At 33.3% G+C, this 115343-nt stretch carries 102 protein-coding genes, 1 rRNA gene and 1 other RNA gene (1 of these 104 running past the window's edge); 47 read left to right on the top strand and 57 right to left on the bottom strand.

Annotated features, from left to right (window positions below):
* A 5S ribosomal RNA gene (rrf, locus tag C1X07_RS00005) occupies nucleotides 1-103 on the top strand; the annotation flags it as partial.
* Between the two features lie 87 nt (nucleotides 104-190).
* Here the strand turns inward: rrf and C1X07_RS00010 are convergent.
* Complete coding sequence (locus C1X07_RS00010; protein ID WP_103067928.1) at nucleotides 191-2398, bottom strand: tetratricopeptide repeat-containing hybrid sensor histidine kinase/response regulator; 2208 nt, start codon at nucleotides 2396-2398, stop codon at nucleotides 191-193.
* A gap of 451 nt (nucleotides 2399-2849) precedes the next feature.
* Here C1X07_RS00010 and C1X07_RS00015 point away from each other — a divergent pair, with 451 nt between their 5' ends.
* The 7 genes from C1X07_RS00015 to C1X07_RS00045 all read left to right on the top strand — a co-directional run bounded on the left by C1X07_RS00015 (nucleotide 2850) and on the right by C1X07_RS00045 (nucleotide 11753).
* Nucleotides 2850-4721 (top strand): tetratricopeptide repeat-containing sensor histidine kinase, encoded by a 1872-nt coding sequence (locus tag C1X07_RS00015; protein ID WP_103067929.1) that lies wholly within the window; start codon nucleotides 2850-2852, stop codon nucleotides 4719-4721.
* Between the two features lie 15 nt (nucleotides 4722-4736).
* Entirely contained in the window at nucleotides 4737-5486 is a 750-nt protein-coding gene (locus C1X07_RS00020) for a LytR/AlgR family response regulator transcription factor (RefSeq protein WP_103067930.1), read from the top strand.
* Between the two features lie 292 nt (nucleotides 5487-5778).
* Nucleotides 5779-7173, top strand: coding sequence for a cadherin domain-containing protein (locus C1X07_RS00025; RefSeq protein WP_103067931.1), 1395 nt, complete (start codon nucleotides 5779-5781; stop codon nucleotides 7171-7173).
* Between the two features lie 213 nt (nucleotides 7174-7386).
* Complete coding sequence (locus C1X07_RS00030) at nucleotides 7387-8496, top strand: LamG-like jellyroll fold domain-containing protein (protein WP_103067932.1); 1110 nt, start codon at nucleotides 7387-7389, stop codon at nucleotides 8494-8496.
* A 103-nt stretch (nucleotides 8497-8599) separates the two neighbouring features.
* Nucleotides 8600-8911 carry a hypothetical protein gene (locus C1X07_RS00035; protein WP_128755157.1) on the top strand — a complete coding sequence of 104 codons (312 nt, stop codon included), beginning with the start codon at nucleotides 8600-8602 and terminating at the stop codon, nucleotides 8909-8911.
* 243 nt (nucleotides 8912-9154) lie between these two features.
* Nucleotides 9155-10507 (top strand): hypothetical protein, encoded by a 1353-nt coding sequence (locus C1X07_RS00040; RefSeq protein ID WP_128755158.1) that lies wholly within the window; start codon nucleotides 9155-9157, stop codon nucleotides 10505-10507.
* 25 nt (nucleotides 10508-10532) lie between these two features.
* The gene (locus C1X07_RS00045) at nucleotides 10533-11753 is read left to right on the top strand and encodes a hypothetical protein (RefSeq protein ID WP_103067935.1); all 1221 of its coding nucleotides are present in this window, start codon (nucleotides 10533-10535) and stop codon (nucleotides 11751-11753) included.
* A gap of 120 nt (nucleotides 11754-11873) precedes the next feature.
* Here C1X07_RS00045 and C1X07_RS00050 read toward each other — a convergent pair whose 3' ends face one another.
* The 3 genes from C1X07_RS00050 to C1X07_RS00060 are packed head-to-tail and all read right to left on the bottom strand — an operon-like array spanning nucleotide 11874 to nucleotide 13712.
* Nucleotides 11874-12302: a DUF4268 domain-containing protein gene (locus C1X07_RS00050; RefSeq protein ID WP_103067936.1), complete on the bottom strand. Its 429-nt coding sequence runs from the start codon at nucleotides 12300-12302 to the stop codon at nucleotides 11874-11876.
* A 1-nt stretch (nucleotide 12303) separates the two neighbouring features.
* Nucleotides 12304-12981 (bottom strand): ZIP family metal transporter, encoded by a 678-nt coding sequence (locus C1X07_RS00055; RefSeq protein ID WP_164914057.1) that lies wholly within the window; start codon nucleotides 12979-12981, stop codon nucleotides 12304-12306.
* Complete coding sequence (locus C1X07_RS00060; RefSeq protein ID WP_103067938.1) at nucleotides 12981-13712, bottom strand: SAM-dependent methyltransferase; 732 nt, start codon at nucleotides 13710-13712, stop codon at nucleotides 12981-12983. The genes C1X07_RS00055 and C1X07_RS00060 overlap by 1 nt, the downstream gene beginning before the upstream one ends.
* Before the next feature lie 123 nt (nucleotides 13713-13835).
* Here C1X07_RS00060 and C1X07_RS00065 point away from each other — a divergent pair, with 123 nt between their 5' ends.
* Entirely contained in the window at nucleotides 13836-14975 is a 1140-nt protein-coding gene (locus tag C1X07_RS00065) for a THUMP domain-containing class I SAM-dependent RNA methyltransferase (protein WP_103067939.1), read from the top strand.
* Between the two features lie 239 nt (nucleotides 14976-15214).
* On the top strand, nucleotides 15215-15631 hold the full coding sequence (locus C1X07_RS00070; RefSeq protein WP_103067940.1) for a MerC domain-containing protein: 417 nt from the start codon (nucleotides 15215-15217) through the stop codon (nucleotides 15629-15631).
* A 42-nt stretch (nucleotides 15632-15673) separates the two neighbouring features.
* Here the strand turns inward: C1X07_RS00070 and C1X07_RS00075 are convergent, their stop codons facing one another.
* The 3 genes from C1X07_RS00075 to rlmD all read right to left on the bottom strand — a co-directional run bounded on the left by C1X07_RS00075 (nucleotide 15674) and on the right by rlmD (nucleotide 18622).
* Nucleotides 15674-16384, bottom strand: coding sequence for a DUF6048 family protein (locus C1X07_RS00075; RefSeq protein ID WP_164914058.1), 711 nt, complete (start codon nucleotides 16382-16384; stop codon nucleotides 15674-15676).
* Nucleotides 16350-16874: a DUF6452 family protein gene (locus C1X07_RS00080; protein ID WP_103067941.1), complete on the bottom strand. Its 525-nt coding sequence runs from the start codon at nucleotides 16872-16874 to the stop codon at nucleotides 16350-16352. Before C1X07_RS00080 ends, C1X07_RS00075 begins: the two co-directional genes overlap by 35 nt.
* Nucleotides 16875-17212: 338 nt before the next feature.
* Complete coding sequence (gene rlmD / locus C1X07_RS00085) at nucleotides 17213-18622, bottom strand: 23S rRNA (uracil(1939)-C(5))-methyltransferase RlmD (protein WP_103067942.1); 1410 nt, start codon at nucleotides 18620-18622, stop codon at nucleotides 17213-17215.
* A gap of 115 nt (nucleotides 18623-18737) precedes the next feature.
* Between rlmD and C1X07_RS00090 the strand changes: the two genes are divergently transcribed.
* The 3 genes from C1X07_RS00090 to rocD all read left to right on the top strand — a co-directional run bounded on the left by C1X07_RS00090 (nucleotide 18738) and on the right by rocD (nucleotide 21031).
* A complete protein-coding gene (locus C1X07_RS00090) occupies nucleotides 18738-19295 on the top strand; it encodes an RNA polymerase sigma factor (RefSeq protein ID WP_103067943.1) in 558 nt (185 codons plus the stop codon).
* Nucleotides 19285-19668: a DUF6768 family protein gene (locus C1X07_RS00095; protein ID WP_103067944.1), complete on the top strand. Its 384-nt coding sequence runs from the start codon at nucleotides 19285-19287 to the stop codon at nucleotides 19666-19668. The genes C1X07_RS00090 and C1X07_RS00095 overlap by 11 nt, the downstream gene beginning before the upstream one ends.
* A gap of 121 nt (nucleotides 19669-19789) precedes the next feature.
* The gene (gene rocD, locus C1X07_RS00100; RefSeq protein ID WP_103067945.1) at nucleotides 19790-21031 is read left to right on the top strand and encodes an ornithine--oxo-acid transaminase; all 1242 of its coding nucleotides are present in this window, start codon (nucleotides 19790-19792) and stop codon (nucleotides 21029-21031) included.
* Nucleotides 21032-21107: 76 nt separating this feature from the next.
* On the opposite strand, the gene C1X07_RS00105 is transcribed toward rocD, so the two are convergent.
* From C1X07_RS00105 to C1X07_RS00130, 6 genes are all read right to left on the bottom strand, one after another.
* A complete protein-coding gene (locus tag C1X07_RS00105) occupies nucleotides 21108-21416 on the bottom strand; it encodes a CCC motif membrane protein (protein ID WP_103067946.1) in 309 nt (102 codons plus the stop codon).
* Between the two features lie 8 nt (nucleotides 21417-21424).
* Entirely contained in the window at nucleotides 21425-21715 is a 291-nt protein-coding gene (locus C1X07_RS25460; protein WP_103067947.1) for a DUF2752 domain-containing protein, read from the bottom strand.
* A 62-nt stretch (nucleotides 21716-21777) separates the two neighbouring features.
* Nucleotides 21778-22170 carry a DUF2752 domain-containing protein gene (locus C1X07_RS00115; protein WP_103067948.1) on the bottom strand — a complete coding sequence of 131 codons (393 nt, stop codon included), beginning with the start codon at nucleotides 22168-22170 and terminating at the stop codon, nucleotides 21778-21780.
* Nucleotides 22171-22449 (bottom strand): CD225/dispanin family protein, encoded by a 279-nt coding sequence (locus C1X07_RS00120; protein ID WP_103067949.1) that lies wholly within the window; start codon nucleotides 22447-22449, stop codon nucleotides 22171-22173.
* A gap of 125 nt (nucleotides 22450-22574) precedes the next feature.
* Entirely contained in the window at nucleotides 22575-22892 is a 318-nt protein-coding gene (locus tag C1X07_RS00125; protein ID WP_103067950.1) for a CCC motif membrane protein, read from the bottom strand.
* Nucleotides 22893-22908: 16 nt separating this feature from the next.
* Nucleotides 22909-23178 (bottom strand): DUF2752 domain-containing protein, encoded by a 270-nt coding sequence (locus C1X07_RS00130; RefSeq protein ID WP_164914085.1) that lies wholly within the window; start codon nucleotides 23176-23178, stop codon nucleotides 22909-22911.
* A gap of 192 nt (nucleotides 23179-23370) precedes the next feature.
* Here C1X07_RS00130 and C1X07_RS00135 point away from each other — a divergent pair, with 192 nt between their 5' ends.
* Complete coding sequence (locus tag C1X07_RS00135; protein ID WP_103067952.1) at nucleotides 23371-23583, top strand: hypothetical protein; 213 nt, start codon at nucleotides 23371-23373, stop codon at nucleotides 23581-23583.
* A 2-nt stretch (nucleotides 23584-23585) separates the two neighbouring features.
* Entirely contained in the window at nucleotides 23586-24134 is a 549-nt protein-coding gene (locus C1X07_RS00140; protein ID WP_103067953.1) for a DNA mismatch repair protein MutS, read from the top strand.
* Nucleotides 24135-24208: 74 nt separating this feature from the next.
* Here C1X07_RS00140 and C1X07_RS00145 read toward each other — a convergent pair whose 3' ends face one another.
* Nucleotides 24209-24760 (bottom strand): hypothetical protein, encoded by a 552-nt coding sequence (locus C1X07_RS00145; RefSeq protein WP_128755159.1) that lies wholly within the window; start codon nucleotides 24758-24760, stop codon nucleotides 24209-24211.
* 3 nt (nucleotides 24761-24763) lie between these two features.
* Nucleotides 24764-25666: a hypothetical protein gene (locus C1X07_RS00150; RefSeq protein WP_103067955.1), complete on the bottom strand. Its 903-nt coding sequence runs from the start codon at nucleotides 25664-25666 to the stop codon at nucleotides 24764-24766.
* A gap of 157 nt (nucleotides 25667-25823) precedes the next feature.
* Here C1X07_RS00150 and C1X07_RS00155 point away from each other — a divergent pair, with 157 nt between their 5' ends.
* From C1X07_RS00155 to C1X07_RS00175, 5 genes are all read left to right on the top strand, one after another.
* A complete protein-coding gene (locus tag C1X07_RS00155; RefSeq protein ID WP_103067956.1) occupies nucleotides 25824-26972 on the top strand; it encodes a cysteine desulfurase family protein in 1149 nt (382 codons plus the stop codon).
* 229 nt (nucleotides 26973-27201) lie between these two features.
* Nucleotides 27202-28428 carry a DUF4856 domain-containing protein gene (locus C1X07_RS00160; protein WP_103068752.1) on the top strand — a complete coding sequence of 409 codons (1227 nt, stop codon included), beginning with the start codon at nucleotides 27202-27204 and terminating at the stop codon, nucleotides 28426-28428.
* 107 nt (nucleotides 28429-28535) lie between these two features.
* On the top strand, nucleotides 28536-29648 hold the full coding sequence (locus tag C1X07_RS00165) for an imelysin family protein (protein WP_103067957.1): 1113 nt from the start codon (nucleotides 28536-28538) through the stop codon (nucleotides 29646-29648).
* A 19-nt stretch (nucleotides 29649-29667) separates the two neighbouring features.
* The gene (locus C1X07_RS00170; protein WP_103067958.1) at nucleotides 29668-31029 is read left to right on the top strand and encodes an HTTM domain-containing protein; all 1362 of its coding nucleotides are present in this window, start codon (nucleotides 29668-29670) and stop codon (nucleotides 31027-31029) included.
* On the top strand, nucleotides 31010-33484 hold the full coding sequence (locus C1X07_RS00175; RefSeq protein ID WP_103068753.1) for a TonB-dependent receptor domain-containing protein: 2475 nt from the start codon (nucleotides 31010-31012) through the stop codon (nucleotides 33482-33484). Before C1X07_RS00170 ends, C1X07_RS00175 begins: the two co-directional genes overlap by 20 nt.
* A gap of 152 nt (nucleotides 33485-33636) precedes the next feature.
* Here C1X07_RS00175 and C1X07_RS00180 read toward each other — a convergent pair whose 3' ends face one another.
* From C1X07_RS00180 to C1X07_RS00200, 5 genes are all read right to left on the bottom strand, one after another.
* On the bottom strand, nucleotides 33637-34386 hold the full coding sequence (locus tag C1X07_RS00180) for a DJ-1/PfpI family protein (RefSeq protein ID WP_103067959.1): 750 nt from the start codon (nucleotides 34384-34386) through the stop codon (nucleotides 33637-33639).
* Nucleotides 34387-34867: 481 nt separating this feature from the next.
* Nucleotides 34868-35311 (bottom strand): hypothetical protein, encoded by a 444-nt coding sequence (locus tag C1X07_RS00185; RefSeq protein ID WP_103067960.1) that lies wholly within the window; start codon nucleotides 35309-35311, stop codon nucleotides 34868-34870.
* 234 nt (nucleotides 35312-35545) lie between these two features.
* Entirely contained in the window at nucleotides 35546-37957 is a 2412-nt protein-coding gene (locus C1X07_RS00190; protein ID WP_103067961.1) for a TonB-dependent receptor, read from the bottom strand.
* Nucleotides 37958-38028: 71 nt separating this feature from the next.
* Entirely contained in the window at nucleotides 38029-39717 is a 1689-nt protein-coding gene (locus C1X07_RS00195; protein ID WP_103067962.1) for a M23 family metallopeptidase, read from the bottom strand.
* Nucleotides 39718-39776: 59 nt separating this feature from the next.
* Nucleotides 39777-40823: a beta-1,6-galactofuranosyltransferase gene (locus C1X07_RS00200; RefSeq protein WP_103067963.1), complete on the bottom strand. Its 1047-nt coding sequence runs from the start codon at nucleotides 40821-40823 to the stop codon at nucleotides 39777-39779.
* A 180-nt stretch (nucleotides 40824-41003) separates the two neighbouring features.
* On the opposite strand from C1X07_RS00200, the gene glf reads away from it, so the two are divergent.
* From glf to rny, 5 genes are all read left to right on the top strand, one after another.
* Nucleotides 41004-42125, top strand: coding sequence for a UDP-galactopyranose mutase (glf, locus tag C1X07_RS00205; protein ID WP_103068754.1), 1122 nt, complete (start codon nucleotides 41004-41006; stop codon nucleotides 42123-42125).
* An 89-nt stretch (nucleotides 42126-42214) separates the two neighbouring features.
* A complete protein-coding gene (locus tag C1X07_RS00210) occupies nucleotides 42215-42505 on the top strand; it encodes a hypothetical protein (RefSeq protein ID WP_103067964.1) in 291 nt (96 codons plus the stop codon).
* Nucleotides 42506-42512: 7 nt separating this feature from the next.
* Nucleotides 42513-42803 (top strand): cell division protein ZapA, encoded by a 291-nt coding sequence (locus tag C1X07_RS00215; RefSeq protein WP_103067965.1) that lies wholly within the window; start codon nucleotides 42513-42515, stop codon nucleotides 42801-42803.
* A 52-nt stretch (nucleotides 42804-42855) separates the two neighbouring features.
* Nucleotides 42856-42962, top strand: a non-coding RNA gene (ssrS, locus tag C1X07_RS00220) — 6S RNA.
* A gap of 56 nt (nucleotides 42963-43018) precedes the next feature.
* The gene (gene rny, locus C1X07_RS00225) at nucleotides 43019-44587 is read left to right on the top strand and encodes a ribonuclease Y (RefSeq protein ID WP_103067966.1); all 1569 of its coding nucleotides are present in this window, start codon (nucleotides 43019-43021) and stop codon (nucleotides 44585-44587) included.
* Nucleotides 44588-44662: 75 nt separating this feature from the next.
* On the opposite strand, the gene C1X07_RS00230 is transcribed toward rny, so the two are convergent.
* Both C1X07_RS00230 and C1X07_RS00235 read right to left on the bottom strand, forming a co-directional pair.
* Nucleotides 44663-45040, bottom strand: coding sequence for a hypothetical protein (locus C1X07_RS00230; RefSeq protein ID WP_103067967.1), 378 nt, complete (start codon nucleotides 45038-45040; stop codon nucleotides 44663-44665).
* Nucleotides 45041-45283: 243 nt separating this feature from the next.
* The gene (locus C1X07_RS00235; protein WP_103067968.1) at nucleotides 45284-47839 is read right to left on the bottom strand and encodes an ATP-dependent Clp protease ATP-binding subunit; all 2556 of its coding nucleotides are present in this window, start codon (nucleotides 47837-47839) and stop codon (nucleotides 45284-45286) included.
* Between the two features lie 377 nt (nucleotides 47840-48216).
* On the opposite strand from C1X07_RS00235, the gene gyrA reads away from it, so the two are divergent.
* Together gyrA and C1X07_RS00245 are read left to right on the top strand one after the other, a co-directional pair.
* Nucleotides 48217-50760 (top strand): DNA gyrase subunit A, encoded by a 2544-nt coding sequence (gene gyrA, locus C1X07_RS00240; RefSeq protein ID WP_103067969.1) that lies wholly within the window; start codon nucleotides 48217-48219, stop codon nucleotides 50758-50760.
* A 26-nt stretch (nucleotides 50761-50786) separates the two neighbouring features.
* A complete protein-coding gene (locus C1X07_RS00245; protein ID WP_103067970.1) occupies nucleotides 50787-52061 on the top strand; it encodes a tetratricopeptide repeat protein in 1275 nt (424 codons plus the stop codon).
* A gap of 350 nt (nucleotides 52062-52411) precedes the next feature.
* Here C1X07_RS00245 and pheT read toward each other — a convergent pair whose 3' ends face one another.
* On the bottom strand, nucleotides 52412-54838 hold the full coding sequence (gene pheT / locus C1X07_RS00250) for a phenylalanine--tRNA ligase subunit beta (protein ID WP_103067971.1): 2427 nt from the start codon (nucleotides 54836-54838) through the stop codon (nucleotides 52412-52414).
* A gap of 243 nt (nucleotides 54839-55081) precedes the next feature.
* On the opposite strand from pheT, the gene C1X07_RS00255 reads away from it, so the two are divergent.
* From C1X07_RS00255 to C1X07_RS00280, 6 genes are all read left to right on the top strand, one after another.
* Nucleotides 55082-55285 (top strand): hypothetical protein, encoded by a 204-nt coding sequence (locus C1X07_RS00255; RefSeq protein ID WP_103067972.1) that lies wholly within the window; start codon nucleotides 55082-55084, stop codon nucleotides 55283-55285.
* 65 nt (nucleotides 55286-55350) lie between these two features.
* On the top strand, nucleotides 55351-56046 hold the full coding sequence (locus tag C1X07_RS00260; protein ID WP_103067973.1) for a hypothetical protein: 696 nt from the start codon (nucleotides 55351-55353) through the stop codon (nucleotides 56044-56046).
* 79 nt (nucleotides 56047-56125) lie between these two features.
* Entirely contained in the window at nucleotides 56126-57355 is a 1230-nt protein-coding gene (locus C1X07_RS00265) for a peroxiredoxin family protein (protein WP_103067974.1), read from the top strand.
* A 142-nt stretch (nucleotides 57356-57497) separates the two neighbouring features.
* Nucleotides 57498-58598, top strand: a complete 1101-nt coding sequence (locus C1X07_RS00270) for a DUF2911 domain-containing protein (RefSeq protein WP_103067975.1) — start codon at nucleotides 57498-57500, stop codon at nucleotides 58596-58598.
* Nucleotides 58599-58775: 177 nt separating this feature from the next.
* Complete coding sequence (gene pta / locus C1X07_RS00275; RefSeq protein WP_103067976.1) at nucleotides 58776-60869, top strand: phosphate acetyltransferase; 2094 nt, start codon at nucleotides 58776-58778, stop codon at nucleotides 60867-60869.
* A 22-nt stretch (nucleotides 60870-60891) separates the two neighbouring features.
* On the top strand, nucleotides 60892-62076 hold the full coding sequence (locus tag C1X07_RS00280) for an acetate/propionate family kinase (protein WP_103067977.1): 1185 nt from the start codon (nucleotides 60892-60894) through the stop codon (nucleotides 62074-62076).
* 70 nt (nucleotides 62077-62146) lie between these two features.
* Here the strand turns inward: C1X07_RS00280 and C1X07_RS00285 are convergent, their stop codons facing one another.
* From C1X07_RS00285 to C1X07_RS24730, 3 genes are all read right to left on the bottom strand, one after another.
* Complete coding sequence (locus C1X07_RS00285; RefSeq protein WP_103067978.1) at nucleotides 62147-62332, bottom strand: hypothetical protein; 186 nt, start codon at nucleotides 62330-62332, stop codon at nucleotides 62147-62149.
* 56 nt (nucleotides 62333-62388) lie between these two features.
* Complete coding sequence (locus tag C1X07_RS00290) at nucleotides 62389-62577, bottom strand: hypothetical protein (protein WP_103067979.1); 189 nt, start codon at nucleotides 62575-62577, stop codon at nucleotides 62389-62391.
* A 111-nt stretch (nucleotides 62578-62688) separates the two neighbouring features.
* Nucleotides 62689-62874 carry a hypothetical protein gene (locus tag C1X07_RS24730; protein WP_128755160.1) on the bottom strand — a complete coding sequence of 62 codons (186 nt, stop codon included), beginning with the start codon at nucleotides 62872-62874 and terminating at the stop codon, nucleotides 62689-62691.
* Nucleotides 62875-63213: 339 nt separating this feature from the next.
* Between C1X07_RS24730 and C1X07_RS00295 the strand changes: the two genes are divergently transcribed.
* Entirely contained in the window at nucleotides 63214-65793 is a 2580-nt protein-coding gene (locus C1X07_RS00295) for an endonuclease (protein WP_103067980.1), read from the top strand.
* A gap of 81 nt (nucleotides 65794-65874) precedes the next feature.
* On the opposite strand, the gene C1X07_RS00300 is transcribed toward C1X07_RS00295, so the two are convergent.
* From C1X07_RS00300 to tssD, 4 genes are all read right to left on the bottom strand, one after another.
* A complete protein-coding gene (locus tag C1X07_RS00300) occupies nucleotides 65875-66402 on the bottom strand; it encodes a hypothetical protein (RefSeq protein ID WP_103067981.1) in 528 nt (175 codons plus the stop codon).
* 74 nt (nucleotides 66403-66476) lie between these two features.
* The gene (locus tag C1X07_RS00305) at nucleotides 66477-66992 is read right to left on the bottom strand and encodes a hypothetical protein (protein ID WP_103067982.1); all 516 of its coding nucleotides are present in this window, start codon (nucleotides 66990-66992) and stop codon (nucleotides 66477-66479) included.
* A 67-nt stretch (nucleotides 66993-67059) separates the two neighbouring features.
* A complete protein-coding gene (locus C1X07_RS00310; RefSeq protein ID WP_103067983.1) occupies nucleotides 67060-67593 on the bottom strand; it encodes a hypothetical protein in 534 nt (177 codons plus the stop codon).
* Complete coding sequence (gene tssD / locus C1X07_RS00315) at nucleotides 67590-68969, bottom strand: type VI secretion system tube protein TssD (RefSeq protein WP_103067984.1); 1380 nt, start codon at nucleotides 68967-68969, stop codon at nucleotides 67590-67592. Before tssD ends, C1X07_RS00310 begins: the two co-directional genes overlap by 4 nt.
* A gap of 473 nt (nucleotides 68970-69442) precedes the next feature.
* On the opposite strand from tssD, the gene C1X07_RS00320 reads away from it, so the two are divergent.
* Nucleotides 69443-69934: a hypothetical protein gene (locus C1X07_RS00320; protein WP_103067985.1), complete on the top strand. Its 492-nt coding sequence runs from the start codon at nucleotides 69443-69445 to the stop codon at nucleotides 69932-69934.
* A gap of 603 nt (nucleotides 69935-70537) precedes the next feature.
* On the opposite strand, the gene C1X07_RS00330 is transcribed toward C1X07_RS00320, so the two are convergent.
* From C1X07_RS00330 to recG, 8 genes are all read right to left on the bottom strand, one after another.
* On the bottom strand, nucleotides 70538-71068 hold the full coding sequence (locus tag C1X07_RS00330) for an alpha/beta hydrolase (RefSeq protein WP_103067987.1): 531 nt from the start codon (nucleotides 71066-71068) through the stop codon (nucleotides 70538-70540).
* Nucleotides 71069-71087: 19 nt separating this feature from the next.
* The gene (locus tag C1X07_RS00335; RefSeq protein WP_103067988.1) at nucleotides 71088-71738 is read right to left on the bottom strand and encodes a LysE family translocator; all 651 of its coding nucleotides are present in this window, start codon (nucleotides 71736-71738) and stop codon (nucleotides 71088-71090) included.
* Nucleotides 71739-72045: 307 nt separating this feature from the next.
* The gene (locus C1X07_RS25340; RefSeq protein ID WP_262494895.1) at nucleotides 72046-72174 is read right to left on the bottom strand and encodes a hypothetical protein; all 129 of its coding nucleotides are present in this window, start codon (nucleotides 72172-72174) and stop codon (nucleotides 72046-72048) included.
* A 208-nt stretch (nucleotides 72175-72382) separates the two neighbouring features.
* Nucleotides 72383-72526, bottom strand: coding sequence for a hypothetical protein (locus C1X07_RS24840; RefSeq protein WP_164914059.1), 144 nt, complete (start codon nucleotides 72524-72526; stop codon nucleotides 72383-72385).
* Nucleotides 72527-72702: 176 nt separating this feature from the next.
* A complete protein-coding gene (locus C1X07_RS00340) occupies nucleotides 72703-74295 on the bottom strand; it encodes a tetratricopeptide repeat protein (protein WP_103067989.1) in 1593 nt (530 codons plus the stop codon).
* A gap of 184 nt (nucleotides 74296-74479) precedes the next feature.
* A complete protein-coding gene (locus C1X07_RS00345) occupies nucleotides 74480-75007 on the bottom strand; it encodes a DinB family protein (protein WP_103067990.1) in 528 nt (175 codons plus the stop codon).
* A 57-nt stretch (nucleotides 75008-75064) separates the two neighbouring features.
* Entirely contained in the window at nucleotides 75065-75499 is a 435-nt protein-coding gene (locus C1X07_RS00350) for a GNAT family N-acetyltransferase (protein WP_103067991.1), read from the bottom strand.
* A 60-nt stretch (nucleotides 75500-75559) separates the two neighbouring features.
* A complete protein-coding gene (gene recG, locus C1X07_RS00355; protein ID WP_103067992.1) occupies nucleotides 75560-77662 on the bottom strand; it encodes an ATP-dependent DNA helicase RecG in 2103 nt (700 codons plus the stop codon).
* Nucleotides 77663-77799: 137 nt separating this feature from the next.
* Here recG and C1X07_RS00360 point away from each other — a divergent pair, with 137 nt between their 5' ends.
* Genes C1X07_RS00360 through C1X07_RS00370 form a run of 3 tightly spaced genes read left to right on the top strand, consistent with a single transcriptional unit; the run spans nucleotide 77800 to nucleotide 81764 of the window.
* A complete protein-coding gene (locus tag C1X07_RS00360; protein ID WP_241507163.1) occupies nucleotides 77800-79929 on the top strand; it encodes a M1 family metallopeptidase in 2130 nt (709 codons plus the stop codon).
* 8 nt (nucleotides 79930-79937) lie between these two features.
* Nucleotides 79938-80831: a patatin-like phospholipase family protein gene (locus C1X07_RS00365; protein ID WP_103067994.1), complete on the top strand. Its 894-nt coding sequence runs from the start codon at nucleotides 79938-79940 to the stop codon at nucleotides 80829-80831.
* Between the two features lie 9 nt (nucleotides 80832-80840).
* Complete coding sequence (locus C1X07_RS00370; protein WP_103067995.1) at nucleotides 80841-81764, top strand: patatin-like phospholipase family protein; 924 nt, start codon at nucleotides 80841-80843, stop codon at nucleotides 81762-81764.
* A 30-nt stretch (nucleotides 81765-81794) separates the two neighbouring features.
* Here the strand turns inward: C1X07_RS00370 and C1X07_RS00375 are convergent, their stop codons facing one another.
* From C1X07_RS00375 to C1X07_RS00400, 6 genes are all read right to left on the bottom strand, one after another.
* Nucleotides 81795-82313, bottom strand: coding sequence for a DUF7935 family protein (locus tag C1X07_RS00375; RefSeq protein WP_103067996.1), 519 nt, complete (start codon nucleotides 82311-82313; stop codon nucleotides 81795-81797).
* A gap of 19 nt (nucleotides 82314-82332) precedes the next feature.
* Nucleotides 82333-83916 carry an FMN-binding glutamate synthase family protein gene (locus C1X07_RS00380; RefSeq protein WP_103067997.1) on the bottom strand — a complete coding sequence of 528 codons (1584 nt, stop codon included), beginning with the start codon at nucleotides 83914-83916 and terminating at the stop codon, nucleotides 82333-82335.
* Nucleotides 83917-83926: 10 nt separating this feature from the next.
* On the bottom strand, nucleotides 83927-85219 hold the full coding sequence (locus C1X07_RS00385) for an amidohydrolase (protein WP_103067998.1): 1293 nt from the start codon (nucleotides 85217-85219) through the stop codon (nucleotides 83927-83929).
* Nucleotides 85220-85224: 5 nt separating this feature from the next.
* Nucleotides 85225-85764 carry a DsrE family protein gene (locus tag C1X07_RS00390; RefSeq protein ID WP_103067999.1) on the bottom strand — a complete coding sequence of 180 codons (540 nt, stop codon included), beginning with the start codon at nucleotides 85762-85764 and terminating at the stop codon, nucleotides 85225-85227.
* A gap of 132 nt (nucleotides 85765-85896) precedes the next feature.
* A complete protein-coding gene (locus tag C1X07_RS00395) occupies nucleotides 85897-88749 on the bottom strand; it encodes an Ig-like domain-containing protein (protein ID WP_103068000.1) in 2853 nt (950 codons plus the stop codon).
* Nucleotides 88750-89027: 278 nt separating this feature from the next.
* Complete coding sequence (locus C1X07_RS00400; RefSeq protein WP_103068001.1) at nucleotides 89028-89315, bottom strand: hypothetical protein; 288 nt, start codon at nucleotides 89313-89315, stop codon at nucleotides 89028-89030.
* A 414-nt stretch (nucleotides 89316-89729) separates the two neighbouring features.
* Between C1X07_RS00400 and C1X07_RS00405 the strand changes: the two genes are divergently transcribed.
* Together C1X07_RS00405 and C1X07_RS00410 are read left to right on the top strand one after the other, a co-directional pair.
* On the top strand, nucleotides 89730-92054 hold the full coding sequence (locus C1X07_RS00405; protein ID WP_103068002.1) for an ATP-dependent helicase: 2325 nt from the start codon (nucleotides 89730-89732) through the stop codon (nucleotides 92052-92054).
* A gap of 182 nt (nucleotides 92055-92236) precedes the next feature.
* Complete coding sequence (locus C1X07_RS00410; protein ID WP_103068755.1) at nucleotides 92237-92857, top strand: L-threonylcarbamoyladenylate synthase; 621 nt, start codon at nucleotides 92237-92239, stop codon at nucleotides 92855-92857.
* A gap of 54 nt (nucleotides 92858-92911) precedes the next feature.
* Here the strand turns inward: C1X07_RS00410 and C1X07_RS00415 are convergent, their stop codons facing one another.
* Nucleotides 92912-93637 (bottom strand): phytanoyl-CoA dioxygenase family protein, encoded by a 726-nt coding sequence (locus C1X07_RS00415; protein ID WP_103068003.1) that lies wholly within the window; start codon nucleotides 93635-93637, stop codon nucleotides 92912-92914.
* A gap of 87 nt (nucleotides 93638-93724) precedes the next feature.
* Between C1X07_RS00415 and C1X07_RS00420 the strand changes: the two genes are divergently transcribed.
* Nucleotides 93725-94591, top strand: a complete 867-nt coding sequence (locus C1X07_RS00420) for an AraC family transcriptional regulator (RefSeq protein WP_103068004.1) — start codon at nucleotides 93725-93727, stop codon at nucleotides 94589-94591.
* Between the two features lie 105 nt (nucleotides 94592-94696).
* On the opposite strand, the gene C1X07_RS00425 is transcribed toward C1X07_RS00420, so the two are convergent.
* The 4 genes from C1X07_RS00425 to C1X07_RS00440 form a co-directional block, all read right to left on the bottom strand.
* Nucleotides 94697-96778: an OmpA family protein gene (locus C1X07_RS00425; protein ID WP_103068005.1), complete on the bottom strand. Its 2082-nt coding sequence runs from the start codon at nucleotides 96776-96778 to the stop codon at nucleotides 94697-94699.
* A gap of 128 nt (nucleotides 96779-96906) precedes the next feature.
* Nucleotides 96907-97776 carry an OmpA/MotB family protein gene (locus C1X07_RS00430; RefSeq protein ID WP_103068006.1) on the bottom strand — a complete coding sequence of 290 codons (870 nt, stop codon included), beginning with the start codon at nucleotides 97774-97776 and terminating at the stop codon, nucleotides 96907-96909.
* Nucleotides 97777-97873: 97 nt separating this feature from the next.
* A complete protein-coding gene (locus C1X07_RS00435; protein WP_103068007.1) occupies nucleotides 97874-98866 on the bottom strand; it encodes a glycosyltransferase family 2 protein in 993 nt (330 codons plus the stop codon).
* A gap of 141 nt (nucleotides 98867-99007) precedes the next feature.
* Nucleotides 99008-99457 (bottom strand): type I restriction enzyme HsdR N-terminal domain-containing protein, encoded by a 450-nt coding sequence (locus C1X07_RS00440; protein ID WP_103068008.1) that lies wholly within the window; start codon nucleotides 99455-99457, stop codon nucleotides 99008-99010.
* 26 nt (nucleotides 99458-99483) lie between these two features.
* On the opposite strand from C1X07_RS00440, the gene holA reads away from it, so the two are divergent.
* A complete protein-coding gene (gene holA, locus C1X07_RS00445) occupies nucleotides 99484-100488 on the top strand; it encodes a DNA polymerase III subunit delta (protein ID WP_103068009.1) in 1005 nt (334 codons plus the stop codon).
* A gap of 5 nt (nucleotides 100489-100493) precedes the next feature.
* On the opposite strand, the gene C1X07_RS00450 is transcribed toward holA, so the two are convergent.
* Nucleotides 100494-101222, bottom strand: coding sequence for an SDR family oxidoreductase (locus C1X07_RS00450; RefSeq protein ID WP_103068010.1), 729 nt, complete (start codon nucleotides 101220-101222; stop codon nucleotides 100494-100496).
* Between the two features lie 78 nt (nucleotides 101223-101300).
* Complete coding sequence (locus C1X07_RS00455; RefSeq protein WP_103068011.1) at nucleotides 101301-101756, bottom strand: Lrp/AsnC family transcriptional regulator; 456 nt, start codon at nucleotides 101754-101756, stop codon at nucleotides 101301-101303.
* 287 nt (nucleotides 101757-102043) lie between these two features.
* Between C1X07_RS00455 and C1X07_RS00460 the strand changes: the two genes are divergently transcribed.
* Nucleotides 102044-103327 (top strand): cystathionine gamma-synthase family protein, encoded by a 1284-nt coding sequence (locus C1X07_RS00460; protein ID WP_103068012.1) that lies wholly within the window; start codon nucleotides 102044-102046, stop codon nucleotides 103325-103327.
* A gap of 119 nt (nucleotides 103328-103446) precedes the next feature.
* Here C1X07_RS00460 and C1X07_RS00465 read toward each other — a convergent pair whose 3' ends face one another.
* From C1X07_RS00465 to fumC, 3 genes are all read right to left on the bottom strand, one after another.
* Nucleotides 103447-103989, bottom strand: coding sequence for an SRPBCC family protein (locus C1X07_RS00465; RefSeq protein WP_103068013.1), 543 nt, complete (start codon nucleotides 103987-103989; stop codon nucleotides 103447-103449).
* Nucleotides 103990-104239: 250 nt separating this feature from the next.
* Complete coding sequence (locus tag C1X07_RS00470) at nucleotides 104240-104668, bottom strand: DUF2147 domain-containing protein (protein WP_103068014.1); 429 nt, start codon at nucleotides 104666-104668, stop codon at nucleotides 104240-104242.
* Nucleotides 104669-104912: 244 nt separating this feature from the next.
* The gene (fumC, locus tag C1X07_RS00475; RefSeq protein WP_103068015.1) at nucleotides 104913-106310 is read right to left on the bottom strand and encodes a class II fumarate hydratase; all 1398 of its coding nucleotides are present in this window, start codon (nucleotides 106308-106310) and stop codon (nucleotides 104913-104915) included.
* A gap of 187 nt (nucleotides 106311-106497) precedes the next feature.
* Between fumC and C1X07_RS24845 the strand changes: the two genes are divergently transcribed.
* Nucleotides 106498-106674, top strand: coding sequence for a hypothetical protein (locus C1X07_RS24845; protein WP_164914060.1), 177 nt, complete (start codon nucleotides 106498-106500; stop codon nucleotides 106672-106674).
* 82 nt (nucleotides 106675-106756) lie between these two features.
* On the opposite strand, the gene C1X07_RS00480 is transcribed toward C1X07_RS24845, so the two are convergent.
* The 3 genes from C1X07_RS00480 to prfB all read right to left on the bottom strand — a co-directional run bounded on the left by C1X07_RS00480 (nucleotide 106757) and on the right by prfB (nucleotide 110859).
* The gene (locus C1X07_RS00480; protein WP_103068016.1) at nucleotides 106757-109216 is read right to left on the bottom strand and encodes a TonB-dependent receptor domain-containing protein; all 2460 of its coding nucleotides are present in this window, start codon (nucleotides 109214-109216) and stop codon (nucleotides 106757-106759) included.
* Between the two features lie 185 nt (nucleotides 109217-109401).
* Nucleotides 109402-109743, bottom strand: coding sequence for an arsenate reductase (glutaredoxin) (gene arsC / locus C1X07_RS00485; protein WP_103068017.1), 342 nt, complete (start codon nucleotides 109741-109743; stop codon nucleotides 109402-109404).
* Between the two features lie 17 nt (nucleotides 109744-109760).
* Nucleotides 109761-110859 (bottom strand): peptide chain release factor 2 gene (gene prfB, locus C1X07_RS00490; RefSeq protein WP_128755161.1). Its coding sequence is split into 2 segments (ribosomal slippage): nucleotides 109761-110795 and nucleotides 110797-110859, totalling 1098 coding nucleotides; the frame shifts between segments, so codons are not numbered across the junction.
* A gap of 113 nt (nucleotides 110860-110972) precedes the next feature.
* Between prfB and C1X07_RS00495 the strand changes: the two genes are divergently transcribed.
* From C1X07_RS00495 to C1X07_RS00505, 3 genes are all read left to right on the top strand, one after another.
* On the top strand, nucleotides 110973-113387 hold the full coding sequence (locus C1X07_RS00495) for a zinc-dependent metalloprotease (protein WP_103068018.1): 2415 nt from the start codon (nucleotides 110973-110975) through the stop codon (nucleotides 113385-113387).
* Nucleotides 113388-113405: 18 nt separating this feature from the next.
* Nucleotides 113406-114644: a lanthionine synthetase C family protein gene (locus tag C1X07_RS00500; RefSeq protein ID WP_128755162.1), complete on the top strand. Its 1239-nt coding sequence runs from the start codon at nucleotides 113406-113408 to the stop codon at nucleotides 114642-114644.
* Nucleotides 114645-114826: 182 nt separating this feature from the next.
* Nucleotides 114827-115343, top strand: partial view of a threonine aldolase family protein gene (locus C1X07_RS00505; RefSeq protein WP_103068020.1) — the 5' portion only. It continues 530 nt past the right edge of the window; the window shows 517 of its 1047 coding nt (coding positions 1-517); it begins with the start codon at nucleotides 114827-114829; its stop codon lies beyond the right edge, outside the window.

A 115343-nucleotide genomic window follows, 5' to 3' on the forward strand; every position in this document is an offset into this window, starting at 1 on the left:
TGGTTATAGCATCAGGGCTCACCTCTTACCATTCCGAACAGAGAAGTTAAGCCTGATAGCGCCAATGGTACTACAATCGTGGGAGAGTAGGTCGCCGCCTTCCTTGAAACCCTTCATAGCAATATGAAGGGTTTTTTTTTATCTCAATAATAAGTAGGCGCTATAAGATTTCAATACAAGACAAGTGTCTTTAAATTATATTTTGAATACTTTTTTCAATTTTATCGAAAAATTCTTCATTCTTATATGGTTTTCTAAGAAAATCATTAAAACCTGAAGTTTTTTGAGATATCAACTCGATAGTTTCTGATGTATCTGAAGCACTAAGAGCAATGATAGGAACATTGATGTTAAGCTGTCTAATAATTTTTGTAGACTCTATGCCATTCATATTAGGCATATTTATATCCATTAAGATAAGATCATAATTTTTTTTCTTTACCATATCAATAGCTATAAGACCATCATTGGCAATTTCAGAATTGTATCCCTTTATTTTAAGAACATTTTGAGTTACGACTTGATTTACTTTATTATCCTCAACAATTAGTATATTGTAGTCCTTAGTGTTTATAAATTGGTTTTTTTGTTCTTTGGCATTTGTAATCTCCGTCTCTTTGTTTTCAATGTCTATTTTGATAACAATAGTAAAATAAAATATAGATCCTTTTCCGGGAGTACTTTTTAGTTCGATATTACCCCCATGAAGTTCCACCAAATTTTTTACAATATGCAAACCAAGTCCTGTACCTGTAGTATGATCTTTTGAGTCAGCTTGAGAGAATTTATTAAAAATCGTCTCCTGTTTATCAAGAGGTATCCCCCTACCATCATCTTTTATTTCAATAGTGATTTGTACCTTGTCATCGGTAATAATAGGGTTTATAAAATTTAACCAGATATTACCGTTTTTTGTAAACTTGTTTGCATTACTAATAAGGTTAATGAATATTTGTGATAACCTTAAAGGATCTCCAATTAGTCGTTTAGGAATTTTGGAGTCAAGATTAAGATGTAAGGTGTTACCATTTTTTGAGGTTTGATATTCAAAGGAATTTTTGATGTTTTCGGCTAAATTTTTAAGGTTATAGCTAGAGGATTCAAGGTTTACCTCATAGGATTCCATTTTTGCTAACTGTAATACATCATTAATTAGATTAAGCAAATGGTCAGCTGAGAATTTCATAAGTTTAATAAACTTATAATCTTCCTTGTTTTTATTTCTCTCTAATAAAACAGATGATAGACCTATAACTCCATACAACGGTGTTCTTAACTCATGACTAACCGTAGAAATAAATTTTGTTTTAGCAGCAGCCATGCGGTCGGATTTATCCTTTGCGATTTCTAACTGTTTATTTTTTGTAGCTAATGATTTACCAAGAACTTTAGTTTTGTTATGGTTGTAAATGAAGAAGCAAAAAAGGATTAAGCATAATAGAAGTAGAGAAAGGGTAAATAAGGATCTAGTTTCGGATTTTTCTGCTCTTTTTGTTTCTTGAGTATTTCTTTGCTCACTTACTACAAGTTGTTTTTTATATTGCTCGGTCTCCTCTTTTTCTTTTTCTAATGCAGTTTGATGATGTTTTGTATACTTTTTAAGAATATTATATGCTCTATCTTTTTCACCAATATGCACGAGTAAATCTTCATATTTTTTATAGACGTCCATTGCCTTTCTAAAAAGATGATTTTCTTCTGCCAAAGATGCTGCTAATTCATAATATCGGATGGAGTTTTGATAATCTCTTTTGTAAAAATAGTACTCACCATATTTTGTATAAGTGGTAACTAATCTAGTGGGTAGGGCCAGTTTGTTACCTCTAAAATATTGCTTACATTTTTTTAATAAATCATATGCTTTGTCATACTTTTTAATTTTAATATAGATAGAAGCAAGGTTTAATGCTAGAATATGACGAGACTTTTCGTTTATGTCATTACTGTTTTCATATATGTACTTGATTTTTTTTAAAGCTTTTTTAGGCTTGTTAAAGCCATAAAGATATACAAGGGCAATATTGTTATTTATTTTTAAGGCTATTTCAGGAAAACCACCAAGTTCCTTTACATATAATTCGGCTATTTTGTAATTCTGAATGGCCTCCTTATAATTCTTGTTAGAATAGTGAATTTTCCCTAGAGTGTTATATAAGCGTGCCCTTATTTGATACTTTTTTTGAGAATTAAATTTTTCGGAAATATCAATGATTGTTTCGATCGTTTTTATAGCATTGGCTCTTCCTAATGTATTGAAATGATTTTCAGTTTGTGTAATGATATTCTCTAACTCGGAGTATGATTTTTTTTCATATTCATGTTGAGCATAAACTATCGAGCAGAATAAATTGAAGTATAGCAATAGTAGGACACGTGTATGAGTTTTTAAGATTTTCATTGTTAGGCAAAATTAGGGGCTCTTAAATATAAGAAAATATATACATAAATTCGATGAAATACATTAAAAATAGTTAAAAAGTGTTTTGTTTTTATAAAATATAGAATATAAGAAGGAATAATACTACATTTATTGTATTTTGTAACTAATAATTCAAAATCTAATTCCTATCTGAGTTACTATACTAAATTACCTTTTTGATATATATAGAACTTAGAAAAAGTTGATTGAAAGAATTTGACGAACAATATAAGTTATTGATATATAGCTTTAATGGATACCTCAAAAATGAAAAGGCAGACTAATAAAGTATTTTTTTTTCTTTTATACTAGAAGCTTTAGCAGACCAAAAACACATTTCAGAAACTAAAGGAGGATAATAGAAGTATAATGCCTTAATTTTATATTATAATTTTGATCAATCCAAGAAATAACTCAACTCCAATTGTATATGTTTCAAAAATCACTTTTTTTATTATGCCTTCTATTTGTAACGTCAATTGCTTTTTCTCAAAAGAATAAGCTGGATAGTTTGTCTAATCTCCTAAGAACTCAGCAAAATAGAGATACCATAAGGATTAATACACTTCTTGAGATTTCTTATTACTATATGGATAGGGAAGTAGAAAAATCACTTTCGTATTTAGAAGAAGCTTTAGAAATCTCAAAAGTATTGAAAGATAAAAAGAAAGAAGGTACCGTTTATAATTACTTATCTAGATTTTATAGGAAAAGAGGGTTGAGTGCTGAAGCGTTGGAGTCTTCAATAATAGCAAAGGGTATTATAGATTCTTTTGGAACTAAACAACAAAAAATAGCTGTTAATAGCGAACTGCTTTATACCTATGGTAGTACCGGAAGTATCAAAAAAAGTTTAGAATTAGGATTAGAAAATCTCGATTTAGTGAAGAATGACCCACCCTCTTCAAATAAAGCAAGGATGTACTATAATTTGGGTAATGTATATAGTGAACTTGAAGAACTGGATAAGGCAGAAACAGCATACCAAACCGCTATTGAAATGTGTAGAGAAATAAAGTTTATTAGAGGAGAAATGCTTATGATGAATAGTTTGGGGGCTTTATATAAAAAACAGCATAGATTTAAAGAGGCTACTTTATACTTTAATAAAATTGTTGATTATTATAAAAGTATTAATAATGGCGGTATAGCTGTAGCAAGTCCCTTGTATCACCTTGCTACAATACAATCTTTACAAGGAAAACATGCTGAATCAATTCCTATATATTTGGAAGCGTTAGAGCTTTATGAGAAAGCAGGACAGTTGGCTTTTGTAAAATTTATCAATCAACATCTTTTTATAGGGTATAGTATTCTTGGGGATCAAAAAAAAGCAACAGCAGCTAACAAGGTGTATGTGAAAATTAAAGATTCTATTGACTCTATAGAACGAAAGAAGTTAATTGCTGATATGAAGATTAAATATGAAACGGATAAAATCAGTGCTGAAAGAGAAACAGCTGAAGTTAAAGCAAGTCTGGCAGAGGCTACTAGTAAAAAAAACATGAATTTTCTTGTTGCTGCTGTAATTATTGCAGCTCTGATATTACTTTCTTCATTGTTTTTCTTTGGAAGATTAAACGCTCGGAAAAAAGCAGAACTGATAACGATAGAACTTCGCGAAACTCAAAAAAGGCTAGCATTAGAAAAACAATATAGAGATAGCGAACTTAAAGCATTAAAAGCGCAAATGAATCCCCATTTTATATTTAATGCATTAAACTCTATTCAGGAATATATTGTGTTGAATAAAAAAAATGAAGCCAGTGATTATCTCGGAAAATTTGCAGACTTGATCCGTACTTATTTATGTCATAGCGATACAGGTATAATATCTCTTCAAGAAGAAATTGATAGTTTGATTATGTATTTGGATTTAGAGAGTCTTCGTTTTGAAGATACACTGCATTACACAGTGAAGGTCTCAGAAAAATTAAATAAAGATTTAATATACATTCCTACTATGTTGATTCAACCATATATTGAGAATGCCTTAAAACATGGGCTGCTACATAAAAAAGAAAACAGGAAGTTAATGATTAGTTTTTTGACTTCTGAAGAAAAAAACATTCAGTGTGTTATAGAGGATAATGGAGTAGGTAGAGCTAAGGCAAAAGAATTTAGAGAGAAGAGAAACATCTTACATAAATCTTTTGCAGCAAAAGCAACAGAAGAACGACTAGATCTACTTAATTACGGAAAAGATAAAAAAATAGGGGTAGAAATTATTGATATCTTCAGTCAAGAAAAAGAGCCTACAGGTACCAAAGTGGTTTTGAGTATTCCAATAACCAAACACTAAAATATAAAGATACAAATGAAAGCAATTATTATAGACGATGAGCGCAAGGCACGTAATTTGTTACGTGTTTTAGTAGAAGAAAACTGCCCAAAGATAACGCAGATTTATGAAGCTGGGGATCTTATTACTGGAGTAGAAATCATAAAATCTGAGGAACCTAATATAGTTTTTTTAGATATCGAAATGCCAGAACACTCTGGTTTAGAGATATTAAATTTTATAGAAAAAGATGTGGTGAATTTTGAAATTATTTTCACTACAGCATATAGTGAGTATGCAATACAAGCTTTTCAGCTTTCGGCTATAGATTATCTGTTAAAACCGGTACGCCCCAGTCAGGTAAAAGAGGCAGTTAATAAAGCAATGGCTATACTTGGAAAATCGCAAATAACAAATAAACTTGAAGAGTTAAAAAATAGCCTTTCTTCATCAAACTTTAAAAAAATAGGTCTTCCTGTTGCAGATGGAATCAAGTTTATCGAATTTGAGGATATCATTATGATGGAAGCCGATGGGATGTATACCAAAATAACTACAACTTCTGAAAACGAAATTTTGATAAGTAAAACCTTAAAACATTTTGTAAATCTGTTACAAAATATTCCTACTTTTTATAAGCCGCACCGATCCTATTTAATAAACCTTAAATATATCCAACGTTATGTAAAAAGTGATGGTGGGTATATTATAATGGATAATGGAAAGGCTGTATCTATTAGTAAAGAAAAAAAGGAAGCTTTTTTAGAAATAGTCAGTAACATATAAATTGATTAGTGTTCTAAAACCTTAGTTATATATAACTTGTTTTGGATTATACTTAGTCTGCCATTCTTTTTTAAGTTCAGAAAGCGAAATACATGATTAGCATGTATTTCGCTTTTTTTGTTTATACTACTTGATACATCTAATTTAAGCAAGGCTTTGTTTAACTAGCTAGGCTTCAAATTTTACCTCTTCTATTCAGAAACTCAAATGTGTATTTCAGAAACTCATTTATATCTACCTCCTGATTTGTAGCTATTCTTGCTCTGTGAATTATAAATCCTAAAATTTAGTTATGACAAAAACAACTACTCTGCTTAAGTTATTGATATTGGTACTTGTCACATTTTCGTGTAATAAAGATGATGAACCAATAATCCAACCACCAAAAAACAATGCACCAGAGATTAGTGCGCAATCTTTTAATGTGTCAGAAGCAGTATCAGATATAGATATATTGGGTACTGTAAAAGCAACTGATCCCGATGGAGATACATTATCCTTTAGTATTACTACCGATAGTGATGATTTATTTGAAATTACTACTGCAGGAGCAATAAGTCTTGCCGCCGGAAAATTATTGGATTTTGAAGGAAAAACTTTACACGAAATAACAGTGGAAGTTACTGATGAAAACCTTAAATCTTCGGCAAAAGTTACCATTAATGTTACCAATATAGATGACAATAAACAACCTATAATTGTAGCTCAGACTTTTGATGTATCAGAAGATAGAGGAGGTGCAAATGTACTGGCAACTGTAGTGGCTACAGATCCTGAAGGGGACAATTTAAATTATAGTCTTATAAATCCGACTGGAGCTAAGGTACAGTTTAGTATTACCGATAATCATATTAAACTATCACAAGGAGAATCTTTAGATTTTGAATCAAAGACTAGTCATGTGGTAACAGTAACAGTTGATGATGGTAGTTTAACAGCTTCCGCAGATATTACTATAAATGTAGTCAATGTAAATGAAGCTCCCGTACTGAGAGATTTTAACTCTTTTCCTGTACCTGATATTAGAGAAAATATAGCAGATACAGCAGTTTTTACAACAGTTACTGCAACTGACCCCGAGGGAGATAATCTTACATTTTCATTAACCAGTAATCCAGATCAGCTATTCGAAATTACTACGAATGGTGATTTAAGTTTAGCACCTGGAAAAAAGTTAGATTATGAAACCGCAACGAGTCATAGGATAACGATACAGGTGTCTGATGGGAATCTTACTCATTCTAGAAACGCTACTGTTAATGTAATGGATGTATGGGATCCAGCTATCGGAGATTATTTTCAAGATGGAGTAATTTTTTGGATTGATCCTACGGATAATACAAATGTTAAGATGTGCTATGTTAAAGATAGTAGTGTTAGACTAACACAAACAAATGCATCTAATTATTGTTATAATTTGGTCGTAGGCGACCAAATGGACTGGTACCTGCCTTCTGATACTGAGTTAATTGAAATGTACCAAAACAAGTCAAAAATTAATTCAACAGCATTAGCAAATGGAGGTACAGCATTTGATGAATCCGATTGGTATTGGAGTTCTACTAGAGTAAGCCTTTATTCGACTAGTTGGTGGTTAGTTAGGTTTAGCGTTGGAGGGAAAGCACAAAATTATCATGGAGCTAATTATGCAGTTAGAGCAATACGTGCTTTTCAGTATATGCCATAACCCTTGGCTGTATCAATTCTAGAATAAATTATTGGATAATTAGTTGCCAGAAAAAAAATGATGTTTGGAGGGTAACCTTTTTTCTTTCTAATACTCCTTTTAGATAAGAGACAGTATTTTTTACGAGATCACTGCTTCACTACATTTTGAATAAAAAAATAAGACTCTAGGAAAAGGAAAACTAAAAATATAAATAAAATAAAGAATTACAATATGAAAAAAATAAACAAAACACTTCTACTGTTATCTATAACTGTGTCACTTGTTTCTTGCAGTAGTGATGATGAAACAACCACTACTACTGCTGTTAGTGGAGCACCAAAAATAGGAATGCATTCTTTTAATGTAGCAGAAAATTCAATGAGTGGTGGTAGTATAGGTTCTATCAAAGCAACAGATCCTAACGGTGATGTTTTGAAATATAACATCGACACAAATAGTAATGATTTATTTGCTATAAATAGTGAAGGAATAATAAGTCTTGCGTCAGGAAAGGCATTAGATTTTAGAACAAGAAATTCATATGAAATAATTGTAGCTGTTTCGGATGATACTTTTACTACGTTCGGAAGTATAAAGATAAGTACAATTTCACCTATACCCAGAAATGGGTTACAGGCTTACTATCCCTTTACAAATAAAGCAGCTGACGAAGTAGGTACTGCCAATGGTTCTGTAGATGGTGCAATTTTAGAAGAAGATAGGTTTTTATCACCTTTGGGAGCTTATTCGTTTATAGATGCTGCCGATGTTATTGATCTGGGAGATCAAAGTTTTTTTGCAGGAAAAGATCATAAATTTTCAGTATCTGTCTGGGTAAAACCATCAGCCTATTCCGATGATGGAAAAGTACTAAGTAGCATCCTGGGAACAGTTTCTCAGCCTGATGGTTGCAATGAATCTAATCAAGAATTTTATATAGCTATAGATAAGGCAGGTAAACTCAGGGTTGTGTTTTATGAGGACTTAGAAGATGGGGCTAATGCAAATAACAGGGTAGTAGAAAGCGAAGTAAGTATTGTAAAAAACGAATGGTCACATATAGTAGTTAACTATGATGGTGCTATAGATACCAATGATGGGAAAGATCGTATACAAGCATATGTTAACGGAGTTAGGCAGAAAACAGTATTAACATGGACCAAAGGTACTTTACCTACAGAAATCAAAAATACTAATGGTCGTTTAGCCGTTGGGAACTTTCTAAGTAGTACAGGGTCGTTATGCGCACCTTCTCCTTTTCAAGGACTGATAGACGACATAGCAATTTACAACAGAAATTTATCTGAAAAAGAAATTATAACGATCTCAGAGAATAAGTAATCCCCAAAATCAATTTATAAATCTATGAGTGAGATCTATACTTTATAGTATCATACTCATGAAAAAAACAAAAAAAACAAAAAAAATGAAAACAATGAAAACAATGAAAACAATCCTAATTTTAATAAGCTTTATAACACTAAGTTCTTTTACAGGTATAGAGAATGATAACAATAATGAGTTAATAATAGAAGAAGCAGTTAGTAGTTTTTCTTTGGTTAATGATACCAAAGAAAAAGTGAGTATTCATACAGGTAGAGGGTTTGTTACTCTCAATAAAGGGTCAAAAACGAGTATTACCTGCAATACAGGTAAAGAAATACGCTGGGCAAACAGTGGTAGAAAAGGTGATGTTATCTTTAAAATAACAAGCGATATGTGTGGTAAGACGGTAAAATTGTCAAAATTTCTTTAAGTAGACATTTAATCCAAATGTGTTTTTGACATCCCGGGAAGATTTGGGGAAACCTTTCCGGGACTTTACCACAATATTGTAAAACACTATTCTTTGGAGTGTCCTTTTTTAGAATCCCACTCTTAAATTCAGTAGACCTATTGATATGGTATATACAAGTGTGTAAAATGTTGCCTAATGATAACTTCAAATAGCGCTTGTATTCATTCAAGTATATGGCATAATTAATTACTAACGATTCCTATGAGATATTTAACTACCTATTTGATGGTTATTACCTGTATTGTTTTTTGTTCAGCTAAAGCGCAAAAAAGCCAAAATGAGATTCTTCAACAATTTGAATCTGGAAAATACACTGTTTACAAAGTTACCGACAAAGAAAAATTTGAAAAAATAAAAAAAACATGGCCAGTAGAGATTACAAAAGTTAGAGATGATGTATCACAAGTCTTAGTAAAACGTTCAGGTATTTTGGACGAACTATTTAAGCCTGATGTACCAGGGTATCCTGCCTATTTTGCTTACAAAACATACCGTCTCTCTTTTATGAAAGATTATGCGGTCTATTATTCATGGAATGGTAAGCAACAAGCCACGACAAAATATATTTTGGTAAAACCTGGAGGAGATTTTGGAGCAAGTTGGGAGGTTACAAACAAAAATGTCGCGACTTATGCAACCGCAACGTTTAAAAATCAAACAGGAGCAAGAGCTAATGTAAAGCAAGCTAAAGCCAAAATGGTAGAAGCAGAACGAAAAGCAAATTCTCTTGAAGGAAAACAGGTTTCAAAGATTGAAATCCAATTGGTCGAAGAACCTTCAAAAGTTGGACATTTTAGTGAAGCCATTCACTACGGAGTTATAGCTACTTTGAAGGATGGTACTAAGCGAAAAACTAAAAATCTTAAAGGCAAGTTACCTTGGGACGACTTTAAATTATCACACCAAGGATGTAGTAACACTATCGATATTGTGAGGGTAGATGAGGATGCAACACAGATACCTGAGGATAAACTGGTACTTAAAGTAACTTCTGTATATCACCCATCTCTAAAAGCAATCAAAAATATCAATATGACAAATGATGTGGCTATAAAGGTAAATCAAAATGGATTTTGGGGATATGAGCGAGAAAAACATATGGCAGTAAGTCAGGGTATGGATGGACAACATGCCGGTAGAGCAGATAACTTAACAGTAAAAGTTAAAACTGTAACTCATAAGCAAACTGGAAAGAAAATAAACAAAATCGAAATTTTTAATACTACCAAAAATAAAATTATCGCTAGATATAAATTAACACCAGAAACCCAACTTATTATTAATGCAATAGGGGGGCAAGGGATGAATGGTTTTGATGGTACAAGCAGTAGACCAAATGGTGGCAATGGAGGATATGGTGGAGCTGGAGGAAATGTAACTTTTATCAAAGACCCATCGGTAACAAAACATAACATTATAATTAATACTAGTGGAGGAAAAGGGGGGAAAGGAGGATCCCCAAAATATTCGACAGCCAGTCGGGGTCGTAATGGAACCGCTGGTAATAATGGGAATACAATAAAACAAACAAAAAAAGTAACGCTTAATTTTTAACTAACACTAATTAAAATTTTATAGAATGAAAAAACAAACTTTATTAACTGCGATTTTTAGCCTGTTTCTAATTATCGGTATAAATAATACTGTTGAAGCTCAATTGGGCAGAAGCCTTATTAAGTCAATGAGGAAGAAAGGAAAAAAGAACAAAAAGAAAAAAGGAAATACAAAAGCAAAATTTGCGGAATTTAGCTCCGAAAATGATGAAATGAAGATTAGCGGGCAATATTTTAGCTTTAAGGAGAAGAGTGATATGGGCTTACGTTTTGTTAAGAGTGCTGAAGGAAAAATTGTTAATCAATTACATGTTTTTTTTACAGATCCTGATAATCCTACATATAAATTTACAATGAAAGAAAGCTATTATAGAAAACATCAGATAAAAATGTTTTTTGTCTGGCCTTCTGCTTCTGCAAGTAGTTATATCGAAATGGTAGAAGTTGATCCTGGCGTTTTTGCAGTAATCTCAGGAAACAGAAGTTTGGATAGATATGAAGACCCAATTCCTTTATTTGCTACCAGAGAAGTTGTAAATGTATTTGCCAAAGATATGACTCAATTTGATACCTGGGATATAGAGACAGCACAAGCTAAACTAGATATGATTGTTGGTACATTAAAAGGTGCTGCTAGTGATAAAACTAAGAAGAAATTAATGAAGTATGATGTTTACAAAAACTATGTAGGTAAAATAGCTTTTGCAAAATCTACTAATGTTTTGAGAAACCAAAAAGATAACCAGCCCACAGAGAAAGAGGCTAATTTTATTACAAAACAAATTCTGGGAGAGACGGTAGCTTTTAAACCATATTTTGAAAAACCTCTAGAGCAATCGCATCCTGGGGCATGGTTTAATATAACCTATGAAATGGCAGGACAGAAGACAGATCGCGAAGCATTGCGTAATTCTAGCTCAGTTTTCGGTAATAATATACCACAGATTGATGATGATAAAGGTAGATTCTACTTTTGGTTCCCTAGAGTTACTATCAATACATCCAATAATGTGGCAGATTATGCATTTTTAGAGTTATTACGTTTAACTCAGGATAAACTAACAGCAGGAAAAATCTATGATCTTAAAATAACGATATGGGCATACAAGGATGGAGCAAACATTGATCCAGTAGCTAGCGGAACTATCCAACTAGAATATGCAACTGATGCAAATAAAACCAAAAAGAGATTATTTGAACCAGTACACGGATGGGTTTCTAAGATAGAGGATGTACTTGATGAATAATCTTAATAATATTAATAGTTGATTTGATGGTGGGTTACATCAATTAATTTTTTACTCAAAGTATTGATGATCCATTGTGATGCCGCTTCTATTTTTAGAAGCGGTTTTTTATATATAATATTAGTTGTCTATAAAATCCTTATATTCTCTAAAGAAAGCTTCTAGCTTGAGCATATTATCATGAAGAAACACCATAGCCTTTTCCCAACTTGTTTTATTATGAATACTTACATTAAGCAATTCTACATACAAGCGAGAAATAACTTTCCCATTTTCTAATTCGTATTGATCATTATATATAGTATCAGGGATATACTCTGAAATAATTACGTTTTTTAGACTTAATAATTTGTCATAATAATATACTTTGATCACTTCGTCATAGGGCTCTATATCAATTGATACCTGAGCTTTTTTTGTGGTAAATGTAAATTTTAGTGTTACATCTTTGATCTTGGTGTTATACAAGAGCCATTTACGAGGGTATTTTTTTCCGAAACTTGTCCAGAATTCTTCCCGTATTTGTTTTGATTCTGATTTACTAAACATATTATATTAGATAAGCTGCAGCGGTGGCAACAAGAATAACCATTAGTTTTGTAATGTTAAACTTATGCCCTTCATTACTTTCGAAAAGAATAGTGGTTGATACATGAAGAAATATACCAATGACTAAAGCGGTTATTTCCTTATAGTAATCCTGGGTAAGTGTAAAATTATCAGCAAGAAAAGCCCCCAATGGCGTCATTAATGCAAATAGAATTAATGAAAAAAAGACAACAGTCTTTTTGATTTTTGTGTTGAGTAGAAAAGTTGTTAAAATCATAGCGATAGGAATCTTATGAATAATAATACCCATTAATAATCCATCAGTATGGTGAAGAGGGAATCCTTCTAAAATCGCATGCAATCCTAAACTAAAAAATAAGAGTTTCGGAATTTTATATGTGTTCTTTTGTAAATGAATATGACCATGTTCTGCACCTTTGGAGAAATATTCTAATACCTTTTGAAGTAAAATACCAATCATAATCCATACTCCAGTACGTTTTGCAAATGGATTGTCTTCGAACACTTCTGGTAAAAGTTCAAAAATAGTAATAGCAAGAAGGAAAGCACCACTGAAAGCTAAAAGTAATTTTAAGTTTTTTTGATTGGATGCTTTGAAAAGGAACACAAATAAAGCCCCAATAAATACAGCGGTTATGGATAATATATAGTTGTACACTATTTAAAAATTAGTATGAGTCTTGGTGAAGTGTTTTTATTAAACTTTTGTAATTGATAATTACCAAAAACATCAAGCAAATCGATATTAGCTTTTTTAAAATATTCTTTAAATTTTTCTAGAGTTATACTCTTAACTCGTTCAGTATAGAAAAATTCTTCGTTGTTATGTATAAATCGGATTTCCTTAAATATATACCCTTCTTCGTAGTATCTTTTAATGTTAAAAGTAATATCATTGACTATTTTTTTTTCTTCAGGAACAAGGTTTTCGATAATATAGTCTACATTCATAAAATCAATAACTCCGAAACCTTTTTCTGTAAGGTTAGTGCTAATGGATTTGATGGTGTTAAGATTATCCTCTTCTTTATCAAAATACCCAAAACTAGTGAATAAATTAAAAACGGCAGAGAATTGTTCTGAATAAGGTTTGCACATATCATGAACTCTAAACTTTAGAGTATCATTTTCATATTGAGATGCATATTCAATACTGTTTTTAGAGAGATCTACACCAGTTACATCATAACCTAATTTATTTAAATAGATACTATGACGACCTTTTCCACAAGCTAAATCTAAAATTTTTTCACCTTTTTCTAGACTTAGATAGTTGGTGAGATTATCCATAAAATTCTTAGCTTCAGTATGATCTCTATCTTTATACAAGATATGATAGTACGGTGTGTCAAACCATGACGCATACCACATTGTTGAATCTTTTAGCATAGGGCGCAAAATTAATGTATTTTTACGGTTTAATTGTAGAAGTCGTTTAAAGTTTTAAACCTTACAGCAAAAAACTTTAAATGTTTAATATTCAAAATAACAATAGTGAGTAATTCATTCAAGATGGTTGCCAAAACCCTTTTTGGTTTTGAAGAAGTTCTGGCAAGTGAACTTAGAAAGTTAGGAGCACAAAAGGTAGAGGTAGGAAACCGTATGGTTAGTTTTTATGGTGATACAGGTTTCATGTATAAAGCAAATTTATGCCTAAGAACTGCAGTAAAAATCTTGAAACCCATTACATCAAGGAAAGTAAGAAATGAAAAAGATATTTATGATTTTGTTCAAAGTATTCGTTGGGAAGAGTATTTAAGTTTAGAAGATACTTTTGCAATTTCGGCAACAGTAAACTCAACCATTTTTAGTCATTCTAAATTTATTGCCTTAAAAACAAAAGATGCTATTGTAGATAAATTTAGAAAAGAAACGGGGAAAAGACCTAATGTTGATACAGAGCATCCGGACCTTTCTATTGATGTTCATATTCAACGTGATTTATGTACTATATCATTAGACAGTTCTGGAGGTTCTTTACACCATAGAGGATACCGAACTGCAACCAATATAGCACCGATTAACGAAGTTTTGGCTGCCGGTTTGTTGTTGCTCTCAGGTTGGGATGGGCAATGTGACTTTCTAGATCCTATGTGTGGTAGTGGTACAATGGCTATTGAAGCTGCAATGATCGCTTGTAATATACCAGCAAATTTGAATAGGAAAGAATTTGCTTTTGAAAAATGGCTAGATTGGGATTTGGACTTGTTTGAAAAAATTGAAGAAGCCTGCCTTAATAAAACCAGAGATTTTCATCATTCAATAATTGGAATAGATAAGGAGTATTCTGCAGTAAGAAAAGCAAATGTTAATGTAGAAAATGCAAATCTTACAGATTTTGTAAAAATCAAGGAGGGAGATTTTTTTGAAACGGCAAAAGAAGTCGAAGGACCACTACATATGGTGTTTAACCCCCCATATGATGAGCGCTTGGAAATTGACATAGAAGAGTTTTATGGTCAAATAGGGAATACACTCAAACAAAATTATCCTGGGACTAATGCGTGGTTTATTACTGCAAATCTACCTGCATTAAAATATGTTGGTCTCAGACCATCTCGGAAGATAAAGGTATTTAATGGCAAATTAGAAGCTAGATTGGTTAAATATGAGATGTATGCAGGAAGTAAAAAGGCTAAATATCAAAACTAACCGTAAATAAACTGATTAATAGTTTATACTTTATTTAAGTTTTTCTTAAAATATTATCTTATTTCTTTTTCTAAAGTAAGTAAAAAACGTTTTTAGTGTTTTTTACCTAAAAACTAATTAATGATCTTATATTTGCACTATCGCAACAATGTTGCAGTAGTGCTTGCTTTGAGTTTATGTCTGTCTTGATAATTGAAAGCATGATTTGTAGTAGATAATTACTTAATTAAAATAATATTATGATAGGGAAAATAATACGAGTAAACTGGGATATAGTTGGGTTTTCTGCTTCTTTTCTTTGTATGCTACACTGCATACTACTACCCGTGCTTATAACGCTTTTTCCAATGATGGGTGTTGCTTTTTTTGCAGAAGAAGTCTATGAGTTGTTTTTTGTTTCAACAAGCCTTCTTATTGCATTTATTGCAATGTACAATGGTTATAAAAATTTTCATGGAGAGAGAATGCCAATGTATTTATTTCTAATCGCTTTGCTTCTTTTTTGTATTGGCTTTTTAGTGAGGTACCATTTGGTAGAAAGAGTTTTACATTTCTTTGCGACTGGTTTTTTAATTGTTACGCATTATTATAATTGGAAACTTATAAAGTCTTCTAAGAATTGTAAAGCAAAAAGAGTATACGAGATACAGAAATAAATTTAGTTATAACTTTTTACAAATGTACATTAAGAAGCATGGCTACTTTTTCTTCTTAAAAAAGGGAATAAGGTAGCTTATAGAATACCCATAGCCAACACCAATGCTGCTAAAATCATTTGTTCGTCCAAATCCAGGGATATACAGGTTGTCAAATCGATCGGGTTTTTTTTCACTAACGAGGCTTCTCAGCGATACATTTGCACCTAAGTATAGATTGTTTAAAACTTCTACTTTTATACCTAGAACTAATTCAAGCCAACTTGCATTTAGACCATCAGATTTTATAGTCTCTGTTATTTGATTTGGACCAAAATAATCTGTGCCAGTAAAGATAGTATAATCATTCAGAGTTTGCTCAAAAGAGGAAAAGCCATATCGCAACCCTACATAAATACTATTTTGCATCCCATACCAATTATCATAGACATTATAATCTAATCCGGCTCTAATGTAGTTTCCAGAACCTTCAGTATTGATGTTTTCTTCATCTCTTATTAAGGATTCATTACCTATTTCAGCAGCGAAATAAAACTTTTTATAAAATCTATAGTCTCCAACAATTTCAAAACCTGAATAGTTATCATCTAATGCTGTACGTACTAACCTGCCAAGATCAACACCAGCTCTCAAACCATATTTTTCTGCAGGAGGTAGAGTATCTGTTGGGCTAACTTTTTTCTCTTCCTGACTATAAATACAGAAAGAAGCTAAAAGATTAATGAAAAATAAATATATGTGCAGCTGTTTCATCGGTTACGTTCTCTCTTTGTATTGTTATATCTTGGATCCAACTACCATCATTGCCAGCTTCTGGTGGTGATACAGTAAGACCTTTGTAATTGATTTTAAATCCACAAGCACTACTCACATATTCTTCTTCAGTTGTGTATTGAAAACTAACTGTGTCTTTATTAGGCAGGGGATCAGTGTCACCATTATTAGTGGTGTCAGAGTTTATTGTAAATTCATAATCGGTAATAGAAACATCATTTTTAAGCGGTATCAGGATAGAGTCTTGGGTACTTCCTAAAGTAAAAGGGGTTTCAATACCTACGGCTTTAACCTCTAACTCAGCAGGAGATTTAATTTCGGTTCCAGTATCAAAATCTAGAAATTTTATGACTAAAAAAGGTGTGGTTGGAGTGCCTTCTGCACAGATGTCATCTCTTTCGCAAGCCGAATTTAAATATAAAATAAAAACAGCTGTTAATATAGACAATAAATATTTGTGTACTCTCATATAGTATCTTTTTCTTAGTAAAATTAAATTACTAAGGCGATATACTTTTTATAAGTTCTCGTATAAATATGAGAACAAAAAAGCAACTTATTAAAGTAAAACATTAAAACAAAAACAAGTTTTGAATTGTTGTTTTCGTGACCAAAATTAAAAAAATAAACCAATTACTACTGGTTATTTCTCAAAAATAAAGACGGTTTCAGATAGAGCATGTTGCTAATCAAATTAAGTAAGAATTTATAATTGAATTTAGGGCACAGTTTGCTGGTAAATCTAACGATTTTCTGTAATTAGTAACATGAAAATAGCAATTGATTTAGTATACAATACATCTTAAGTTATCTTTTTTCTAAAAGCACCACATTTTCCACATGATAAGTCTGTGGGAACATATCAACTGGTTGTACTTTACTTACTTTATACATTTCATCTAATAACGCTAGATCTCGAGCTTGTGTGGCACTATTACAGCTTACATACACTATTTTTTGAGGAGAAATGTTTAATAATTGACCAACAACATCTTTATGCATACCATCTCTAGGCGGGTCAGTAATCACCACTTCAGGTTGTCCATGGCGCTGGATAAAGTCCTTAGTAAATACTTTTTTCATATCACCGACATAAAACTCTACATTGTCTATATTGTTACGTCTTGCATTTTCTTTGGCATCTTCGATTGCTTCAGGCACAGCTTCTACACCAATAACCTTTTTTGCGTTTTTTGAAACAAATTGGGCTATAGTTCCTGTTCCTGTATATAGATCATATACTAACTCTTCTCCAGAAAGATTAGCAAAATCTCGTGTGACTTTATATAATTCATATGCTTGTTTAGAATTGGTTTGATAAAAAGATTTTGCATTGATTCTAAAACGTAAGCCTTCCATTTCTTCTTCGATATAATCTTTTCCATTATAACAAATCACTTCTTGGTCATAAATGGTATCATTACCTTTAGAGTTGATTGTATATTGAAGTGAAGTAATTTTAGGGAATTCTGATAAGATGTAATCCAAGAGTAAGGTTCTTTTCTCTATGTCTTCATGGAAGAATTGTATTAAAACCATGATTTCTCCGGTCGATGCAATTCTAATCATCAATGTCCTTAAAAAACCATGTTGATTTCTTGCGTTATAAAAAGAAAGACCATTTTCTGTAGCAAACAATTTTACTTTGTTTCTAATATCATTACTTGGGTCTTCTTGAAGGTGACATTTGTTAATATCCAAAATTTTATCCCACATACCGGGGATGTGAAACCCTAGGGCATTTCTATTTTCAATTTGAGAATCACTTTTGATCTCATCGAGAGTTAGCCATCTGCTATCACTAAATGAGAATTCCATTTTGTTTCTATAGAAAAACTGATCTTCTGATCCTAAAATAGAGTTTACTTCTGGTAGTTCAACCTTACCCAATCTGGTTAAGTTGTTTACAATTTCTTGTTGTTTATATTCAAGTTGATGATCATACGCCATAAACTGCCATTTACATCCACCACAAGTACCAAAATGTTCACAAGTAGGATCAACACGTTTACCGGATAACTTATGAAATGTTGTTGCCGAGCCCTCATAGAAAGCTTTACGTTTTTTGGTAGTTTGTATGTCTACTACATCTCCAGGAACAGCATTATTAATAAATATAACTTTTCCATCAGGGGCTTTAGCAATACTTTTTCCTTTTGCACCTGCATCAATAACTTCGATATTTTCGAAAACCTGTCTTCTTTTTTTCCTTGCCATAGCGCAAAAATAACAATAGAAAGCATATACTTATTAAATATTCGATATATCTTATAAAAAGAATAAAAAAATGAACCTATTTCATTTTTGTACGTCTATACTATAAAAGGATAATATGACAGACATCAACAAAACATTTGATTCTTTGTTGGTATTACAATGCCAGTCAGGCAGCAAAAAAGCAGTACCAATACTTGTTAAAAGATGGCATGCTAAATTATGTAAGCAGGCATATTGGTATACTAGAGATTTGGAGGTTTCGAAAGATATAGCGCAAGATAGTTGGAGTACCATTTTTCTTAAAATAGGTACATTAAAAGATGCTAACTGTTTTGGTAATTGGGCATTAACTATTGTAACAAGAAATGCTATTGATTGGTTACGGAAGCATAAAAAAGAAATAGAAGGTCTGGATAGCTACAGAGAAGGTAATGCAAATGTGATAGAAGATAACGATTGCAAGTCTCAAAACGATAGTGAATTACTCAGAAGTATGATAAAAAAACTACCTAATAATCAACAATTAGTACTTAACCTTTTTTATATAGAAGAATATAGTATAAAAGAGATAAGTGATATTATAAATGTCTCTACTGGAACGGTTAAATCACGTTTGTTTACGGCTAGAGAAAAGTTAAAGACAATTTTAAAAAATAAAAATCATGGAAAGTAAAAAGAAAGATATTGATCAATTAATTAAGGAGACATTAACCCAGGAAGAGGCAAAGTTTTATGATGAATTAGATGAACAAAATCTTATCGAAATGATAGGAGGGCTTTTTAAGACTAAGCATAGATGGATTATAATACTGATGAATATTGTAACACTTGTAGCATTTGTTTTTTTGGTGTATTGTATCGTTCAGTTTTTAGCGACTGATAATACAAATGAGCTTATCCGGTGGTTTGCAGGAGGATGTATATGCGCTATGTTTATGATAATGACCAAATTATTTGCTTGGATGCAAATGGATAAAAACGCCTTGTTAAGAGAAATAAAAAGGTTAGAATTACAGGTGTCTTCTTTGGCTGGAAAAATATCTTAACAAGAGTTTTAGAAAGAAGCTTATATTTAGTACTTTGCAGCCAACTTCATTGGGATGATTTCTCTCCTGAATTTTAGTGTCAAAGTAGGAATTGTAAAGTTTTATTTTTAATACGTGAATAATGGCAGTTTTAAACAAAAAGTCATCACAACATTCAATTGAATTAGAAGATAAGTATGGAGCCCATAATTACCACCCACTACCGGTTGTATTGAGTAGAGGAGAAGGTGTATATGTATGGGATGTAGAAGGTAAGAAATATTATGATTTCTTAAGTGCATATTCTGCAGTAAATCAAGGGCATTGTCATCCTAAAATTGTTGGAGCAATGGTAGATCAAGCAAAAACTTTAACCCTTACCTCTCGTGCGTTTTATAATGATAAATTAGGGGAGTACGAGAAATTTGCTACAGAATATTTTGGTTTTGACAAATTATTACCAATGAATACAGGTGCCGAGGCAGTAGAAACTGCTTTGAAACTTTGTAGAAAATGGGCTTACGAAAAGAAAGGGATACCTGAGAATGAAGCTCAGATTATTGTTTGTGAAAATAATTTTCATGGGAGAACAACAACCATTATATCATTTTCGAATGATCCTATAGCCAGAAAAAACTTTGGACCATATACAGAAGGATTTATTAAAATAGAATATGATAATTTATCTGCTCTAGAGCAAGCATTAGAAAACAATGCTAATGTTGCAGGTTTTTTGGTTGAACCAATCCAAGGTGAAGCTGGAGTATACGTTCCTTCTGAAGGTTATCTGGCTAAAGCTAAGGCTCTTTGTGAAAGGTATAACGTACTATTTCTTGCAGACGAAGTACAAACAGGAATCGCACGAACTGGACAATTGCTCGCAGTAAATTATGAGAACGTAAAACCTGATGTTTTAATTTTAGGAAAAGCCCTGAGTGGAGGAGCTTACCCCGTTTCTGCAGTACTAGCTGATGATGCGATTATGGGTGTTATAAAGCCAGGTAATCACGGAAGTACTTTTGGAGGAAATCCAGTTGCAGCTGTTGTAGCTATTGCTGCATTAGAAGTGATAAGAGATGAAAAATTAGCAGAAAACGCCTTTGAATTAGGAGAGCTGTTTAGATCAGAATTAAACAAATATATTGAGAATTCTAAAATAGCAAGCTTAGTTAGAGGAAAAGGATTATTAAATGCAATTCTAATTAATGATTCTGAGGATAGTGAAACTGCTTGGAATATATGTGTTGCTCTTAAAGAAAACGGTCTTTTGGCCAAGCCAACACATGGGAATATTATTCGTTTTGCACCACCATTAGTAATGAATAGAGAACAACTTTTGGAATGTGTTGATATCATCACCAAAACATTAAAAGATTTTGAATAGAAGACAATACTATTTAAAAAGTTAAAATAAAAAATGAGGCTACTAGTAGCCTCATTTTTGTTTCGTATTTATTTTTCTATTGATTAAACACTTCTGACCAAGGTAGCATTGCTCCCATAATAAGAATGTAGATAATAAAGAAAAGAAGATATAAAGAACTCATTATTGTACCTATTAGAGCACAGATTTTACCGGCTTTAAGATTTTCATATCCAGTATATAATTCTGGATTTTGTAGGTATAGTTCTTTGGCATTCTTAGCTAATACTAATGCAACGATACCAAATATCAACCCTAAAATGCCGTAGCAAAAGCAGGTGACAATAGATACGATACCAAATATTAATACCAACGTAGCATTTGGTAATTGTTGTTTAGTTTCCATATGATTTATTAGAATTTTATAAAATAATTTGTAATGATAAGTATAATGTTTAGTATATAAAAATATTGAAGAATTTTAGCCCCATTTTTAAATTTAAAAATTAAATGTGAAGTTAGATACCCAAGCATTATAAGCATTGGTATTAGTGCAGGATACATTAAAAATGATGCTGTAATATTACCTCTAATGAGTAGTATAAAACTTCGCTGTAGACCGCATCCCAGACAATCAATACCAATTAACCTCTTAGTGGGGCATTGAAATAAATGGGTTTCTAGGTAAGAAGCCAGTTTTTCCATAAAAAAGCTACTTCGTATATATTGATAATGGTATCTTACTTCTTTTACACTCCTCTAATTTATTAAGGAGCAAGTAAATTAAATGGGTATACATCTATATTTCTTAAAATCCAAAACAACACGATTATTACTCCGATAACGATTGGAGTTTTGGGGTGATATAATATGTTATAGTAGTCTTTGTTTCCATATTTATTAATTGCTTTTATAGATAAATTGTATACAATTGTTCCTATTCCCAGAATGTATAAGGCATTGTAATTAAGTGTTTCTATAATGTTAAAATGCAACAATTGGTGCAATGCTCTTTGACTACCGCATCCAGGGCAATGAAACCCAGTAAGTAGGTAAAATGGACATTTAGGAAAATAACTAACTCCAGAAGGGTCGGAGAAATAATATAGGGATAGCAATACAGAAATTCCTATCCCTATTAATAAATATTTAATCTTCATTTAGAATCCACCACCAGCAAAAGCTCCTCCAATACCAATAACTAATACTAATACTATATATAGTACAATTCCAACTACACCAGCAATAATTGCATACTTCATCCACTTTTTAGCTTCACTTGAAGCTTTTTGAGCCTCTTCAATATTTCCTGAGTCAAAAGCAGAGTTTACTTTTGAAGCATTAATAATTGCTACAATACCTAAAGGTAGACAGCAAAAAAGAGTAGCTAGTATAGATTCAACTAGGTAATTTTTCGGTCTTGCTTGATTAGTTTCCATAAATTTGGTTTTAATTTAAAAAGTTGTTTTTAAGTAATAGTTACCAAAAATAGCAAAAGAATGATAAAAACAACCTGTAAAGAAGAACTTAACAAGATATTTTTTATTTTCTTAATGCAATTTCTTTAATACGAACCTCTAAGTTCTTCTATCATTTCCATGTAACCATCATAACCTATTGTAGAAAATAAAACAATTACATATATCAGATAGATAATACTAAGTACTAAACCTATAATGGCAAGTATTTTTCCTGTTTTTACATTTTGATATCCTAAGTATAATTCTGGATTCTCATTATATAATGCAGTGGCTTTTTTTGCCAATACAATTGCAATGATAGCCAGAATAATTCCGAGAATACCATAACAGCAACAACCTAATATTGATAAGATACCAAAAACCAAAATAAGTGTAGAGTTGGGTAGTGTTTGTTTTTCCATAATTTTAATTGATTTGTTAAAAAAAGATTCTCATTTTAATGATATAACTAATGATAATAGTTAATATAGTAATACTTATAAGACTTATTTTAATAAGTCTATCATATCTGAATTTGATAAAAAAGTTAAGCCCTAAAAATATAAGTACTAATATCAGTGGATAAATTGCTGGGTACATGTAAAATGCAGCAACAAACTCTCCTTGGCAAAGAAGGGAAATAGCTCTTTGCATTCCACACCCTAAACAATCAACACCAAAAATCTTTTTGTTTAAACAAGGAAGCATGTATTTTTCCAAAGGTGATTAGTTAGTTGTTTAGTTTTGCAAGATACATAATTAAGTTCTTTTTTTTAGGAATTAAAAATCGATAATTTAATACTTTTGCGATAAGAATGAGATATGATATTATCTAGGATAGTAATCAAATTATCTATGGCAATATCGTCTTGTTTATTTAAAATGATAAATTATCAATAGATGAATTACAGCAAGATTAAAAAGGTGAGCAGTATCCTTTTTATAGTTTTTGGGGCAATGGCACTTATGAGCGAAATTTATGCGGTAGATAAAAACTACTATGTTCAGAGTGTGGGGTTAATCTTTTTAATGCTTGGGGTATTTTTAATTAATACTAAAGTAACGTCAAAGGCAAGGGTTAATTCTGATCAAAATTTTGAAGAAGAAGAGTGATTATGATAAAAATTGGAGACACGGTTTCTGTATTAGATGAGCCCATAACTGGTAAAGTTTTGAATATTACTTCTGATGAAGTTACTATTGAGACCGAAGATGGATTTGATATGACCTTTTTTATTAGCGAGGTTGTAAAAATAGAATCAGAAGAAATGATTATTCCTTCTTATGAGGATGTGAATAAAAATTTGCAAGAGAAAGAAGTTTTTAAAAAGAAGCCTAAAAGACTTGTAACAAAGTCAAAAGAACGATATGTCCCACCGATGGAGGTAGATTTACATATTAACAAGTTGGTTAAATCGACAAAGGGAATGGCTAATCATGATATGATAACCTTGCAATTGGATACGGCAAAGAGACAATTAGACTTTGCAATTAGTAAACGTATTCCTAAAGTGGTTTTTATACATGGAGTGGGGCAGGGAGTGCTAAAAGAGGAGCTAAAGTATCTTTTTGGGAGATATGATAATGTTAAAATTTCGGACGCGGATTACAAGAAATATGGATTAGGAGCAATGGAAATATATATTATTCAAAATCCGAGATAAGATAATTTTATTATGTTTGTTATAAAACAAAATCAAGCTTTTTAAGAAAGGTTTATTTCTGTAAAATCAGAAGATTACTTTAAAACTGTGATTTCGTCTTGACCAAATTCTAATGATTCTTGACGGATGCTAATATCAGGACCTATTAGTGTAATATTGATAAGAGTAATTGTTCGGGTATAGGTAATTGAAGTAGCATCTTCATTTTTTATTACATATTTAATTTCAGCATTTCCATCAGAACTTTTCAACTCTTGAGTAACGTTAATTCCACTTGGAGGAACACTAGAACAAAAATATTCTGCTCCATTAATTTTGGATTCAAATTGTCTGTAAATCAGTGTGTTTGTGTTTTCGTTAAGAGTAATGGTAGTAATTAAGTCTTCAGGGGCTGTATCAAGTTCAAAAGTAGTGCTAGTGAAACCTAAAGAAAGGGATTGATTTATTTGAGTATCAGTTTTAAAAAACACAAACGTATTTTCTTCTTGGTTTGAACATTTTTCTAGCTCGGCAGTAAAATTGCTAATATCATTATCGATAATATCCCCTTCGCTACAACTACTAATAAGAGTGATACAAATTATATAATAAAAAAGTTTATTCATGGGTAATCGTATTCTTATCATCTATTACTTTTTGGTAACCTTGGAAATAGTTACATCTCTAAAACCGAATAAAAAATCGTCGTCTTCAAAATTTTCATTGTTTCCATCAAAAACAAGATCAATAATAGATACTTTAGTCCTATATGTGGTTTGGATAGAATTATCAAGACTTGGTGCTACAGAAACGGCTATATTAGTTGATTCTGAATCCAGATAAAATAATTTTCCTGAATCAGGATCTCTATCATCTCTTGGGTTTCCATTTTCATTGGCATCTTCATTTCTAGTTAGTATTCCATCATCATCATCATCTTCCTCTAGATAATCAGGTATTCCATCTCCATCAGTATCTCTGGGTTCATCATTATCTGGGATATCATTTGGTATTTCAACACTGGTTAAGATATTATCATTATCATCATCCTGATCCTTATAATTAGGGATACCATCATTATCGGTATCATCATCCTCCAGATTACCATTTTTATTAAGATCCTCATCTTCTGCATCAATCCCATCATTGTCATCTTCGGTTATAATCTCGTTTACTATTTCTGCTGTTCCGGAGATACCTACTAACTCCTCATCAATTAAGATTTCGCTAGAAGGAATATTATCACAAAAATAATCACCAGTTACTTTTACATTAAAGCTTCTGTATATCAAATTATTGTTAGCTTCGCTTAACTTTATAAGAATAGGTGTCGGTGTAGCTATAGTTTCAGAGTATGTTTCATCAATAAAGTTATAAGAAATAGCTTCGTTAATGGTCTCATTTATTTTGTAAAAAACAAACTCATTATCTTTTGCTCCCTTACATAGTTGTAAATCAGCATCATCAAACTCAAAGCTAGTGATTATGATATCCCCATCATCACAAGATATAAGGATTAATAATAAAAAAAGAAATGAAAACAGCTTTTTCATGTCAGAATGAGTATTTTTTTAGGCAAAAATAAAGGAATTGAAAGATTATAACGCGTCTAGTCGAAAATAATTTTATTTAAACTAGTTTTGTAGCTGTAAAAATAAAGATTCGATAAAGTCTTTACTTATCTTTTTAAACAACTAATTATCTTGTTTTATGCAAAAGGTTTATTTTGATAGTGCTGCGACCACAGAGGTTAGGCCAGAGGTTATTGCAAAAATGGTTTCAGTATTAAAAGAGGATTTTGGAAATCCATCTTCTATTCATGGATATGGAAGATCTGCAAAAAATCATATCGAACAGACCAGAAAAAATATAGCAAAATATCTTGGAGTAAAAGCTTCAGAAATTATTTTTACTTCTGGAGGGACTGAAGCAGATAACATTGTGCTAAACAGTGCTGTTAGAGATTTAAAAGTAAAACATGTTATTACTTCTAAGATAGAACACCACGCTGTATTACATACAGTACAAGAAATCGAATCTCGCACTGGTATAACAGTGAGTTATGTAAATATTAATACCGACGGCACTATTGATTATGAACATTTAGAATCACTATTAGATTCTTCAGATGAAAAATCATTTGTGAGTTTGATGCATGTAAATAATGAGGTAGGAACAATTTTAGATATTGATCGTGTAGGTAGTTTATGCAAGGAGCATAATGCACTTTTTCATAGTGATATGGTACAGTCTGTAGGTCATTTTGATGTTGATTTAAGTAAGATTCATGTGGATTTTACAGCTGTTAGTGCTCATAAATTTCATGGTCCCAAAGGGATAGGTTTTGCATACATTCGCAAAAACTCAGGACTTAAGCCTTTAATTTTTGGTGGAGAACAAGAAAGGGGTTACCGTGCCGGTACAGAAAGTGTACATAATATAGCAGGTATGGATGAAGCACTACGATTATCATATGAGCATCTTGAAGAAGAGAAGAAGTATATTAAAGAGTTAAAACAACATTTTATTGATACTTTGAAAAATAAGATTGAAGGTGTAAAATTTAATGCTAGTTGTAATAATTCAGATCAGAGTACCTATACTCTAATTAATGTATGTCTTCCTGTTCCTGAAGAAAAAGCTGGGATTTTACTATTTCACCTGGATATTAATGGTATTGCGTGTTCAAAAGGTAGTGCATGCCAGAGTGGAAGCGGTAAAGGATCTCATGTTTTAACCGAGATTCTTTCTGATGAGGACTTACAGAAACCTTCCGTACGTTTTTCTTTTTCAAAGTATAACACCAAGGAAGAAATTGATTATACCGTGGATGTCATAAAAAAATTCATTGAGGAATAGAGCTTATTTTAGTTATAAAATAAGCCAAAAAAAGGGGGGGAGTTAGCTAACTCCCCCCCTTTTTTGTGTAAATAGCTATGTTTTTTCAAACGTATTGATTTTTAATGCATTAGTGTTTTTGGAATGTCTTTTATTTAGATTTAATAGAAATAAAGTTTGTTAAGTGAATTTTGATAAATATATTTGCATTTTAACAATTATTTATACTAAGTCTAAATTAAAAAAAGCTATGAAAATTAATAGTCTAGTGAAAATTGCTTGCATCTCGACTGCCTTTGTTCTTGGGGCTTGTTCTTCTGATGATGATGCAACTCCTATTATATCAATCGACGAACCTACAACCTACGTTTTTGAGCGTAATGGAGAAAGTACTGTAAGCTTTGGTGGGCAGACTACCAGAATTGCTATGGCAGAAATAATTATTGATCAATTAAAAAAGGAAATGCAAACTGAGGCTGCATTAGACGCTATGTTTGATCATCAAGAAGGGAATGCTGATTTTGATGATGCAGATTTAAATGCTTCTAGTAAAAGTGTAAGAAGTAAAACTGCTGCTTCAAAAGATTATTTCTCTGATAATGCTACAGACGCCTCAGCAATCAAAGGAGATTTTGATGGTTGGATAAAAAGCCAGGTAGATAATGTGTTCCCTAACTGGGAGGTATCCGCTGCAGCAGGAACAGCTGGAGTTATTCAAGAAGCAGGAGGAGGGTCTAACAGATATGTTAATGCTAAAGGATTAGAACTGAATCAGGCGTTTGCAAAAGGTTTGATAGGAGCGTTAATGGCTGATCAGGCGTTAAATAATTATTTGAGTACAGATGTTCTAGATGAAGCAGAGAATGTAGCAAATAATAATAATGGAACCGTAGAAGAAGGTAAAAATTATACAAAGATGGAGCATAAGTGGGATGAAGCGTATGGATATCTATACGGTGCTGCTACTGACAAGGCTAACCCTAATGCTACCATCGGTGGTGATGATAGTTTTCTTAATAAGTACATAGGAAGAGTAGAAGGAGATACTGATTTTGCAGGAATAGCTAAAGAAATTTTTGATGCTTTTAAATTAGGTAGAGCAGCAATCGTTGCTAAGCAATATACTATCCGTGATCAGCAAGCTGCTATTATTAGAGAGAAAATCTCTGAGGTAATTGCAGTTAGAGCGGTGTACTATCTACAACAGGGTAAAAATGGTTTAGAAGAAAACACTGTTGATCATGCTAGTGTATTCCATGATTTATCTGAAGGATATGGATTTATTTATAGCTTACAATTTACAAGAAAACCAGGTACAAATGCTCCTTACTTTACTAAAACTGAAGTAGAAGGGTTAATCAACCAGCTAATGGGAGGTACCAATGGATTATGGGATGTTACTCCAGCAACACTACAGGCAATTTCAGATACTATTGCTTCAGAATTTAGTTTTACTGTAGCACAAGCAGGTAGCTAGTTGAAACATTAAGGTATATAACCGTAAAAAAGAGGAGGAAATAGTACTATTTCTTCCTCTTTCTTTTTACATTTGCAAAAAATTTATTAAGAATAAATAAAGATAAGATGAAGAAGTTTTTGTTTTCTGTTTTTACTATTGCACTTCTGGCTACAGGATGCTCTTCTGGAGATGATGCGGGTGAAGTGACAGATAGTTTTAATAGAAAAGCAATGTTAGAAAATATTGCAGACAATATTATAATTCCGGGATACGAGAATTTTAAAAATGATCTAACCGCTCTGAAAACAGCAACTTCAGAATTTGTAGCGGTTACTAATGAGGTTAATTTGATCTCATTAAGAGAAGCTTGGTCAACGGCACATATTTCCTGGCAGGCAGTTAGTGTGTTCGAAATAGGAAAAGCAGAATCAATTTCGTTTAGAAATTTTATGAATGTGTATCCTGTTAATGCCGCTAATATTGAAACAAATATTACTTCTGGTTCATACGATTTAGCTACCATTTCTCAACAAGATGAACAGGGCTTTGGAGCATTAGATTATCTTATTAATGGAGTGTCTGATTCTGATGCGGTCATAGTTGGGGTGTATACAGATGCCACTAATGGGGCAAAGTATAAAACCTATTTAACTGATCTGATAAACAGAATGGATGATTTAACCACTCAGGTTGTAGATGATTGGAAGGGAACGTATAGAAATAATTTTGTTGATAACAGTGGTTCTTCTGCGACTAGTTCTCTTGATAAATTGGTAAACGATTTTATCTTTCATTATGAAAAACACTTACGTGCTGGTAAAATAGGAATTCCAGCTGGTGTGTTTTCGGGTACCCCGTTGGATACTAAAGTAGAGGCATTTTATAAAAAAGATTTATCTAAAACATTGTTTAATGCCAACCTTGATGCATTACAAGATTTTTTTAATGGAAAACACTTTGGAAAAACAACTAGCGGAGAAAGCTTGAGTACATATTTGAAGTTTTTAAACACTATAAAAGGTGGAGAAGATTTGAGTACTTTAATTAATAACCAGTTTAGTAAAGCAAGAAGTACTGCTTCTGCTTTGAATGCAGATTTATCAGCTCAGGTTAGATCCAATAATGATTTAATGCTTAATACTTATGATGAACTACAAAAGAATGTAGTTTTACTGAAGGTAGATATGTTGCAGGCAATATCTGTTAAAGTAGATTTTGTTGATGCTGATGGAGATTAAACTATTGTGATTCAAATTAATGAATTTTAATCTAAGCGAATATCTAAAGAAAAATACGGAAGCTGCACCACTTGCAGTCTTTCGTATTTTTTTTGGATTTATGATGCTATTAAGCATTCTTCGTTTTTGGAGTTATGGTTGGATTGATAAACTATATATTCAACCAAAATTCTTTTTCTCCTACTACGGTTTTGACTATATCAGACCTTTGGGAGTTTATACCTATGCAATTTTTATTCTTTGTGCCACTTCGGCGATCTTTGTGGCATTGGGATATAAGTATAGAATTGCAATTGTTACTTTTTTTCTGAGCTTTACCTATATTGAATTAATGGATAAGACAACATATCTTAATCATTACTATTTTATAAGTGTTTTGAGCTTTTTGCTTATTTTTTTACCTGCCAATGCCTACTATTCTATAGATGCCAGAAATAAAAAAATATCTTTTCAGAAAATCCCGTCATGGACAATTGATGTCATAAAATTGTTATTAGGGATTGTCTACTTTTATGCCGGTTTGGCTAAACTAAATTCGGATTGGTTGGTAGATGCTATGCCTCTAAAAATATGGTTGCCTTCTAAGTATGATATTCCATTTATTGGTGATTTAATGCAAAAAGAGATAGTGCATTATATGTTTAGTTATGCAGGAGCTATCTATGATTTAGCAATTCCATTTTTATTGTTGTATAAAAGGACAAGGATATTCGCCTTTATGGCAGTATTGATTTTTCATATTTTGACCAGGATACTTTTTCCTATAGGTATGTTTCCTTATATCATGATTGTTAGCGCATTGATATTTTTTGATGCAGGGGTACATCATAAAATCCTTGGGTTTCTTTCTAAGGTGCTCAAAATCAATAAAACAAATTTTGATTCTGGTAAGGTGTTTAGCTTTGTGCCGAGTCGGCGCAAAATCTTATTGGCGTTTTTTTGGGGCTTTTTTACTATTCAATTACTATTTCCGTTTAGGTATTTGTTATATCCTGGGGAGTTGTTTTGGACAGAAGAAGGGTTTCGATTTTCTTGGAGAGTAATGTTAATGGAAAAAGCAGGATACGCAAATTTTAAAATTGTAGATCAAAAAACCGGAAAAAGGTTTTATGTCGATAACTCGGATTTTTTGACTGCTTTTCAGCAAAAACAAATGGCAACTCAGCCAGATTTTATATTGCAATACGCACACTATTTAAAAGAACATTTTGAAAGCGAGGGACATCAAAATGTGCAAGTATTTGTAGAAAGCTATGTAGCTCTTAACGGGAGGTTAAGTACACAATATATTGATCCAAATGTGGATCTGGGAAAACAAAAAGAATCATTTAAACATAAAACATGGATTATTCCATTTAAAGATGAAATTGACGGATTATAAAGTAGTAGTATTTTTTATTTTATTGACCAATCTTGTTTCTGGGCAATATAGTATATCAGGAGTAGTAAAAGACCAAAAGGATAAACCCGTAGGCAACGCTGAAGTATATAATCGTACTACAGGAAAGCAAACTATCACCGATAGTGATGGTACTTTTGAGTTTCAAGATCTTGAAGAAGGAAAATACATCATAACGGTTTTTAGTTTTGATTATGAGATTGTAGAGCGACAAATTGTGGTGGGTGCACAAAATGCTATTGCTAATTTTAGTTTAAAACTTCTGGATGAAGAATTGTCGGAGGTTGTTATTACACAACGACGAGATAAAATATTTGGGTTAAAACAATTAAAACCTGTAGAAGGAACTGCAATATTTGCAGGTAAAAAAAGTGAAGTGATTTTGGTAGATCAGACTATTGGTAATTTGGCTTCTAATAATGCACGTCAGATCTATGCTCAGGTAGTAGGATTGAATATTTATGAAAACAGTGATGCTGGTCTTCAGCTTAATATAGGTGGAAGAGGATTAGATCCGAATCGATCGTCTAATTTTAATATCAAACAAAACGGATATGATATTAGTGCAGATGTTTTAGGATATCCAGAAAGCTATTACACACCACCAGCAGAAGCGTTGAGTGAAATACAAGTGGTTAGAGGAGCGGCATCTTTGCAGTATGGGACACAGTTTGGAGGGCTTATTAATTTTAAAATGAAGCAGCCTAACCCAAATAAAAAAATAGAACTGGTTACCCGTCAATCTGTGGGATCGAATAATTTATTTACCAGTTTTAATAGTATTAGCGGAACCGTAGGTAAGTTTAGTTATTATACATATTATAATTATAAAACGGGTGATGGATTTAGACCAAATTCAGATTTTAATTCTCGAAACTTTTATGCCAATATAGGGTATGCTTTTTCTGATCGAACTAAACTTACTTTGGAAACTACATATTTGGATTACCTGGCTCAGCAACCAGGAGGCTTAACAGATACTCAATTTAATATAGATCCCGATGTTAGTAATCGTACACGCAATTGGTTTGATGTAAATTGGAAATTGTTTTCATTAAAGCTAGAGCATCAGTTTTCGGATAAGACAGATTTTAGTGTCAATCTATTTGGATTAGATGCTTCACGAAAGGCACTTGGTTTTAGAGGAAATCCTTTTCTCTTAAACTCGAATCCGATAACAGATGTTGATGAAGTAGATGCTCAGGGAAATTATGTTTTCCCCAGGGATTTGATTATAGGTAATTTTAGGAATTGGGGAGTAGAAGCCAGATTATTGAGTAGATATAACTTATTAGGGAAAGAATCTGTTTTTCTGATCGGAACAAAATATTATCAAGCTGCTAATGAATCAAAGCAGGGGGTAGGAAGTATTGGAACAGATGCTAATTTTAATTTTGCGTCAAATGATTTTCCCGATTACCCTAATCAATCAGATTTTGATTTCCCTAATCGCAATGTTGCCGTATTTGGAGAAAATATTTTTAATATAACAGATCAGTTTTCTATAACTCCTGGTTTTAGATTTGAATACATAAAAACTGAAAGTGAAGGAGCGTATAATCAAGTTAATTTTGATAATGCAGGAAACCCAATCTCTAATGTTAGACTTACAGATAATAGAGTGTTGGATCGTTCTTTTTTTCTTTTCGGTGTAGGAGCAAGTTATAAGCCCAATGGAAGTTTAGAGACCTATGCAAATATTTCTCAAAACTATAGATCAGTAACGTTTAGTGATATTAGAGTAGTAAGTCCCACATTTATAATTGATCCCAATATCTCTGATGAAGAAGGGTTTACGGCAGATTTGGGGGTGCGCGGTAGGTTAGGTAAAAATCTTTCTTATGATTTTGGTGGTTTTGGACTTTTGTATGATAATCGTATTGGGATCGTCTTGGATGACAGAGCTAATAGGGTTCGTAAAAATATTGGAACTGCCTTTATTTATGGATTAGAAACGTTTGTAGATTGGAATATATTGAATACTTTTTATGCAGATACAACTGATTTTAGATGGAATTGGTTTGCAAATACGTCTATTACCGAGTCAGAATATACAGATTCTGAAGAAGCAGGTGTAGAGGGTAAAAAAGTAGAATTTATACCTTTGGTTAATTTAAAAACCGGGTTTAAATTTGGGTATAAAAATATACTAGCTAATATTCAGTACACATATTTATCTGAGCAGTTTACCGATGTTACCAATGCTTCTATTGCTCCAGATGGAGACAGTCGAAACGGAATTATCGGAGAAATACCATCCTATGATATTTTGGATGTTTCTTTATCCTATAGATATAAGAAGTTTAAATTAGAAACTGGAGTTAATAACATTTTGGATAACAAGTATTTTACCAGAAGAGCAACAGGGTATCCTGGACCGGGAATCATACCTTCTGATCCATTAACATGGTATATGACTTTACAGTTTAAGATGTAAATAGATAAAATTTGTACATATTGTTTTTCTGTTTTTAGTGAAAATTATTATTGATTAAGTCTTCGGGAACAAGACTTATACATACTATGATGTGAGAAAACCACTCTCTCAATTCTATAGAGAGAGCGGTCTACTTAATTTCTTTTGGCACTTTATTTCTTCCAGTTTTGAAGTTGTTGTAGATATAAGTAGCTTTCTACATGTTCTCTATGCTCTGGAGTTGTCATTTTTTCTAATAGGTTCAAGGCAGAGATATAGCTTGCCAGATTCCCGTTTGATGAGCTGAATTTTCCGTCCTCTACAAAAGTTACCAATTTGTCATCCTGTACTTTTAAATTTGGATAATCTTTTTGTAATTGTTCTCCACCACCAATCCACGTTACGATTTTATACCCGTCTGCAATTCCGGACTTTCCGATTAATTGAGCTCCAGCACAATTACTTACCATATATTCGGTTTCTTGGTTTTTGTTTCTTATAAAATCAATAACATTTTTGTTGTTCACTTGTGCGTGCATATCGTAACCACTGGGTACAAACAAAGCTGTCAGTTTTGGACAGTTGTCAAATCTATAATCAGGCACAAATTTCATTCCTTCTTCAGTTACGATTGGTTTTTCGGTTTCTGCAATGGTGATGACATTAAAAACTTGATTGCCATCCTTGTCGGGTTTAGCAAAAACGTCTGATGAAGCAATCACTTCTCCTTGCAATACACCATCAAACATTAAGAGTCCTATTGTGGGAAGTTCCTTTTTAAACGGTTTTATATGCTTTGCAGGTGTATCCGTTTTTGTTGTAGTTTGGCTTAAACTTTTATTTTTGATGCTTGGATTTGATTTGTCTAAATTGCAGCCTATAATTACCAGACCTATTATACAGAGTATAAGTGTTTTTTTCATATTTAAAATAGTTTGAAACAAAGGTCTTGACTTTTTGAATACAAAAACTTAATCGAGATTAAGAAATAAGATTACTATCTTTTTGCTCTTATTTTGCATACAAATCCGGTTTTTTCCAAAAATCAAAAAATGCTAATACTACTTCGACGTTTAACCTTACCGATTAAACGATTGATTAACTTTATGATCTGTTTAACTCAACAGATCTTCCTAAACGTCAAAAAGGCGTTCTCGAGCGTCTTTTTGACGAAGTATTTAATAGGGTAGGTTAAATTTTTAGGCTTTCGAGTTAAAATTTTGAGAAGAGGAGTTGAATTTTTAACCTTACTAATTAAAGCTTTAGCTTATGCAGCTAAAAACTTCGTCTTTTTTACCAAATGGAACGTCTTTTTGATGCTACAGAAGGTTTTGGGTACATTCTATGAAACTAAGAGTTAGGTGTCTCTTATAATCACCTAATACAGTGCGGTAACATATTTTGTTAGTTTTTAAGAATAATTCCTTCCATTATTTCAGGATTATTTTTTTTGAATTCTTCAATTTCGTTTTCCAGTATTTTTTTTAATTCACTTCCTTTAATTACGATTTCATCTTCTAAAGAATAGTTTATCTTGTATGTCATGTTATCAAATGAAGTGAGTGCTAAAAGTATCCCATCAAAAGGAGCATCGTCGGGCATAACCATTTCGGTTTCCAAGATTTTTTTCTTACTCGTATAAATTGGGAAAAAAGGGTTTTCCTTATTATCCTTGAACATGTATAGATGATTATGGTAATCATTATTGCTTTTTCCTATAGAAAGCATCAGATATACTTTTGAACCAAAAATACTCTTTATCTCATCCCTATTGACTTTTTTAAGTTTGCTGCTTCCACAATTTGATAAAAAAAATATGGATAAAATCAGGATACTAAATTTTTTCATAACTATTAAATTTAGATGATCAAATGTGTTATTGATGTTATTATAAGTATATTGTAGAACCAAGCAAAATAGTACTCGGATTTCCTATTGTTTACCAAATGTAACATCTTTTAGACATAGCAGGATCATTGCGTTTGGTAAAATCAAAATAAAAATGATAAAAAGGAACTATTTTTCTATTTGATTCATATGTAGAATGCTGAAGTTCTGGTGGTTTATTTTTAACAGCTTATGTTAGAATTTCATTCCTAAACGAACATTAAACACTCTGGGAGTTAGAAAATTTGGAATAGCAAATTGAAGTTGACTTGCTGCATCTCTTACAAAAGTATTAGTAATAGCATTTTGATTATCAAATATGTTATAGATTTCGAAGCCTAAATTTAACTCTCTAAACGTATTGAGAAAATGCCCTTCTTTTAGTCTTTTGTTTTGATCCACTACCACATATGATATTCCTAAATCGGCTCTGCGATAATCTCGTAACCTGGTCTGAAAATCATATGGATCGGCATAACTAGGTGACCCTCCGGGCACACCAGTTTGGTAAACCATATTAAGATACATTTTTAAACTGGGAATAGAAGGGACATAGTCCTGAAACAACACCCCAACTTTAAGTCGTTGATCTGTTGGTCTCGAGATATAACCTCGATCATCAATATTTTCTTCTGTTTTTAAATACCCTACACTTACCCAGCTTTCTGTACCGGGAACAAATTCTCCGTTAAGCCTTACATCTATACCTTGTGCATACGCTTTGGCATTATTTCTGGCACGATAACGGATTCTTACGTTTTCTATAGTATATGGGTTTACATCGGCTAAAGTTTTGTAATACAATTCTGTGGTTAGTTTAAAAGGTCTATTCCACATCGAAAAACTATAATCGTTACCAAGAACGAGATGCGCTGATTGTTGCGCTTTTACATTTGGTCTTACTATTCCCAAAGAATCTCTTAACTCTCTATAGAATGGAGGTTGATGGTATAAGCCACCTGATGCTCTAAAGATCATATCTGTTTTCCAGTCAGGCTTGATTGCTATTTGGGCTCTAGGGCTAAAAACAATTTGAGAATCTGCACTATTTACTGTACTTCCGGAGATATTCCAGTTATGCGCTCGTATACCGATATTGGTCCAGATTTCAGTTTCTTTTATATGTGATCGAAGACTGTACTGCACGTAGCCCGAAATTCGGTCAATATTAGTACTATTTGTAGCTCGTACACTGGCAAAAGGAATAATCGGACTTGCATATGGTGTATATGGCTGATCATTTCTAAGATCTAATATGGGAGGGCGTATCGAAAAACCGGCAGAATCTATTATTTCAAATTCTTGTAGTCGATCTTTGATATCTTCAGATGTATATTTAATTCCCCAATCAAATTGGTGCTTATCGGCAGTATACGTACCCTTGTGCTCTATGTTAAAGATCAAGGCGTCCAGATCATTTCTGGCATGCGTTAATTGCGAGCCAACACCTTCACTAAACTCGACTTCTCCTAGATTTTCGCTACCAATATCAGTATTAACTGTTCCCAGGGCATAGGCGGCAAAAATGTCATAATGCTCTTGTTCTTGCGTATGATATCCAGAAGCAATTAATCTTAAAGTTAAGTTGTCATTAGCTCTATAAGTTCCTTTTAATGCTCCAAAGTAGGTCTCGTATCTATCCTTTTCTTGCCCATTATAATGAACTGTAAGTGCCTGCACCGTTTGAAGAGTTCCAAAATTGACTTGTTGTCTCAGGGGTTCATAATCATAAGTATTAAGAGCTAAGTTTCCTAAAAAACCCAATTCAAACTTCTTTGAAAAATTATATGAAAGGTAGGTTTGAACATCTGCAAATCTTGGTCTAAAATTAGTTTCAGTGTTTTTGGCATCGACCAATAAACTGTTATCTCTGTATCGTATACCTACAATAGCTGCCAATTTTTTATCTTTAGTTACTCCACCTGCCGAAATGCTACCTCCTAAAAGGCTTAAGTCTGCCGTCGCTCCTAATCGAGTAGGTCTTTTGTATGTAATATCTAAAACAGAAGATAACTTGTCTCCATATTTAGCTTGAAAACCTCCTGCAGAAAAATCTACATTGCGAACCAAATCAGTGTTTACAAAGCTCAAACCTTCTTGTTGACCAGATCGGATTAAAAATGGTCGGTACACCTCAATCTCATTTATATACACCAGATTTTCATCATAATTTCCTCCTCGAACAGCGTATTGCGTACTTAATTCATTGTTGGAGCTTACACCGGGTAAACTTTTTAGAAGTCCTTCGACACCAGCATTTGCAGAAGGGGTTGTTCTTATGGTCTCGGGATCTAATGTTGTAATCCCCTCAACAATTTTTCTTTCTCGACCAGAGATTACTACTTCACCAATTTGTTCTATATCGGTTTTTAGTATTGGATTTAGTTCGTATTCCTGATTTTCTTCAAGACGAATAGTAAACTGCACATTTTTTAGGCTAATGTGGGATATGTTTACTTCTATTTCTTGATTGGCAGGAATACTAAGTTGATATACTCCATTTTTATCAGATTGAGTACCAGAGTCGTTATAAGAGATGTTTGCTCCAGAAACAGGGATATTGTTTTCATCCAATACTACCCCTTTTAGTGTGGCATTTTGTGCCATAGATGAAATACTGATAAGTATCAGGGGAACCAAAAGAAATAAAAATCGATTTTTCAAGAAATAGTTAGGTTTTAAGGTTTTCTATAAAAAGTTGTTTCAAATGTTGCTCTATTATTTACTTTATCTAACACCACAAGTTTAAAATTATTTTCTGAACCCGTAATAATTTTATCATCAAAGTCATAAATCAGCATTCCGGTTTTGTAATCATACTCTAATAAGATAAACTTTCCATTTATGGTTCCTCTATAGCTTTTAATGCCCGTTTCTGCATCATTTACCTTTATTTTAAGGTGTGTTGCTTCAGAGATCCATTTTTTGTCAGAAACATTAATAGGTACAATTATTGGCTTTTCGGTATCGGTAAACAGAGAATAGGTTCCAAATGTTCGTGTCCTGATAGAAAATCTAGCTCCCTTTTTCGAAGTTCTAACATAAGAGTGGCTTTTGGGACTATTAACTCTTCCAATGTATAGTTTTTTTCTATCTTCACTATTGTAGCGCGAAACATCAAAAACAAGCGTCATGTTTTTGTGTAATGGTGTTCTGTTGTTATGAATTTTGGCTACTTCTCCTTTTACAGATAAATCTAAATATACATTATCATATAAGCTTCCTTTTGGAATATAGAGATCGACAATTCCAGAGCTGTAGGTGAAGTTCTCATATGATTTAGCATACTCAGTTGTTTTTGCATCCTCATTTTTTGTGATGGTTTCTGTATGTTTTCCTAAAATAGGGATGTGTATTGTAGTGGTATTATTTTTAAAATCCTTGATATGTATGGTGTAGTTGTATGAAAGGCTGTCTTTAACGTTAACAATTCCATTATCAATTTTCTTTTTGAAGATAGAAAGAGGGTTATTTTTTTCTACAAAAAGTTTGGTTATCCTGCTTTTGTGTTCTTTATAATATGAATAATCAATGATTCTATTTGCATATCTTGTTTCGGCAAAAGAAAAGCGATTCATTTCTATTTTTAGATTTTCTTCACCATTAATTTCTGTAATAACCTGGTAGAAACCATTTTTGTTTGCTGCAAGATCTTGTTTGTCTATAGTTGATACACCAAAACCAATTTTACCAAAGGCAGTAATGTTTTCGGCTTTAAAACTCCCATCTTCTTGAGGAGTAAGGTTTAATTTAGTTGGTTTTTGGGTATTGTTTACATGGGCATTTTTATCTAAAGTATATACCCATAGGCTATTCACAATTGGCTTTTTGGTGTCTAATACCTCAATTCCAAAACTCATGGGATTCATAGGTCTCGATCGGGGATCTCTAATTTCAAAATGAAGGTGTGGTCCAAAACTCCCTCCTGTATTACCACTATACGCAATAACATCTCCTTGTTTTACGACTAAAGAACCAGATTTTGGAAATAATTCTATTTCATAAGATTCTTTGGTATATTGTTTTTCTTTGACATAAGCTTGAATCTCTGGTGAGAATTTTTGCAAATGCGCATATACAGTAGTGTATCCATTAGGGTGGGTGATATAAAGAGCTTTGCCATATCCGCCATGCGAAACCTTTATTCTACTTACTCTTCCGGCAGCTGATGCATATACCTTAAGACCTTCTTCTCCCTGGGTTTTCATATCTAATCCCGAATGAAAATGATTAGATCTAAGCTCTCCAAATGTTCCAGAAGCGACAATTGTAATATCTAGAGGGTGAACAAAGTAATCCTTGCTAATATCTTTTTGTCCGTAACAAAAAGAAAAACCGAGTAAAATGAAAGTTAAAATTTTTCTCATAAAGAGGGGTCAATGTAATGTTTTTTATTTTTTTATAAAGCTACTTATTTTTTTGTGGGTTAAGCTGTTTTTAATGCCTGATTCATAGCGTCATTTAAATATCCACCAGAAATAATTTTTGATCTAACACGATCAACATTAGTTTTCATTTTTTGATATTCTTCTAACGACAAATTTTCAAGTTTATGACTTAACTCATTTAAATTAGATACTGTAAAACCAATATTGTTATCTTTTATAAATGTGCTTATAGCCGCTTTGTCCCAAACAATAACAGGTAATCCGCATAGAATATATAATGAGGTTTTGTGAGGATTATTGTATTTTAGGTATTGCCCGTATTGACCACTACATTCTTCTGTAGAAATACCATCCCATACTAATCCAAAAGAGCCTTCAATATGATAGGCTACAACATCAGATGGGAATGCTCCTTTATACGATAAAATCGATTTTTCTTTTTCTATTTTAAGCTTTTGATAATCAAAGCCAATTCCGTATAAATTCATCTTGAATTCTTCTTGTTGTAATAAGTCAAGATCATATATGTATGAATTTTTACCTTCTCCAAAACCACCGGCATACACTATTTCGTATGGTTTGTTTTCTCTGATACTATTATTTTGATCTGGTAATCCCTTCGTAAGTATATAGTCAAAAATACCAAGTACAATTATTGGAATGGTCACCCCTTGTTCTAGAAACCAGTTTTTCATTGCTTCATTATGAACAATAATTGCATCTGATGAAACTATCTTTTTTAATTCTTTATCTGCACTGCCTGTGCGTCCTTTTAGAAACCTTACATCGTGAACAATTGTGATGATTTGACACTTTTTTAATTTTGCTATAAACATCACATAATTTCTAAATTTATTTAGCGGGTATTGGGTACATAATGTACTTTTAAATGGAAGTCTCAATAGGGCAAAGGAGATTCCTAAAAAATTTTTTAGAGTTCCAATTGCAGAATTTGGGATAGAAGATTGCTTAAATCCAAGATTCTTAAACCCTTTTTCTGATAAGATGAATTCGCAATCTGTTTTTGCTTTACCAGCAGCATTAAAAAGAGATTTATAATTTCTAGAGATGAAATATCCTGTCATATGAATATGTAAATTTAATGGAGGAAAGATACATACATTTTATTTTTTAGACCCTATTTTAGGTGGATTATCAACTATGATTTTTTGAAGTAAGATTATTGAGTATATAATCGGTTTAAAAATAGTAGTTTTGACAATTGAATTTTGAGAATAACTGTTTCAGGTAAAAAGAGTATACTAGTGAAAGAAAAGAAATATGATTATCTAATTGTTGGAGCTGGCTTGTTTGGAAGTGTTTTTGCGCACGAAATGACCAAACGTGGTAAGAAATGTATTGTAATAGATAAGCGAAAGCATCTCGGAGGAAATGTGTATTGTGAAGAAAAGGAAGGAATCAATATTCATAAATATGGAGCGCATATTTTTCATACAAACGACAAAAAAATATGGGATTATGTAAATCAATTTGCTGATTTTAATAATTATATAAACTCTCCATTGTCTTTGTCAAAAGGTAAGTTGTATAACCTACCTTTTAATATGAATACTTTTTATCAATTATGGGGAACCAAAACGCCTGAAGAAGCCAAAAAGATTATCAATGAACAGATAGCGGAATATGGATTTAAGTCTCCTAAGAACTTAGAAGAGCAAGCGTTGTCTTTGGTTGGAAAAGATATATATGAAACTTTTATTAAATCATATACAGAAAAACAATGGGGTAAAAAAGCAACTGAACTCCCTTCTTTTATTATAAAGAGGTTGCCAGTTAGGTTTACCTATAATAATAATTATTTTAATGATATGTACCAAGGGATACCAGTTGGGGGATACAATACTATTATTGATGGATTATTGAGTGGTATCGAAACAAAAACGAGCGTAGATTTTTTTGAAGATAGAATTAGTTTAGAGTCTTTGGCAGATAAGGTGGTGTATACCGGAAAAATTGATGAGTTTTTTGACTACAAGCATGGGCAGTTGGAGTATAGGTCTTTACGATTTGAGCATGAATTGCATACTATAGAGAATTATCAAGGTAATGCGGTCGTTAATTACAATGATGCTTCGTATGCATTTACCAGAATTATCGAACATAAACATTTTGAGTTTGGTAAACAAAATAAGACAATCATAACAAAAGAATATCCCGAAAATTGGAATCGGAAAAAAGAAGCATATTATCCAATTAATAATGATAGAAATCAATCTATATTCAAAAAGTATAAAGAAGAATCTAAACTATCTAAAGATGTTATTTTTGGAGGAAGATTAGCAGAATATCGATACTATGATATGCATCAGATAATTGCATCTTCGCTTACCAAAGTTGAAGAAATATTAAAGATTGAAAGGCAATAAGCAACCCCTTTAAAATTAGTTTAAAAACTATTGGGTTTTCTCAATTGGTATGTTAACTTTGTGTAACGAAGTATTGTGTAAAGTTTACAATGAGTGATTTGATTGAAATTATTGATTCTCTTGAAAATAGGATAAGTAAGTTGCTTCATAAACATGAACTATTGAAACAACAAAATCTAAGCCTGAAAGAGAAAATAGCCGAATTAGAATCTAATTCAGAGCTTCAAATTGATCAATTAAGGCAGTGGGAGGAAAAATTCAGTGCACTCAAAAATGCAAATGCAATACTAGGCAGTGACGAACATAAAAGGGAAACGAAGCTCAAAATAAATGCTTTAATAAAGGAGATAGATATGTGTATAGCACAACTCTCTGAGTAAGTAGAATATGGCAGATAAGCTTAAAATAAAATTATCTATTGCGGATCGAGTATATCCATTGACAATTAATCCAGATCAGGAAGAAGGATTACGAAAGGCCGCAAAAAAGATAGAAGCTATGATTAAGCAATTTGAGCAGAGTTATGCAGTTAGAGATAAGCAAGATGTATTAGCAATGTGTGCTTTACAATTTGCAGCACAAGTAGAACAAAAAGCTATAGATAAAGATGATGATATGATTAATGTGGCAAATAGATTAAATGAGTTAAATGATTTGCTTCATGATCAGTTATCATAACGTTCTTAAAAATAAATAAGGTTACTGCCTGCACTAGTTGTTATTTTGATAAACTCAACAAGAATTAATTAAAAAGGGTGAGTTTAAGTTGTAAAAGCGCGCCGCCTTGAGCGGATTCTTGAGCAATTTGTTAGCCCTAAACCTGTTTTTACAGAGTTTATACAAAACCTTTTACTTAGTGCAGGCTTTTTTTATATATTAAACTCACATAAATTATGGATAATAACATTGTATTTTTGATAGTTGCTGGAATAGCAGGGCTTGCGATAGGCTTTATCATCGCTAAAGTTCTGGAGCGTAACAAAGCATCAGAAATTATAAGAAGTGCTAAGAAAACTTCTGAAAGCATTTTGAGAGATGCTAAAAGCGAAGGAGAGACTATTAAAAAAGATAAGATACTACAGGCAAAAGAAAGATTTATAGAACTAAAATCAGAACATGAAAAGGTAATCTTGTCTCGTGATAAAAAAATGGCAGAAGCCGAAAAAAGAACTAGAGATAAAGAATCTCAGATTTCTAATGAGCTTTCTAAAGGGAAAAAACTTAATGCAGAATTAGAGAGTAAAATAAAGGAAAGTGATCAGCGAAAAGAATATTTAGAGAAAAAACAAAGCGAACTTAAAAAACTTCATAAAAGTCAGGTACAGCAACTAGAGGTGATATCAGGCTTATCTGCAGAAGAAGCTAGAGAACAACTTGTAGAATCCTTAAAGGCACAAGCAAAAACTGATTCAATGGCATTGATTCAGGATACAATTGAAGAGGCTAAGTTAACAGCTCAGCAAGAAGCAAAAAAGGTTATTATCAATACGATCCAAAGGATAGGAACCGAAGAGGCAATCGAAAATTGTGTTTCTGTCTTCAATATCGAGAGTGATGATGTGAAGGGTAGAATAATTGGTAGAGAAGGAAGGAATATCAGAGCTATTGAAGCCGCTACTGGTGTCGAAATAATTGTAGATGATACTCCTGAAGCGATAATTTTATCTTGTTTTGATTCTGTAAGAAGAGAGGTAGCTCGTTTGTCATTGCATAAGTTGGTTACAGATGGAAGGATTCACCCTGCTCGAATAGAAGAGGTGGTGAGGAAGACAAGAAAACAAATAGATGAAGAAATAATTGAAGTTGGTAAACGTACTGTAATTGATTTGGGGATACATGGTCTGCATCCTGAGTTGATTAAGACTATAGGAAGGATGAAGTATAGGTCTTCTTATGGGCAAAATCTTTTGCAGCATTCTAGAGAAGTTGCCAAATTATGTGGTGTTATGGCTGCAGAATTAGGGTTGAATCCTAAGTTGGCTAAAAGAGCAGGATTACTTCATGATATAGGAAAAGTACCAGATACGGAAACAGAAGTGCCGCATGCTATATTGGGAATGCAATGGGCAGAAAAATATGGAGAAAAACAAGAGGTTTGTAATGCAATAGGAGCCCATCATGATGAAGTAGAAATGACTTCTTTGATATCTCCGATAGTACAGGTTTGTGATGCTATCAGTGGAGCTAGACCAGGAGCTAGACGTCAAGTACTGGATTCATATATACAGCGATTGAAGGATTTAGAAGGTATTGCATTTGGATTTGATGGTGTTAAGAAAGCGTATGCAATACAGGCAGGTAGAGAGCTTAGGGTTATTGTTGAAAGTGAAAAAGTGAATGATGAAAAGGCAGCAAGCCTTTCTTTTGAAATTTCTCAAAAAGTACAAACGGATATGACGTACCCTGGTCAGGTAAAAGTTACTGTGATTAGAGAAACAAGAGCTGTTAATATTGCTAAATAAATAGTTTAATCTATCTTATAGAAAAGCGATAATGGGATAAGTAACAATCAACATTATCGCTTTTTTTTATTTTTTTTAGGGATTGTATTTTTTTATTAGGGCATCTTTCCATTTAAGGGCAGTTTCCATAGTTTCGAATTGAAGGAATTCTTTTCCAAAAAAAGTCTTTTCTACTTTGGTTTGCATTTTTTGCTTAGGGTCTTTGGAGACAACTATGAAGCCAACTAGATTTTTGATTTTTGCTGTTTCTAGGTATATTGTTGGGTTTACTGCATAAGAGTGAATTCGATGTGTAATGTAGATAAAAGGTTTGTTCTTAAAATGTTTTTCTACAATTTGTAGTAGCACATCGTTATGTTCAGGTGAAACTGTCGTACCTTCTTTCATTACTGCTTTTACATAGTCATTATATATTTCTACATAACAAAAAGAGAAATCATAAGAGGTGATCATTATTGGTTTATTGGTTTTTGGGTGTAAGTTTTAAGAGCCGCAATAGTATAAAAAAAGTATTGCTTCTTTAAGCTTATAGTTTTTAAATGTTTACTGAATTACCAGTTATTAGGTGGATTAATATATTATCTTCATTGTTAGTGTGATGGGGCTGATGATGCTCTGCTCTGCTTTTTTAGGGTAATAAAAAAAGCTGTTCCTTTTTTAAAAGGAACAGCTTTTTTTGCTTGTTAAGGCATCTGACTATGATTCAGTAGATTCTTCAGCCTTTTTTATATTGATGGTCAATTCGTCTGCATCTTCATCCAAATCCATAAAAATACTGTCACCTTCTTGTAATTGAGCATTTATAATCTCTTCGGCTAGAGCGTCTTCAATATATTTTTGAATGGCTCTTTTTAATGGTCTGGCGCCGTATTGCTTGTCAAAGCCTTTTTCTGTGATGTAGTCTTTGGCTTTTTCACTTAGGGATAAATCATATCCTAGACCTTTTATTCTGCCATACAGCTTATCAAGTTCGATATCTATAATCTTATGGATGTCCTCTCGTTCTAATGCATTAAATACAATTACGTCGTCAACACGATTTAAGAACTCCGGAGCAAATGCCTTTTTCAAGGCATTTTCTATAATACCTTTGGCATAATCTTCTGCTTGAGTTTTTTTGGCAGAGGTTCCAAAACCAACACCTTGACCAAAATCTTTTAGTTTACGAGCTCCAATATTAGAGGTCATAATGATTATGGCGTTTCTAAAGTCAATTTTACGACCTAGACTATCTGTTAAATACCCATCATCTAGTACTTGTAGCATCATGTTAAAGACATCTGGGTGCGCTTTTTCGATCTCGTCTAAAAGTATAACAGCATAAGGTTTTCTTCTTACTTTTTCGGTAAGTTGTCCTCCTTCTTCATAACCTACATATCCTGGAGGTGCTCCAATAAGTCTTGATACAGCAAATTTTTCCATGTACTCACTCATGTCGATACGGATAAGAGTGTCTTCACTATCAAAAAGTTCTGTTGCCAATACCTTGGCTAATTGTGTTTTTCCAACTCCGGTTTGTCCTAAGAATATAAATGAGCCTATTGGTTTATTAGGGTCTTTAAGTCCTGCTCGATTACGTTGTATAGCTTTGACAACTTTGGCAACAGCTTCATCCTGACCAATTACTTTTCCCATAATTAGATTGGGTAGTTCAGCTAGTTTGTTGCTTTCTGTCTGGGCAATACGGTTAACTGGGATGCCAGTCATCATTGAAACTACATCGGCAACATTGTCTTCGTCAACAGTTTCTTTATGTAATTTGGATTCTTTTTCCCATTGTTCCTGAGCGGTAGCGAGTTCTTTTTCAAGATTTTTTTCATCATCCCTTAATTTTGCTGCTTCCTCGTATTTTTGCTTTTTTACAACGCTATTTTTGAGCTCTCTAACTTCTTCAAGTTTTTTCTCGAGATCAAGAATTTTCTTGGGAACATCTATATTGGTGATATGTACTCTAGATCCAGCTTCATCTAAGGCGTCAATTGCCTTGTCTGGTAAAAACCGATCTGTCATATATCTATTTGTGAGTTTTACACAGGCTTCAATTGCTCCCGGAGTATAGATAACATTGTGATGTTCTTCGTATTTTTCCTTTATGTTATTAAGGATTTCAATTGTTTCTTCAATATTTGTTGGTTCTACAATTACTTTTTGGAAACGTCTTTCTAGAGCGCCATCTTTTTCTATATATTGGCGGTATTCGTCTAGTGTTGTGGCTCCGATGCATTGGATTTCTCCTCTTGCTAGTGCAGGTTTAAACATGTTTGAAGCATCTAAGCTACCAGTGGCGCCTCCAGCTCCAACAATGGTGTGAATTTCATCGATAAAAAGAATAATGTCATCATTCTTTTCCAATTCATTCATGACTGCTTTCATTCGTTCTTCAAATTGACCACGATATTTGGTTCCTGCAACTAAACTTGCTAGGTCAAGAGTAACTACTCTTTTGTCAAATAATATTCGAGAAACTTTTCGCTTTACAATTCTTAAAGCCAGTCCTTCGGCAATTGCAGATTTACCTACTCCAGGTTCACCAATTAACAAAGGGTTATTCTTTTTACGTCTACTTAGTATTTGAGAAACACGTTCTATTTCTTTTGATCGTCCAACAACAGGGTCGAGTTTACCTTCTTCGGCCATGACTGTTAGATCACGTCCAAAGTTATCTAAAACTGGTGTTTTGGATTTTTTTCCGGCTTTACTTCCTCCACTTGGTGAGTTAAACGGGTTCTCTTTAGAAGAATCACCTGTCAAATCATCATCTTCAGAAAAAGATTCTGCTTTTGGGTGATCCATATATTCATCTTCGTTGGCTATCATAAACTTAAATTGGTCTTTAACGTTATCGTAATCAACTTTTAAACGATTTAAAAGCTTTGTAGTTGGGTCGTTTTCATTTCTTAAAATACATAGTAAAAGGTGAGCTGTATTAATAGAGGAGCTTTGGAATAGTTTTGCTTCCAAAAAAGTAGTTTTTAATGCTCTTTCTGCTTGCCTTGTTAAATGTAGATTTTTTTTCTCATTAGTGGCGACCGCTATGCTGGGATTCGCCGGACTAAGAATCTCAACTTTTCTCCTTAGATTCGTTAGATCAATATCCAACGCATCCAGAATACTAATTGCTTTTCCACTTCCATCACGTAGTAATCCTAACATAAGATGTTCTGTACCAATAAAGTCATGCCCTAGTCTAAGGGCTTCTTCTTTACTGTATGCAATAACATCTTTGACTCTAGGTGAAAAATTATCATCCATAATAATTATTATCTTTCTTTTTCTTTATAACTAAAATAGTAATTTTTAGAATTACATTGACAAAAATTATTCCTTTTTTAATCGAGAAAGAATATATGTATTTTTGACAGTAGGATATTTTGTCTAGTAATTTTAACTTTTCAAAAAACATTGGTTAATGATACAGTGTCATTATTGATGCTTTTTTACTTCAATATGGTAAATAGACAAAAAAAGCTTTAATAATCAAAACCTAATATTACAGACTTATTAACTATATATATGCTTTGAATTGTTAATAAATTACGTATATTACATAGAGAATAAGCTGTTAAAACCGTCTTAATTTGCTTAAATTAGCGCGTTTAATTAATCAATTTTAGAATAAAATAATTTTTATGGCTGAAGGAGAAAAGCTTATACCTATCAATATAGAAGATGAGATGAAGTCTGCATACATTGATTACTCAATGTCAGTAATAGTATCTCGGGCGCTACCAGATGTTAGGGATGGTCTTAAACCTGTACATAGACGTGTTTTGTACGGTATGTATGAATTAGGGGTTAAGGCAAATAGCGCTCATAAGAAATCTGCAAGAATTGTAGGAGAAGTACTTGGTAAGTATCACCCGCATGGTGATACCTCAGTGTATGATACTATGGTTCGTATGGCTCAAGAATGGAGTTTGAGATATATGTTAGTCGATGGTCAGGGTAACTTCGGTTCTGTAGATGGGGATAGTCCAGCTGCAATGCGTTATACAGAAGCAAGAATGCGCAAGATATCTGAGGATATGTTGGCAGATATAGAAAAAGAAACTGTAGATCATACATTCAACTTTGATGATACTTTGCAGGAACCTACAGTATTGCCAACCAGAGTTCCTGGATTATTAATTAATGGAGCGTCTGGTATTGCGGTAGGTATGGCTACTAATATGCCGCCTCATAATTTGAGTGAAGTTGTAGATGGTACTGTAGCGTATATTGAGAACAATGATATTGAAATTGATGAGCTTATACAATATATTAAGGCGCCTGACTTTCCTACAGGAGGAACAATATATGGATATGATGGAGTAAGAGAGGCGTTTAAAACTGGTAGAGGTAGAGTTGTAATACGTGCCAAAGCAAGTTTTGAGGAAGTTAATGGTAGAGAATGTATTATTGTTAGCGAAATTCCTTATCAGGTGAATAAGGCAGATATGATTAAAAAAACTGCCGATCTTGTAAATGACAAGAAAATTGATGGAATTTCTACAATACGTGATGAGTCTGATAGAAAAGGGATGCGTATTGTATATGTATTAAAGCGAGATGCTATACCAAACATTGTTTTAAATCTTTTATATAAGTATACAGCATTACAATCTTCTTTTAGTGTAAATAATATTGCACTTGTTAATGGTAGACCGCAGTTGTTGAATGTTAAAGAAATGATTCATCATTTTGTAGAACATAGACACGAAGTAGTTGTTCGCCGTACGAAGTATGAATTAAGAAAGGCAGAAGAAAGAGCTCATATATTAGAAGGTTTAATTATTGCTTCTGATAATATCGATGAAGTGATAGCGCTGATTCGTTCTTCATCTAATGCAGATGAAGCTCGTGAAAAATTGATAAAAAGATTCGAACTTTCTGAGATACAGGCAAAAGCAATCGTAGAAATGCGTTTGAGACAGCTTACAGGTCTGGAACAGGATAAGTTGCGTGCAGAGTATGATGAATTGATGAAGACTATCGAAGATCTTAAGGATATCTTAGATAAGAAGGAACGAAGAATGGAAATCATCAAAGAAGAACTTCAAGAAGTTAAAGATAAATATGGAGATGAGCGCCGTTCGCAAATAGAATATGCCGGAGGAGATTTGAGTATTGAGGATATGATCCCTGATGAAAAAGTTGTAATTACGATTTCGCATGCTGGATATATAAAAAGAACATCTCTTAATGAATATAAAAAGCAGAATAGAGGAGGAGTTGGTCAAAAAGGTAGTACTACACGAAATGAGGACTTTTTAGAGCACTTGTTTGTGGGTACTAATCATCAATATATGCTTTTCTTTACTCAAAAAGGGAAATGTTTCTGGATGAGAGTATATGAAATACCTGAAGGTAGTAAGACCTCTAAAGGTAGAGCAATTCAGAATTTGATTAATATTCATAATGATGATAAAGTAAAAGCATTTATTTGTACTCAGGATCTTAAAGATGAGGAATATATCAATTCTCATTATGTCATTATGGCAACGAAAAAAGGTCAGGTCAAAAAGACATCTTTAGAACAGTATTCGAGACCAAGAACAAATGGTATAAATGCTATTACTATAAAGGATAATGATGAACTTCTTGAAGCTAAACTAACAGATGGAAAAAGCCAAGTAATGCTGGCAGTAAAATCTGGTAAAGCTATTCGATTTGAAGAAGAGAAGACTAGACCAATGGGTCGCGGAGCTTCGGGAGTAAGAGGGATACGATTGGCAGATGATAAGGATGAAGTAATAGGAATGGTAGCCGTAAACGAAATGGATAGTAATATTCTTGTTGTTTCAGAAAATGGATATGGAAAGCGTTCTAAATTAGAGGATTATAGGGTAACTAATCGAGGAGGTAAAGGAGTTAAGACAATTTCTGTTACTGATAAAACAGGAAGCTTGGTAGCTATTAAAAATGTGACCGATCTGGATGATCTTATGATTATCAATAAATCCGGAATTGCGATTCGATTGGCTGTCGAAGATCTACGCGTTATGGGACGCGCAACACAAGGTGTTCGCCTTATTAATTTAAAAGGTAAAGATTCTATTGCGGCTGTAGCAAAAGTTATGCATGATGAAGATGATATTGATCAGGATGAGAATATTGAGGATGTTGAAGCATCTAATGTAGATCCTGATACCGCCACTGATGGCACGAATATTGATAATGAAACCAAACAATAATTAAAATACAATAAAAAAACTAAGTAATGAAGACTAAATTTATCGTGGTACTGTTTTTAGCTGTAAGTGCTGTAGGATTTTCTCAAAAACAGGAATTAAAATCTGCACAGAAGGCTCTTAAGTCTGGTAATATGGATGCGGCTAGTGAGGCATTAAAGTCTGCCGAAGGCTTATTAGATGCAGCTGATGAAAAAATGAAAGCGCAGTATTATTTTCTTAAAGGTCAGGTTTTAGCTTCTTCTGCAGGAGATTCTTTAGAAAAAATTGAAGGAGCGGCCAATGCTTATATGAAAACAGTTGAAATAGAAAAAGCTGGAGGAGGTTCTAAGTATGGTGCAAATGCAACTCAAAAATTACAATTATTACGCCAGTCTTTGATTGAAAATGCAATTAAAGATCAGAATGTAAAAAACTATAAGGGTGCTTCTGAAAAACTGTATTTAGGGTACAAAACAAATAAAGCTGATACTACTTACTTGTATTATGCTGCGGGTAATGCTGTTAATGGAAAGCATTATGACGAAGCTCTAAAATACTATAGTGAATTAAAAGAACTTGGATTTAGCGGTGTACAAGAAGAATTTGTTGCTACTAATAAAGAGACAGGAAAAGTTGAAGTTTTTGATTCAAAACAAACAAGAGATCTTTCTGTAAAATCTGGATCTTATATCAAACCATTAGCACGTAAGTCTGAATCTAGAAAGGGTGAAATAGCAAAGAACATCGCTTTAATTTATATGAGCCAAGGAAAAGATGAAGAAGCTATAGCGGCAATAGAAGATGCAAAAAAGGAAAATCCGGAGGATTCTACCTTAATGCAGGCAGAAGCAGATCTTCATTACAAATTGGGTAATGTAGCAAAGTATAAGGAGATAATGGAAAAAATCGTTGCAAACGATCCAGAAAACCCTGATTTATTATATAATTTAGGTGTTAGTGCATCTCGTCTTGGAGATAATGAGCAGGCACTTGGATATTATAAGAAATCATTAGAGCTAAGACCAGATTATGCATCTGCTCAAATTAATATTGCTTCAATTCTTTTAGGAGGAGAAACTAAAATTGTTGATGAAATGAATGGTTTAGGAACATCTTCAAAAGATAATGCTAGATATGAAGAGTTAAAGCAAAAAAGAGAAGATTTATATAAAAGTGCAGTTCCTTATCTTGAAGGTGCTTTAAAAAACCAGCCCGACAATGTTGAAGCTGTGCGTACTTTAATGAATATATTCTATCAGCTTGATGATCCTAAAGCGGATAAAATGAAGAATAAGCTAAAAGCTTTAGAAGGAGGTAACTAGTATCTAAGCTTACAGCAATCATAAAAAAAACCGGAATAGTACTCTATTCCGGTTTTTTTATACCCTTCCTTTAGAGTTTTTACTATGATTTTTAGATTATTCCTCATTTCTATTAGGTTAAGAAGTACCACATATAGTGTACCTGGATTACGTTACTGGTTAATCATAGCGACTCAATTTTGTGAAGACTCTTTTTTAGATACGAGTAGATATAGATCGTAGTGTACTTAGTAATTATCATAATGTAAAAGAGACTGCTTAGAAAAACAGTCTCTTTTAAAATATTGTACTTCAAGTGAATCTAAACTATGCAGGTAGATTACAAGCTCTTTTTTTTTGTTGTAGTAACCTTATCTGAGTTCTGCTCCCAACTTACTTTCAAAATTATGTTGTAACTTATTCATAATTTTGTCTATTTGCTTATCCGTAAGTGTTTTCTTTTCATCTTGTAGTGTAAAACTTACTGCATATGATTTTTTTCCACTAGGTAAATTAGCTCCTTGATAAACATCAAAAAGATTAATGCCTTTTAGAAGCTGCTTTTCGGTTTGTTTTGCTATTGTATGAATTTCTTCAAATTTCACAGAGTCGTCCAGTAGAAGAGCAAAATCTCGTCGTACCTCAGGAAACTTTGGTATATCTGTATACTTGATTTTGTTATACTTGATATATTCTAATATAGTGTCCCAATTAAAATCGGCATACAATACTTCTTGGGATATGGAAAAATGCTTTAACACGGACTTTTTTACAATTCCAAAATCTACTAATGCAGCCTTACCAATACTTAGCGAAAGACCTTCCGCAAATAAATCATTTGATATAGGCGATGTTTTTAGTTTAGTTAGTCCAAGGCGTTCTAGAACAGAGGATACAATACCTTTTAGATAAAAGAAATTACTTGGGTTTGTTTTTACATTCCAAGTTTCTTTTGATCGGTTTCCTGTGATAAGAATACTTAGGTGTTTATTTTCGATTCTACCACTTTCGTAACTATGGTATGTTTTTCCAAACTCATATAATTTGAGGTCAGTACGTTTTCTGTTGCTGTTATATGATATAGCTTCTAAACCAGAAAAAAGCATAGATTGTCTCATAACAGCCAGATCATTGCTTAACGGGTTGAGCATTTCTATATTATTTTGCTCATTTAATTGTTCACTAAGGTTAATATATTCTGGAGTAGTAAGTGAGTTGGCTAGCATCTCATTAAACCCTTGACCTACTAATTGATTTGATATAGTATTTTGCACATTATGATCAGCAAATTTATCAATATTAGAGATTGAGGCATTTAATTTTTGCGTAAAACCAATATTGTTGTAGCCATAGACACGAAGTATTTCTTCAATAACATCGGCTTCTCTTTGTACATCATTTCTATATGCCGGGATAGTAAGACCTATTCCTATTTCTGTTACACTATTTATTTTAATATCTAATGAAGTAAGGATACGTTTAATTGTTTCTTGAGGAAGTTCTTCACCTATTAATTTTGTGGCATTTTCAAAAGATAAGAATACTTGAAAATCTTCAATCTTCTTCGGGTATAAATCTAAAATCTCACTGGATATATTTCCTCCTGCGAGATCTTGTATTAATAAAGCTGCTCTTTTTAATGCATATTCTGTAATATTAGGATCTATACCACGCTCAAATCTAAAAGATGCATCTGTATTTAAGCCATGTCTCTTTGCGGTTTTACGAATGCTCACAGGGTTAAAATACGCACTTTCTAAGAAAATTGAAGTTGTGGTTTCTGTTACACCAGAATTTACTCCTCCAAAAACACCTGCAATACAAAGTGGTTTTACTGCATCACAGATCATAAGGTCTTCTTCGTGTAGTGTTCTTTCTACCTCATCAAGAGTAGTAAAAGTTGTACCCGCTTCAACAGTCTTTACTTCAATCTTACTCCCTTCTATATAATGAGCATCAAAAGCATGTAGAGGTTGCCCCAATTCATGTAAAACATAATTAGTAACATCTACAACATTGTTTTTTGGAGTAATTCCAATCGCTTTTAGCCTGTGTTGTAACCAAGCTGGAGATTCTTTAACTTTAATATCCGATATAGTAACTCCACAATATCTAGGTGCCAGATCTGCATTCTTTACTTCGATATCAATTTTGTTTAACCGGTTTTCAACTCTAAAACTACTCACTGAAGGAGTGATGAGTTCCAAATTGAGATCTTGTTGTTGCAATCCTGCTTTAAGATCACGTGCTGTACCCCAATGACTCATCGCATCTGCGCGATTAGGGGTAAGTCCTATTTCAAATACTTGGTCATTTTCGATATCAAATATTTCTGCTGCCTTTGTTCCTACAGAGAAATCAGAGTTTAGAACCATAATCCCATCATGGCTTTTTCCTAATCCAAGCTCATCTTCTGCGCAGATCATTCCATGGCTTTCTTCGCCTCTAATTTTACCTTTTTTTATAACCCATTCTTTCCCGTTTTCGTCATATAGTTTTGTGCCAATAGTTGCAACAGGGACTTTTTGCCCGGCAGCAACATTAGGAGCACCACAAACAATCTGAACAGGTTCGCCATTGCCCAAATCTACCCGGGTAACTTTTAACTTGTCAGCGTTAGGGTGTTTTTCACAAGAGAGGACCTGTCCAACAACAACACCTTCTAATCCCCCTTTTACACTTTGATAGGACTCTATTCCCTCAATCTCCAAACCTAAATCCGTAAGGAGCTCTCCTGTTTTTTCTGCATCCCAATCGAGATTAATAAATTGCTTCAGCCAGTTGTATGAAATCTTCATTTGTGATCATTCTAAATTCAGTTGGTAAAGATAATATATTGGGTAGAGGATACAAACTAGAACGATCTTATCTTCGTAAAAAAGGCTGGCAGGGATAGCATTTGTCAAAAAGGCAATATATGAAATCCAAGATAAAACAAAACATCTTTTTTAAACAAAAGTGCTTATATAGAGGAGGTTAAAATCGATATGTTAAATAAAAAATGTATATTTATTTATCATACAAAAATTAACTAAAAAATTATGAAAACACTTACCAAACTTATTGCGGTTGCCTTTCTTTTTGTAATCGTTTCCTGCACAGATAAGAAGAAAGAGGCAGAAGAAACCAAAGTAATTGTAGAAAAAATAGAGGCTGTAGAGTCAGAACTAGAACAAATCTCGGAAGAGGTAGAAACCAAAGTCGAAGAATTAGAAGATTCTTTAGAGGATTTGGACAGTATATAGAATTTTTATTTGAATTGAATAAACCTTCACATTCTAAATCATTATTAACTAAAAAAAACACCAACATGAAATTCATAAAATTAGTATCAATATTTATGTTGATCTTCACTCTAGGAAACCAAGCAATTATTGCTCAAGGAAAGTCACAAGAAGCAAAACAAAAGGTAATAGAGAAAAAAAATAAAGCTAAAGAAAAAGCTGCTGAAGTAAAGGAGAAAGGGCAAGAAAAAGCTGAAAAGGCAAAGGAAAAAGCAGAAAAGAAGGCTGAAGAAGCCCAGGAAGGAGCAGAAGAAAAAGTAGAAGAGTTAAAAGACAAGGCTGAGAAGGAAAAGGATAAAGCTGTAAAAAAAGCTGAAAAAGCAGAAGAAAAAGCAGAGAAGGCTTTAGAAAAGGCTGAAAAGGAATCCAAAGGAAAAGCCTATGGAAAAAACAAAGATGGGTTGATAGGCAAAGAGTTTGGTATGGCAAGAGCCGAAGAAGCTAAAGAAATGGCTAATGAACGTAGCGAAATACTTAATAAAAATGAAGAGAGAATAGCAAAAGGCAAAGAAAAAATCAAAGCAGCAAAAGAAAGACTAGCTAAAGCTAAAACAGTAGAAGGAGAAGAAGCACTAACACCAGAAGAGATTGCCGTAAAAGAAGGTAAAATAGCTAAAGCTGAAGAAAAATTGAAAGCATTGGAAGACGCCATTAAAAACGGGAAAGAAAAGTTGAAAAGTGGAAAAGAAAAATTAGACCAACTATATCCTGTAGAGCAATAAAAGTTTAATAAAATTATAAAAAAAAGAATGTCCGGTAAGTTTTAAGTAACTTTCCGGACTTTTTTATAAAATAAAACTAATGAAAAGAGTAATCACATCGACTATAGTAATGCTGGCAATTTTGTTTTCCTGTAAAAAGGAAAATACCAATGAGGTAACTCATTTTAAAAGTGGTCCCTGGCTTGCTACTTTAGAGGTTCAGGATAATAAAAAACTACCTTTCTTGATCGAAGTAATGGAAGATCAGACATTAAAAATATTTAATGCAGAAGAAACCATAGATGTTGATGAAATAATAATAGAAGGTGATTCTATTAAAATTAAGTTTCCTGTTTTTGAAGGGTATATCGCAGCTCGATTTATAGATTCAATGACAATTTCTGGAAGTTTTATTAAAGAAAGTCTGAGTAGAGCAGTACCATTTGAAGCAAAATATGGAGAGCAAGACCGATTTGATATTGTTTCAGAATCCAATTTTAATATTACGGGTAATTGGGAAACTGTCTTTAGTGATACGAATGAAAAAGATAGATATATCGCCAAAGGAACCTTTAGGCAAAATGGAAATATTGTAACAGGTACCTTTAGAACTACCACAGGAGATTATCGTTTTTTAGAAGGGGTCATTAATAAAGATCAATTACAATTATCCACTTTTGACGGGGCTCATGCTTTTTTATTTACTGCGCAAGTATCAGATAGTACTTTAAACGGATATTTCTATTCTGGTAATCATTGGAAAGAACCTTTTACAGCCAAGAGAAATCAGGATTATGAATTACCAGCAGCAGATTCATTAACCTTTATAAAAGAAGGGTATGATACTTTTGACTTTAGTTTTCCTGATATCGAAGGAAAACAAGTTTCCCTTCAAGATGATCGATTTAAAGACAAAGTTGTGATTGTACAAGTTATGGGGAGCTGGTGTCCCAATTGTATGGATGAAACCAAATATTATGTAGATTATTATAACAAAAACAAAAGTAAAGATGTAGAGTTTGTAGCATTGGCTTTTGAATATGCCAGAACAAAGGAGAAAGCATTTAATTCAATCAAACGATTGCAAGACAAATTGAAGGTAGAGTATCCTATTCTTCTAGCTCAATATGGTACTTCAAGTAAGCAAAAGGCACAAGAGAAATTACCTATGTTAAATCACGTATTATCATATCCAACAAGTATTTTTATAGATAAAAAAGGACAAGTACGCAAAATACATACTGGTTTTAATGGTCCTGCAACCGGGGAAAAATACACTCAATTCAAAACCGAATTTGAAAACATTGTTAACCAGTTGTTAAAGGAGTAACCTGGTTTAACAATCAATTATGACTTTCGTTTTGAGTTTAACACTACAGTAACATTAGGATTGAGATTTACCTCTTACATTGTTTGGGTTAGAAATTTGATATAATTTCTATGTGATAATAATTAATTCAAAAAAGTCAGTCATGAAACAATCCAACCTTATTCTTACATGTATTGCAGGAGCAATGATGTTATTCTCAATTCAAATTAATGCCCAGCTCAAAACACCCGAGGGGAGCCAAAGAGCACAGACAATGCAACGAGTAGGAATCACTAATATTACCATTGATTATGGAAGACCCAGTGTAAATGAACGTGAAATTTGGGGGAAATTAGTTCCTTACGGGTTTACTAATTTGGGTTTTGGAACAGCTACAGCCGCGCCTTGGAGAGCTGGTGCTAATAGTAACTCTACAATTGAATTTACTCATGATGTAAAAGTAGAAGGAAAAGATATTAAAGCGGGAACATATGGTCTTCATATCGCCGTAAAAGAAGATGGAGGGGCAACGGTCATATTTTCAAACAATTCTACTTCCTGGGGGAGCTATTTTTATGAAGAAAAAGAAGATGCTTTGCGTGTCGATGTTAAAACAAAAGAAGCTCCTCATACAGAAACATTAACATTCCTTTTTCCAGAGGTAGATGCCAACAGTACAATAGCGGCATTACGGTGGGGTAAAAAAGAAATTCCTTTTAAGATAGAAGTTGATGTCAAAAACATTGTAATTAGTGGTATTAAAAATGATTTGCGTAATTCTGCTGGTTTTACTCAAACAAACTGGGATAACGCAGCAAATTATGCTTTTAACGCCGGTGAATTGGATCAGGCATTAGAATGGGTAAATGCATCTATTGAAGGCAACTTTTTTAGTAAAGAAACTTTTGCAAACTTATCTCTAAAATCCCAGATTTTAGCAAAACAAGGTAAAACCGATGACGCTATGATGCTTGTAGATAAAGCTGCCAAATTGGGTACTGCTAGGCAGGTTTTTAGGCTGGGAACAGGACTTATTGGACAAGGTCAAAAAGATAAAGCATTAGTAGTGCTAAAGGATAATGTAAAAAATAATAATGGCGCTTGGCCATCTAATTATGGATTGGCAAAAGCATATTCGGCAACCGGAGATTATAAAAATGCAATCAAAGCCATTACTACTTCATTGGGTAAAGCTCCAGAAAGATTTAAAGGAAGACTTAATGGAGATCTGGAAAAGCTTAAAAAAGGAGAAGATATAAACTAAGTTCTCAAAATTTATATGATATTTTAAAAGGTTTAGAGCAATTCTAGACCTTTTTTTGTAGATACAGAAACCCAACTGTTAATATTGTAGAAGTACCATATAAAGAGATTATATTAAGGTAAGATTTTATGTTAAACTACGGTATTAACGTATCTTTGCACAACCAAATTGATACACATGAGTAAAGCTGTTTATATTGCCACTATAGAACCTAATAGTGGTAAATCTATTGTTGTTTTAGGTATGATGCGAATGCTTCTTGGAAAAGTTGCCAGAGTAGGATATTTTAGACCAATAATTGATGATCCAAAAGAGGGAGAAGTTGATAACCATATTAATACCGTAATCTCTCATTTTGAGTTGGATATCAACTTTAAAAAAGCATATGCCTATACCAGAAGTGAAGTACTTCAAAAATATAATCAAGGTAAATCAGGTGAAATCATTGATAACATCATAAAGAAATATAAAAACCTCGAAGAAAGATTCGATTTTATATTAGTAGAAGGTACTGACTTTTCAGACGAAGGAAGTATTATTGAATTTGATATTAATGTAATTATAGCTAAGAACCTTGGAATTCCTGCAGTAATTGTCGCTAGTGGGGTGGATAAAAAGAATGAAGAGATTGTAAGTAATTTAAAATTAGGCTTTGATACCTTTAATAGTAAAGATGTAGAAGTTCTGGCTACCGTAGCTAATAAGGTGGCTCAGGGAAGTGAAGAGCAGTTGAGAAAGCTTTTTGATCTGGATTTTAAAAGAGATGTAGAAAATATTATCATTCCAAAAGTAGACTCTTTAATTAACCCAACAATTAGAGAGATAACAAATGAGTTGGATGGAAATGTTATGTTTGGTAAAGAATATCTCAATAATCAGGCAGGGAGTTTTGGAGTAGGAGCTATGCAGCTTCGTAACTATTTGACACATCTTAAGAATAATAGCCTTGTGATTACACCAGGGGATAGAGCGGATATAATCCTTGGGGTATTGCAGGCTAACATATCTGATAACTACCCTAAGATTTCGGGAATTATTCTTACCGGGGGGATTATTCCCGAACAACCTGTCCTTAAATTAATCGAAGGAGTATCCTTATCATTTCCTATTATCTCTGTATCTAGTGGTACCTTTGCTGTAACAAATAAAATAGGTGCGATTAAATCCAGAATCTATCTGGATAATCTACAAAAAATAAACACATCTATTAGTACATTCGAAAAATATGTCAATGAAGATTTGTTAGCAGATCGCTTGATAACATTTAAATCAGAAGGGCTAACACCTCGAATGTTTCAGTATAACCTATTAAGACGTGCACTACAACACAAAAAACACATAGTTCTTCCAGAAGGATCCGATGAAAGAATACTTAGAGCAACTTCAAGGCTTCTGGCTTCTGGAGTTGTAGATATAACACTAATTGGGAATGAAAAAGAAATAAAGAATAAAGCTATTAAGCTAGATATTCCAATTGATTTTAGCAAAGTAAATGTAGTTTTACCTATAGAATCACCTCATTATGAGGACTATGTTCAGACCTTTTATGAACTAAGAAAACATAAGAACGTAAATCTGGATATGGCCAAAGATATGATGGCCGACGTATCTTATTTTGGAACCATGATGATTTATAAAGGACATGCGGATGGAATGGTTTCTGGGGCAGTTCATACAACGCAACACACCATTAGACCGGCTTTGCAGTTTATTAAAACTAAACCAGGTGTTAAGGTAGTGTCTTCTGTGTTTTTTATGTGTTTAGAAGATAGAGTTTCGGTTTTTGGTGATTGTGCTATTAATCCTAACCCTAATGCAGAACAACTTGCAGAAATAGCAATTTCTTCTTCAGAATCTGCTTTGGCTTTTGGTATTGAACCAAAAGTGGCTATGTTATCATATTCGTCAGGAACCTCGGGTAAAGGTGAAGATGTAGAAATTGTAAGAGAAGCAACTGCAATCGTTAAAGAAAAACGCCCGGATCTCAAAATTGAAGGTCCTATACAGTACGATGCCGCTGTAGATATGAGAGTAGGGAAAAGTAAGTTGCCAGATTCTGAAGTAGCAGGGCAAGCAAGTGTACTGATATTTCCGGACTTAAATACAGGAAACAATACCTATAAAGCAGTACAGAGAGAAACAGGAGCATTAGCAATAGGACCAATGTTACAAGGGCTAAATAAACCTGTAAATGATTTAAGTAGAGGATGTACAGTGGATGATGTATATAACACTGTAATTATCACCGCTATTCAGGCACAGGGTCTTTAAAATCTAAAAGAAAGCAAAGCATATGCAAATACTCGTACTAAATTCAGGAAGCTCTTCTATAAAGTTTCAATTATTTACAATGCCAGATGCAAAAGTAATTTGTTCTGGATTGGTAGAACGCATTGGGTTGGATAATGCCAAAATTAGTTATGAATCTAAAAATGGTAAAACCGAAGAAATCAGCACTATTACTAACCATAAAGATGGCTTGCAGTTAATAGCAAGCTATTTGATGAATGATAAGATTGGAGTAATTAAGTCGGCATCAGAAATAGAAGTTGTTGGTCATAGAGTAGTACATGGTGGAAGTACGTTTTCTAAAACTGTAGAAATAACAAAAGAGGTAAAGCAAAAGATACAAGAGCTATCAGCTTTGGCACCATTGCATAACCCAGCCAACTTAGAAGGTGTTTTGGTGGCAGAAGAAATTTTTTCGAAAGCAAAACAAGTAGCCGTATTTGATACAGCTTTTCATCAAACCATCCCTGTTGAAGCATATAAGTACGCAATCCCGAACAAGTTTTTGGATGATCATAATATTAGACTATATGGTTTTCATGGTACCAGCCATAAGTATGTTTCTGAAAAAGCAATTGAATTCTTAGGGAAAGAAAAATCTAAAATCATTACAATTCACTTAGGTAATGGATGTAGTATGACAGCTGTAAAAAATGGTAAAAGTATAGATCATACATTGGGATTCGCTCCTATGAATGGATTAATCATGGGAACCAGATCTGGAGATATAGACCCAGCTATAATCTTTTATATGGTAAATTCATTAGGGTATTCTCTTGATGAAGTAAATGCACTTTTACAAAAAGAAAGTGGAATGCTTGGTCTAACAGGTTTTAGTGACCTTCGGGATATAGAATCTGAAGCAGAACAAGGAAATACAGATTGCCAATTAGCATTGAAGATGAATGCATATCGTATCAAAAAATACATAGGTTCTTATGCATCTGTAATGAATGGATTAGATGCTATTGTTTTTACTGCTGGAATAGGAGAAAACTCTGATGTAATTAGAAAGCTGGTATGTGCTGACCAAGAATTTTTGGGAATTGAATTAGATGCCGAAAAGAATAGTATTAGATCCAAAGAGGCAAGAGATATTAGCTCGCCTTCTTCAAAAGTAAAAATATTGGTAATACCTACTAATGAAGAGTTGGAGATTGCAAAACAATCATTTGGACTATTGTCATAGATTTGTTTTGTGAATAATAAAAAAGGAGCACTTAAAAATGCTCCTTTTTTTTGTAATTTACAATCGGTTCTTAATAAAGAATACAATATCCAGACGGTAGGCAGTGACCGGCTTCACAGAAACTACCTCCACCCCAGGAAATTCTACACTTACCACTTCCACAACATGTTATAGCCCTTGATTGGGCTCCTTTTATATTTTGTTGCTGTCCTTTACTTAATGCTTGTACGCCGGTTAATTCTAAGATTTTTTTCATTATGAGTGTATTTAAGTTAGTAATAAATAATAAAGTGATTTAATTATATTTTTGGATTATGCCCAAACACAGCTTCCGTTAGGCATGCAGTACCCATAATCACAAAAAACACCACCATTAGCAGTTCGAATACAACATCTTCCGGGACCACCGCAGTAAGGTCTGGAAAAACCTGCCCCTTTTATTTCCTGTTGGGTTTGTTTAGATAGTTTTTGAACCCCTGTTACATTTAAGATTTTTTTCATTGTGTAATATATTTAAGAAATTAATAATTCTGGGTTTGAGAGTAGTATGATCTACGACTTTTAAAACAAAAAAGACAGATATCAAGCTATCTGTCTTTATAGTATTTTATTCTAGGCAAAGATGCAACGCCCCCAACGATCGCAATAACCTGGTTCGCAATACGTCTGATTACCAAAGCTTATAAGACACCCTCTACCACTAGGGCAACACCTAGCTCGATTAAAAGCCCCCTTAATTTGCTGTTGCTGGTTTTTACTAAGTTTTTGGATTCCTGATAAGTTTAAGATTTTTTTCATTGTGTAAAATGTTTAAATTATCCTTTAAATGTAATCTAAAATATTGTAAATCAAGTACATGTAATCCGCATAAAAAGTAAGGTTTTATTGTTTAGAAGTACGGATTATAAGTAAAATGTATCAATATTCATTTTAATTTCCCGGAGCAATAGAACTTATTAACAGTAATGATTTTTTTAAATACTTGTTTTTCAGTATGTTGTGTGTTTACTGGGTGTAAAAGTAAGATTATCAACATGCTAGGTAATGATTTGGTAACATTTTACTATAGCCAGTCTCATAAAATAACTTTAGTTTCGAATTCATCTAATTATACACAATACTTTAACACAAAACATTATGAAAAAATTAATGCTCTTATTACTGCTGGCTATTCCTGTCATAGGATATAGTCAAATACCATCATACTATGATGATGTAGACCTTACTTTATCAGGAACATCCTTACAGACCGAACTAAGTACAAAAGTTACTAATACGCATACCACTTTTCTTAGCTATACTCCGGGGGTTTGGGAGGCACTAAAACAAACAGATTTACAGCCTTCTAATTCATCAAAGGTTGTCCTTATATATGGATATAATGATACAGATGGTAACACTACAACAGATAGAACCAGAGGGGTTAACAATAATGGAGGAGGATCTACAGATTGGAATAGGGAGCATGTCTATCCAAAATCTCTGGGGAATCCAAACCTTGGCACATCTGGACCTGGAGCAGATGCACATCATTTGCGCCCAGCTGATGTGCAGCGCAATTCATCAAGAGGAAATAGAAAATTTGCCGATGGTTCTGGAAACTCTGGTAGTACATCACAGGGACATTGGTATCCTGGTGATGAGTGGAAAGGAGATGTAGCCCGTATGATGATGTATATGTATATTAGATACGGTAACCGTTGTTTACCTAAGAATGTAGGAGTAGGAGCCTCTGCGTCTAGTGATAGTAATATGTTACAAGTATTTCTTGAATGGAATGCTGAAGATCCTGTTTCTCAATTAGAACTACAGCGTAACCCAATTCTCGAAAACCTACAAGGTAATAGAAATCCGTTTATAGACAATCCGGCATTTGCAACACAAATATGGGGAGGACCACAAGCAGAAGATAGATTCGGAAATACTGGTGGTAATGATACACAAGCACCAAGTGTACCGACCAATCTTATTGCAACAAATACTACCCAAACCTCTACTGTTTTATCATGGAATGCATCTACAGATAATGTTGCAGTTATAGGGTATGATGTGTATAGAAATAACATTTTTTTAAGTACTACTACAGAGACCAGTTATAACGTTTCGGGCTTAGCGGCAAATACAACATATTCGTTTTATGTACGAGCAAAAGACGCAGCAGGAAATATATCGGCAGGTAGTACTTCAATTAATGTAACTACACAAGATACATCGACAGGAGGTGATGCAACAGCTTTGTTTCTCTCAGAATATGTAGAAGGATCTTCAAACAATAAAGCAATAGAAATAGCAAATTATACAGGCTCGTCTGTAAATCTATCGGGTTATGCCATTAAAAGGCAAACCAATGGATCAGGATCCTGGTCCGGAGGATTAAATCTTTCGGGTACCATCCCAAACGGTGATGTATTTGTAATTGCAAATAGTTCTGCGTCTAACACCATTAAGGATGAAGCAGACCTTATAACAGGAGCCTCAGAGATCACATTTAATGGTAATGACCCTGTTGGACTATTTAAAGATGGGGTTTTGATTGATATTATAGGGACGTTTAATGGTGGTTCATCAAATTTTGCAAAAGATACTACGCTAAGAAGAAAATCAAACGTCTCATCACCATCGACTGCTTATGATACATCAGAATGGGACTCGTACTCTCAAAATACCTTTGATGATTTGGGAAAGCACACATTCAGTGGGGGAGGTAATACCGGTTCGGATACAGAATCACCAACGCCCCCCACTAGTTTGGCATTTTCTAATGTTACAGAAAATAGTGTGCAACTTTCCTGGACTGCGTCTACAGATAATATAGGTGTAGCCGGGTATAATGTGTATAGGGATGGTACTTTGTTGTCTACATCTTCTACAGCTAATTACACGGTATCTGGATTAGCTGCGGGAACGGTATATACGTTTCAGGTATATGCATATGATGCAGCAGGCAATGTTTCTACTGCAAGTAACTCTGTTGTCGTAACCACAACAGATGTTGTTCTTACCTATTGCTCATCAAAAGGAAATACAGTAAGCTATGAATATATCGATTATGTTGGTATAGGAGGCGTATCTAATGCAACGTCGGCAAATGGAGGGTATGGCGATTTTACCAATCAGGTAGCGAATCTTGTTTATGGTAACAATACTATAGTCTTAAGTGTTGGGTTTGCAAGTGCATCCTATACAGAAAACTGGGCAGTATGGATTGATTTTAATAAAAATGGAGTTTTTGAGTCATCAGAAAAAGTTGTCAACGGGTCTACATCCAGCTCTGGGAATTTATCTTATGATTTTACGGTACCATCAACAGCCGAATTGGGTACCACCAGAATGCGGGTATCTATGAAGTGGAATGGTGTACCAACACCATGCGAAACTTTTGGCTATGGTGAAGTAGAAGATTATACCGTAACCATAGGTGCTACGACTACATTATCAAAAGAAGCATCAACAATACAAATAGATGGAAAATTAGGTCAGGAAAACAAAGTGTTTTTTGCAAAAGTATATCCTAACCCTTCTAGAGGATATATTAAAATTAGTTTAGGTGATAATCGTGATTCTAATTATACGATGACCAACCTGCAAGGAGGTGTGGTAAGATCGGGTAAAATATCTAAAAATGTGATATCATTAAAAGGATTAACACCAGGAATTTATTTTATTAAAGTGTCAGATGGTAATAAGAGTATTTCTGAAAAGATTATAATCGAATAATTTTGAACCTATATAAGTAAAGCCTCATTGTTTTGGGGCTTTATTTTTTTGTGTACCTTCTATTGTTGGGGATATGGTTTGTCATTCTTCCAGTACTTCCAAAATGTCTTTTACAGGGATACACATAGGATTGGAAAGGTAGGGTTTATAGGTGTTCAGAAAAAACCTCTCTTCTATTTTGCAAGGGATACAAGATTTACTTGATATTAATTCGAGTATTCTTTTATTATTTAAAAATTCATCATCTTTATCATAGAACAAAACTTCTGACCTAAATAAAAACTTATCTGATTGTTTTTTACTTTGATCTAAAACGTAGAAAGAACCTGAGAAATTTCTATTATTTTGAGTAATTTCTTGGATGTCAAAATTATTACTATTCTCTAAAGAACAATAAAGTCTAGCACTACCTCCTTTTTTTAAAAACAAACTATCCAAATCAATACTAGAATAAAAAAACACTTCATAGATATCTAACCTTGGATGTTTTTTAATTGGAACCCTAAACTGTTTAAATTCAAGATTAGCAATAGGTATCTCATGATCTTTAGAACAACCAATTACTAAAATATTTAAGAAAGTGAATAGATAAATATATAATGATCTCATTTTGTTTCTAGATAATTAGTTATAGAATTTAGTAATAAACTAGAAGCTGAAATTGTTTTTTTAGATAATGCTTGTCATTCTTCTAGCACTTCCAAAATGTCTTTTACGGGAATACACATAGGGTTAGAAAGGTAGGGTTTTTGGGTATCCATGAAAAACCGATATTGAATTTTACAAGAAATGCACTCCAAAGTCTCAATAAGGCTTCTAATTTGATTCTTATTTAGAAAAGTTTCACTTAACCTCTCTTTACTATCATCAATAAAATTCATTTCTATAATATACTTTTGTTGGTCATTAAAATCTTGATGTTCAAATTTTGTTCCAATGATAAACTTATCTATCTTTTCTATGTCTTTTGTGGTAAAATCACTTGATAACTTTAAAGGACATATTATTCTAAAGCTTGCACCTTCCTCACCTAATAGATTGTCTATTTTTAGATCTGAATTTATTTTTAAATAATAATTTCCGTTAGATTTATTTTTAAAAAAACTTTCGTACCCAATTTTTGCTTTTGGTATTTCGTGATTCCTACACGAAAAAACAAGTAAAACAATTATGAATAATATATATTGATTATTTTGCATCTAAATAATTTTTTATGAGATTAAGAAGTAGGCTAGAAGCAGAAATTGTTTTTTTAGATAACGCTTGTCATTCTTCCAGTACTTCCAAAATGTCTTTTACAGGGATACACATAGGGTTAGAAAGGTAGGGTTTGTATACGTTTAAATAGAATCTTTCCTCTATCTTACAAGGGATACATTCTATTTCAAGTAGATTTTTTTTTATTTCTTCTTGTGTGAGGCGCACCTTATTAGTACTATTTTTTTTATAAAATGTCATCTCTGTTTTATATAGAATTTTCTCCTTTTTTTTCCTTGAACTTTTTTTGTCAAAAAAACCAGAAAAGTACACTTGGTCATTATCAATATTTTCTATATTAAAGTTTTCTTCTCCATTTATAGAACAGTATAATCTAGGAAGATCCCCTTTCTCGGTTAGAAGACTATCTATATGGATATCAGAACTAAAATAAACTTCATATATAGGGAGAGAAGAAAGCTTATTCTGTTTGGTTTTAAATTTTATATATTTAAGATTAGCAATTGGTATCTCATGATCTTTATAACAACCAGTTACAAGGATAGATAAACAGGTCAATATACAAGTGAATAACTTTTTCATTTCGTTTCTATATAATTTTTTATTGCTGCTAATAACAAACTGGAAGCAGAGATAGTCTTCTTTGATAAAACTTCTTTAAACATTCCCTCAGCTTCTCCATGATTATGTTGTGAAATATGCATAACATGTGGTGTAACCCATTGGGGTATCCATTGCCCACCTAAATCGGCAATAGCATCATCAGCCCTATAATTATTGGGGGATGTATAAATATTCACCCAATATTTGACTTTTGGTTTCGGTCTCTTAAAGTGTATATCGGCAATAAGAGTTACTTGTGTCAGTGCTCCCACAGGATCTAGAGTTACTAATGTGTCTACTGAATACCCTGTATCAGTTAGTATTCGAGAAAGATGTGCGCCATTCCACCCTCCCAGGCTATGCCCCACAATATTTATTTGTGTACCTCCTTTATTTGGGATAAAACTTAGAATATTGTTTTTAATATCCTCTTCCCCTTTTATTTCATTATAGCCCATATATACTGAATTATGTTGCTCATAATTTACAACAAATTTATCCGAAACATCCTCCATAATTTTAGTTGCACCTGATACATAAAAAGGTTCTTTATCTCCGGCACCACCGATAAAAAAGGTAACTACTTGTTTATAGGTAGCTTTGGTCTTTATATTAGGGTTATGGTTTCCTATATGTGCGTATAAGGTAGCAGTCTGCTTACCTTTGCTTATCTGTATTGGGGTTTTTAGGATGCCATCTTGATAGGTTCCTCCTGTAGTAAGTTGGTGTAAGGTATCCTCATCATCATAGGTGGCAGACCATTGTATCTGGCTGAGGTCACTACCTTCGGTATAATTTTTTAGTGTAGCATGATAGTAGTATTGGTGCTTTGGACTAATATATTTTATCGCATTACCTGCTTCATCAAATGGTCCTGATACATTGATCACTTTTAGCGGTTCTTCCTGTTGCTCTTGTGTTGTAGTCATTGGGGGGTGCTGCTCACTAAGAAAGGGTACAGTTCGCCTGGGGTTGCTATACTTACCTCGGGAGTGTGAGTTTTCTATTCCCACTGCGGTAATAAGTACGGTCTCGGTATAAGGTGTTGCACCTGTAGCGTCAAAGTTGTTATGATCAAGGGGTATATAGCAATTTACAAATCGTATCCTGCGGGGTCTGCTACCGAGTCTGGCAGAGACAAATTCCAGAATAACCTCGTCGATTTGTTGTGTGGGATGTATGGCTTTTTCAAAAAAGAGCGTGTCTTTTGTAGATTCGATGACGACCAGTAGACCAGGAAACATTGGTCTGCTGTTTGGTCTTCCGTTTTCATCGCTACCCTGTGTTATTTCATATCTGGCTACCAGCACATTGTATACCTTGTCGTCTGCATATAATCTGGCAATGATGCTCATTGTTGTTTTCGGTTTAAAGAGTTTATAGGTCAACTGTAAGGTCAGTACTACAAATGACCATAAGCGTACAGGGTAGGAGAGGTAAGCTTATTTTGTATAATCAGACTCTAAGTTAGCAAAGCTCAAAAAAGAAATACTATTGTTTTTTAACTTTTCGATCAACTACCGATTTGTATGGATTAACTATTTGTAACTCTTGTTTATGATATTTTTGGTAAGATTTTGTAGGTTTTGGATGTCATCCTTTATAGGATAGGAGTTTTTTTGATGTGGCGTAACGCCTTGTTTTTACTGGGTCTTTTGCCTGAGAACCCAGATATTGACTCTTGAGAATGGGGTGTTTTTAAATCTTAATTTTTTATAAAAAAATCACAAAGAATCATAAAAGATATTCAAATTTCAAAAAATGAAACTGCGACGGTATATCCTTGTGTCATAAGTAAATAAGTATTAATTATAAAAACAAGTACATTATGGCATTAGAGAATCTAATCAGTGTTACCTTTTCAGACGAAGAATTAAACAACCTTAATAAGGCAATTACGATGCTTAACAAGGCACTACATGGCAAAACGGTAAATCTTACTCCTGAGCAGCGTGGGCAGTATGGGCGTATTGCCAATCAAAACAAATTGATTGTCGATAAGGCAAAAAGTTATATGGAGCAGCACCCGGATTGGATTCCTCGTTTTTTGGATAAAGAGGAGTTTGATCGTGATTATATTGCCCGAAAACAAATAGAAACACAGGTGCAATTATTAGAGAGTCTTTCTCAGCAATTGGTAGATACCAGAACCTTGCTGGATTATGATAATTATACCAATGCACTGAGTTTTTATCGTATGATGCGTTTTTTGGCAGGTGAGAATGAGCCTGGAGCCAAATCTGTATATGAGGATATGAAAGTGTTATTCAAAAGAAATGGCGGACCGTCGATAGATGATGGGGATATCGATCTAGAGTAATATTGCATATACTGGTATAATAGAAACACCAATGGTTGCCAAGGCTATTGGTGTTTTTTTGTATGTGTAAGGCATTGTGACGCATTTTAATGAATACTACCGTATCAGCTTTTAAAGAAGGGTATCAAAGATGCTTCGAGCTGATAAAAAGGTCTTTTGAAGCGGTGCTGAGGTGGTTCGAGCTGATACCATCAAGCTTTTAACCACCGGTATAGGTAGTTCGAGCTGATAAAATCATGCTTCGAATTGATCCCGAGGTGCTTCGAACCACCTACATAGGTGGTTCGAGTTGATAATTTATCAACTCGAAGGGTGAACGTATCAAATATATTCGATAAAGTATCAGCTCGAAGCGATACTTTATCAAAAACAATCGCCAAATTATCAACTCGAAACGATAAATTATCAGCTCGAAGCGGCAATTTATCAGCTCGAACCACCTCAGGATCAAAAAGAACCTTCATGATATGGGGAGTACCCCTTACAAGGAGGGGTAGTACCTATGTTTTTAAGGGGTAAAACGATATAATAAGAATGTAGTATTATACAAATTCTTTTCTGACCTATGTTCTGCAATGAAGGTTACATGCATCAGTAATAAAGCTAGATTTCTCCCTTTTGCATAATAATTTGGTCACACAGTTTTTTTGCAAATCGAGGATCGGTATATACCAGGTGCCCGGTATTGTCTTCGATATTAATATCTAAATCCATTTTTGTAAACCATTTTTCCTCTGGTTTGTAGATATCGTTTTGACCAAAGTAGAGTTGGATTTTTCCTTTGGGTTTAGTGGTTTCATAACGTAATCTTGTAGATGATACCGAAAATATAGTACAGATATTAGGGTTTTCTATAGCAGATTTCCAGGCGATAACTCCACCTACGCTAAATGCAAGAATATGGATTTTACTTTTTTGTAGTCTAAGAAGGTTTTGTACGGCAGTACTAATCCTTCCATTAACAAATTGTTTATGAATATTTTCTTCGGTGTATGTTGAGGTGTCTACGTTACCTAACTCACAACAATCATAATAGGTGATATCAAAATGATCTTTAAGCTCTTTGATATAAAAATCGATCCAGTGCGATTTTTTTTTACCCCAAAGATCAGATAGAATGATAAGTCTAGACATGGTGTATTGACAATACTATTTATTTGGTATTAGAAGGCTGATTCATTGTTAATGTTAATAGACCTAAAGCAATGTAAATAGAACCTGTTACATTTTTTTGTCTTCGTAAGTACTTTTTTGAATTGGCAAACCATTTTGATATTTTCATCGAAAGTAATACATACAATGTATCGCTTAATACGGCAAAGACAGTAAACAAAATTCCTAAGAACAATATCTGCCCCGCATTTCCTCCTTTTTCTACATTAATAAATTGTGGTAGAAACGAAAAGAAAAAAATAGCTGTTTTTGGGTTAAAGGTATTAACAACTATTGCTTCATAAAAAATCTTATTTAGTTGTTTGCGTTTTTGAGCCTTTGCAGGTTGTGTTGTAGGAGTTTTTTCCAATAATTTTTTTACTCCCAAATAGATAAGATAAATAGCTCCCAGGTATTTTATGATAGAGAAAGCAGTAGAAGAAGCTAACAATATTGACGAGATTCCAATGGCAGCAGCACTAACGTGAATAAGGCTTCCGACTCCAATTCCTAAAACAGAAACAATTCCTGCTTTATAGCCTTGTTCCATACTTCTGGCCATGATATAGAGGACAGAGGGACCAGGAATCAGAATTAAAACAGAAGCAGCCGCCAAAAAGAACATAATACTTTCAAAATCTGGTAGTATCATAGGTAAAAGGAGTTTTATATAATAAAGAAATCAAAAATACAATTCTTGTTTTACATTAGGATTAGGTTTTAGATCAAATGATCAACTGCCACAATGGAAATTCTGTTTTGCTTTTTCTTTTTTGAAAAGTTTTTGGAGGGTATGAAGCCTTAATAGATAAAAGAATTTAATTCAATTAAGAATATGGCTGCTATAACTAATAGTGTATAAAAGTAAATATCCCTGTGCAATTTGTACAGGGATATTTATAGTATAAATAGGAGCGTATACACTCTAATTTATGCGTTTTTAAAAGGATTGTTCTATACTAATGAACGTGTTCCCAACATTCTTCTCCAACACCACATGGGATCCAATTACCTCCTCCTTGAACGGTTTGTTGCATGTTTTTGTTTAAAACTGATACTCCTTCTAAATTTAAAATGTTATTAATCATAATACTTAAAATTAAATAGCCTACTCTTATGAACAAGGTTTTCGGCTTCCCCTTCAGAACAATAATAAACCGGTTTTAATCAAATTCTTGAAGCGAAAGTATTGTGTCAAAAGCTTAAAAACAAAGTCATATACACTAGTTTAAATAAATTAGGGGATAAAAAAACCCGCAATATATGCGGGTCCATTTTATCATTTTTTTCTGATACCTAATGAACAGGGAGAGAGCTAGGGCACTCCATAGTATCTTCTATAATGCTGCTTCCTCCTTGTATTTTATGAAGAGTCTTTGGGGTTAATTGTGTTACTCTAATCTTTTTTATTCCTACTTTCTTTTTGTTTTGTTTTTTCATAAATCGATTTCTTTAAGAATTATTTGCTATTAGACGACTTTTGTACGACGAACCATACGACTCATACGATTTGTATTTGAGTAGAAATATAATTCATTTCTGAACATATTTGTTTTTTCATAACCCTATTTTATTTAAAATGAGGTGGTTTTAGTAGGTCTTTGGGGATCGTATTATTAATTTTTTTGGATATTCTTAATGTAGCTTGATGGATTCATTCCTGTTTTCTCTTTAAAATGTTTGGCAAAGGAGTAATCAGTCTTATATCCTACCTCTTGTGAAATCGATTTTATTGAAAAAGATCTAAATTTTTTATCGCTTTCTAGTCTTTGAATAACATAAGCTATTCGAAGGGTATTGATATATTCGTTAAAGCTTTTTCGTTTATGAAGATTAATAATTTTTGACAAATAAGTGACATTGGTTTTAAGTTTTTTGGAAACGGATCTCAAATTGCAATCTACTCTTAGGAAGAATTCTTGTTCTTCCAGTTTTTCGAGACCAAGTAAAACCTCTTTAACTTTTTGATCGTCAATAATCACTTCAGATATAGGCGTTTTCTTATAAGCTAGCTGTTGTTCTGCAGCTTCTAAATGTTGTATTTTTTTTGTTAAACCGCCAACTAATACTTTATTGTTTTTTTGTTTTCTAAAGTATCTAATCATTAGCAGAGTAAGTAGAATTGATAGGATACCTAATCCAGATAAAATATATAGCCTATTTTTTTCAGAAGTTATCTGTTCTTGTTTTAAAAGCTCAATTTCTTCCTCAAATTTTTGAGTTTCCTTTTCAAAAATAGTATTTACTGTTTTCTCCTTCTGTTGTTGATACAGATCATTTGATTGGCGATATTTGTTATGCCAGTATATTGAATTTTTAAAATCTTTTTTTCCTGCGTAACAATTAGCCATTAGTAAATAGGATTGAATTACCGGAGGCTTGAGATTATCATTTTCTTTGGTCAATGTTATTGTACCAGATAGAAAGTGTATAGCTTTATCAAACAGTTTTTGCTCATAATAATTTGCAGCCAGAAAATAGTTACTATTGATTACTTGATAGAAATTGTTTTCAATTTTTTGTTTGTCCAAAAGTGCTTTGGCTTCAAAAAGATATTGATATGACTTTTTTCTATCTTTTTTATAATAATAGACCATACCTTTTTTTATCTTTAGGTCTACCAGTCCTAATGGGTAATCTATTAATTTACTGATTTTTATCCCTTTATTAGCCAATGATAATACAGAGTCGTATTGTCCTGTTTGTAGATAGATTTCGCTACTTGTTGCCAAGGCACTTACATGAACTAGGGTGTTGTTAAGAGGGGTTTTACTTACCGAAATCAGCATTTTGTTAACCGTTTTTAAAGCAAGATCCAACTGATTTATCCTTTTTAAAACTACAACCACTCCGGCATTAATAAGTACTTCTTGTTGGATATCATTTTGTTTTTTTGCAATTTCTAATGCTTTATAATAAGTATCCAGAGCTTTTTGGTTATCTCCTTTTCGCAAATAAGTGTGCCCTAATGCGGTATATACTTTTGATAAAAACTGATCTTCTTTAGTATCTTTTAGGATCGTAATTGCTTTGTCGAATAACTCAATGCTTTTTTCGTATTGGTCTTTTGTAGCTAGTGCTTTTCCTTCTTTTGCATACTTTTTAGCTTCATCAATGGTGTTTTGACCCGATATGGTAATAGATAGTCCAAAAATTGAATAGAGAAATATTATTTTGAAATAAATAGTTTTTCCAGGTTTAAAATTCATTCTTAACTGATATCAAGTGTCTTTCAAAAGTAAGGATTTAGTTTTAATACTGTAATGGGACAGTATTAGTGTATTATAAGGATACAGCTACATCTCTTTAATTGGTTTTTTAAAATATAAACTAGACATAATTTTGCTTTCGAGATTATGTCTTTTTCTTAAGCGGCAAAATCAAACGAAAAATTTAGCTACCAGTTTTACCCATAAAAACACTTACCTTGGGATGTATAGGATTACCTGTTGTTCTTCTAAAAGAAACAATTTGACCTGTATGATATAAAGCATCTGATATGGGACCGTTGATCATATGCCAAAAAGGAAAGTCTGTTTTATTTTCCCCTTTCTGAAAAGTTACAGTGAGAGAGGCAATGTCTTTTTCGGTTTTTGTGCTATATAGGTCACTAGCTTTTTTGAGATTAGATAGTGTATTTTCTCTAAGCGTAGTATAGGTCATCTTATCCAAATCTGTTGAGGTAAGTCTAATATTAGGAATAGATTGAGGAGTATTGACAACCATGATAGAAAGCCAGTATATATGCTCAATAGTTTCATATGTGCTTTGTCCTTCGATTGATGGTTTGTATTTTAGATCAGCTTCAGTAAGGTTTTCTGTAGCCCAGTAATACCGATATCCAAGACCATCAATAAGTCTGGAAATTATGTTTCCGGGAGCGTAGTTTTCTGGGTATTCGGGTATCTGTTTGTATAACATTTTGTGCGAGTATTTATAATTATTAATACGTATTTCAGGGGTATTCTTAATAAAAGATCAATTCAGATATTTATCAAATATCTTTTGCTCCTTGTTTTTAATAAATCCAATGCTTTCATAAAACTTATGGCTTTCTGTTCTTATGGTATTGCATCGTACTCTTACTTTACTTTGTTTTTTCTGTTTACTCCAGTCGATAATATGCTCTACCAATAGTTTTCCAATGCCTTTATTTCTATAATTCTCATTCACTACAAGACCGCCAATTTCAACAAAAGCATCAGATTCTACTCTTAAGGTATAAAACCCATGAATCCAGCCCACTATATTTTTGTTATTAACTGCCATAAAAACACAATGATCTTTATTGTTTAAAATCTCGATCAACCGATTTTGAGTTATAGTAACGCTTGCTGTATACCCTAGCTGACCCGAAAGTTCGGTAATAGATTCGGCATCTTCGACTTTTGCATTTTCAATAGATATTTCCATATTAGATTTATATGCTCCCTATTTGAATTTAATTGAATACAGTCTATATACGATCGTAAACTAAGAAATATAATTCCAGATATTCTTGTGCTTTGCTAGTTGTTGATAGGTATATAATAAGACTTTATTCTTTTCTGATGATAATGCCGGATCTTCATTTAAGATTTTCATGGCATAATAGCGGGCTGTTTTTAAGATATCATTATCTCTTACAATATCTGCTATCTTCAGGTTTAATACCCCGCTTTGTTGCGTACCCATGATATCTCCAGGTCCTCGTAGTTTTAAGTCAACTTCGGCAATATCAAAACCATCATTAGTACGTACCATCGTTTCTAATCTTGTCTTACTATCAGAGGATAACTTAAAACTTGTCATTAGAATACAAAAACTCTGTTCTGCACCACGACCAACACGCCCCCGTAGCTGGTGTAATTGAGACAATCCAAATCGTTCTGCACTTTCTATAATCATTACGCTAGCATTAGGTACATTGACTCCAACTTCGATCACAGTAGTTGCTACCATAATTTGGGTTTCTCCTTTTACAAAGCGATCCATTTCATAATCTTTATCGGCGGGTTTCATTTTACCATGCACAATAGAGATTTGATACTCTGGGGCAGGGAAGGAGCGGGCGATACTTTCATATCCATCCATAAGATCTTTATAATCCATAGCTTCAGATTCCTGGATCAATGGATATACGATATAGATTTGTCTTCCTTTTTGGATTTCCTCGGCAATAAACCTAAATACTTTTAATCGATTACTATCGTAGCGATGTACCGTTTTGATAGCTTTTCGCCCCGGTGGTAATTCATCAATGATAGAGATATCCAGATCGCCATATAAACTCATAGCAAGTGTTCTTGGGATCGGGGTTGCCGTCATTACAAGAATATGAGGAGGGTATGTGTTTTTATGCCATAATTTTGCGCGTTGTGCGACCCCAAATCGATGTTGCTCATCTATAATAGCTAATCCAAGATTTTTGAATTGAACTTTATCTTCTAGTACAGCATGAGTACCAATTAGAATATGCAATGACCCATCTTCTAACTCTTGATGTATTTCTCTTCGTTCTTTGGCTTTAGAACTGCCCATTAATAATTTTACATTAATGTCAAGATCTTTTGTAAGCTCAGTAATCCCCTGATAGTGTTGATTTGCCAAAATAGCAGTAGGTGCCATCAAACAAGCCTGAAAACCATTATCAATAGCCAACAACATGGTCATTAGCCCTACAATTGTTTTTCCGGAGCCTACATCACCTTGTAAAAGACGATTCATTTGGGCACTGCCGCCAATATCATTTCTAATTTCTTTAATAACCCGTTTTTGGGCATTAGTAAGGGCAAAGGGAAGATGATTTTTATAAAAGCCATTAAAATATTCTCCAACTTCTGTAAAGGGAAAACCTTTAATTTTTTGTTTCCGAATTAATTTTTTGGTGATAAGTTGTAGTTGAATATAGAATAGCTCTTCAAATTTAAGTCGATATTGGGCTTTAGAAAGTAATTCCTGACTTTTTGGAAAATGAATATTAAAAACCGCTTCGCTTTTAGAGATAAGCTTTAATTCTTCAAGAATTTCCTGGGATAATGTATCGTAGAAGCGCACTTTGGTTTCTACAAACAGCTGTTGCACCATTTTGCTCATTACCCGATTGGTTATTCCTTTATTAGAGAGCTTCTCTGTAGAGGGATAAATAGGTTGCATCGCGGTTCTTAGATTCTGTTGATGCTCTGCCAGCAATTCCATATCAGGATGGGGCATACTAAAACCATTATAGTATTTAGTTTTTCCAAAAATAACATATGGAGTATTGATTTTTAGGTTATCCCGAATCCACTTTTGACCTCTAAACCATACTAACTCTATTTCTCCTGTTTCATCGGCAAACCTTGCTACTAATCGTCTTCCTTTTTTTTGCTCGACTGTTTTTATATTAATGATCTTGCCTATAATCTGCACTTCAGCCGAATTACGTTGCAGCTCATTGATTTTGTAGTATTGTGTTTTATCCAAATATCGGTTAGGAAACAGATTTATCAAATCCTGATAGGTATGAATACCGAGCTCAGATCTAAGAAGAGCTGCCCTGGATGGGCCAACCCCTTTTAGGTAATCGATAGGTGTTTGTAAGATATTAGGATTCATTAGAACGAAGATAGTATTTATTAGAAAATAGTTCAACTAGAATTATGTAATAGATTTTCTAATACCTAAAGTGGTTTCAATACAAAATTTGCCACATTACGATACTAATTTCGTTATTTTGACAGAACATTTGATTTATGAAGTTTATGAGAGTAAGTTTAAGTCTATTTATAATTATTTTTTCCTCTTTTATCAATGCACAAGATATAGATTCTGTTCAATATCAAGGCACTAATAAAGAGCAGCCTCATGTAGATTTTTTGGAAAGCAAAGTTAATATTGGGGTTCATGCCAAGTCTAAAAGTGTAAAAGGAAAAGTAGTATATACTTTTAAGGTTGTAGAGGCATCCAAATCTATTTTTATAGATGCTCAAAACATGAAAATTCAGAGCGTTAGTTTGGATGGGAATCAAATAGGTTTTACATATGATACCAAAAAAATCAATGTTGAATTTGATTTTAAAGCTAATTCAACACATCGTATACGTATTGACTATAAAGCTACACCTACCAAGGCGCTTTATTTTGTAAAAGACTGCCAGGGTAATGATCAGGTCTGGACACAAGGGCAGGGAAAGTATACGTCTAACTGGCTGCCCAGTTTTGATGATATGAATGAAAAGGTAGCGTTTGATCTTACCATTGACTTTCAAAAAGGATATGAAGTTATTGCTAACGGAAAATTGATTAATACTGAATCAGTAAATGATTCTATAGTAAGTTGGCAGTATGATATGAAACATTCTATGAGTAGTTATCTTTTGGCTTTTGCAGGAGGTAAGTATGATAAAGTAGTAGAAACATCAGCAAGCGGAATCCCATTAGAAATGTATTATTACCCTAATGATAAAGACAAATTCGAAACCACATATAAGCATAGTAAAGAGATATTTGATTTTTTGGAACAAGAAATAGGCTTTTCTTATCCATGGCAAAATTATAAGCAAGTACCTGTAAAAGATTTTTTGTATGCAGGTATGGAAAATACAGGAACTACAATTTTTTCTGACGCCTTTGTAGTTGATGAAACATCCTTTGTAGATCAAAATTATATCAATGTTAATGCTCATGAGTTAGCGCATCAATGGTTTGGAGATTTGGTAACAGAGACAGAAGGAACACACCATTGGCTGCAAGAAGGTTTTGCTACTTACTATGCCTTGTTAGCAGAAAAGAAGATTTTTGGAGATGATTATTTTTTGTACAAGTTATATGAAAGTGCAGAACAACTTACCGAGTTATCAAAATCTAAAAATGCCACATCTTTGTTAGACCCAAAGGCGAGTTCATTAACGTTTTACCAAAGAGGAGCGTGGGCAATTCATGCATTAAGGAATTTAATTGGAGATGCTAATTTTAAAATCACGATACACAATTATCTGGAAAAATATAAATTTAGAAATGCGACAACCGATGATTTTATGACCATAGCTTCAACTGTGAGTGGAATTGATTTATCAGAGTTTAAAAAACTATGGCTAGAGAATATAAAATTCCCTTCTCAGGAAGCATTGGATATACTTACCAAATCAGAATTTATTAAGAACTATTTGAGTTTGGCTCAGGAGCGTACCCAGCCCATGGCAGGAAAATGGAATGCAATGGCAAAAGCACTAGAGTTTCCTGTAAATGATTATATAGGGCAGGAAGTAATATATCAACTAGAAGGAAATACTTCTCAGGAAACGATTGCCTTGTATGATAAAGCTTTTAAGACCAATAATATTTTTGTACGTCAGGCAATTGCTAATACACTAAGTAAGATCCCTCTAGAATTACAGAAGCAGTATGAATCGTTATTAAAAGATCCATCATATGCCACGATAGAACCAGCACTTTATCATTTATGGTCTAGTTTTCCAGAAAAACGAAAGGAATATTTGGATCTTACCAAAGATATTATTGGATTTACAAATAAAAATGTTAGGATATTATGGCTGGTTCTGGTTTTAAATACCTCAGATTATCAAACGGATATGCATCAGAAATTTTACTTTGAGTTATCAGGATATACATCCCCAAAATTTGGGTATAGTACTCGCCAAAATGCTTTTTCATATTTAGAAAGTTTACAAGCTTTTTCGGACTCCACCTTGGTGCACCTTGTTGATGGAGCAACTCATCATAATTGGCGTTTTAGAAATTCTTGCAGAAAAATTCTCGATAAATTACTGAAGGATGAAAAATATAAAAAGAAATATGTAGTTTTATTAAAAAGTTTACCAAAAGGTCAACAAGAATTTTTAGAAAAAAAACTAACCCCATAATATAAACTATGCGTGCATTGGTAATTTCTGGAGGAGGCAGTAAAGGAGCTTTTGCAGGGGGTGTTGCGCAGTATTTGATTCAAGACCTTGGTAGAAAATATGATTTGTTTATTGGTACTTCTACCGGTAGCCTACTGGTATCACATTTGGCTTTATCCAAAATAGAAGAGATAAAGAAATTTTATACCTCGGTGAATCAGTCTTCAATATTTAGGAGTTGCCCATTTGTCGTTAAAAAGAAAAGAGGGTACACCAGTATAAGTATCAATCATTTTAATGTCTTAAGTAACTTAATAAAAGGAAGAAAATCCTTTGGCGATAGTAGAAACCTAAGAGACCTTGTCGAAAACGCAATTTCTGAACCATATTTTAATCAGCTACAATCAGAAAAAACAGATGTGGTCATTACGGTAACTAACCTTTCTACTAATGAAGTTGAGTATAAGTCAATAAAAGATTGTTCTTATCAGGATTTTTTGGATTGGATATGGATATCCTGTAATTACCCTCCTTTTATGAGCCTGGTAAGAAAGAATTCTTGTGATTATGTTGATGGTGGTTTGGGATCTATGGTGCCTATAGAAGAGGCTATAAAAAGAGGAGCAACAGAGCTAGACGTTATTGTTTTGGAAACCGAAGTAAACTATCTAAACCGTATGCCTACTAAAAATCCTTTTACCTTGATTACTAATATGGTAGATTTTATGATGGATAAAATTGAGCATCAAAATATTCGTATAGGCAAGTTTAAGGCTATAGAAAATAATGTGGCAATGGATTTATATTACACGCCTACAGTGCTTACTACCAATTCATTAATTTTTAATAAAGAAAAAATGACGCAATGGTGGGAAAAAGGCTATAAATTTGCAAGAAAAAAGAATATTTCAAACCCATTATAAGAATAGAGTATGCGAGCATTAGTAATTTCAGGAGGAGGGAGTAAAGGGGCTTATGCTGGGGGTGTAGCACAATATTTAATTCAGGAACAAGGTAGAAAGTACGATCTTTTTCTGGGTACTTCTACAGGCAGTCTTCTAATATCACAATTAGCATTAGGAAACCTGGATAAAATGTATGAAATCTATACAAATGTTAATCAACATACTATTTTTAATGTAAATCCTTTTGTGGTTAGAAAAAAAGGAAATAGAGAATTTGTATCGATTAACTTTTTTTCATCCCTATGGCAGTTTATAAAAAGGAAAAGAACTTTTGGAGAGAGTAAGAATCTACGTCGTTCTATACGTAGAAATTTTTCTGAAGCAGAATTTCGTTTGGCAAGAAGAAAAGTAGATGATATCGTAGTGACTGTTTCTAACCTTACCAAAAATCGAACAGAGTATAAATCAATAAATGATTTTTCTTATGAAGATTTTTGCGATTGGATCTGGATTTCATGTAATTATGTTCCTTTTATGAGTTTGGCAACCAAAGGAGGATGTGAGTATGCCGATGGTGGTTTTGGATGTATGGTACCCATTAGAGAAGCAATCAGAAGGGGAGCAACAGAGATTGATGCAATCATTCTAGAATCTGAGAATATGGAGCATAATAAGGTGTTAGGTAAAAATCCATTTTCTTTAATGGTTAATTTATTTAGTTTTATGCTGGATCAGGTAGAAGGGCATGATACGGTAGTTGGTAAATTAGCAGCAATTAATAAAGAAGTTCCTTTAAACTTATACTATACTCCATCCAAACTTACCGAGAACTCTTTAATTTTTGATAAAAAGCTTATGGGTAATTGGTGGCGACAAGGGTTTGAGTATGCAGCTCACAAAGCAAAATTAGCAGAGGAGAACAAACTTAAAGATATTGATCTAGCCGGATAATCTTAGGTTAAACAGACACTTGTAAAACCCTTATAATATATCGCTAATTTCTTCTTTGATAAATGATAGAGCTGCGTCGCTCGGGGCTCCTTTTTCTATAAGCTCCGTTAGAATTACTTCTCTTAATTTATCTGCCGAGTCAACCTCTTCTTTTAATGTCATTTTTCGAATTAAAGCAATAGTTGCATTTTTTGAAGCCTTAACTGTGTTCCAACATTCATCAGAAATATAAATTTGTTGCGTAAGATTATGTTCAAACTCCTGATCGATAGTACTTGTTAGTAACAATTCGTAACTCTGTTTGTCCTCTCCAACAGGAGCCATACGAGTTAATAGTTTACCGGGAGAAATTCTTTCTAAAAACAACACCATTCGTTCATATGCCTGCAATTTAAGAGGTAAAGCTTGCTTTTGATTCTCTTTATGTAAGATAAATCTACGTCGTCTTTCTTCATTAGTAGTATGTAATCTAAAAAAATAAATAGCTATAAACGTTACTAATGCTGCTGGAACTAAGGAAATAATTAGTGGTAAAATTTCAATTTTCATTCTAAAGTGTAATATTATTCTATGAGTGTTGTTCTGTAATTTGTTTTTGATAATTTCCGCCAAGATACGTACAATCTTTTAAATCTTGGGCACATGTGAACTCAACAGGGTTTTTAACGTATTTAAAAGATTTTTCAAGTGTTTTGGTAAGTTCACCATCATCAACATTAAGGTCGATATCCTGCATCGTAAACTGACAAGGATGCTCATAACCTGCGGCATGAGTAATTTCGGTAAATTCTTTTCTAAAAGTTTTGAAGTATTGCGCCAGACGGTCAGATTTTAAAGGAACATTAATCCCTCTTTGCAACCACTTACTTTGTGTAGCGACTCCACTAGGGCACCTATTCGTATGGCATATCTGGGCTTGTATACAGCCAATACTCATCATAGCTTCGCGAGCTACGTTAATGCAATCAATACCCATAGCAAATGCCATTGCCGCTTTTGCAGGAAAACCTAGTTTTCCACTACCTATAAAAACTACTCGATCAGTAAGCTCGTATTTTTGAAAAATCTTGTAGATAGCCGTAAATCCATAAATCCACGGAAGTGATACATGATCTGCAAAACTTGGTGGAGCTGCTCCTGTACCGCCTTCTCCACCATCAATTGTAATAAAATCAGGACCTCTATCTGTCTCAACCATTAGTTTGGCAAGAAGTTCCCATTGCTCGGTTTTTCCTATGGCCGCCTTGATGCCTACCGGAAGTCCAGTTTCCTGGGCAATAGATTCAATAAATTGTAATAGTTCAGGGACATTATTAAATGCCTTATGAGCAGAAGGAGATAAGACATCTTTGCCAACTTCGACACCTCTTATTTCTGCAATTTGAGGAGTGATTTTGGCTCCGGGTAATACACCTCCTTTTCCTGGTTTGGCACCTTGAGATAGTTTGATTTCAATAGCTCTAATAAAAGGGTTCTTTTCTACAAGATCCTTCATTTTTTGCATAGAAAAATTACCATTTTCATCACGTACACCAAAATATCCCGTTCCAAAATGAAATACTACATCACCACCATTACTATGATACGGAGAAAGACCGCCTTCTCCAGTATTGTGATAGGCGCTGGCCTTTTGGACACCAATGTTTAAAGATTCTACTGCTCGCGCAGAAAGAGACCCGAAACTCATGGCAGAAACATTAATCACCGATCCAGGTCTATATGGTTTTCTACGTTGATTATATACACCCATTACTTTGGCACAGGGAAGAAAAGATTTATCCTCCTTGTTGGGATGATTTTTATCTACTTTGTATGGGATCATACAATTCTTAATAAAAATGTGTTGATGCAAATAAATATCTCTATCCGTACCAAAACCTTCATAATTATTTTCATTTTTTGAAGATGCATATACCCAACCTCTTTCAATTCTGTTGAAAGGAAGCTCTTCTCGGTTATTGGCTACAAAATATTGTCTTATTTCTGGACCAATACTCTCCAGAAGATATCTAAGGTGACCTACCAAAGGGAAATTATGACTTATAGTATGCTTTTTATTAAAAAACACATCTCGTATAATTACTAGAATTAGAACAGTTACAATCCATATCCACCATGATATAGATCCTAAAAAATTGAGAATACTTTCCATTTTACTTTATCTATTGCGCATTGAGATAATCTAAAGTAAGTTGAGACATTACTTTAACTCCTAATAATAACCCTCTTTCGTCTATATAAAAATCTGGGGTATGATGAGATGTTGCTTTATTAGTTTCTGGTGATTTTCCTCCTAGAAAGAAATAGAAACCAGGAACTTCTTCTTGAAAATACGAAAAATCTTCACCTCCAGTGGTGGCTTTTGATAGAATTACGTTTTCTTTACCAGCAACACCCTGAAGGGTAGGAAGCATCTTTTTTACAAGATCAAGATCATTATAGGTAATCGAGGTATTATTCTGAAAATCTATTGTCGCTGTTCCACCATAAGCTTTTGCTATAGCCGGCACCATTTCATTCATTCTTTTGATAATAAGTGTTCTCATTTGCGGATCCAAAGTTCTAACTGTACCAATCATTTCTGCACTTTCGGGGATGATATTAAATCGTACGCCACTAGTAATTTTACCCACAGTAATTACGGCAGCTTCACTAACTAAAGGTGATTCTCTACTAATAATGGTTTGCAAACCATCGATAATCTTTGCAGAAATTAATATAGGATCAACTCCTGTCCACGGTGCAGAACCATGAGTTTGTTTTCCTTTTACATTAATGACAAATCGTTCTACGGCTGCCATTGTTCCTCCTGGTTTGTATCGGATCTGACCAACGTTGGTTCCAGAATTAATGTGTAACCCAAATATGGCATCTACATCAGGGTTTTTAAGAACCCCTTCTTTAATCATTAGTTTGGCGCCACCTTCTTCTCCTGGAGGAGGTCCTTCTTCTGCAGGTTGAAAAATGAACTTTACTGTACCGCTTATTTTATCTTTGTGCTTAGCCAGGATTTCTGCTACTCCCATCAATATAGAGGTATGGGTATCATGACCACAGGCGTGACTAACTCCTACCTCTTTACCCAAAAATGTTGTTTTTACTAAAGATTTAAATGGCACATCTGCTCTTTCTGTAACAGGTAGTGCATCGATATCTGCTCTAAGGGCAACAGTTTTTCCTTCCTTATCTCCTTTAAGAATGCCAACTACACCAGTTTTGGCGACGTTTTCTGTTACTTCAAGACCTAAGCTCTTAAGGTGTTTCGCAATTTTTTTTGCCGTTTCGAATTCTCTATTTGAAAGCTCAGGGTTTTGGTGGAAATCTCGTCTCCATTCAATTACTTTAGATTCTATTTGCTCAGCAGCAGTGTTGATTTCGGGATCAATTTGCTGAGCTTGTAAAGAACAAAAAGCAAAGAAAAGAATTAATAAAAAAGAGTGTGTTTGTGTTTTCATTAGGTCTAAAAATTAATGAGTCTGTAATTTTCGTTTTGTAATTGCACTAAAGCAGTCATAGCAGACAACGCGACTTGAGTTTTGGGGTGTACATCTTCCTTCGAGATATTACGATGTGCTGCAGTTTGCCCACATAATACAATTTTTACTCCTTTCTCTGCCAAGATAGATAGAAGAGGAGTATTTGGATTATCAATATTATATTTGGCTTGATATTGAGTGTTATTTAAAATATCATCTGAAGCAGCACCATGAATTACCAATGCCACCTGCAATTTTTTAAACGGAACCCCTGCATCGGTATGCATATTAAGATAGCGCGCTGCAGTATTAATGAGAGGATTTACTTTTGAGCTATCTTTAAATGTTCTTCCAATATCAAAAACAGCTTTTAAACTTTGTTCGGTATTGGTTTTGAAATCTGGATTGGCGACTGTATATGTATTTCCAAATTGAGTTATTATTTTACCTTGCTTAGTTTTTTGCTGAGAAAAAAGGAATATAGGTAATAGGATAAAAGTATATGATAGTAATATGTTTTTCAAGCTTCAGATTTTGCTTCTAAAGATATTCAAAAATCTAATAATTGAAAGTTAAAATGTACTTTAGATTTATGTATAACGCATGGCTTATCTTATAAAATTATAAGATAAGCCATGTGTTCATACTGTATATACTTATTCTCTAATAAGTTTGCCAATTGGTTTATTATTGATAAGTATAATATACAATCCTTGTGTTAAATGCGATATATTAATTGGTGATGTAGGGATTGATTGTACTATTATTTGTCCCTGAAGATTGACAATTCTTAAATCATAATCGTCTGGAGTAAAACCTTCTATATGTAACAAATCATCGTCATTAACTGGGTTAGGGTAGTAAGAAAAAGTTTTGTTTTCTTGTGCTAAATTTAGGAATGAAAGATCAATATTAAAGCTTTTGGAAGTATTTTTACAATTAGCATCATTAGATACTTCTACCGTATATTCTCCTACTTCTGTCGGCATGTATGTATTTTGATCAGCATCTGTTATTGGTTCCCCATTGTGGTACCACTGGTAAGTTGAAAATTCTGAAGTAACTGATAAATTCTGATTTTGCATAACTTCTATTAGTGGCTCTTCTGGATTTTCTGATACTGTTATTTTTACTTCTGTTCTGGAGCTAGTTATACAGTTTCCTATAAACCCTTCTATATAGTAGGTTTTGGAAGCATCGAGTATCGGCGTTTCAAAAGTTGATCCTGATGTAATGGGAGAACCACCTGTTAGAGTATCATACCAATTATATTGACTATTGCCAGATATAACAATGGTCGTAGATTCTCCTTTACAAATATTTTGATTAGTAGCTGTGGGCTGCTCAGCGCTGTCTAGTACATTTACTTTTATTTCTGTTCTTGTATTTGTAATACAATTTCCTATAACCCCTTCTACATAATATATTTTGGTTGCAGTAAGGGAAGGGGTTTCAAAAGTCGATCCTGAAGCGATAGAGGAGCCTCCCGTTTGGGTGTCATACCATTCAAATTCGCTATTACCTGAAATGGATAAAGTCACCCGTTCTCCACTACAGATACTCTTATTAGAGCCAATGGGCTGCGTAGGGCTAGACGAAACAGTTATTTTTACTTCTGTTCTTGTATTGGTGATACATCCACCAATCAGACCTTCTACATAATATGTTTTGTTAGAGGTTAGGGGAGGAGTGGTGTAAGTAGACCCAGTAGCAATACTCGTACCTTGTGCAGCAGTGGTGTACCATCGATATTGGCTATTTCCTGATACTGTTAAAGTAGCAGATTCTCCGCTACAAATATTTTGGTTAGAGATTGAAGGTTGATCAGGAGATTCTATTGTAACAAAATCAACTTTTTCTTCTGTATTACTACCAGAACCATTGGTAGTTGTAAGCGATACTGTATAAGTTCCATTTGCGGTGTAGGTATGTGAAGGATTTTCTTCTGTAGAGGAAGTACCATCTCCAAAATTCCAAAGATATGAGTTAATCTTGTTAGTAGAAGTATTTATAAAATCAATTGATAAACAGTTTTGATCTGCTTCAAAATCTGATATAGGAGGATGATTATCATCTCCAGGGATATAATTTCCTGAGATAGAATAATTACCCAAAGATGCAAAATCAGAATATCCATTGTTTACAGTACCTTCACCTACGCCATCGATTTCGATGTAATAAATTCCTTCGGTAAGATTTTGATTTATAGTAGCGCTAAGTCCTTCAGGATTAGAAATTGCTACTTCCTGGCCTAGTTCATTAAGAATTCGGGCTTGTATATTTAGATTTGGGTAATCTGGATCGGGATTAAAGGTAAAAGATACATTTCCAGTTTCTATAGCAAAAGAGAATAGATCTTTATCATCTCTTGTACTAATCAATCCAAAATTTTGGTTAGAATTTACTACTCCTGCAGGAGTAACTTTTATTGAGGTGGCATTAGTTATGGTATTGGCATGATCGTCATTTTGAAAACCAACACCATTTCTACTATTTGCAATAATTGCAATATCATTTTGTGAGTTTGTAGCATCTGTATATTCTCCTGCACTCCATTGTCCAATTGGTCGATTTACACTCCATCCCATAATAGGACTCCATTGTCCATGACCAGCATAGTACTCTGTACTTCCTTGCCCATCATGATATAATCCAAGAGTGTGCCCAACTTCATGTGAGCCAGTTTCTCCTGCGGCTCTGGTAGATAGATTGTATATCCAACAAGGGTTATTATTGTTTGCAGAAAAAGAATTTATATAGGCAACGCCTCCTGATCCTGGTGCAGCATCATTAGTAGGAGTGAAAATACACATCATCCTACGATTTTTTGGTGCCGCGTCAAAAAGGTCTCTTCTTGTGGTAACATTAAGATTGAAAGGTCGAAAGTCTTCTGCCATAATTTTCCAAATTTTGATGATTTTCTCATCAGAAAAATTTGGTGATTGCGCATTAATGGTTCCACCACCTACCCAACTCGTGCCTGAGACTACTTCGCCATCAAAATCAAGATAAATGATGCCTGTCGCCCCAGGTAAACTTTCTAGTTGTAATGAAGTTTTTGAAAAAGTCTTTCCTCTATCAACTTCTTTTAAACTAGTTTTTTCGAGTTCTGTACAAAGTAGATTATCAATGTCTGTTTCTTTTATATATACCTTACCATTGGACTTAGAATATAAGCTATATGCTTTTTTTGTATTAGACAATATGATTCTTCCTTTTAGTTCTCCATCTGTTTTAGAAAAAGTAAATGTGGATAATTGATTGTCGTTAACGGTTCCTATTAAGGTAATATTTTGATCCGCTTGTTTTTTTAAAGTTAACTTAAGAGAGAGTGATTGATTATTGAAAATTTTGAATGTTGAAGACTTGTTTTTCTTAGGGCTTATTAGTTTGTTTATAAAACTTTGTTGGTCATTGGATATCAAATACGATGTATCAAATTGGCCATAAGTATTATATCCAGTTATGGTCATAACTAGAAGAAAATACTTCACTAATTTTATTTTCATGTTGAGTTTGATTCTTTAGTAATATATTTCGGACTGTAATTTTTTAGTACAACTCATTATTTTTGAATTTAGTATAGTGAGATTAATTTCTATACGCCTAATATGGTAAAATATTGATTTGTAATAAGATGTTTTGGTATACGATAAAACAGTATACACGAATTTTTAATTTGAAATTAAAGTATGTGTATACTGTTTTTGGGTTTTAATAATAATTATACGGAACTGATCGTATTTCAAGTTATAGAAATATCTGCGTTTATCATATGTAAAATGAACTATGAAATACTTATGATTCTTTCTAGTGGGATTATCGTAGATTGTTTGAGAATAACCTCTTTATCGGTTATCCCCCATATAGTCGTTTCTACTTTCTTAAAACCTTTATCGTCTACAAAAACGATTCTTACTTTTTGATGTTCTAGGTTTCCTAAGGAAAGTGCTCTTTGCAATTCCAGAAATCGATCTATTTGATCTTTTCTTTTGTTTAATACATCTTCTTTTGGAAATTTTAAAAATTTAATCTGTTCTTTTTGTACTATTTGTACATTCATGTTTGGGGCCATAAGTGTTGAGTTTATATAAATTTTGACAATATAAAAATCAGGTTTTAAGGTTAGATTATGCTAAATATAATACATTTAATCTTAAAATTATGTATTTTGTCTATAAAAATTGTTAAAAAATTATTAATATGTAGGAAAAATTAGTGTTAATATTTATGAATTAAGGAAGGATAAGATGTTGATAGATTAGTGATACTCTTAAAATTGTTTCAATGTAAAAAAGAAAGTCTTTTTTAATATTTTGGTAATACTTTGGGAGCTTATTTTCAATTGTTTGTTAGGCTAGTTTTGTTAATCTGGCTTATTTTATCATTCATTAAAAGTTATTGACTTTGATTTGTTTACAAAAAACCTGAACTACACTTCCATAACCGTAGTTCTTTCCTTAAATTTCGCGTTTAAAATCGTATTACTTTGGAAGAATATATAGCAGAGTTAAATGATGCTCAACGAGCGCCTGTACTTCAGATCGATGGACCTATGATTGTGATAGCAGGAGCAGGGTCTGGTAAAACTCGTGTACTTACATATCGTATTGCCTATTTGATGCATAAAGGAGTAGATTCATTCAATATATTGTCCTTAACATTTACCAATAAGGCGGCACGTGAAATGAAAAAACGTATCGCCGATATTGTTGGAGCTAGTGAGGCAAAGAATCTATGGATGGGGACATTTCATTCTATTTTTGCTAAAATTTTAAGAATTGAAGCTGATAAATTGGGCTATCCTTCTAATTTCACAATTTATGATACTCAAGATTCCCAGCGACTAATAGCCTCTATTATTAAAGAAATGGGACTCGATAGAGATATCTATAAATACAAGCAAGTAAACTCACGTATCTCCTCGTATAAAAATAGCTTGATAACTGTAAAGGCGTACTATCAAAATGCAGAGTTAGTAGAAGCAGATGCTATGGCCAAACGCCCTCGTATGGGCGAAATATATGAGCAGTATGTTGAGCGATGTTTTAAGGCCGGAGCAATGGATTTTGATGACCTTTTATTAAAAACTAATGAGTTGTTAAATCGTTTTCCGGATGTCCTTGCTAAGTATCAAAATCGTTTTAGATATATTTTGGTTGATGAGTACCAGGATACAAATCATTCGCAATATCTTATCGTTAGAGCTTTATCCGATAAGTTTCAGAATATTTGTGTGGTGGGGGATGATGCGCAGAGTATTTATGCTTTTAGAGGAGCTAATATTAATAATATTTTAAACTTCCAGAAGGATTATGATAATGTGCAACAATATCGATTAGAGCAAAATTATAGATCCACCAAAAATATTGTAGAGGCCGCCAATTCTATTATTGATAAAAATAAAACCAAACTGGATAAAGTTGTTTGGACAGCTAATGATCCCGGACCCAAAATTGTTGTAAATCGATTAATTACAGATGGTGATGAAGGAAGGTTTGTTGCAAGCTCGATTTTTGAAAACCAAATGCAACATCAATTAGGTAATGGAAAATTTGCCGTGTTGTATAGAACTAATGCACAATCCAGAGCAATTGAAGATGCTTTGCGTAAAAGAGATATAAAGTATAGAATATATGGTGGGTTATCTTTTTATCAAAGAAAAGAAATTAAGGATGTCATAGCATATTTGCGGTTAGTAATAAACCCTAAAGACGAAGAAGCACTTAAAAGAGTAATTAATTATCCCGCTAGAGGAATCGGAGCCACTACAGTAGATAAATTGGTGGTAGCAGCAAATCATTATGATCGCTCTATTTTTGAGGTAATCGAGAATTTGGATCGAATTAATCTAAAAATTAATAGCGGAACCAAAACCAGATTAGAAAACTTTATCACAATGATCAAAAGTTTTCAAGTAACTAATGATACTTCGGATGCTTTTGTACTGGCCGAAATGGTTGCAAAAAAAACAGGATTACTCCTTGAACTTAAAAAAGATGCGACACCAGAAGGAATTGCCAGAATAGAGAATATAGAAGAACTACTTAATGGTATACGCGATTTTGTAGAAGGACAAAAAGAAGTAGCCGATACAAGAGGGTCGTTAGCAGAGTTTCTAGAAGATGTTGCCCTGGCAACTGATCTAGATCAAGATACAGGGGATGATGATAGAGTTGCTTTGATGACCATCCACCTGGCTAAAGGATTAGAGTTTCCTTATGTTTATATTGTAGGAATGGAAGAAGATCTTTTTCCATCTGGTATGAGTATGAATACACGAAGTGAGTTAGAAGAAGAGCGCCGATTATTCTATGTTGCATTAACACGGGCAGAGACTCAAGCATACCTTACCTATACACAATCTCGTTATCGATGGGGTAAACTTGTAGATGCAGAACCCAGTAGGTTTATTGAAGAAATTGATGAGCAATATTTGGACTATATGACACCAGTAGAGGGATATAGGTATAAACCACTTATTGATTCAGATATTTTTGGAGAAGTTGATAAAAGTAAATTACGACTTAAAAAACCATCTTCGGGAACACCCCCTTTAGCACATAAACCTAATGAAGAGCAGCTACGAAAATTAAGAAAGCTTAGACCTATGACTAGTGGCGGAACCCCAGCAAGTAACATTGTCGATGAGGATCTTACACCAGGAACAGTAGTAGAACATATGCGATTTGGCATTGGCAAAATTATTAAAATTGAGGGTGTAGGGCAGGATAAGAAGGCAGAAATTAACTTTGATAAAGGTGGAATTAAAAAGTTATTGCTTCGTTTTGCTAAGTTGAAGATTTTAGGGTAATTAAAACTTGTACTAGAATTAGCTTGTCAATAAAATTGTTGAAAGAATCCTTGTTAAAAAGAGTGCTGAAAATAATTTTAATCAGTAATGATGTGAAAACCAACCCTTTTTAGTTATAAATACAAGTAGTTTTATGAAAGATTATGGATATAAGGAGTATATTTATATCCAGAAAAAAAATAATGGCAGAATTTATAAAACTATATAATGAAAATCCAAATCCCCGTGAGATACAACGAGTGGTTAATTGTTTGCGTAATGGAGGGTTGATTATTTACCCTACCGATACAGTATATGGGTTAGGATGTGATATAACAAATAATAGGGCATTAGAGCGTATTGCAAAGATTAAAGGTGTAAAACTTGCTAAAGCTAATTTCTCATTTATATGTAAAGACTTAAGTAATCTTTCTGATTATGTGAAACAGATAGATAATGCAACATTTAAATTGTTGAAAAGAACCTTACCCGGACCATATACCTATATTTTGCCAGGAAGTAATAATTTACCTACCGTTTTTAAAAAAAAGAAAACAGTGGGGATCCGTGTTCCTGATAATAATATTTGTATTGCTATAGTAGAAGAGCTGGGTAATCCTATTGTATCTACCTCTATCTATGATGAAGACGAAGTTATAGAATATACTACAGATCCCGAATTGATAATAGAAAAATGGGATAACCTAGTGGATATTGTTATTGATGGAGGGTTTGGGGATAATATGCCATCGACTATTATTGATGTTACTTCGGGAGAGCCAATTTTGATCAGAGAAGGGAAAGGTAGCGTCGATATTATCTAATCAAAATTGGATGTTTAATTTTTATGTAATGAATTTATAATCTGATAATTTAGATTATGATCGTTGTTTTCTGGTTCCTGTATGATCCATTCCTTGTTCTCTTTCTAAAGCTATCATTTTTTTAGGTCTGAAATTCATAATTAATGCTCTTCGTTGATTATTTGTAGTATTTCCTCTACTAAAATGTAGTGTAAAACCATCATGAAAAGTACACCCACCGATTTTTAAAGGAACTGGTACCGCATTTGTGGTGTCCGTTTCACAGTATAAAGCCCCACCATTTGGTAAGTTATTGTGCTTAAGTACTTGTTGGTTTTGAACAGGAAGAAACCACATACAGCCATTATCTTCATTGACATTATCCAAGGCTATCCAACAGCTTACGGCTCTCTTATCGGGTAGATCTATCCAGTATGCCGCATCCTGGTGCCATGGAGTTGGTGTATCAGTGTGAGGTGCTTTATTGATAAGCATGTCAAAATCCAGCTCCATGTCGTCACCTAGTAATGCTTTGGCATGGTGCAACGCTTTTGTGTATGCTATGTGCTGAAGTAGTTTGGGGGCTACCATACTGGGTCTCATAATTTGAGTGATCCGTTCAGTAGTTATAGATATGGCGTCATTTGTTCCTGCTAAATCACTTCGTAGGTGAGCAGTTTTGTCTTTGTCATCTAATAGTTGATCATAAATAATTCTAAGCTTTTCAGCCTCCTTTGCTCCAAAAAGTTGATCTATTTTTACAAATCCCTTTTTTAAAAAATTATCTTTTACTATACTCATTTTTAGGATGTTAATTTATTTCAAAGATGAGTATATCATTTTAATAAATCTTCTAAATTTGTACTACATTACTTTTTTATACAAAATATGAATACAAAACCTGATGAACGACTAGTATACTTTCTACCAGATTATGGTATAAATAGATGTTTGCAATTTGGTTATTATAAGTACTCAAAAGTGCGCCCCCAGCTATCCTTGCATCAACATTCTAATGTTATAGAAATTTGCTTCTGTATTAAAGGGGAACAGCATTATGAAATGGATAATCAATTATTTCGTTTGCATGGTAATGATATTCTTATCATTCCTCCAGACGAGAAACACAGTACAGGGGATTTTCCTGAAGACAAAGGAGAATTATTTTGGTTGCAAATTGTCTACTCAGATTATAAAGATAAATTATGTAATCTACCTAATGATCAATCTGATTATCTTTTGGAAGAATTGATAAAAAATTCTAAACGCGTTTTTAAAGGGGCATTTCAGATAAAATTTATCCTTGAAAAGCTGTTAAATGAGATTGGAACCAGTGATCAAATTTTATCAAAAATTACTATTGATCAACTTATTGTTCAGGTTCTGTTAGAGGTGTTACACCTTTCTAAAAGGAAGCAGGACAGTTCACCATTGAAAAAACTAAATGTTATAGATAATTATATTTTGGAGAACATGTATCGAATTATTTATGTTGATGAATTAGCGGATATTTCTAAAGTTTCGGTAGGGTATTTTAAATCATGGTTTAAAAAAATGGTTGGAATTCCTCCTAAAGAGTATGTAAACAGGGTAAAAATTGAGCAGTCAAAAATTGATTTATTAAAAAAGGATACTATTACAACTGTAGCTTTTGATTTAGGATTTAGCTCATCTCAGTATTTTTCAACTACATTTAAGAAATACACTGGTTATACTCCAAAATCCTATATATCTTCAAAAAGCAATGTTTCTTAGCGTTTTGAAGATATATAAGCTTATAAAAGGGTTGATGCCATAAAACAAGTTTTTTCAAATTAAGATTTTGAAAACGGTTACAAGTGTTAAAAATTCTTGCAGTTTTTATTCTTGCATCAAATTTATTTCAACACGTCTGTTTTGAGCTCTACCAGCTTTTGTTTTGTTAGAGGCTATAGGTCTATCTTCACCATACCCAACAGCCGATAACCTAAATTGATCAATACCATTTTCTACCAAGTATTTTTTAACAGCATTTGCTCTAGAATCTGATAACCTTTGGTTATTTACACTGCTACCAGCCGCATCGGTATGTCCTTCTATTGCAAATTTTGCAGTAGGATACTCATTAAGAATCGCAACAATATCCTTAAGTACTTGATTAGATTCTTCCTTTATTGAGGATCTACCAGAATCAAAGAGAATAGTTTTGGCATATTGATTAAGAGTTTTTTGAACTTCTTCAGTTACTTCGGGACAGCCATTATTCGCAACTGTGCCTGCAATATTAGGGCAATTATCATCTTTGTCCAAAACACCGTCACCATCGCTATCTGGCCATGGACATCCTTGGTTGTCAATAGCTCCAGGTTCTTGCGGGCAATTATCATCTTTATCCAACACAGTATCTCCATCGGTATCTAACCACGGGCAACCATTATTTTCTACTTCACCTGCTTCTTCTGGGCATTTATCATCTTTGTCTAATATCGTATCCCCATCGGTATCTGGCCATGGGCATCCAAAATTTTCTTCTGGTCCTTTAATTTCGGGGCATTCATCCACTTTGTCGAGCACTCCATCATTATCTTTATCCTTTGGTCTAGATTGGTAGATTGGTACTTTAAGTCCGACATAAGCATCTAGTGCTTTGATCTCGTCACTAACCAATGCTGATAGTATTGACCCAGAGCCAACATAAAGAGGTCCTGCTCTAAGTCCTGCTCCCCATTGAAATCCGCTATGCTGTACGATACTCAATGGAGAATAAAAACTAAACCACTTGGTTTCGAATCTTGGTGTTAATGATACCGTATTTGCTATTCTACTGGTATTGATTTTATCCTTCGCAGTAAGCGAAAGGTCAGTATTCAAATTTAGATAGAATTTTTGATTTATACTCCAATCTGCATTTACATGAAGAGCTGTAGGAAGCACTGCTTTTTCTGCATCGCCCGGATCTAGAACTGTGTAAAAGTTTTCTAGATCATTTATGTCATCTATACTTTCAAAAGTATCTTCATCAAGGGTATTAGTAATATCGTATCGTTCTTCTACACTATCGTCATATGATATACTTCCGAGATCGGTAAGTGATACTCCAAATTTTAATTTATATTTATTAATATCTTTTGGAGTATATGGGTTTCCTTTACTATCAATCGAGGTGTAGTCTTTATGATCTGGTCGCCATTCATATACAAAACCAAGATCGGCACCTATACCTATTGCTCCGCTAACTACTTCTATTTCATCTAGATCATCTTCCAAGTTTTCACTATACCCATATGCTACCTCTCCTTGGGTCGTCACAGTATTTAGTGGCACCGAACTAAGAGAATTGTAGCTTAGACTTATATCTTTACCAAAAGCATATGCATTTCCTAAACCTTGTAAGTATTTTAATGTTACACCTCCTTTTAGAAAATGTTGTTCTTTATCCATTAGTACATGAGCATATGTTATCCCAAATTCACTCCAGGCATTCGAACTTGCCAACATATCTCCTTCATCTATTGTAAAAACTTCACTACCATCAAAACCATCAACAAGACTTTCGATAGTTCGCCCATTGATCTCACTAACACTATAAAAAGCTCTAACCCTTGAGAATAATGCAATAGCGTTTTTTCTGTTAATACTAATCATTACAGAAGGTCCTAAGGCGTCTATATTTCCAATAATATTATTTTTGTCTTTAGGAAAAGTCCGGGCATCGTCTTCAAAGTCATAATCATCTTTTATAAGATCATTAAAATTGACTCCATAGTAATCATTTCCGGCAAAACCACTTACGCCAATTAGGTTGACATCAAGTTTTAATCTTGAATCAGCGATATTTGCAGGGTTATTAATTACTCCATGTACACCATTATAATTATCTGTAAGAAGCCCTATAAAAGATTGGGATGTTGCTGGTACAATAGAAAGAAGAAGTGCTACTACGGTAGAAAATAGTCTTTTCATTATTTAGGTTTTAAGATTTGGGTCTTTTTAGTAAAACAAAGATATTGGTATTTTTTTACATAAAAGTTTTATAGAATAAAAAAGGGTATCAAATGTTGATACCCTTTAATCCGTTATAAGATTTGAGTCTAGTTACCGCCTCCTTGAGTGGCTTTTTTCATACCATCTTCAATCATATTATAGAATTGATCAAGTTTTGGTAAAACGACTATTCTAGTACGTCTGTTTTTGGCACGGTTTGCTGCAGTACTATTATCAGATACAGGTACGTAGTAACTTCTACCTGCTGCCGTCATTCTTTTTGGATCTACTTTGAAATCATTTTGTAATACTCTTACTACAGAAGTAGCACGTTTTACACTTAAATCCCAATTGTCTAAAAGAACTTTGTTTTTGATAGGCTCACTATCGGTATGTCCTTCTACTAAGAATTCGATATCTGGTTTGTCATTAACCACTTTAGCTACTTTTCCTAGTACTTCACGAGCTCTAGTTGAAACATTATAGCTACCACTCTTGAAAAGCAGCTTATCAGAGATAGATACATAAACTACTCCTTTTTCTACATTTACTTGAATATCTTCATCAGCAAGGTTACCTAAAGCTCCTTTAAGACTTGTTACCAAAGCTAATGTTACAGAATCCTTTTTGGTAAGGGCATCTTGCATAGTTCTGATTTGTAAATCTTTTTCTTTAATGCTTTCTAAAGATTTTTCTAAGTTTTCTGCTTCTTTGGTAGATAGTGTGGCTAAATTACCTACATTATTTAACAGGGCAGAATTTTGATTTTTAAGATTCGATACCTGATCTTGAAGTACTTTAAGTTGCGAAGTCGAACTGGCTTTTTCTTCAAGACAGCTATTTAATTTTACCGTAGCGGTATTTAATAGATCTTCAGTTTCTTTTTGTTTGGCTTCTAATTCTGAAAATTTCTTCTGTGAAACACAAGAAGATAATAGAATTGTAAGGGAAGCCCCAATAATCATTGCTTTTTTCATTAGAAAATTGTTTTTAGTCTTATTCTGGTTATATAACTCAAAATTATTAAAAATGTGACGTAATACTAGATCGTTAACAATAATTTATTATATAACTCTATAATTGTTTGAAATGTTTGTGTTTTAAAATAAAATATTGCCATACAACGGAAAAAACTGTATAATATTTCCCCATTTTTGAAAGTTTTCTTCGTTTTTTTATAAAAGCTCCCAAATTGCCATAAAAACTAAAGTGAGCTTTAAGGATAGCAAAAAAATGAGAGGGTTTGCCCTGAATCAAAAAACGAAAACCTGCCACTCCATCTAGAACGAGTCTTATAAAAATTATAAACCACACACTGTTTCCAGGAACGTTTTTAACCAAAAGGTATAGGCCATTTCTAAAATTTAAAAATGTTTTTCTGGGGTTCATGGTATTTAATGTGGCACCACCCAAATGATATACAGTGGATTGACCTTCAAACATGATGTTATATCCTCTATTTTGTATTCGCCAGCAAAGATCTATCTCTTCTTGATGAGCAAAAAAATCTTCATCGAATTTTTCAACCTCTTCGAATACCTTTTTTCTAATGAATAAACATGCTCCACTAGCCCAAAAGACAGGAATGGTATCATCGTATTGACCATTATCTTTTTCGAGTGTATCAAAGATTCTTCCACGACAGTATGGATATCCTAGCTTATCAATAAAACCACCAGCCGCACCGGCATATTCAAAATGGTTTTTCTTTTTGTAATCCAATATTTTGGGTTGTATCGCTGCAACATCATTAAACGTTTGAAATGTCTTGATTACAGGCACAAGCCAATCTGGAGTTACCTCGACATCACTATTAAGTAAGCAATAAATGTCTGCGTCTATTTTTGATAATGCATCATTATATCCTTTTGCATACCCTCCATTTGTATGGTTTTTTATAATCTTTATTTGCGGAAAATTTGTTGTAACGTACGATATAGATTCATCTGTAGATGCGTTATCTGCAAGATAAACTATTGCTTCATTAGAGTTTTTAATGACCGAAGGTAAAAATTGTTCTAATAATGACCTTCCGTTCCAATTTAATATAACTACTGCGATATTCATGGTTGCAAAGTAAAAGGAATAATTGGGATAACTCCAAATTCATATAGAAAAGGATAGTGCATTCTTATTCATATTTGTAATATTCTATTTAACTCAAAAAAACAGAGTATTTGGATTAGATAAAATAATCTAATTGTTTCCTTATTGTTGTTTAAAATTGGGTAGGTTTTTTAAGAAGGTATATTTTTTCTCGGCATAATTCATTTGGCAATAGTAATGATCCAAGCCATTTGTAATCATTAAATATTCAGCATTAAGAGCGAGATTATATCTTGCAATTTGATCAAAAACTTCTTGTGTAATCTTTATGTTTACTGATTTACATTCTACAATAAGAAAAATACTTCCATCGGGGTTAAATATAATAATGTCATATCGTTTATTAAGATCATTAAGCTTTATGAGCTTTTCTACATTAATTAAACTTTCGGGGTACTTTTTTTCTTCAATGAGATAATTTAGAGTATGTTGTCTTACCCATTCCTCTGGTGTAAGAATGATAAATTTTTTACGAATCCTGTCAAAAATAGAAACTTTATTTTCGCTATTTTTGAACCTGAAGTGATACTCTGGGAAGTTAAGCTTTTGCATAACACAAATTTGATGATTTTTTCTGAATGGATGAAGTAAAACAAATCGTAAGCGATATAAAAAATGGAAATATCAAGCCTATCTACTTTTTGATGGGAGAGGAGCCTTATTATATCGATAGGATTTCTGAATATATAGATAAGAATGTACTGGCGGAAGAAGAAAAAGGGTTTAATCAAATGGTATTATACGGAAGAGATGTAAGTATAGATGATATTGTTGCCAATGCAAAGCGATTTCCTATGATGGCAGAGCGACAGGTTGTTATTGTTAAAGAGGCTCAGGAATTATCAAGAACGATCGAGAAGTTGGCAGATTATGCAGAGAACCCACAGCCTTCTACCGTTTTGGTGATGTGTTATAAGTATAAAAAGATTGATAAAAGAAAAAAGCTCTATAAAACGGTAGCAAAGAATGGGATTATTTTTGAAAGTAAAAAATTATATGAAAATCAGGTAGCGGACTGGATACGTAGGGTACTAGGAGGATCAAAATATACAATAGAACCAAAGGCTGCTCAAATGTTGGTTGAATTTTTGGGTACTGATCTTAATAAAATTAATAATGAATTAGATAAATTAAAATTAATTATCCCTTCAGGGTCACAGATTACCGCAGATCAAATTGAAGAGAATATTGGTATTAGTAAGGAGTTTAATAATTTTGAATTGCGTAAAGCTATTGGTACCAAAAATGGGGTTAAGGCTCATCTGATTATTAACTATTTTGCACAAAACCCTAAGGATAATCCTCTGGTTGTTACAATCTCATTGCTTTATAGTTTTTTCTCCCAGGTATTACAGTATCATGGTTTGTCAGATAAATCTCAACGCAATGTTGCCAGTGCATTACGAATTAACCCATATTTTGTAAAAGATTACTCAGAGGCTGCTCATAATTATCCCATGAAAAAGGTGAGTGGTATTATTGCCTTTTTAAGAGATGCAGATGTAAAGAGTAAAGGAGTAGGAGCTGCCAACCTTTCTCAAGGGGATATTTTAAAAGAGCTTCTGGTAAAAATTATGAGATAATACTACTAGGTTTTTGGATTGGTAGCAAAAACAGTAGCTTCTGTAATAAAACCTCTATCATCCATTTCTAAAAGACTGGTGATAGTATGCGCTATTTCTTCACCTCTTAGTTTGGTTTGTTGTTCTGCTTCGGTATATCGTTTTTCTTTATTGTTTGAATCAATACGATTGTCGACAAAATTAGTCATCACTTCGCTAGGGTTAACCTGCATTACTCTGATATTGTGAGGGCGTAATTCATTTCTCCAGCTTTCGGTCATACCTCGCAAGGCAAACTTGGTAGCGACATAGGGAGAACCAGAAGGAGAACCTTTTAAAGAAGAGGTCGACCCAATATTGATAATGTTACCGTATTCTTCCTCAATAAAGTGTTTTGCAGATTCTTTAGCACATAATGTTGCACCCAGAACATTAGTTTTAAATTGATCTGTGAACTTGTTTGCTTCGATATCAACCAATTTAGAAATATATCCATATCCCGCATTGTTGACCAGCACATTAAGACCTTCCATTTTGTTTTTTGCTTCTTCAACCATATCACGTACCTGATTCTCTTCGGTAACATCGGCTTTGACATAATCTATTCCCAGTTCGTCTGCGGTTTCTTTTAGAGTAGTTTCATTTCTCCCAGAAATAATTACTTGCGCTCCTTTGGTTTTTAAAAGCTTTGCTGTTGCTTTACCAATTCCCGAATTACCACCAGTGATTAGTACTTTGGCTTCTTTTATATTCATGATTTGCGTTAGGTTTTTGATTAGATTATCAAAAATACATCACGAGTTCTAAATCTTTTGTTAAGTCTAGATATATATTTAGGGAATTGGTAAATATGAAAAATCTTTTACTTCGGTCATTACAAAAGAGCTTTGTACCTTGGAAATATTTTCTATTGAAGCTAGTTTGTTTGATAAGAAATGTTGGTAACGCTCCATATCTTCTGCATAAATTTTGATAAGATAATCAAACATACCCGCAACATGGTAACACTCTACAACTTCAGGAAATTGTTGTATGTCTTTTTCAAATTTTTTCAAGTAATCTGTTTGATGAAGGTTTAATGTTACATTACAAAATACCATTAATTGTAATCCTGCTTTTTTACGATCCAGAATAGCTTTGTATGATTTTATGTATCCTTCTCGCTCTAGCTTTTTTACACGTTCAAAAATAGGAGTAGTGGTGAGGTTTAGCCGTTCTGCAATTTGTTTGATGGTAATTTTACCATCTTTTTGAAGCAAAAGCAGTATTGATCGATCAATTTTATCCATAAAAATTTTCTTTAGAAGGTGTGGTAACAATTCAAATATAGAATATTATTCTTCTAAATGTATAAAATATTTATGTTTATTCTTAAATGGATATGTTAAATGGTTTTTAATTCTTTTGTACGTAGTTTTATAAGGGAATAAACTGACTAACAGTTGTTTGGTTCTTGTGAATTGCTTCTCATTTATAAAGGTGAAAATATTTAGCAATCGTTGCATTTAAGTTTTACGTTTTATAAAGAAAATGAGGGAGTAGTCATTTTTCACTAATTTCAATACGTATACTATATATGAAGAAACACGATTTTAACCCCGAGAGTTTAATGATGAGTTATGGTTATAAGCCAGAGCTATCAGAAGGTGCTATAAAGTGCCCTATTTTTCAGACATCAACCTTTGTTTTTAAAACGGCAGAAGAAGGAAAAGCATTTTTTGAATTGGCATATGGTCTTCGAGAAAAATCGCCCAAAGAAGAGTTGGGGCTAATTTATAGCAGGATTAATAATCCGAACCTTGAAATTCTCGAAAATCGTCTTTGTCTTTGGGATAAAGCAGATGATTGTGCTGTTTTTGAAAGTGGAATGTCTGCAATAAGTACAGTGTTGTTGGAATTTCTTAAACCAGGAGATTTATTGGTATACAGTAATCCTTTATATGGGGGGACAGATCACTTTATTCATCATTTTTTAAATAAAATTGGAGTACACACAATAGGGGTAATGCCAAATCAAAGTATAGATCAGGTAATTCAGATGATTAAAGATTCTGGCAAAGCTGAACAATTAGCAATGATTTATTTAGAAACTCCAGCTAATCCAACTAATGATATAGTAGATATAGAAAAATATAGCCAGCTAGCAAAACGGTTTAGTACAGAAGATAGGAAAACTCTGCTTGCGGTTGATAATACTTATATGGGACCATTATGGCAGCATCCGCTTCAATGTGGTGCAGATTTGATATTATATTCGGCAACAAAGTATATAGGAGGTCATAGTGATCTGATAGCAGGCGCTGTTCTAGGAAAAGCTGATCTGATGCTAAGAGTAAAAACGTTGCGTACTTTTTTAGGAAATATGGTAAGTCCGCATACAGCATGGTTAATGCTAAGAAGCTTAGAGACTTTAAAAGTGCGCATGGACCAGCAGACGATGAATGCTCAGGTTATAGCAGAGTATCTAGAAAAACATCCTAAGGTAGAAAATGTATATTATCTAGGTCTTCTCAAAGAAGATGAAGAGGCTTATGATATCTATAAAAAACAATGCTCAGCTCCAGGAGCTATGGTATCTTTTGATATCAAAGGAGGAGAAAAAGAAGCGTTCACTTTCCTTAATAGTTTGGGACTTATGAAGTTGGCAGTAAGCCTTGGAGGTACAGAAAGTTTGGCACAACATCCAAAAACAATGACGCATGCAGGAGTAGATGATGAGCAAAGGCAACAAATGAAAATAACAGATCAACTGGTAAGATTATCAATTGGTGTAGAAAGTTCTAAAGACTTAATTTGGGATATAGAACAAGCTTTAAATAAGGTTGGGGTTTGTTCCAAACTAGAAATGGAAATTTCATAAAAGAAGAAGTATTTGATTTAAAATATAGAGGCTGCCTCAGAAGAAATAAAATCACTTTTTAGGCAGTCTCTTTATTTTATATTACGGTTCAAGAAATATGATCTATAAATAGAGCCTTATTATGATTGTTTTTCGCAAAGATTTTTCAATTTAGACAACCCATTATTCCAATCTTTATCCATTATTTCTTCCATATCGGTAAACAAGTTCATTAGGTTAAAAGGATATGGTACCTCACTTTTGAAACCCCAGGTTAGCATCGTTGTTTCATTTTCTTTTACCAATTTTATGTATCCTTTGGCTTCACTTTCATAAGGTTCGTAGAACTTTAGATCAGTTTCAAAAAGAGTTGGTTTTTCTATTTTGGCAATAGTTTGGCTTCCTTTACCAACTTCTTTTACATCACTTTCCCAACTTGCTGTAGCTCCAATTGCCCCATCTGTACCTGTAAATTCTTTTTTCATGTTTGGATCATAATCATTCCAGGGGCTCCATTTGTCCAAATCAGACAAGCTGTTTACATGCTCCCAAACGGTACTTATAGGAGTGTCAATTTTAATTGTTTTTTCATAAACTATTTCTTTAGAAACAAAGATGGCTGCTATCAGTATAATGGCAATAAGTGCAACAAGTATAATACCTATTTTCTTTAAGATTTTCATGATGTTGTTTTGTTAATGGTTAAAATTAGATTTATAAATATAACTAGATAATAACAAGAGATTGATTTATAGTGTGTTATTGTAGAAGTAGGGGTAGGTAAATTTAATGGTTTTTTGGCAATATGTATTTATGAGATGCTAGGAGTATCTATCTTGTGATACAGTGTATAAAATAATGTAGTATATCTTTATCAAACTATTAAATGATATGGAATAGGAGAATAGGTGGAGTAAGTAAAGTGTTTACTACTTAATTTGTTATAACTCTTTTTGCTTCAAAGGTTTTAAATAAAAAACTTTTATAGGCTCTAATATAACACAAATCAGTATTATCACTATTAATCCAGACTTTAACAGTATATGTTTTTCCACTATCTGCATTGTATATGGTGCCACCAGATAAGACACCATCATTATAACTTAGGTTGTCCAGTATTATCATTCCTAATAAAGGTCGCCCCTGAAGTTCTTTAGAAGGGTTTTTGTTATCCAAACCATTAAAATTGGATAAAGGCTGTTCGGCACGTTTGTGGATTTTCCCATAAAAAATATCACCTTCTCTGTAGATTTCGATAATCGATCCTCCCTTAATTTCCCATTTTCCGATATAGGTATCAGAATCTACAGAAGAAGAGGGGACAATTAAGAACGGTATTACTAAAAAAAGTATAAATTTCATTAACGTAAACTTAACAATTAAATTAGATTAATACTAAATAATATTTTAAATCATTTATAATTATTAATAAATAATGTTGTAATCTTCTTATTATTATAGAGTTGTCAAAGTATTTTTTTTAGCCAATTAATACTCTTTTAGTTTTTGTTTGTTGATGTCTTTAAAATTTTTAAAAGAAGTAAAAAAAAAACACCCTTTGAGTTAAAACTATCTCAAAGGGTGTTTTTTATAGAAATGTGATATGCTATTTTAAAGCACCTACCATATCTTCTGGTTTTACCCATTCGTCAAATTCTTGTTCTGTTACATATCCCAAAGCTACTGCTTCATGCTTTAATGTTGTACCATTTTGATGAGCAGTATTAGCAATTTCTGCAGCCTTATAATATCCAATTTTTGTATTTAAGGCAGTAACTAACATTAATGAGTTATTTAGTAACTCTGTAATTCTCTTTTGATTTGGCTCGATTCCCTGAGCACAATGTTCATCAAAAGAAATACATGCATCACCAAGCAATTGTGCACTTTGTAGTAAGTTTGATGCCATTACTGGTTTGAATACATTGAGTTCAAAATGCCCTTGCATTCCACCAACATTTATAGCAACATCATTACCAACAACTTGTGCGCATACCATAGTTAAGGCTTCACACTGCGTAGGGTTTACTTTTCCAGGCATTATAGAACTTCCTGGTTCATTGGCAGGGATAATTAATTCTCCAATTCCGCTTCTTGGACCAGATGCAAGCATACGAATATCATTACCAATTTTGTTTAAGGCTATTGCTAGTTGTTTCAAAGCCCCATGACTTTCAACAAAAGCGTCATGTGCAGCCAATGCTTCAAATTTGTTTTCGGCGGTAATAAATGGCAAGCTTGTAAATTGAGCAATAAACTCAGATACACGTTTTGCATATCCTTTTGGAGTGTTTAGACCTGTTCCTACAGCAGTTCCTCCCAGTGCCAATTCAGCCATATGAGGTAGAGTGTTTTCTAAGGCTTTAATCCCATGATCCAATTGTGAAACATAACCTGATAATTCTTGTCCAATAGTAAGTGGGGTAGCATCCATAAAATGGGTACGCCCTATTTTTACTACGTTTTTAAACTCTTCAGACTTTTTCTTTAATGTATCTCTTAGTTGTGTTATTCCAGGAATTGTTACTTCAACAATTTTCTTATAAGCGGCAATATGCATTCCTGTTGGGAACGTATCATTAGAAGATTGAGACTTATTTACATCATCATTAGGTTGTAATGTTTTTTCTCCTTCTCCTATTGTTTTACCAGCTAATTGATGTGCTCTGTTTGCTACAACCTCATTTACATTCATATTACTCTGAGTACCAGAGCCTGTTTGCCAGATTACTAAAGGAAATTGATCGTCATGTTTTCCTTCTAGTATTTCATCACACACCTGTGCAATAAGATCTCTTTTTTCAATTGGTAAAACACCAAGTTCACAATTTGTATATGCTGCTGCTTTTTTTAGATATGCAAAACCATAAACAATCTCTAACGGCATTGAAGCAGATGGTCCTATCTTAAAGTTGTTTCGAGAACGCTCTGTCTGTGCGCCCCAAAGCTTATCAGCAGGAACTTTTACCTCTCCCATGGTATCCTTTTCTATTCTGTATTTCATAGCAATGATGATTTGTTTTTTTTAAGAGTGCAAATTTAAGCATTTGTCAAACTATTTCTGAATAAACGACCTACTTTTTGGTGTATTAATTGGGATGTTGAGAGAATTGAAAATAATTTAAATTTCTACTATGACATATAAATAAGAGTTACTATCTTTGACGAAATTTGAAAATTAGAATAGTATTATGTTTGAATTCGATCAGTACCTTGGCTTTTTAGCATTTTTAACTATCCTTACCATAGGATTTTGGTTAATGATCTTTTTATTAACTTTTGTAATTCCTTATTGGATTATTGGAGCCAATGTAGAGAATTTTAAATTAAAAAGAGAAGCTAAGCGCAAAGCTCTTGAGGAGGCATAATAGCTATTTTTGAGTTATATATTTAAAAAGAGGAAGTCAAAAATGACTTCCTCTTTTGTTTTTAAGGGATATGAATAAATAATTATCCTCCAAAACCGTCATCGTCATCAATATTTCTTTGAGAACGTTGTCTTTTCTTTTTTTGATTAAACCTATAGGTAAAAGATAGGTTAAAACTTCGCTCTCTCCATTGAAACTCACTATCAGAAATAAATGTCGAAGTCGTAGAATTACTTATGCGTTTTCTCGAATTAAATATGTCACTTACATTAAACGTTAATGAAGCCTTCTCTTTAAAAAGATCTTTACTGAATGCCATATTCATACTAAAAATACCATCACTTTTGGTTTGGGCATTTTCGTTAGGACCACGATAAAAAATGCTAGTCTGCCAATTGACTTTGGCAGGTAAAGTAACCTTATTATTAAGTCTGGCAAACCAACTAAAGTTTTTTGCATCTAGGTTTTCACCCTTATAATCTCCTTTTACATCATTTAGAAAAGCATTAAAATTGCCGTTTAACCTCCATTTTTTACTTGGGTTATATGTCAATGTAAACTCAAAACCATATCTGTCAGAGCTAGTTAGGTTTATAGGAGTTTTTCTAATTACGGGAACCTCTGTGCCAGGATTGTTTTCATCAGATCCTATTATGACTGTACCTCCTGTGTCTTCAGAAATGAAAGTAAAAACTTGAGTAGAACGGTTGTAGTATATAGAAGTATTCATGGTTAATTTTCCCATTCGATTTAGGTATCCCAAATCGAATGCATTAGAATAACTAGGATCTAGATCAGCATTTCCTTGAAAAAGATTAGTTGCGCTGGATCTCGAGGGAAACGGATTTATAAACCTGGAGCGAGGTCTTCGTATTCTACGATTATACCCAAGAGTTATACTTTGCTTTTCGTTAATTTCATATCCCAAATTGATTGTAGGGAATATATCTAAATATTTTTTCTTGCTTAAGTCATTACTGGTTTGTTGATCAATGGTAATCCGGGTATTCTCCATTCTAAGCCCTACCAAATACGAAAAATTATTCCATTTACTACCAAATTGACCGTAAGCAGCATTTATCTGTTCGGTATACACAAGAGTATTGGATAAATCAGTGTCTAAACTAATAACTCCATTATCATCAAGTTGTACAAGATAATTGGTGTCTAATTCATTAAAATTACCACGATATCCCAATTCAAATTGACTATTTTCTCCTATTGGCTGTATATAGTCTGACTGTAATAATATGCGGTTTTGCTCTTCTAGTGTATTTACTAGTTCTATGGTTGTAATGTTTTCTTGTGTAATTTTTGACCGTTCATCTTCATTACTATTTTCTACTTGAAAGTCAAAGGTCAATTTGTGACCGTTATTATCAAAATCTTTGGTGTAGTTAAGAGAATATTGTTTGGTAATATCATCTTCGATTTCGGGATCAAAGCGTTTATTTCGACTTAGAATCTCATTGTTAATGTTTAGTTCTGTAATGATATTAGTTGTGTTACTTTCTTTGTCATTTTTTCGATATAAAAAAGAAGTTGTTATAGAAGAACTTTTATTGACATACCACTCTAACCCAATATTAGTATTTACCCCTTTACGAATTCTATCAAAATCCCGTTCTTCATTAAGGAAGGTATCTGGATTGTTAATTCCGTTTGAATCAATATTTAGGTATCTGGTTTTGGATAAGGAGTTTCCTGGTATCTCTCTATAGTTATACCCTGAAGTTGTAAAAAAATTAAAATCTCCTGTTCTATAATTAAGGTTTCCTGAGATTCCTGTGGAAAAAGGATACCCACCGTTAATAGTAATAGCCCCATTTAAACCTTGTAACTTACTACGTCGTAAGATTATATTTAAGATACCAGCGGTTCCTTCTGCATCATAACGAGCAGAAGGAGATGTAATTACTTCAACTCTTTCTATTGATTCGGCAGGTAATTGCCGTAATGCATCTGTATTATTTAGACCTACCAAACCCGATGGTTTCCCATTAATAAGAATTCTTACATTGTCATTTCCACGAAGGGCTACATTACCTTCGACATCGACCGAAACTGAAGGAACATTATCCAGAACATCACTCACGGTACCTCCACTAACAGTAAGGTCTTTACCAACGTTGTAAATCTTTTTGTCTAATTTAATTTCTACTGTAGTATTTTCCGCTATAACTACTATATCATCAAGTGTTTCTGTATCTAATTCTAATTTTATTACCCCTAAATCAGTGTTTTTGAATAATTTTTGTTTAGAGAAGGTTTTGGTTTTAAATGAAATGAATTCAAAATTTACCGTGTAAACTCCAGGACGTACTTCAATGCTAAATTTTCCGTTTTCGTCGGTGATACCTCCTGTAACAATTTTTTGTGATTTTTGACTAAAGAAAGCAATGGTTGCATATTCTAACGGTTGATTAGAATTTTGATCTAATAGTAAACCCGTAACTTGAATTGGATTATTAGAAAAGTTTCTTTTTTGAGCATGTACACTCCATATTGATGCTAAAAAAATCAAGAATAGGGTTTTATTCATGTTATAAGAAGGTATAAAATAACGTCTAATGTATCTAAGGTAACGTCTTGTAGGGGTTAATGATCTGTTAAATGTTTTAAACAAAATAAGCTGTACAAAAGCAATTTGTACAGCTTATTTAGACAATGTAGTTCTCAAAAGGTTTAATTTGAGAAATATAATATTTTGTTAATTTATGTAAAGGACTAAAGGATATCAATAACCTTTTGAGGAGGTCTCCCGATAATAGCCTTACTATCTTTGATTACAATTGGTCTTTCAATAAGTTTTGGATGTTCTGACATAGCCTTTATTATCTCATCATCACTCAGTTTTTTTGTTTTGAACTTCTCTTTCCAAACAGCTTCATTTTTTCTTACCAAATCGATAGGGGGAATACCTAGAAGAGAAATTATCTCTCTTAACTTTTGCTCAGTAAGAGGAGTTTCTAAATATTTAACAATTGTGATATCTTCATTTTTTTCTTCAAGTATAGCAAGAGTTTCTCTGGATTTAGTGCATCTGGGATTATGATATATCGTAGTCATTTTTAATTGTTTTGTTTTTAATCTTCATTTTTTTGCCCCATCATCATAAGAAAGGCTTTTAAGAACTGATCAATATTTCCATCCATAACAGCATCTACATTACCTGTTTCTTCTGCGGTTCTTACATCTTTAACCAATTTATAGGGATGCATCACATAATTTCGAATTTGCGATCCCCATTCGATTTTCATTTTTGAAGCTTCTATTTCATCACGTTGTGCTCTTTGTTTTTGAAGTTCAATTTCGAATAACTGGGATTTAAGCATTTGTAATGCTTTTAGTCTATTTTCTTGCTGTGATCTAGTGTCTGAACAAGAAATCTGGATACCTGTAGGAAAATGGGTAAGCTGTACTTTGGTTTCTACTTTGTTTACGTTTTGCCCTCCGGCACCACTGGATCTGGAAGTGATTATTTCGTAATCAGCAGGATTAATATCTATTTCAATACTATCATCGGCTAGTGGATACACATAAATAGAAGCAAAAGAAGTATGGCGCTTTGCGTTACTATCAAATGGTGAAATTCGAACTAGTCGGTGCACACCATTCTCACCTTTAAGCCATCCAAAAGCATAGTCTCCTTCAATTTCTAGCGTAACGGTTTTTATACCGGCTACATCTCCTCCTTGATAATTTAGCTCTCTAACCGCATAGCCGTGCTTTTCTGCCCACATAAGATACATACGCATAAGCATACTAGCCCAGTCACAGCTTTCTGTACCACCGGCTCCTGCAGTAATTTGTAAAACAGCACTCATGCTATCACCTTCATCACTAAGCATGTTTTTAAACTCTAGCCCTTCTATATGCAACTTGGTCTCTTCATAGCGATCAGAAACTTCAGCCTCTGAGGCATCTCCTTCTTTATAAAATTCATAGAGAACCTCGAGGTCATCGACCAATGTTTCTCCTTTTTCGTAGTCAGAAACCCATTTTTTTTCAGCATTAAGAGCACGCATCAATTTTTCAGCTTCTTGGGCATTATCCCAAAAGTCTGGTGCATAGGTCTTTTCTTCTTGATTTGTTATTTCGACAAGCTTGGCATCAATGTCAAAGATACCTCCTTAACGCAACCAGGCGCTCTCTAAGATCTTGTAAAGTCTCAGTATTGATCATAATGTAATTTGTTTTTGGCAAAAATAGGATTTAACAGTTCAGTAAGAAATATTTTTTGTATTATTTTATAGTTTTAAAACTTTTATAAATTCTTCTTCATAAATCATCACTCCATGAAACTACATTTGGTTTACTTATTTCTTCTAATCGCTAATACTATTTCGGCTCAATTTCTAGAAAAACAAAAAGATCTTACTCCATTTGATGGATATTTTAAGTTCTATTATAATGAGTCAAAAGATGAAATTTATTTGGAAGTTGATAAAATCGACACAGAATTTCTATATGTCCATTCGCTAACAACTGGCCTAGGATCCAACGACATTGGATTGGATAGAGGGCAGATAGGTGATGGAGTAGTCGTAAAGTTTCAAAAAGCAGGGAATAAGTTATTACTTGTTCAGCCTAATCAGCGATTTCGTGCAATAACCAATAATAAACTTGAAAAAGAGAGTGTAGAGCAAGCCTTTGCAAGATCAGTCCTGTTTGGTTTTCCTATAAAGGAACATAAATCGAATTCTTACATTATTGACTTTACACCTTTTCTTTTGCAAGATACCCATGGAATTATCAGTAGATTAAAATCTCAGAAAGAAGGAACGTATAATGTGGATAGGACAAGAAGTGGTTTGAGTCTTGAGCGAACAAAAGCTTTTCCAAAAAATGTAGAATTTGAAGCTTTGATCACTTACAAAGGTTCTTCAACAGGACGTAACATTCAGTCCGTTGCTCCAGATTCAAAATACCTCACAGTTCTTCAGCATCACTCGTTTGTAGAATTACCTGATGATAATTATAAGAAACGAGAATTTGATCCGAGGAGTGGAGCAATATCCATTTCGTATATGGATTATTCGACTCCTGTTCAAGAAGCGATAACTAAGCGGTATATAATCAGACATCGATTAGAAAAGAAATATCCGGAACAAGCAGTAAGTGAAGCAAAAGAACCTATAGTTTATTATTTGGATCCAGGTACACCAGAACCCATACGATCTGCACTATTGGATGGTGCCAGGTGGTGGAATCAAGCATATGAAGCAATTGGTTTTAAGAATGCTTTTCAGGTAAAAATGCTACCAGAAGATGCTGATCCGATGGATTTAAGATATAATCTTATACAGTGGGTACATCGTTCTACCAGAGGTTGGAGTTATGGTGCGAGTGTAGTAGACCCAAGAACTGGAGAAATACTAAAAGGGCATGTGAGCTTAGGAAGTCTAAGAATACGTCAGGATTTTTTGATAGCTCAGGCTTTGCTAAACAAACCTTTTGCCACAAAAGATGATAATTATAAACCAATGTTGGATATGGCATTGGCTCGTATTCGTCAATTATCTGCCCACGAAGTAGGTCATACTATTGGGTTTGCTCATAATTTTGCAGCAAGTACAAATGATAGAGCTTCTGTTATGGATTATCCACATCCAACAGTTAGGTTAAATAATGGAAAAATAGACTTGTCTAATGCTTATGATACTAAGATAGGAGACTGGGATAAAATAACAGTTGCCTATAGTTATTCTCAATTTGATAAAGGAATTGATGAAAAACAAGCACTTAATCAAATTCTGGATAAAGCTTATCAATCAGGTCTTCGATTTATTTCTGATAGTGATGCCAGACCACAGGGAGGAGCTCATGAATTAGCTCATTTATGGGATAATGGAAGAAGCGCTACCGAAGAATTAGAAAACGTACTAAAAGTCAGAAAGGTTGCAATTGATAATTTTTCTGTTGATAATATTAGAAGCAATGAACCCTATTCGGTTCTTGAAGATGTTTTTGTGCCGTTGTATTTTTTTCATAGATATCAAACAGAAGCAGCAGTGAAGCTCATTGGAGGGTTAAATTATAATTATGCTGTAAAAGGAGATAACCAAACTATTGTTGAAACCGTAAGTCCAAAAAAACAAAAAGAAGCACTTAAACAAGTTTTACAAACATTAGCTCCAGATGTTATAGCCATCCCCGAGAATAAGTTAAAGTTGTTTCCCCCAAGGGCATTTGGTTATAATCGTACAAGAGAATCTTTTGCTGGAAAAACTGGAGTAGGTTTTGATGCTCTTAGTGTTGCTTCTACTGCTAGTGATATGAGCCTTTCTCTATTGTTACATCCCGAAAGAGCATCAAGATTAGTGCAACAAAAAAGTAGGGATCAAAACCAACTAGGATTAATAGAAATGCTGGATCAGCTTATTGAATTTTCTTTTGAAACTAAAGCTAAGAATAGTTACCATGTAGAAATCCAGCAAATGGTAAAAACGAGTGTTTTAAAACATCTTATGAATTTAAGTAAAAACAAGAGAGCTTACCCTCAGGTTAATGCTATTGCGTATGCCAAATTAAATGAATTAATACAACTTCTTAAAACTAAACCAAGTACTGTAACCGAAGGAATATATAATAAGTATAATCTTAATGAAATTATGAGATTTATAGATAAACCAGAAAAGTTTAAAACATTACCTTCTCCAAAAATTCCTGATGGTTCACCTATTGGTAGTTATAGGTGTACTGTGAAGTAGTTAGTATAAAAAGAGTATTTGAAACTAGTAATTGGGAAAATGGATATAGAAGAGCGACTTAGAGATAAATTAAGTGAGATTAGTGCAATTTTGGGCACTAAAGCATATGAAAATAAAGAAATAGGGGTTTTGTCTGGTGTTTCTGGTATAGCATTGTTTCAATTTTACTATTCAAAACTATTGGATGATGATACCTATGCAGAAATAGGAGCAGAGACTATTACAGAGGCAATAGAACTTATTAATAAAGGATTCTCTTATCCTACTTTTTGTACTGGTATTGCGGGAGCATGTTGGGTATTAGAGCTTCTTAAAGAAGAAGGGTTTATAGCGTTAGAAGATGATTTTCTTTCAGCAGAATTAGATGTTTTTTTATTAGAAGTAATGAAATCCGACATACAAGAAGAAAATTATGATTTTCTTCATGGAGCTATGGGGTATGGGTTTTATTTTTTTAAAAGATATCAAAATACAACTTCAGAGCATTTAAAAGATAAGTACAAAGTATATATAAGTAAGTTGATTAAAGCACTCAGGCATTCTTCCATAAGTTGTGATCAGGGAGTATGGTGGAAATCGGTATTGAGTGAGGAAAAAAACCTTGTAGGGTGCAACCTCGGTCTCTCCCATGGAGTTTCCAGTATTATTAATTTTCTATCTAGGTTAGTCGTTTATGAGGATTTTTATGAAGAAGCACATAAACTCTTATCTCATACGGTAGCATATATACTTAGCTGCAAAAATATTGATAAGTCATGTGTATCTTCATTTCCCAATTGGTTTGTTTATAAAGGAGAAATCAATGCTAATTCTAGATTAGCTTGGTGTTATGGAGATTTGGGTATAGGTATTTCGTTATTAAGAGCAGGAGAAGTTCTAAAAGATGATTATCTGTATAATGAAGCAATAGCAATATTAAAACATTCTACCAAACGTAGAGATATTGAAGAAGCCGGTATTGTTGATGCAGGATTATGTCACGGTGCATATGGAGTGTTTCATATATACAGTTACTTGTATAAAAAAACTAAAATTGAAATTTTTAAAGAAACTTCAGTTTTTTGGGCACAGCAAGCATTAGATATGGGGGTTCATAAAAATGGATTTGCAGGATATTTGGTATTCAAGGGAACAGAAAAGGAAAAATATAAACCTGAGGTGAATTTACTAGAAGGTATTGCAGGTATTGGATTAGCAATTATATCCCATTTGGCTCCTTTTGATACTAAATGGGATGAATGTTTATTGATTAGTTAACCATTTCTATGTTTGTTCTGATGATAATAATTGGTTTTGTTGATTGGATTTTTGGACATAGAAGTATTTTAATCTTTGGCAAAAGCTTTTTTTATAGATAAACCCTGCTCGAAAAGTCGAAATTATGTTATTTTTAGTGGTTGAGTTGATTCTTAACTAATTTATTAAGCAATAAGTAAAATATGAAAATAGATCTTAGAAGTGATACAGTCACTAAGCCTACTCCAGAAATGCTTTCTACTATGCTAAATGCGGAAGTTGGAGATGATGTTTATAAAGAAGACCCTTCTGTGAATGCATTAGAAACCAAAGTCGCTAAAATGTTTGGTAAGGATAAGGCTTTGTTTTTTCCATCAGGAAGTATGGCTAACCAAGCCGCTATCAAGCTTCATACGCAACCTGGAGAGCAATTAATTACCGATAAATATGCTCATGTATATAACTATGAAGGGGGAGGAGTTTCTTTTAATAGCGGGGTGTCTTGTAAACTTCTAGACGGTCATAGGGGTATGGTAACTGCTACTCAGGTTATAGGAGCAATTAACCCTCCAGATTTTTATCATAGCCCTTTAACAAGTTTGGTTTGTATTGAAAACACGACCAACAAAGGAGGAGGAGCGTGTTATGACTTTGAAGAAATCAAGAAAATTAAACAAGTTTGTGAAGAACATAAGCTGGGGTATCATCTAGATGGAGCGA

The organism is Aquimarina sediminis, assembly GCF_002895435.1.
GTDB classification, from domain to species: Bacteria; Bacteroidota; Bacteroidia; order Flavobacteriales; family Flavobacteriaceae; genus Aquimarina; species Aquimarina sediminis.

Bases quoted from the DNA above. Each gene is read 5' to 3' on its own strand.
- C1X07_RS00145 (WP_128755159.1), bottom strand. From the start codon at position 24,760: ATGATAAGAATACGATTACCCATGAATAAACTTTTTTATTATATAATT.
- C1X07_RS00090 (WP_103067943.1), top strand. From the start codon at position 18,738: ATGACAGACATCAACAAAACATTTGATTCTTTGTTGGTATTACAATGC.
- C1X07_RS00190 (WP_103067961.1), bottom strand. From the start codon at position 37,957: ATGGCACAAAATGCCACACTAAAAGGGGTAGTATTGGATGAAAACAAT.
- C1X07_RS00465 (WP_103068013.1), bottom strand. From the start codon at position 103,989: ATGAAAATCTTAAAGAAAATAGGTATTATACTTGTTGCACTTATTGCC.
- pheT (WP_103067971.1), bottom strand. From the start codon at position 54,838: ATGAAGATTTCATACAACTGGCTGAAGCAATTTATTAATCTCGATTGG.
- C1X07_RS00115 (WP_103067948.1), bottom strand. From the start codon at position 22,170: ATGAAGATTAAATATTTATTAATAGGGATAGGAATTTCTGTATTGCTA.
- C1X07_RS00035 (WP_128755157.1), top strand. From the start codon at position 8,600: ATGAAAACAATCCTAATTTTAATAAGCTTTATAACACTAAGTTCTTTT.
- C1X07_RS00080 (WP_103067941.1), bottom strand. From the start codon at position 16,874: ATGAGAGTACACAAATATTTATTGTCTATATTAACAGCTGTTTTTATT.
- tssD (WP_103067984.1), bottom strand. From the start codon at position 68,969: ATGAGCATCATTGCCAGATTATATGCAGACGACAAGGTATACAATGTG.
- C1X07_RS00255 (WP_103067972.1), top strand. From the start codon at position 55,082: ATGAAAACACTTACCAAACTTATTGCGGTTGCCTTTCTTTTTGTAATC.
- C1X07_RS00460 (WP_103068012.1), top strand. From the start codon at position 102,044: ATGAAGAAACACGATTTTAACCCCGAGAGTTTAATGATGAGTTATGGT.
- C1X07_RS25340 (WP_262494895.1), bottom strand. From the start codon at position 72,174: ATGATTAATAACATTTTAAATTTAGAAGGAGTATCAGTTTTAAACAAA.
- C1X07_RS00045 (WP_103067935.1), top strand. From the start codon at position 10,533: ATGAAAAAACAAACTTTATTAACTGCGATTTTTAGCCTGTTTCTAATT.
- C1X07_RS00155 (WP_103067956.1), top strand. From the start codon at position 25,824: ATGCAAAAGGTTTATTTTGATAGTGCTGCGACCACAGAGGTTAGGCCA.
- C1X07_RS00410 (WP_103068755.1), top strand. From the start codon at position 92,237: ATGGCAGAATTTATAAAACTATATAATGAAAATCCAAATCCCCGTGAG.
- C1X07_RS00435 (WP_103068007.1), bottom strand. From the start codon at position 98,866: ATGAATATCGCAGTAGTTATATTAAATTGGAACGGAAGGTCATTATTA.
- C1X07_RS00050 (WP_103067936.1), bottom strand. From the start codon at position 12,302: ATGTTTAGTAAATCAGAATCAAAACAAATACGGGAAGAATTCTGGACA.
- C1X07_RS00360 (WP_241507163.1), top strand. From the start codon at position 77,800: ATGAAGTTTATGAGAGTAAGTTTAAGTCTATTTATAATTATTTTTTCC.
- C1X07_RS00105 (WP_103067946.1), bottom strand. From the start codon at position 21,416: ATGGAAACTAAACAACAATTACCAAATGCTACGTTGGTATTAATATTT.
- C1X07_RS00245 (WP_103067970.1), top strand. From the start codon at position 50,787: ATGAAGACTAAATTTATCGTGGTACTGTTTTTAGCTGTAAGTGCTGTA.
- C1X07_RS00030 (WP_103067932.1), top strand. From the start codon at position 7,387: ATGAAAAAAATAAACAAAACACTTCTACTGTTATCTATAACTGTGTCA.
- arsC (WP_103068017.1), bottom strand. From the start codon at position 109,743: ATGACTACGATATATCATAATCCCAGATGCACTAAATCCAGAGAAACT.
- C1X07_RS00365 (WP_103067994.1), top strand. From the start codon at position 79,938: ATGCGTGCATTGGTAATTTCTGGAGGAGGCAGTAAAGGAGCTTTTGCA.
- holA (WP_103068009.1), top strand. From the start codon at position 99,484: ATGGATGAAGTAAAACAAATCGTAAGCGATATAAAAAATGGAAATATC.
- C1X07_RS00425 (WP_103068005.1), bottom strand. From the start codon at position 96,778: ATGAAAAGACTATTTTCTACCGTAGTAGCACTTCTTCTTTCTATTGTA.
- C1X07_RS00260 (WP_103067973.1), top strand. From the start codon at position 55,351: ATGAAATTCATAAAATTAGTATCAATATTTATGTTGATCTTCACTCTA.
- C1X07_RS00195 (WP_103067962.1), bottom strand. From the start codon at position 39,717: ATGAGAAAAATTTTAACTTTCATTTTACTCGGTTTTTCTTTTTGTTAC.
- C1X07_RS00265 (WP_103067974.1), top strand. From the start codon at position 56,126: ATGAAAAGAGTAATCACATCGACTATAGTAATGCTGGCAATTTTGTTT.
- C1X07_RS25460 (WP_103067947.1), bottom strand. From the start codon at position 21,715: ATGGAAAAACTGGCTTCTTACCTAGAAACCCATTTATTTCAATGCCCC.
- C1X07_RS00330 (WP_103067987.1), bottom strand. From the start codon at position 71,068: ATGTCTAGACTTATCATTCTATCTGATCTTTGGGGTAAAAAAAAATCG.
- C1X07_RS00025 (WP_103067931.1), top strand. From the start codon at position 5,779: ATGACAAAAACAACTACTCTGCTTAAGTTATTGATATTGGTACTTGTC.
- C1X07_RS00300 (WP_103067981.1), bottom strand. From the start codon at position 66,402: ATGAGATCATTATATATTTATCTATTCACTTTCTTAAATATTTTAGTA.
- C1X07_RS00065 (WP_103067939.1), top strand. From the start codon at position 13,836: ATGGTTGCCAAAACCCTTTTTGGTTTTGAAGAAGTTCTGGCAAGTGAA.
- C1X07_RS00215 (WP_103067965.1), top strand. From the start codon at position 42,513: ATGGCAGATAAGCTTAAAATAAAATTATCTATTGCGGATCGAGTATAT.
- C1X07_RS00135 (WP_103067952.1), top strand. From the start codon at position 23,371: ATGAATTACAGCAAGATTAAAAAGGTGAGCAGTATCCTTTTTATAGTT.
- C1X07_RS00380 (WP_103067997.1), bottom strand. From the start codon at position 83,916: ATGGAAAGTATTCTCAATTTTTTAGGATCTATATCATGGTGGATATGG.
- C1X07_RS00450 (WP_103068010.1), bottom strand. From the start codon at position 101,222: ATGAATATAAAAGAAGCCAAAGTACTAATCACTGGTGGTAATTCGGGA.
- C1X07_RS24730 (WP_128755160.1), bottom strand. From the start codon at position 62,874: ATGAAAAAAATCTTAAACTTATCAGGAATCCAAAAACTTAGTAAAAAC.
- C1X07_RS00320 (WP_103067985.1), top strand. From the start codon at position 69,443: ATGGCATTAGAGAATCTAATCAGTGTTACCTTTTCAGACGAAGAATTA.
- rocD (WP_103067945.1), top strand. From the start codon at position 19,790: ATGGCAGTTTTAAACAAAAAGTCATCACAACATTCAATTGAATTAGAA.
- C1X07_RS00440 (WP_103068008.1), bottom strand. From the start codon at position 99,457: ATGCAAAAGCTTAACTTCCCAGAGTATCACTTCAGGTTCAAAAATAGC.
- C1X07_RS00185 (WP_103067960.1), bottom strand. From the start codon at position 35,311: ATGAAAAAATTTAGTATCCTGATTTTATCCATATTTTTTTTATCAAAT.
- C1X07_RS00495 (WP_103068018.1), top strand. From the start codon at position 110,973: ATGAAACTACATTTGGTTTACTTATTTCTTCTAATCGCTAATACTATT.
- C1X07_RS00345 (WP_103067990.1), bottom strand. From the start codon at position 75,007: ATGTTATACAAACAGATACCCGAATACCCAGAAAACTACGCTCCCGGA.
- C1X07_RS00125 (WP_103067950.1), bottom strand. From the start codon at position 22,892: ATGGAAAAACAAACACTACCCAACTCTACACTTATTTTGGTTTTTGGT.
- C1X07_RS00385 (WP_103067998.1), bottom strand. From the start codon at position 85,219: ATGAAAACACAAACACACTCTTTTTTATTAATTCTTTTCTTTGCTTTT.
- C1X07_RS00400 (WP_103068001.1), bottom strand. From the start codon at position 89,315: ATGGCCCCAAACATGAATGTACAAATAGTACAAAAAGAACAGATTAAA.
- C1X07_RS00290 (WP_103067979.1), bottom strand. From the start codon at position 62,577: ATGAAAAAAATCTTAAATGTAACAGGGGTTCAAAAACTATCTAAACAA.
- fumC (WP_103068015.1), bottom strand. From the start codon at position 106,310: ATGAAATACAGAATAGAAAAGGATACCATGGGAGAGGTAAAAGTTCCT.
- C1X07_RS00305 (WP_103067982.1), bottom strand. From the start codon at position 66,992: ATGCAAAATAATCAATATATATTATTCATAATTGTTTTACTTGTTTTT.
- C1X07_RS00180 (WP_103067959.1), bottom strand. From the start codon at position 34,386: ATGAAAAAAACACTTATACTCTGTATAATAGGTCTGGTAATTATAGGC.
- C1X07_RS00420 (WP_103068004.1), top strand. From the start codon at position 93,725: ATGAATACAAAACCTGATGAACGACTAGTATACTTTCTACCAGATTAT.
- C1X07_RS00095 (WP_103067944.1), top strand. From the start codon at position 19,285: ATGGAAAGTAAAAAGAAAGATATTGATCAATTAATTAAGGAGACATTA.
- C1X07_RS00015 (WP_103067929.1), top strand. From the start codon at position 2,850: ATGTTTCAAAAATCACTTTTTTTATTATGCCTTCTATTTGTAACGTCA.
- gyrA (WP_103067969.1), top strand. From the start codon at position 48,217: ATGGCTGAAGGAGAAAAGCTTATACCTATCAATATAGAAGATGAGATG.
- C1X07_RS24845 (WP_164914060.1), top strand. From the start codon at position 106,498: ATGTTTGAATTCGATCAGTACCTTGGCTTTTTAGCATTTTTAACTATC.
- C1X07_RS00270 (WP_103067975.1), top strand. From the start codon at position 57,498: ATGAAACAATCCAACCTTATTCTTACATGTATTGCAGGAGCAATGATG.
- C1X07_RS00150 (WP_103067955.1), bottom strand. From the start codon at position 25,666: ATGAAAAAGCTGTTTTCATTTCTTTTTTTATTATTAATCCTTATATCT.
- rny (WP_103067966.1), top strand. From the start codon at position 43,019: ATGGATAATAACATTGTATTTTTGATAGTTGCTGGAATAGCAGGGCTT.
- C1X07_RS00350 (WP_103067991.1), bottom strand. From the start codon at position 75,499: ATGGAAATATCTATTGAAAATGCAAAAGTCGAAGATGCCGAATCTATT.
- C1X07_RS00165 (WP_103067957.1), top strand. From the start codon at position 28,536: ATGAAGAAGTTTTTGTTTTCTGTTTTTACTATTGCACTTCTGGCTACA.
- C1X07_RS00455 (WP_103068011.1), bottom strand. From the start codon at position 101,756: ATGGATAAAATTGATCGATCAATACTGCTTTTGCTTCAAAAAGATGGT.
- C1X07_RS00415 (WP_103068003.1), bottom strand. From the start codon at position 93,637: ATGAGTATAGTAAAAGATAATTTTTTAAAAAAGGGATTTGTAAAAATA.
- C1X07_RS00230 (WP_103067967.1), bottom strand. From the start codon at position 45,040: ATGATCACCTCTTATGATTTCTCTTTTTGTTATGTAGAAATATATAAT.
- rlmD (WP_103067942.1), bottom strand. From the start codon at position 18,622: ATGGCAAGGAAAAAAAGAAGACAGGTTTTCGAAAATATCGAAGTTATT.
- C1X07_RS00175 (WP_103068753.1), top strand. From the start codon at position 31,010: ATGAAATTGACGGATTATAAAGTAGTAGTATTTTTTATTTTATTGACC.
- C1X07_RS00170 (WP_103067958.1), top strand. From the start codon at position 29,668: ATGAATTTTAATCTAAGCGAATATCTAAAGAAAAATACGGAAGCTGCA.
- C1X07_RS00430 (WP_103068006.1), bottom strand. From the start codon at position 97,776: ATGAAAAAAGCAATGATTATTGGGGCTTCCCTTACAATTCTATTATCT.
- C1X07_RS00280 (WP_103067977.1), top strand. From the start codon at position 60,892: ATGCAAATACTCGTACTAAATTCAGGAAGCTCTTCTATAAAGTTTCAA.
- C1X07_RS00210 (WP_103067964.1), top strand. From the start codon at position 42,215: ATGAGTGATTTGATTGAAATTATTGATTCTCTTGAAAATAGGATAAGT.
- C1X07_RS00040 (WP_128755158.1), top strand. From the start codon at position 9,155: ATGAGATATTTAACTACCTATTTGATGGTTATTACCTGTATTGTTTTT.
- C1X07_RS00335 (WP_103067988.1), bottom strand. From the start codon at position 71,738: ATGATACTACCAGATTTTGAAAGTATTATGTTCTTTTTGGCGGCTGCT.
- C1X07_RS00020 (WP_103067930.1), top strand. From the start codon at position 4,737: ATGAAAGCAATTATTATAGACGATGAGCGCAAGGCACGTAATTTGTTA.
- C1X07_RS00340 (WP_103067989.1), bottom strand. From the start codon at position 74,295: ATGAATTTTAAACCTGGAAAAACTATTTATTTCAAAATAATATTTCTC.
- C1X07_RS00235 (WP_103067968.1), bottom strand. From the start codon at position 47,839: ATGGATGATAATTTTTCACCTAGAGTCAAAGATGTTATTGCATACAGT.
- C1X07_RS00120 (WP_103067949.1), bottom strand. From the start codon at position 22,449: ATGGAAACTAATCAAGCAAGACCGAAAAATTACCTAGTTGAATCTATA.
- C1X07_RS00130 (WP_164914085.1), bottom strand. From the start codon at position 23,178: ATGCTTCCTTGTTTAAACAAAAAGATTTTTGGTGTTGATTGTTTAGGG.
- C1X07_RS00010 (WP_103067928.1), bottom strand. From the start codon at position 2,398: ATGAAAATCTTAAAAACTCATACACGTGTCCTACTATTGCTATACTTC.
- C1X07_RS00480 (WP_103068016.1), bottom strand. From the start codon at position 109,216: ATGAATAAAACCCTATTCTTGATTTTTTTAGCATCAATATGGAGTGTA.
- C1X07_RS00140 (WP_103067953.1), top strand. From the start codon at position 23,586: ATGATAAAAATTGGAGACACGGTTTCTGTATTAGATGAGCCCATAACT.
- C1X07_RS00370 (WP_103067995.1), top strand. From the start codon at position 80,841: ATGCGAGCATTAGTAATTTCAGGAGGAGGGAGTAAAGGGGCTTATGCT.
- recG (WP_103067992.1), bottom strand. From the start codon at position 77,662: ATGAATCCTAATATCTTACAAACACCTATCGATTACCTAAAAGGGGTT.
- C1X07_RS00310 (WP_103067983.1), bottom strand. From the start codon at position 67,593: ATGAAAAAGTTATTCACTTGTATATTGACCTGTTTATCTATCCTTGTA.
- C1X07_RS00285 (WP_103067978.1), bottom strand. From the start codon at position 62,332: ATGAAAAAAATCTTAGAATTAACCGGCGTACAAGCATTAAGTAAAGGA.
- C1X07_RS00295 (WP_103067980.1), top strand. From the start codon at position 63,214: ATGAAAAAATTAATGCTCTTATTACTGCTGGCTATTCCTGTCATAGGA.
- C1X07_RS00060 (WP_103067938.1), bottom strand. From the start codon at position 13,712: ATGCTAAAAGATTCAACAATGTGGTATGCGTCATGGTTTGACACACCG.
- C1X07_RS00160 (WP_103068752.1), top strand. From the start codon at position 27,202: ATGAAAATTAATAGTCTAGTGAAAATTGCTTGCATCTCGACTGCCTTT.
- C1X07_RS00395 (WP_103068000.1), bottom strand. From the start codon at position 88,749: ATGAAAATAAAATTAGTGAAGTATTTTCTTCTAGTTATGACCATAACT.
- C1X07_RS24840 (WP_164914059.1), bottom strand. From the start codon at position 72,526: ATGAAAAAACAAAACAAAAAGAAAGTAGGAATAAAAAAGATTAGAGTA.
- C1X07_RS00070 (WP_103067940.1), top strand. From the start codon at position 15,215: ATGATAGGGAAAATAATACGAGTAAACTGGGATATAGTTGGGTTTTCT.
- C1X07_RS00200 (WP_103067963.1), bottom strand. From the start codon at position 40,823: ATGACAGGATATTTCATCTCTAGAAATTATAAATCTCTTTTTAATGCT.
- C1X07_RS00075 (WP_164914058.1), bottom strand. From the start codon at position 16,384: ATGAAACAGCTGCACATATATTTATTTTTCATTAATCTTTTAGCTTCT.
- C1X07_RS00470 (WP_103068014.1), bottom strand. From the start codon at position 104,668: ATGAAATTTATACTTTTTTTAGTAATACCGTTCTTAATTGTCCCCTCT.
- C1X07_RS00375 (WP_103067996.1), bottom strand. From the start codon at position 82,313: ATGAAAATTGAAATTTTACCACTAATTATTTCCTTAGTTCCAGCAGCA.
- pta (WP_103067976.1), top strand. From the start codon at position 58,776: ATGAGTAAAGCTGTTTATATTGCCACTATAGAACCTAATAGTGGTAAA.